Annotated in this window: 106 protein-coding genes, 1 other RNA gene and 4 other annotated features (1 of these 111 cut by a window edge); of the genes, 90 read left to right on the top strand and 17 right to left on the bottom strand. The window is 37.5% G+C overall.

What is annotated here, in order from left to right:
* Window positions 1-646 precede the first annotated feature (646 nt).
* Window positions 647-1,651, bottom strand: a complete 1,005-nt coding sequence (locus tag ACFTQ7_RS05890) for a nucleoid-associated protein (protein WP_386827699.1) — start codon at window positions 1,649-1,651, stop codon at window positions 647-649.
* A 441-nt stretch (window positions 1,652-2,092) separates the two neighbouring features.
* On the opposite strand from ACFTQ7_RS05890, the gene ACFTQ7_RS05885 reads away from it, so the two are divergent.
* From ACFTQ7_RS05885 to ACFTQ7_RS05865, 5 genes are all read left to right on the top strand, one after another.
* A complete protein-coding gene (locus ACFTQ7_RS05885; RefSeq protein ID WP_386827753.1) occupies window positions 2,093-3,652 on the top strand; it encodes a spore germination protein in 1,560 nt (519 codons plus the stop codon).
* Window positions 3,653-3,677: 25 nt separating this feature from the next.
* Window positions 3,678-4,775: a spore germination protein gene (locus tag ACFTQ7_RS05880; protein WP_349662002.1), complete on the top strand. Its 1,098-nt coding sequence runs from the start codon at window positions 3,678-3,680 to the stop codon at window positions 4,773-4,775.
* Entirely contained in the window at window positions 4,772-5,977 is a 1,206-nt protein-coding gene (locus tag ACFTQ7_RS05875; protein ID WP_386827698.1) for a Ger(x)C family spore germination protein, read from the top strand. The genes ACFTQ7_RS05880 and ACFTQ7_RS05875 overlap by 4 nt, the downstream gene beginning before the upstream one ends.
* A 232-nt stretch (window positions 5,978-6,209) precedes the next feature.
* On the top strand, window positions 6,210-6,671 hold the full coding sequence (gene tsaA, locus ACFTQ7_RS05870; RefSeq protein ID WP_386827697.1) for a tRNA (N6-threonylcarbamoyladenosine(37)-N6)-methyltransferase TrmO: 462 nt from the start codon (window positions 6,210-6,212) through the stop codon (window positions 6,669-6,671).
* A gap of 61 nt (window positions 6,672-6,732) precedes the next feature.
* Window positions 6,733-7,296: a GNAT family N-acetyltransferase gene (locus tag ACFTQ7_RS05865; RefSeq protein WP_386827696.1), complete on the top strand. Its 564-nt coding sequence runs from the start codon at window positions 6,733-6,735 to the stop codon at window positions 7,294-7,296.
* 145 nt (window positions 7,297-7,441) lie between these two features.
* Here ACFTQ7_RS05865 and ACFTQ7_RS05860 read toward each other — a convergent pair whose 3' ends face one another.
* The 7 genes from ACFTQ7_RS05860 to ACFTQ7_RS05830 form a co-directional block, all read right to left on the bottom strand.
* Complete coding sequence (locus ACFTQ7_RS05860) at window positions 7,442-8,302, bottom strand: DUF6612 family protein (protein ID WP_386827695.1); 861 nt, start codon at window positions 8,300-8,302, stop codon at window positions 7,442-7,444.
* Window positions 8,303-8,734: 432 nt separating this feature from the next.
* The gene (gene qoxD / locus ACFTQ7_RS05855) at window positions 8,735-9,019 is read right to left on the bottom strand and encodes a cytochrome aa3 quinol oxidase subunit IV (RefSeq protein ID WP_323647659.1); all 285 of its coding nucleotides are present in this window, start codon (window positions 9,017-9,019) and stop codon (window positions 8,735-8,737) included.
* Window positions 9,019-9,618, bottom strand: a complete 600-nt coding sequence (qoxC, locus tag ACFTQ7_RS05850) for a cytochrome aa3 quinol oxidase subunit III (RefSeq protein ID WP_349661998.1) — start codon at window positions 9,616-9,618, stop codon at window positions 9,019-9,021. Before qoxC ends, qoxD begins: the two co-directional genes overlap by 1 nt.
* Before the next feature lies 1 nt (window position 9,619).
* Window positions 9,620-11,563, bottom strand: a complete 1,944-nt coding sequence (qoxB, locus tag ACFTQ7_RS05845) for a cytochrome aa3 quinol oxidase subunit I (protein ID WP_349661997.1) — start codon at window positions 11,561-11,563, stop codon at window positions 9,620-9,622.
* A gap of 64 nt (window positions 11,564-11,627) precedes the next feature.
* Window positions 11,628-12,548: a cytochrome aa3 quinol oxidase subunit II gene (qoxA, locus tag ACFTQ7_RS05840; RefSeq protein WP_386827694.1), complete on the bottom strand. Its 921-nt coding sequence runs from the start codon at window positions 12,546-12,548 to the stop codon at window positions 11,628-11,630.
* Window positions 12,549-13,381: 833 nt separating this feature from the next.
* Window positions 13,382-14,224, bottom strand: coding sequence for a DUF2785 domain-containing protein (locus ACFTQ7_RS05835; protein WP_386827693.1), 843 nt, complete (start codon window positions 14,222-14,224; stop codon window positions 13,382-13,384).
* Window positions 14,225-14,506: 282 nt separating this feature from the next.
* Entirely contained in the window at window positions 14,507-14,974 is a 468-nt protein-coding gene (locus ACFTQ7_RS05830; RefSeq protein WP_349661994.1) for a hypothetical protein, read from the bottom strand.
* Between the two features lie 574 nt (window positions 14,975-15,548).
* On the opposite strand from ACFTQ7_RS05830, the gene ACFTQ7_RS05825 reads away from it, so the two are divergent.
* From ACFTQ7_RS05825 to ACFTQ7_RS05725, 21 genes are all read left to right on the top strand, one after another.
* On the top strand, window positions 15,549-15,890 hold the full coding sequence (locus tag ACFTQ7_RS05825; RefSeq protein WP_386827692.1) for a tetratricopeptide repeat protein: 342 nt from the start codon (window positions 15,549-15,551) through the stop codon (window positions 15,888-15,890).
* A gap of 114 nt (window positions 15,891-16,004) precedes the next feature.
* The gene (locus tag ACFTQ7_RS05820; protein WP_386827691.1) at window positions 16,005-16,538 is read left to right on the top strand and encodes a hypothetical protein; all 534 of its coding nucleotides are present in this window, start codon (window positions 16,005-16,007) and stop codon (window positions 16,536-16,538) included.
* 111 nt (window positions 16,539-16,649) lie between these two features.
* The gene (gene tig, locus ACFTQ7_RS05815) at window positions 16,650-17,939 is read left to right on the top strand and encodes a trigger factor (RefSeq protein ID WP_386827690.1); all 1,290 of its coding nucleotides are present in this window, start codon (window positions 16,650-16,652) and stop codon (window positions 17,937-17,939) included.
* 755 nt (window positions 17,940-18,694) lie between these two features.
* Window positions 18,695-19,966 carry an ATP-dependent protease ATP-binding subunit ClpX gene (gene clpX, locus ACFTQ7_RS05810; RefSeq protein WP_386827689.1) on the top strand — a complete coding sequence of 424 codons (1,272 nt, stop codon included), beginning with the start codon at window positions 18,695-18,697 and terminating at the stop codon, window positions 19,964-19,966.
* Window positions 19,967-20,195: 229 nt separating this feature from the next.
* Complete coding sequence (gene lon, locus ACFTQ7_RS05805; protein ID WP_386827688.1) at window positions 20,196-22,520, top strand: endopeptidase La; 2,325 nt, start codon at window positions 20,196-20,198, stop codon at window positions 22,518-22,520.
* Window positions 22,521-22,524: 4 nt separating this feature from the next.
* Entirely contained in the window at window positions 22,525-23,106 is a 582-nt protein-coding gene (yihA, locus tag ACFTQ7_RS05800; protein ID WP_079563115.1) for a ribosome biogenesis GTP-binding protein YihA/YsxC, read from the top strand.
* A 118-nt stretch (window positions 23,107-23,224) separates the two neighbouring features.
* Window positions 23,225-23,398, top strand: coding sequence for a YjfB family protein (locus tag ACFTQ7_RS05795; protein ID WP_079563116.1), 174 nt, complete (start codon window positions 23,225-23,227; stop codon window positions 23,396-23,398).
* Between the two features lie 315 nt (window positions 23,399-23,713).
* Window positions 23,714-25,375 (top strand): hypothetical protein, encoded by a 1,662-nt coding sequence (locus tag ACFTQ7_RS05790; protein ID WP_386827687.1) that lies wholly within the window; start codon window positions 23,714-23,716, stop codon window positions 25,373-25,375.
* Window positions 25,376-25,774: 399 nt separating this feature from the next.
* Entirely contained in the window at window positions 25,775-27,226 is a 1,452-nt protein-coding gene (locus tag ACFTQ7_RS05785; RefSeq protein WP_386827686.1) for an S-layer homology domain-containing protein, read from the top strand.
* Window positions 27,227-27,245: 19 nt separating this feature from the next.
* On the top strand, window positions 27,246-30,149 hold the full coding sequence (locus tag ACFTQ7_RS05780) for an S-layer homology domain-containing protein (protein WP_386827685.1): 2,904 nt from the start codon (window positions 27,246-27,248) through the stop codon (window positions 30,147-30,149).
* Window positions 30,150-31,048: 899 nt separating this feature from the next.
* Entirely contained in the window at window positions 31,049-32,413 is a 1,365-nt protein-coding gene (gene hemA / locus ACFTQ7_RS05775; RefSeq protein ID WP_386827684.1) for a glutamyl-tRNA reductase, read from the top strand.
* A gap of 485 nt (window positions 32,414-32,898) precedes the next feature.
* The gene (locus tag ACFTQ7_RS05770) at window positions 32,899-33,726 is read left to right on the top strand and encodes a cytochrome C assembly family protein (protein WP_079563123.1); all 828 of its coding nucleotides are present in this window, start codon (window positions 32,899-32,901) and stop codon (window positions 33,724-33,726) included.
* Window positions 33,727-33,744: 18 nt separating this feature from the next.
* Window positions 33,745-34,677: a hydroxymethylbilane synthase gene (hemC, locus tag ACFTQ7_RS05765; RefSeq protein ID WP_349661984.1), complete on the top strand. Its 933-nt coding sequence runs from the start codon at window positions 33,745-33,747 to the stop codon at window positions 34,675-34,677.
* Entirely contained in the window at window positions 34,667-35,431 is a 765-nt protein-coding gene (locus ACFTQ7_RS05760) for a uroporphyrinogen-III synthase (protein WP_386827683.1), read from the top strand. Before hemC ends, ACFTQ7_RS05760 begins: the two co-directional genes overlap by 11 nt.
* Complete coding sequence (hemB, locus tag ACFTQ7_RS05755; RefSeq protein ID WP_386827682.1) at window positions 35,428-36,408, top strand: porphobilinogen synthase; 981 nt, start codon at window positions 35,428-35,430, stop codon at window positions 36,406-36,408. The genes ACFTQ7_RS05760 and hemB overlap by 4 nt, the downstream gene beginning before the upstream one ends.
* On the top strand, window positions 36,409-37,701 hold the full coding sequence (gene hemL, locus ACFTQ7_RS05750; RefSeq protein ID WP_386827681.1) for a glutamate-1-semialdehyde 2,1-aminomutase: 1,293 nt from the start codon (window positions 36,409-36,411) through the stop codon (window positions 37,699-37,701).
* 759 nt (window positions 37,702-38,460) lie between these two features.
* Window positions 38,461-38,907 (top strand): SRPBCC family protein, encoded by a 447-nt coding sequence (locus ACFTQ7_RS05745; RefSeq protein ID WP_349659983.1) that lies wholly within the window; start codon window positions 38,461-38,463, stop codon window positions 38,905-38,907.
* A gap of 275 nt (window positions 38,908-39,182) precedes the next feature.
* Window positions 39,183-39,923, top strand: a complete 741-nt coding sequence (locus tag ACFTQ7_RS05740) for a valyl-tRNA synthetase (protein ID WP_386827680.1) — start codon at window positions 39,183-39,185, stop codon at window positions 39,921-39,923.
* Window positions 39,924-40,198: 275 nt separating this feature from the next.
* Window positions 40,199-40,476 (top strand) — a binding site (T-box leader).
* A gap of 123 nt (window positions 40,477-40,599) precedes the next feature.
* Window positions 40,600-43,245 (top strand): valine--tRNA ligase, encoded by a 2,646-nt coding sequence (locus ACFTQ7_RS05735; protein ID WP_386827679.1) that lies wholly within the window; start codon window positions 40,600-40,602, stop codon window positions 43,243-43,245.
* 135 nt (window positions 43,246-43,380) lie between these two features.
* On the top strand, window positions 43,381-44,673 hold the full coding sequence (locus ACFTQ7_RS05730; protein WP_386827678.1) for a bifunctional folylpolyglutamate synthase/dihydrofolate synthase: 1,293 nt from the start codon (window positions 43,381-43,383) through the stop codon (window positions 44,671-44,673).
* Window positions 44,670-45,923: a bifunctional folylpolyglutamate synthase/dihydrofolate synthase gene (locus ACFTQ7_RS05725; protein WP_386827677.1), complete on the top strand. Its 1,254-nt coding sequence runs from the start codon at window positions 44,670-44,672 to the stop codon at window positions 45,921-45,923. Before ACFTQ7_RS05730 ends, ACFTQ7_RS05725 begins: the two co-directional genes overlap by 4 nt.
* Before the next feature lie 63 nt (window positions 45,924-45,986).
* Here ACFTQ7_RS05725 and ACFTQ7_RS05720 read toward each other — a convergent pair whose 3' ends face one another.
* Window positions 45,987-46,403: an SRPBCC domain-containing protein gene (locus tag ACFTQ7_RS05720; protein ID WP_386827676.1), complete on the bottom strand. Its 417-nt coding sequence runs from the start codon at window positions 46,401-46,403 to the stop codon at window positions 45,987-45,989.
* 328 nt (window positions 46,404-46,731) lie between these two features.
* On the opposite strand from ACFTQ7_RS05720, the gene ACFTQ7_RS05715 reads away from it, so the two are divergent.
* The 19 genes from ACFTQ7_RS05715 to ACFTQ7_RS05625 all read left to right on the top strand — a co-directional run bounded on the left by ACFTQ7_RS05715 (window position 46,732) and on the right by ACFTQ7_RS05625 (window position 60,330).
* Window positions 46,732-47,376, top strand: coding sequence for a hypothetical protein (locus ACFTQ7_RS05715; RefSeq protein ID WP_386827675.1), 645 nt, complete (start codon window positions 46,732-46,734; stop codon window positions 47,374-47,376).
* A gap of 99 nt (window positions 47,377-47,475) precedes the next feature.
* Window positions 47,476-48,069 (top strand): Maf family protein, encoded by a 594-nt coding sequence (locus ACFTQ7_RS05710; protein WP_386827674.1) that lies wholly within the window; start codon window positions 47,476-47,478, stop codon window positions 48,067-48,069.
* Between the two features lie 34 nt (window positions 48,070-48,103).
* Window positions 48,104-48,775, top strand: a complete 672-nt coding sequence (gene radC, locus ACFTQ7_RS05705; protein ID WP_349660147.1) for a RadC family protein — start codon at window positions 48,104-48,106, stop codon at window positions 48,773-48,775.
* A 941-nt stretch (window positions 48,776-49,716) separates the two neighbouring features.
* A complete protein-coding gene (locus tag ACFTQ7_RS05700) occupies window positions 49,717-50,736 on the top strand; it encodes a rod shape-determining protein (RefSeq protein WP_197144832.1) in 1,020 nt (339 codons plus the stop codon).
* Window positions 50,737-50,749: 13 nt separating this feature from the next.
* The gene (gene mreC / locus ACFTQ7_RS05695) at window positions 50,750-51,661 is read left to right on the top strand and encodes a rod shape-determining protein MreC (RefSeq protein WP_386827673.1); all 912 of its coding nucleotides are present in this window, start codon (window positions 50,750-50,752) and stop codon (window positions 51,659-51,661) included.
* Window positions 51,661-52,185: a rod shape-determining protein MreD gene (gene mreD / locus ACFTQ7_RS05690; RefSeq protein ID WP_349659992.1), complete on the top strand. Its 525-nt coding sequence runs from the start codon at window positions 51,661-51,663 to the stop codon at window positions 52,183-52,185. The genes mreC and mreD overlap by 1 nt, the downstream gene beginning before the upstream one ends.
* Before the next feature lie 27 nt (window positions 52,186-52,212).
* A complete protein-coding gene (minC, locus tag ACFTQ7_RS05685) occupies window positions 52,213-52,881 on the top strand; it encodes a septum site-determining protein MinC (protein WP_079563570.1) in 669 nt (222 codons plus the stop codon).
* Between the two features lies 1 nt (window position 52,882).
* Window positions 52,883-53,680, top strand: coding sequence for a septum site-determining protein MinD (minD, locus tag ACFTQ7_RS05680; protein ID WP_079563571.1), 798 nt, complete (start codon window positions 52,883-52,885; stop codon window positions 53,678-53,680).
* A 93-nt stretch (window positions 53,681-53,773) separates the two neighbouring features.
* Window positions 53,774-54,328, top strand: coding sequence for a peptidoglycan DD-metalloendopeptidase family protein (locus tag ACFTQ7_RS05675; RefSeq protein ID WP_349659993.1), 555 nt, complete (start codon window positions 53,774-53,776; stop codon window positions 54,326-54,328).
* On the top strand, window positions 54,318-54,929 hold the full coding sequence (locus tag ACFTQ7_RS05670) for a zinc metalloprotease (protein ID WP_386827672.1): 612 nt from the start codon (window positions 54,318-54,320) through the stop codon (window positions 54,927-54,929). Before ACFTQ7_RS05675 ends, ACFTQ7_RS05670 begins: the two co-directional genes overlap by 11 nt.
* A 45-nt stretch (window positions 54,930-54,974) precedes the next feature.
* Window positions 54,975-55,050 (top strand) — a sequence feature (ribosomal protein L21 leader region).
* A 14-nt stretch (window positions 55,051-55,064) separates the two neighbouring features.
* On the top strand, window positions 55,065-55,373 hold the full coding sequence (gene rplU, locus ACFTQ7_RS05665; RefSeq protein ID WP_036124117.1) for a 50S ribosomal protein L21: 309 nt from the start codon (window positions 55,065-55,067) through the stop codon (window positions 55,371-55,373).
* 16 nt (window positions 55,374-55,389) lie between these two features.
* Window positions 55,390-55,746: a ribosomal-processing cysteine protease Prp gene (locus tag ACFTQ7_RS05660; protein ID WP_079563574.1), complete on the top strand. Its 357-nt coding sequence runs from the start codon at window positions 55,390-55,392 to the stop codon at window positions 55,744-55,746.
* The gene (gene rpmA, locus ACFTQ7_RS05655; RefSeq protein ID WP_079563575.1) at window positions 55,743-56,042 is read left to right on the top strand and encodes a 50S ribosomal protein L27; all 300 of its coding nucleotides are present in this window, start codon (window positions 55,743-55,745) and stop codon (window positions 56,040-56,042) included. Before ACFTQ7_RS05660 ends, rpmA begins: the two co-directional genes overlap by 4 nt.
* Before the next feature lie 137 nt (window positions 56,043-56,179).
* Window positions 56,180-56,707: a Spo0B domain-containing protein gene (locus ACFTQ7_RS05650; RefSeq protein ID WP_386827671.1), complete on the top strand. Its 528-nt coding sequence runs from the start codon at window positions 56,180-56,182 to the stop codon at window positions 56,705-56,707.
* Window positions 56,708-56,712: 5 nt separating this feature from the next.
* Entirely contained in the window at window positions 56,713-58,002 is a 1,290-nt protein-coding gene (gene obgE, locus ACFTQ7_RS05645; RefSeq protein ID WP_349659997.1) for a GTPase ObgE, read from the top strand.
* Between the two features lie 23 nt (window positions 58,003-58,025).
* Window positions 58,026-58,481 (top strand): ACT domain-containing protein, encoded by a 456-nt coding sequence (locus ACFTQ7_RS05640; protein ID WP_079563577.1) that lies wholly within the window; start codon window positions 58,026-58,028, stop codon window positions 58,479-58,481.
* 362 nt (window positions 58,482-58,843) lie between these two features.
* Complete coding sequence (locus ACFTQ7_RS05635; RefSeq protein WP_386827670.1) at window positions 58,844-59,011, top strand: hypothetical protein; 168 nt, start codon at window positions 58,844-58,846, stop codon at window positions 59,009-59,011.
* Between the two features lie 23 nt (window positions 59,012-59,034).
* Window positions 59,035-59,910 (top strand): prephenate dehydratase, encoded by an 876-nt coding sequence (pheA, locus tag ACFTQ7_RS05630; RefSeq protein WP_386827669.1) that lies wholly within the window; start codon window positions 59,035-59,037, stop codon window positions 59,908-59,910.
* A gap of 30 nt (window positions 59,911-59,940) precedes the next feature.
* Window positions 59,941-60,330, top strand: coding sequence for a thiol-disulfide oxidoreductase DCC family protein (locus tag ACFTQ7_RS05625; protein ID WP_386827668.1), 390 nt, complete (start codon window positions 59,941-59,943; stop codon window positions 60,328-60,330).
* Between the two features lie 435 nt (window positions 60,331-60,765).
* Here ACFTQ7_RS05625 and ACFTQ7_RS05620 read toward each other — a convergent pair whose 3' ends face one another.
* Complete coding sequence (locus tag ACFTQ7_RS05620) at window positions 60,766-61,299, bottom strand: transcription repressor NadR (RefSeq protein ID WP_386827667.1); 534 nt, start codon at window positions 61,297-61,299, stop codon at window positions 60,766-60,768.
* 142 nt (window positions 61,300-61,441) lie between these two features.
* Between ACFTQ7_RS05620 and ACFTQ7_RS05615 the strand changes: the two genes are divergently transcribed.
* The 7 genes from ACFTQ7_RS05615 to yajC all read left to right on the top strand — a co-directional run bounded on the left by ACFTQ7_RS05615 (window position 61,442) and on the right by yajC (window position 67,916).
* Entirely contained in the window at window positions 61,442-62,428 is a 987-nt protein-coding gene (locus ACFTQ7_RS05615; RefSeq protein WP_386827666.1) for a LysM peptidoglycan-binding domain-containing protein, read from the top strand.
* 70 nt (window positions 62,429-62,498) lie between these two features.
* On the top strand, window positions 62,499-63,296 hold the full coding sequence (locus ACFTQ7_RS05610; protein WP_386827665.1) for a phosphotransferase: 798 nt from the start codon (window positions 62,499-62,501) through the stop codon (window positions 63,294-63,296).
* 274 nt (window positions 63,297-63,570) lie between these two features.
* A complete protein-coding gene (gene ruvA, locus ACFTQ7_RS05605) occupies window positions 63,571-64,191 on the top strand; it encodes a Holliday junction branch migration protein RuvA (protein ID WP_079563583.1) in 621 nt (206 codons plus the stop codon).
* 18 nt (window positions 64,192-64,209) lie between these two features.
* Entirely contained in the window at window positions 64,210-65,214 is a 1,005-nt protein-coding gene (ruvB, locus tag ACFTQ7_RS05600; RefSeq protein ID WP_197144844.1) for a Holliday junction branch migration DNA helicase RuvB, read from the top strand.
* A 17-nt stretch (window positions 65,215-65,231) separates the two neighbouring features.
* The gene (queA, locus tag ACFTQ7_RS05595) at window positions 65,232-66,275 is read left to right on the top strand and encodes a tRNA preQ1(34) S-adenosylmethionine ribosyltransferase-isomerase QueA (protein WP_349660003.1); all 1,044 of its coding nucleotides are present in this window, start codon (window positions 65,232-65,234) and stop codon (window positions 66,273-66,275) included.
* A 53-nt stretch (window positions 66,276-66,328) separates the two neighbouring features.
* A complete protein-coding gene (gene tgt / locus ACFTQ7_RS05590; protein ID WP_079563586.1) occupies window positions 66,329-67,474 on the top strand; it encodes a tRNA guanosine(34) transglycosylase Tgt in 1,146 nt (381 codons plus the stop codon).
* Between the two features lie 169 nt (window positions 67,475-67,643).
* Window positions 67,644-67,916 (top strand): preprotein translocase subunit YajC, encoded by a 273-nt coding sequence (yajC, locus tag ACFTQ7_RS05585; RefSeq protein WP_349660148.1) that lies wholly within the window; start codon window positions 67,644-67,646, stop codon window positions 67,914-67,916.
* Window positions 67,917-68,132: 216 nt separating this feature from the next.
* On the opposite strand, the gene ACFTQ7_RS05580 is transcribed toward yajC, so the two are convergent.
* Window positions 68,133-68,978, bottom strand: coding sequence for a polysaccharide deacetylase family protein (locus tag ACFTQ7_RS05580; protein ID WP_386827664.1), 846 nt, complete (start codon window positions 68,976-68,978; stop codon window positions 68,133-68,135).
* 450 nt (window positions 68,979-69,428) lie between these two features.
* Between ACFTQ7_RS05580 and ACFTQ7_RS05575 the strand changes: the two genes are divergently transcribed.
* The gene (locus ACFTQ7_RS05575) at window positions 69,429-70,064 is read left to right on the top strand and encodes a DUF421 domain-containing protein (RefSeq protein ID WP_386827663.1); all 636 of its coding nucleotides are present in this window, start codon (window positions 69,429-69,431) and stop codon (window positions 70,062-70,064) included.
* On the opposite strand, the gene ACFTQ7_RS05570 is transcribed toward ACFTQ7_RS05575, so the two are convergent.
* Window positions 70,061-71,578, bottom strand: coding sequence for a putative polysaccharide biosynthesis protein (locus tag ACFTQ7_RS05570; protein WP_349660006.1), 1,518 nt, complete (start codon window positions 71,576-71,578; stop codon window positions 70,061-70,063). The two genes, ACFTQ7_RS05575 and ACFTQ7_RS05570, sit on opposite strands and share 4 nt — an antisense overlap.
* 93 nt (window positions 71,579-71,671) lie before the next feature.
* On the opposite strand from ACFTQ7_RS05570, the gene ACFTQ7_RS05565 reads away from it, so the two are divergent.
* On the top strand, window positions 71,672-71,980 hold the full coding sequence (locus tag ACFTQ7_RS05565) for a post-transcriptional regulator (protein ID WP_349660007.1): 309 nt from the start codon (window positions 71,672-71,674) through the stop codon (window positions 71,978-71,980).
* A gap of 350 nt (window positions 71,981-72,330) precedes the next feature.
* Window positions 72,331-74,598: a protein translocase subunit SecDF gene (gene secDF / locus ACFTQ7_RS05560; protein ID WP_386827662.1), complete on the top strand. Its 2,268-nt coding sequence runs from the start codon at window positions 72,331-72,333 to the stop codon at window positions 74,596-74,598.
* Window positions 74,599-74,858: 260 nt separating this feature from the next.
* On the opposite strand, the gene ACFTQ7_RS05555 is transcribed toward secDF, so the two are convergent.
* Window positions 74,859-74,996: a hypothetical protein gene (locus ACFTQ7_RS05555; RefSeq protein ID WP_386827661.1), complete on the bottom strand. Its 138-nt coding sequence runs from the start codon at window positions 74,994-74,996 to the stop codon at window positions 74,859-74,861.
* Between the two features lie 267 nt (window positions 74,997-75,263).
* Window positions 75,264-75,659, top strand: a binding site (T-box leader).
* Window positions 75,660-76,298: 639 nt separating this feature from the next.
* Between ACFTQ7_RS05555 and ACFTQ7_RS05550 the strand changes: the two genes are divergently transcribed.
* The 10 genes from ACFTQ7_RS05550 to ACFTQ7_RS05505 all read left to right on the top strand — a co-directional run bounded on the left by ACFTQ7_RS05550 (window position 76,299) and on the right by ACFTQ7_RS05505 (window position 86,299).
* Window positions 76,299-77,672, top strand: a complete 1,374-nt coding sequence (locus ACFTQ7_RS05550) for a chorismate-binding protein (protein ID WP_386827660.1) — start codon at window positions 76,299-76,301, stop codon at window positions 77,670-77,672.
* Complete coding sequence (trpD, locus tag ACFTQ7_RS05545; protein WP_386827659.1) at window positions 77,672-78,703, top strand: anthranilate phosphoribosyltransferase; 1,032 nt, start codon at window positions 77,672-77,674, stop codon at window positions 78,701-78,703. The genes ACFTQ7_RS05550 and trpD overlap by 1 nt, the downstream gene beginning before the upstream one ends.
* Window positions 78,700-79,491 carry an indole-3-glycerol phosphate synthase TrpC gene (gene trpC, locus ACFTQ7_RS05540; RefSeq protein WP_386827658.1) on the top strand — a complete coding sequence of 264 codons (792 nt, stop codon included), beginning with the start codon at window positions 78,700-78,702 and terminating at the stop codon, window positions 79,489-79,491. The genes trpD and trpC overlap by 4 nt, the downstream gene beginning before the upstream one ends.
* Window positions 79,488-80,102, top strand: a complete 615-nt coding sequence (locus ACFTQ7_RS05535; protein ID WP_386827657.1) for a phosphoribosylanthranilate isomerase — start codon at window positions 79,488-79,490, stop codon at window positions 80,100-80,102. The genes trpC and ACFTQ7_RS05535 overlap by 4 nt, the downstream gene beginning before the upstream one ends.
* Window positions 80,102-81,313, top strand: a complete 1,212-nt coding sequence (gene trpB, locus ACFTQ7_RS05530; RefSeq protein ID WP_386827656.1) for a tryptophan synthase subunit beta — start codon at window positions 80,102-80,104, stop codon at window positions 81,311-81,313. Before ACFTQ7_RS05535 ends, trpB begins: the two co-directional genes overlap by 1 nt.
* Window positions 81,310-82,101: a tryptophan synthase subunit alpha gene (trpA, locus tag ACFTQ7_RS05525; protein WP_386827655.1), complete on the top strand. Its 792-nt coding sequence runs from the start codon at window positions 81,310-81,312 to the stop codon at window positions 82,099-82,101. Before trpB ends, trpA begins: the two co-directional genes overlap by 4 nt.
* A gap of 149 nt (window positions 82,102-82,250) precedes the next feature.
* Window positions 82,251-84,569, top strand: coding sequence for a single-stranded-DNA-specific exonuclease RecJ (recJ, locus tag ACFTQ7_RS05520; RefSeq protein WP_386827654.1), 2,319 nt, complete (start codon window positions 82,251-82,253; stop codon window positions 84,567-84,569).
* A gap of 33 nt (window positions 84,570-84,602) precedes the next feature.
* Entirely contained in the window at window positions 84,603-85,115 is a 513-nt protein-coding gene (locus ACFTQ7_RS05515; RefSeq protein WP_079563600.1) for an adenine phosphoribosyltransferase, read from the top strand.
* Window positions 85,116-85,372: 257 nt separating this feature from the next.
* Window positions 85,373-85,906 carry a serine hydrolase domain-containing protein gene (locus ACFTQ7_RS05510; protein ID WP_386827653.1) on the top strand — a complete coding sequence of 178 codons (534 nt, stop codon included), beginning with the start codon at window positions 85,373-85,375 and terminating at the stop codon, window positions 85,904-85,906.
* Between the two features lie 48 nt (window positions 85,907-85,954).
* Window positions 85,955-86,299 carry a hypothetical protein gene (locus ACFTQ7_RS05505; protein ID WP_386827652.1) on the top strand — a complete coding sequence of 115 codons (345 nt, stop codon included), beginning with the start codon at window positions 85,955-85,957 and terminating at the stop codon, window positions 86,297-86,299.
* A gap of 162 nt (window positions 86,300-86,461) precedes the next feature.
* Here ACFTQ7_RS05505 and ACFTQ7_RS05500 read toward each other — a convergent pair whose 3' ends face one another.
* Complete coding sequence (locus tag ACFTQ7_RS05500; protein WP_386827651.1) at window positions 86,462-86,908, bottom strand: helix-turn-helix domain-containing protein; 447 nt, start codon at window positions 86,906-86,908, stop codon at window positions 86,462-86,464.
* Window positions 86,909-87,243: 335 nt separating this feature from the next.
* Between ACFTQ7_RS05500 and ACFTQ7_RS05495 the strand changes: the two genes are divergently transcribed.
* Window positions 87,244-87,450 carry a transcription initiation factor TFIIIB gene (locus ACFTQ7_RS05495; RefSeq protein WP_386827650.1) on the top strand — a complete coding sequence of 69 codons (207 nt, stop codon included), beginning with the start codon at window positions 87,244-87,246 and terminating at the stop codon, window positions 87,448-87,450.
* Window positions 87,451-87,595: 145 nt separating this feature from the next.
* Here the strand turns inward: ACFTQ7_RS05495 and ACFTQ7_RS05490 are convergent, their stop codons facing one another.
* Window positions 87,596-88,042 carry a MarR family winged helix-turn-helix transcriptional regulator gene (locus tag ACFTQ7_RS05490; protein ID WP_386827649.1) on the bottom strand — a complete coding sequence of 149 codons (447 nt, stop codon included), beginning with the start codon at window positions 88,040-88,042 and terminating at the stop codon, window positions 87,596-87,598.
* 249 nt (window positions 88,043-88,291) lie between these two features.
* Here ACFTQ7_RS05490 and ACFTQ7_RS05485 point away from each other — a divergent pair, with 249 nt between their 5' ends.
* Window positions 88,292-89,548 (top strand): MFS transporter, encoded by a 1,257-nt coding sequence (locus ACFTQ7_RS05485; protein WP_386827648.1) that lies wholly within the window; start codon window positions 88,292-88,294, stop codon window positions 89,546-89,548.
* Between the two features lie 297 nt (window positions 89,549-89,845).
* Here ACFTQ7_RS05485 and ACFTQ7_RS05480 read toward each other — a convergent pair whose 3' ends face one another.
* Window positions 89,846-90,034 (bottom strand): DUF3885 domain-containing protein, encoded by a 189-nt coding sequence (locus ACFTQ7_RS05480; RefSeq protein WP_386827647.1) that lies wholly within the window; start codon window positions 90,032-90,034, stop codon window positions 89,846-89,848.
* A 246-nt stretch (window positions 90,035-90,280) separates the two neighbouring features.
* On the opposite strand from ACFTQ7_RS05480, the gene ACFTQ7_RS05475 reads away from it, so the two are divergent.
* The 5 genes from ACFTQ7_RS05475 to ACFTQ7_RS05455 all read left to right on the top strand — a co-directional run bounded on the left by ACFTQ7_RS05475 (window position 90,281) and on the right by ACFTQ7_RS05455 (window position 95,528).
* Complete coding sequence (locus tag ACFTQ7_RS05475; protein WP_386827646.1) at window positions 90,281-91,372, top strand: carbohydrate kinase; 1,092 nt, start codon at window positions 90,281-90,283, stop codon at window positions 91,370-91,372.
* A gap of 4 nt (window positions 91,373-91,376) precedes the next feature.
* Window positions 91,377-92,294: a pseudouridine-5'-phosphate glycosidase gene (locus ACFTQ7_RS05470; protein ID WP_079562818.1), complete on the top strand. Its 918-nt coding sequence runs from the start codon at window positions 91,377-91,379 to the stop codon at window positions 92,292-92,294.
* 208 nt (window positions 92,295-92,502) lie between these two features.
* Entirely contained in the window at window positions 92,503-94,698 is a 2,196-nt protein-coding gene (locus ACFTQ7_RS05465) for a RelA/SpoT family protein (RefSeq protein ID WP_349660025.1), read from the top strand.
* Window positions 94,699-94,798: 100 nt separating this feature from the next.
* Complete coding sequence (gene dtd / locus ACFTQ7_RS05460; RefSeq protein WP_386827645.1) at window positions 94,799-95,239, top strand: D-aminoacyl-tRNA deacylase; 441 nt, start codon at window positions 94,799-94,801, stop codon at window positions 95,237-95,239.
* A 70-nt stretch (window positions 95,240-95,309) separates the two neighbouring features.
* Window positions 95,310-95,528 carry a DUF2642 domain-containing protein gene (locus ACFTQ7_RS05455; RefSeq protein ID WP_349660026.1) on the top strand — a complete coding sequence of 73 codons (219 nt, stop codon included), beginning with the start codon at window positions 95,310-95,312 and terminating at the stop codon, window positions 95,526-95,528.
* 316 nt (window positions 95,529-95,844) lie between these two features.
* Here ACFTQ7_RS05455 and ACFTQ7_RS05450 read toward each other — a convergent pair whose 3' ends face one another.
* Window positions 95,845-97,428 (bottom strand): N-acetylmuramoyl-L-alanine amidase family protein, encoded by a 1,584-nt coding sequence (locus ACFTQ7_RS05450; RefSeq protein ID WP_386827644.1) that lies wholly within the window; start codon window positions 97,426-97,428, stop codon window positions 95,845-95,847.
* Between the two features lie 163 nt (window positions 97,429-97,591).
* Window positions 97,592-97,833: a binding site (T-box leader), on the top strand.
* 115 nt (window positions 97,834-97,948) lie between these two features.
* On the opposite strand from ACFTQ7_RS05450, the gene hisS reads away from it, so the two are divergent.
* The 18 genes from hisS to ACFTQ7_RS05360 all read left to right on the top strand — a co-directional run.
* Complete coding sequence (hisS, locus tag ACFTQ7_RS05445; protein ID WP_386827643.1) at window positions 97,949-99,214, top strand: histidine--tRNA ligase; 1,266 nt, start codon at window positions 97,949-97,951, stop codon at window positions 99,212-99,214.
* A 331-nt stretch (window positions 99,215-99,545) separates the two neighbouring features.
* Window positions 99,546-101,315, top strand: a complete 1,770-nt coding sequence (gene aspS / locus ACFTQ7_RS05440; RefSeq protein WP_349660029.1) for an aspartate--tRNA ligase — start codon at window positions 99,546-99,548, stop codon at window positions 101,313-101,315.
* 139 nt (window positions 101,316-101,454) lie between these two features.
* Window positions 101,455-101,654: non-coding RNA, 6S RNA (gene ssrS, locus ACFTQ7_RS05435), on the top strand.
* Window positions 101,655-101,760: 106 nt separating this feature from the next.
* Entirely contained in the window at window positions 101,761-102,300 is a 540-nt protein-coding gene (locus ACFTQ7_RS05430; RefSeq protein ID WP_386827642.1) for a GrpB family protein, read from the top strand.
* A 259-nt stretch (window positions 102,301-102,559) separates the two neighbouring features.
* The gene (gene nagA / locus ACFTQ7_RS05425) at window positions 102,560-103,717 is read left to right on the top strand and encodes an N-acetylglucosamine-6-phosphate deacetylase (RefSeq protein WP_386827641.1); all 1,158 of its coding nucleotides are present in this window, start codon (window positions 102,560-102,562) and stop codon (window positions 103,715-103,717) included.
* A 31-nt stretch (window positions 103,718-103,748) separates the two neighbouring features.
* Complete coding sequence (locus ACFTQ7_RS05420; RefSeq protein ID WP_197145047.1) at window positions 103,749-104,471, top strand: GntR family transcriptional regulator; 723 nt, start codon at window positions 103,749-103,751, stop codon at window positions 104,469-104,471.
* Window positions 104,472-104,475: 4 nt separating this feature from the next.
* Window positions 104,476-105,195 carry a sugar isomerase domain-containing protein gene (locus ACFTQ7_RS05415; RefSeq protein WP_483869432.1) on the top strand — a complete coding sequence of 240 codons (720 nt, stop codon included), beginning with the start codon at window positions 104,476-104,478 and terminating at the stop codon, window positions 105,193-105,195.
* Between the two features lie 17 nt (window positions 105,196-105,212).
* A complete protein-coding gene (locus ACFTQ7_RS05410; RefSeq protein ID WP_386827639.1) occupies window positions 105,213-105,482 on the top strand; it encodes an HPr family phosphocarrier protein in 270 nt (89 codons plus the stop codon).
* Between the two features lie 108 nt (window positions 105,483-105,590).
* Window positions 105,591-106,766, top strand: coding sequence for a GNAT family N-acetyltransferase (locus tag ACFTQ7_RS05405; protein WP_386827638.1), 1,176 nt, complete (start codon window positions 105,591-105,593; stop codon window positions 106,764-106,766).
* Window positions 106,767-107,222: 456 nt separating this feature from the next.
* On the top strand, window positions 107,223-107,531 hold the full coding sequence (locus ACFTQ7_RS05400) for a PTS sugar transporter subunit IIB (RefSeq protein WP_197145023.1): 309 nt from the start codon (window positions 107,223-107,225) through the stop codon (window positions 107,529-107,531).
* A gap of 13 nt (window positions 107,532-107,544) precedes the next feature.
* On the top strand, window positions 107,545-107,865 hold the full coding sequence (locus ACFTQ7_RS05395; RefSeq protein WP_197145022.1) for a PTS lactose/cellobiose transporter subunit IIA: 321 nt from the start codon (window positions 107,545-107,547) through the stop codon (window positions 107,863-107,865).
* Between the two features lie 45 nt (window positions 107,866-107,910).
* The gene (locus ACFTQ7_RS05390; RefSeq protein WP_386827637.1) at window positions 107,911-109,239 is read left to right on the top strand and encodes a PTS sugar transporter subunit IIC; all 1,329 of its coding nucleotides are present in this window, start codon (window positions 107,911-107,913) and stop codon (window positions 109,237-109,239) included.
* 26 nt (window positions 109,240-109,265) lie between these two features.
* A complete protein-coding gene (locus ACFTQ7_RS05385; RefSeq protein WP_386827636.1) occupies window positions 109,266-110,348 on the top strand; it encodes a DUF871 domain-containing protein in 1,083 nt (360 codons plus the stop codon).
* A 394-nt stretch (window positions 110,349-110,742) separates the two neighbouring features.
* A complete protein-coding gene (locus tag ACFTQ7_RS05380) occupies window positions 110,743-111,717 on the top strand; it encodes an N-acetylglucosamine kinase (RefSeq protein ID WP_386827635.1) in 975 nt (324 codons plus the stop codon).
* A 582-nt stretch (window positions 111,718-112,299) separates the two neighbouring features.
* A complete protein-coding gene (locus ACFTQ7_RS05375; RefSeq protein WP_349660038.1) occupies window positions 112,300-113,061 on the top strand; it encodes a tRNA threonylcarbamoyladenosine dehydratase in 762 nt (253 codons plus the stop codon).
* A 340-nt stretch (window positions 113,062-113,401) separates the two neighbouring features.
* Window positions 113,402-113,788 (top strand): hypothetical protein, encoded by a 387-nt coding sequence (locus ACFTQ7_RS05370; RefSeq protein ID WP_349660039.1) that lies wholly within the window; start codon window positions 113,402-113,404, stop codon window positions 113,786-113,788.
* Window positions 113,789-114,002: 214 nt separating this feature from the next.
* Window positions 114,003-114,521 carry a hypothetical protein gene (locus tag ACFTQ7_RS05365; RefSeq protein WP_386827634.1) on the top strand — a complete coding sequence of 173 codons (519 nt, stop codon included), beginning with the start codon at window positions 114,003-114,005 and terminating at the stop codon, window positions 114,519-114,521.
* Window positions 114,522-114,894: 373 nt separating this feature from the next.
* Window positions 114,895-115,343: the 5' portion of a hypothetical protein gene (locus tag ACFTQ7_RS05360; RefSeq protein WP_386827633.1), read on the top strand. Its footprint extends 253 nt past the window's final position; the window shows 449 of its 702 coding nt (coding positions 1-449); it begins with the start codon at window positions 114,895-114,897; the stop codon falls past the right edge of the window.

Genomic DNA, 115,343 nt, shown 5'->3' with positions numbered 1-115,343 from the left:
ACTTAATTGTAACATATTAACAAATTTGATGTATAGGTAATAATAGGGGATATTAGGGTGATGGAAGAGCTATTGAGCTATTTGAAGCCGTGGATTTTAGGTAATACGAAATCATTGGTAATTATTATAATTGCCTTCGAAGCGATTGCTATAATTACGCCAAGGCGAAATTGAGACCAGTTGATTGGAGTGGAGACTGGGCGACTCCTAGGGGATCACAATCGAGGAACGAAGGCTAATAGCATCACATCCTGTGATAACACCTTCGTGACCAACATCCTGCCGCTGTCGCTACGTTAGCACTACGCTTTTGCGCAAAAAACATCTGTTGCCCCAAGCGGCTCATCGGACGCCCCCAGGAAGCTCTGCTCTGTGCGAAAGCGAAGCGACAGCAACAACAAATGTTTTAACTGTGCGAAAGCGTAGCGACAGCAACAACAACAAATGTTTTCTGTAGCGAAAGCAAAGCGGCAGCTACAAATGTTTTAACTGTGCGAAAGCGAAGCGGCAGCTACAAAGCGCCCAGTCGGAACGGAAATCAACCACACGCTATGGTAAGGAGCTTCCTTTGTATACTAGGGAAGTCTCTTAGAATTTAACTTCTTTAAGTCGATTCCGGACGCAATTACGCCAAGGCTTAATTGATTTATAGTTCTTCCTGGAAATAAATTTTGTAGAACTTTCGATTTGTAGATTCATCGTAGCCTACTTCAATTAGTTCATCTACTTTTTCGATATCCTGTACGTTTACCTGGATTTCAATATTGGAGTCGAGTTTAATTTTACGTTTATATTTTTTTTCAGCCTTTTCAAGTGCGCTCTCAGAAATAACAGTTTCATAAGGTTTTACCGAATTGATGATAATGTCTTTTTGTGTTGGCTCCGCATTTTCAAACACCGTTTCAATATAATTATTTACTTGAAATTCATCTTCATTTCTAAAATAATCAAGCGTTTTATTTAAAAGACCTAGCTTTTCAGTATTTGTAAAGCTTTCTTCTTTTAAGATATATTTTTTGCATTCTGTTAAGGCTAAATTCGTTTTATAATAATGTTCATCTGCAGCTTTAATCTTTAAAAAACGTTCTTGCCAATAGATAATATCTTCTTTCCTTTTCGTTTTCATAAAGATAGCAGGTGTCTGTTCCGGCCCCATATCTACGATGATGGCCAAATTGTTGACTTTCTTTACATTGATGCCATCAATACCGTTGATAACCATTTTATTTTGCTCGTTTTTTACATCTAAAAACATTTCTTTTTCATCAATTTTAACGATGGCGATTATTTTTTTAGCTTCTGTAGACAGAAAACAATTGTCAAATAATCCAATAAACAATTCGCCACTTTTAATGTTAGGGTGCTGAGATACACTATGTAAGTGTTTAGCAATGTTTATTGATTGTTCAAGGAAACTATTTTCCTGCTCAAAAATTGCTCTCACATATGTGTAAACCTCATTTAACCCAATATTTGTTTCATGAAAAAATTCAAATTGCTGTTCCAAATCAATTTTGCTAAACGCTAGCTGTGTAAAAGCTGCCTCTAGCATGACCTCTGGTTGTGTTAATGATTCTTCACCTAACACGAGTGCATCGTCAATAAAATGTATAATATATTGTGCTAACTTACTTTCACTTACTTCTAGCATGTTTTCCACCTTCTAAAATAGCATTGTAGATAATATACCATATCATATATAGGACAATATTTTAATGTATTTTATTAGTAGTTAAAAATTAATAGTGATCACCATTAACTGAAATCTTTTGCACAACAATTGCAAAAGATTTTTTTTTACACAAAAAAGATTTTCAACATAATTACAACCTTATTCATATCTTGCGAACAATGTTGAATGAAATAAGTTTAAAATGCTGTTGCTTAGATAATGATGGAACTATATAAATCGTGAAGCTGTAATTCGCTTTATTATCAGCTTAAGAGGGTGATGAATATGTGGGAAAAGATCTTAGCCTACATTCCAGAATGGAAAGTATTTATGCAAGGTTTTATTGTATTTTTCATTCCCTATATTATTTTCAAATTGTTTAATGGGATAGTATCTAAACAAGAGATGAATGACGATGGCATGGTGAAAATAAAAGGTCAGGCGAAACCAAAAGATGAGCTCGAACACCAAACAGTGAAATCTTCCCAAGAGTCATTTGATTATTATACGGGTAATTACAACTTAGATGTTGAACTTGTTAAGAAAGAGATTGGTCATAACTGGGATGTGCATTTTAGGGAGTTTCACATAGGGAACACAGACATACGTGCAACGATTATTTTTCTTGATGGGCTGTCAGATAAAGAACTGATTGATAAACATATTTTGACATCTCTTATGGGGAATTTTTCACAAAAAGATGATCTGGAGTCTTTATATGAAAAAGGAGTCTTTTTACAGACATTTATTAAAAATGAAGTTCTTTCCGTTAGTGACATAACAGAAGAGTATGATGTAAAGCAATCTGTAGGCAAAATATTAGCAGGGACGACCGCCTTGATAATTGATGGAATGCCAAATGTATTAATGCTCGGGACAGTCAAAGGAAAATCGCGCAATATTGAAGAACCGGTATCAGAAGCATTGGTTCGAGGTCCGAGATTAGGCTTTACAGAAACGTTAAGTGATAATACGGCTCTATTGAGACAGCATGGTGAAAATAGTGATTTATCAATTATCAATTTCCAAGTAGGTAAACGTACAAAAAAAGAATTGGTTATCGCCTATGTTAATGAGATTGCAGACCCAAACTTGGTCGAAGAGGTTAAGAAAAGAATTGAAACAATAAATATTGATGATGTTGCGGAATCGGGCTACGTAGAGCAACTAATCGAAGATAATTATCTCAGCCCTTTTACACAAGTTCAGAATACGGAACGCCCAGATCGTGTTTTTGCTGCCTTGATGGAAGGAAGAGTGGCAATTTTATTAGATGGGACACCTTTTGCATTAATCGTGCCAGTGACATTTAGTATGTTATTGCAATCACCAGAAGACTATTATGAACGATGGTTGCCAAGTACGCTCATTCGTCTATTACGTTATTTAGCTGCAGCTATTACGCTTTTTGCACCATCCATCTATATATCGTTTGTCTCGTTTCATCAGGGCTTAATTCCAACTAAGCTAGCATTGTCTATGATGGGAACGAGGGAAGGTGTTCCATTTCCTGCAATAATTGAGGCACTAATTATGGAAGTAGCTATTGAAATTTTACGAGAAGCTGGGCTTCGTTTGCCTAAGCCTATTGGTCCTACAATGGGAATAGTCGGAGGGCTTGTTATTGGGGAAGCTGCTGTACAAGCAGGGATTGTTAGCCCCATTATGGTAATTGTTGTTGCGTTAACAGCTATTTCTTCCTTTGCTATTCCGCAATATAATGCGGGAATTTCATTGCGCATGCTTCGTTTCGTAGCAATGTTTTTTGCTGCTTTATTTGGTTTATATGGGGTTATCCTGTTTTTCTTACTTCTTTGCAGTCATTTGGTGAAGTTGAAGAGTTTTGGCATCCCTTTTGTTAGTCCGACGGTTCCTTATAGAGCAAGCGATTGGAAAGACTTTATGGTTCGTATGCCACTTATGATGATGAAACGTCGTCCGAAGATGTTGCATACAAAAGATTCTAGCCGTCAAGATTAGTCACTAGGAAAGGAAATAAACTGGCATGATGATTAATTCTCAAGACAAAATTACGGCTTCACAAGCAGTTGTTGTCCTCGCTAATTATATTTTGGCTACAGGAATACTTACCTTGCCAAGAACATCTGTTGAAAAGGTCAAATCACCGGATGTATGGATTAGTGTTTTTTTAGGAGGAGTCATTGCGATAATCGCAGCCGTGATTATCGTGAAATTAAGCCAAAAATATCCTGAAAAAACCTTCTATCAATATAGCCAAGATATTGTAGGGAAATGGGTAGGTTGGTTCTTGAGTTTGCTTATAATCGTCTATTTCTTTACAATTTCAGCATTTGAAGTCAGGATAATGGCTGAAGTAACCTCACTCTTTCTGCTCGAAGGTACGCCAACTTGGGCTATCATTTTGCCCTTTATGTGGATAGGGCTCTATTTGATTAGTAGCGGAATCAATTCGATTGCTCGACTATTTGAAATCATCTTTCCTATTACGTTTGTCCTCTTTCTATTGGTAGCTTTTATGAGCTTGGGCATATTTGAAATAGATAATCTACGTCCGGTATTAGGATTGGGAGTCATGCCAGTATTAAAAGGAGTAAAGACAGCAACCCTTGCATTTTTAGGTCCTGAAATTATGCTGTTGCTTGTCGCATTAATGAAGCAGTCGGAGAAAACGAAAGCAGTAAAAGTCGTCCTTGTTGGCTTAACGATTCCCTTATTCTTTTATGTCATAACAGTTGTAATGGTAATAGGTGCTTTATCAATCGATGGAGTTGTCACGAGAACATGGCCTACATTAGAACTTATGCGAAGTTTTGAAATTCCGGGGTTAATCTTTGAACGATTTGAGTCTTTTTTACTCGTGATTTGGATTATGCAAATATTCGCCACCTTTTCTATTACCTATTTTGCCGCTGCTTTAGGATTAGCTCAACTCTTTAAAAAGAACATACAGCCCTTTATATTTGGTTTGTTACCGATTATTTACATTATTTCTATGACGCCTAAAAATATCAATGACCTCTTTAAGTTCGGTGATATGATTGGGAATGCTGCATTATTCTTATTTGGTGTTTTTCCAGTACTCTTACTTTTTATTTCGAGGTTGAAGGGTGGAAAGACATGAAACTAAACAATATGAAGGTACGATTTCGTTTAGGTTTGCTATTATCTCTTATACTTTTAATTCTTACAGGTTGTTGGAGCAGTAAAGAAATTGAAGACTTAGGTCTTGTTGTAGGTACCTCGTTAGATTTAGAAACAGATAGTAGTTCTAGGGAGGCATTGGAGGAACAAGAAGCTAGAAACTCTAATAAAGAGCTGATTACAATTACCAATCAATTCGTTAACTCAGAGACAACTGGTTCCGGTGCGAAAGAAGGTAAAAAACAACAAAAAGCTTACAAAAACGTTTCAGAAACCGGAGATGCTATTCTTCCTACTTTGCGTAATATGATGTTAAAAAACGACAAACGAGCCTTTGCAGAACATTCAAAGGTCATTGTCCTAGGAGAGGATTTTGCAAGTGCATTCAATCTAACACAAACAATGGATTTTTTTCTTAGGGAACTGGAAATGAGACCAAGTGCGCTTCTTCTAATCGCTAAAAATCATGCAAGTAATATTCTTGAATCGAACGAACCAACTAAAATTCCTGCGTTTCAACTTGTTGAGATGATGAAAGGACATAAAAGAACGACAAAGATACTACCCCCGATGACATTTGCAAAGTTACAAGGAAAATTAAATTCTAGAGCAAGTTTTTTGTTGCAAAGTGTAACTTCAGAAAATGGAGAAATTAGATTTGCCGGAGCAGCTGTGATAAAAGGTAGCACAAAAAAACTGCGAGGTTTTCTTACGGGAAAAGAATTAGAGGGGATTACGTGGATAACTGGAAAGGGCAAAGGGGGTTTAGTAACAAGTTTTTATGAAGGCACAGATCAGCCGATTATATACGAGATATTGTCAATGAAAAGTAAAATTACACCCCATGTTGATGGAGACAATATTTCATTTAATGTAAAAATCGAATCTGAAGGGCGAATTGCTGAGCATTGGGTACTTTCTGAGAAAACATTTGATAATAAGTTTTTGAAAAAAGCAGAAAGGGCTACTGAAAAAGAGGTAGAGCGTCTTGTGAAAAATGTTTTAGAGAAGATACAAAAAGAATATCAAACGGACGTATCAGGGTTTGGAACAAGATTGAGAATAGAGTATCCAAAAGTATGGAAAAAGCTAAAAAAAGATTGGGATCAAACATTTAGCGAGATACCGATTCAGTGTGAGGTAAAAATAACGATAAAAGACTATGGGACGTCAGGGGAATAAAATTGATTTCGTTTTATGAAGGATAATAAATGTACATGGTAGTGAAGTTTTTACAATGCTAGGAAATATAAAAGGGATTAAGTTCGGTATACTAACACTTAATCCCCAAAAAACTGTAGATAAAGAATAAAAGCAGGTATTCTCCCAAAATTGACATTGGTAATTGTTGGAGTATACTGGAATTAAACGGAAGATATGCAAGTGGAAACAACGATAGATGAGGTCATTTTGTATGGAATACAGTATTAAACCAATAGCTGTAGTGAGCAATAGTCGAAAAATGATTAAAGATGACAATTGGGGTAACGTCATTTCTACTGTTGAATTGACAAAAGATATACATGCATCGTCTTTAAAAGGGATTGATGATTTTTCTCATTTAGAAATAATTTTTTATTTTGATAAAGTTGTAGATGAGAAAATTCAATATGAAGCGAGACATCCGAGAAATAATAAGGATTATCCGGAAGTCGGTATTTTCGCTCAGAGAGGCAAAAATAGACCTAACAAAATAGGTGTAACGGTTGTAGAATTACTAGAATTAAAAGATAGAACATTAATCGTTAGCGGCCTCGATGCTATTGATGGAACACCAATTATTGATATTAAACCTGTCATGAAAGAGTTTTTACCAAAAGGTGAATTAAAGCAGCCAAGTTGGGCAACTGATTTAATGAAGAATTATTGGGACTAGTATATGTACACAAAAGGAATGAAGATTTTTTAATTTCAATTCAATTGAAGGAGTAAACAATATGTTTTTAAATCTACATATTGAAACCGAGAGGCTGATCATTCGTCCATATGCTTTAACTGATTTGGATGAATTGTATGCAGTAGTTTCTGAGCCTGATTTTTATCGATTTATTCCAGAGGATGTACCTAGTCGAGGTGATGTTCAGCGGATAATAGAGTGGTCCATCCAATGCAACAATAAAAATACGCTTTCCAAAATACATAAATTGAATCTAGCCATAGTAGATAGGGAGAGGCAAACGTTAATTGGCTATTGTGGCCTTGGTCCAGGTGATGTAAAAGAAACTGAGGTCGAAATCTATTATGGTATTTCGAAAGCTTATAGAGGGCAAGGAATTGCGTATGAGGCTGCACAAGCTTTACTGAATTATGCGTTCAATAAGATTGGTTTACTTAAGGTTATTGCAGTCGTTCATCCTGAAAACGTGGCCTCTTTACGAATTGTAGCTAAACTAGGAATGAACTATGAATATACGTATATAAATCTTAATCCGGAACTGAAGGATTTTGAAGGATTACTTCATTATGCTATAGATAATCCTTCCGATGTTGATAAGCTTTAAACGTGGCCAATTGCCTTTAGTGAAGTAATTAGTTTATTGCGGAGAGACTCGTCTGATAAGGTAAATGTGCTGTTCTAATTGAAGCAGTACCTAAAGTAAAAGGAATCTACGTACATTAAAGTATGCAGATTCCTTTTTATGTTTATTATTGAGGGCTAGATTGTGCGTTATCGATAATTTCTTGTGGGATATCGATTGTTTTTAGGTGATTGAACTCAGTGAATGTCACAACTGATTTTGTTTTCGTTTCTAGTTCTTGATTTTCAATCTTCATTTTCAAATCGAAATTCATATCCATTTTAGTTGTATCGAAAGTCTTTTTATCGATTTCTAGAACGTAGTGTATTTTATCAATCGTTAAGTTATCAAGTGGATTTTCTTCAAGACCCATATCTTTCATTGATTTGCTAATTTCAGAATCGATCAGTTCTTTAAATTCATCGCCCTTAGCGTCTAAAGTTAAGATATATGCATTATCTGTTTGTTCGAATTTGAAATCTTTAATATAGTTTTTAAGCTGTTCTAATTGTGCCTTAGCATCCGCAGATGATGCAGTTTGTTCCATAATGTCATCAAATTGCTCGTTTGGTAATTTATACCAACCATTAGTTGCTTCATCCTTCATGAAAAAGCCTTGATCTTTCTTCATGTACATATCAATCGGCATTTCTGTACTTTTTTGATCTGAACTAGCCATATCTGGCATTGTCACTGAACCTGATAAGTGCATAGCAATTGGATCGGTAACTACATCCATATCCATATTTGATTTGATGGAAAACTCCATAGATTGTTCGCCTGCTTCAACTTTGGAATCTTGAGTCAACTCCATTTTTGCAGTTGTACTTTTAATGTCTGATTGGCGCTCTACCGCTTTTTCATACACTTGCTCTAAAGTGAGTTTACTTGTATTAGTTGTGTCTTTCTTAGGGGTAGCGCTACTGTTACAAGCTGCCAGTGTTAGTGCTAGTGCTCCAACACTTAAAACTTTAAAAAATTTGTTCATTACTTTCATCTCCTATTCTTGGTAAAAGATATAGCAATCTCTTTTTATATATGAAATAAAAAGTAGATTTACGCCATATTTATTTATTTAGTTACTAATTTAAAATAGGAATGGTACTAGGGGTCAATAAGCGAACATTAGTGGATTAGTTATTGAATAGAGGTTTCTAATGGTTTTGTGTTATAGCAAGGGACTATTGTAGCTAGTAGTTTCATATAGGTGAGCATGCTGAGCCAGAAAGCTTTTTTGTAAATGGGAGTTCTTCAAAATTTGAGACTGCTATACAAACTTTTAACAGATCAGTGCCAACTATGTTTGTAAATAAGTAAGTGAGGGGCAAGACATAAGAAGGATTGGTATTTTTGAGTTGAGAAATTAGTAAGACAAAAAGAAAGAGCCGAGAAAATGATATCATTTTCTCGGCTCTGTTTATCAATTATAGCCCCAGATCATTGCGAATAATGTACCAATGATTGTGACAACACCTACGAATACTGAATATAAAATCGTTGTATATAACGTTTTCTTGTCTTCAGATTCACCGATGTGCATGAATAATACTAATTGTACAGTTGCTTGTGCAAGAGCAGTTACTAGTAAAACACCAAATGCCATGTTAAGAGACATATCGAATTTAACAACAGCTAAAGCTACAACTGTTAGTAATAGTGAGAAGCCGAAGCCCATCACATGTTGTTTTGGGAATAATTCCTTCATCAGCTAATCAGTCCTTTCAAGTAGACGAAGCTGAAGATGAAAATCCAAACAACGTCTAAGAAGTGCCAGTACAGTGAGAAGATAAACGCTTTGTTAGCCGTTTGTGGGTTTAAACCACGGCTAGCTACTTGCATTAAAATGGCAACGCCCCAGAAGAAACCAAATGTTACGTGGAGACCGTGCGTACCAAGTAAAGTCATTAATGCCGATAAGAATGCACTTGTTCGAATTGTTGCACCTTCATTAACATATGTGACAAATTCATCGATTTCAATGGCTAAGAAGCCAAGACCTAATAGAAGTGTGATGATGAAAAATGCCATCATCGCTTTTTTATTGCCAATGCGCATTGCATGAACACCAAGACCAATTGTGAAACTACTTGTTAATAATAAGAATGTTTCCCATAATACTGGTGTTAGTTCGAAAATCTCAGCGCCATTTGGGCCACTACCTGTACGTGTTTGAAGTGTGAAATACACTGTAAATAGTGTGGCGAATAATACGATTTCGGCACCAAGGAAAATCCAGAAACCGAAAATTTTCAGGCGATTTTCTTCTGTACTATATTCTAATGGAAGTGAAGAATCGATTTTCATATTATTTATCACCTCTCAAGCTTTTTTCAGTTGCCATAACTTCTTCAACTGAAATGTATCGACCATGATCCTTTTCGAATGAACGATGAATCATAAAGCCAAATACACCAATCATACTAATGATTGCTGGAACCCATAGATTGAATACAGCAAAGAATGCTGCAAGGAAGAAGAATCCGCTCATCCAGAATGGAGTGCCAGTGTTGTTAGGCATGTGAATTTTTTCAATTTTACCGGCTGTAATATCGCGACCTTCTTTTTTCGCGAACCAGTATTCATCTAAACGTGTAACCGTTGGAACTACTGCAAAGTTATACTCTGGTACTGGAGAATGAGTAGCCCATTCTAGCGTACGACCATCCCAAACATCTGCTTTTTCATTACGTGGCATATGTTTCCAGCTGTAGTAAATGTTATATACGATTAACGCAAAGCCGACAGCAAGACCAATACCACCGATGAACGATAGCATGTTCAATGGACCGTAGCCAGTTGACTCAGAGTAAGTGTACATACGACGAGCGTAACCATCTAAACCTAAAATGAATAGAGGGAAGAATGTTACGTTAAAGCATACTGCGATAAACCAGAAAGCTGCTTTACCTAGTTTTTCATTTAAACGGAAACCGAACATTTTTGGCCACCAGTAGTGGTAACCTGCAAGTACACCGAATACTGTACCTGGAATTAATACATAGTGGAAGTGGGCAACTAAGAACATCGTATTATGATATTGATAGTCAGCACTTGCCATTGCAAGCATTACCCCTGTAACCCCACCAATTGTGAAGATAGGAATAAAGCCAAGAGCATATAGCATAGGAGTTGTAAATTGAATTTTACCGTGTCTCATTGTGAGCAACCAGTTAAATATTTTAACCCCTGTCGGAACAGCGATTGCCATTGTTGTAATAGAGAATACGCTGTTTACCATTACACCGTGACCCATTGTATAGAAGTGGTGGGCCCATACTAAGAATGATAGTAACGAAATAACGACCATACTCATAACCATTGATTTATAGCCGTATAAGTTTTTACGTGCAAATGTCGCAATGATTTCAGAGAAGATACCGAAAGCAGGTAGGATAACGATATAAACCTCAGGATGTCCCCAAACCCAGAATAGGTTGGCCCAAAGCATATCCATACCACCATTTTGCATGGCAAAGAATTGTGTACCGAATTGACGGTCAAGCATCATTAATGCAAGTGCTACAGTTAATACTGGGAATGCAAATACGATAATAATGTTTGTAATTAAAATTGACCAAGTGAACATTGGCATTTTCATTAATGTCATACCAGGTGCACGCATTTTAATGATTGTTGCGATGAAGTTAACACCAGTCATTAACGTACCAATCCCTGATAATTGTAAAGCTAAAGAATAGTAGTTGTTCCCAACAGTTGGACTGAATTCTGTCCCAGCTAATGGGAAGTATGCTGTCCAACCAGCATCAGGTGAACCACCAATGATAAATGATAGGTTTAATAAACCACAACCAGCTGCAAATAACCAGAAGCTGACTGCATTCAGACGTGGGAAGGCAACGTCACGTGCACCAATTTGCAGTGGGATTACAATGTTCATTAAACCAATTACGAATGGCATAGCCATGAATAAAATCATTAATAAACCGTGTGTTGTGAAAATCTCATTATAGTGTTGTGCATCAAGAAGTCCATTATCTGGAACTGCCGTTTGTGCACGCATTAATAGTGCATCGATACCGCCGCGGAATAGCATCAAAAGTGCTGTAGCGATATACATAATACCGATTTTTTTATGGTCAACAGTTGAAAGCCAGTTTTTGTAGAAATAGCCCCATTTTTTGAAATATGTAAGGCCAGCTACGATAACAACTGCTCCAACTACGATACTAATAGCTGCCGCTAAAATCATCGGTTCTTGCATAGGATGGAATACTTCTTCCATACTCATTGGATGCGCTCCTTTCAGGTGTAAAAATTAATGTGAATGTGTTGCTTCAGAATTTTTTTGTGAATCAGTGATTCCCATGCTCCATTTTAGAGTGATCCATTTCATCTTCGGACATGTCCATATCACTATGATCCATGCCGCCCATTTTCATGTGTTCACTGTGTTCCATTGGAGCAGGTCTAAATTCTAAGTGTGTAGATGAATAGCTTGAACGACCAACGTGTTCTGCTTTTAATAGTTCATCAAATTTTTCTTCTGTTAATGGTTTTTCTTTTGATTTCACATCAGAAACCCATTCGTCGAATTTTTCTTGTGTCATAGCTTCTGCGTCAAATTCCATTTCAGCAAAACCGCGACCGTTAAAGTTAGAGTTACGGCCCATGTATGAACCAGGCACATCTGCAGCAAGGTGAATAGTTGTTAACATGTCACTCATCGCATATTTTTGACCAGCTAATTGTGGAATCCAGAAACTTGTGATTGGTCCGAAAGAGTAAAGTTTAAACTCGATTGGACGGTCAGTTGGAATATTTACATAGTTTACAGTTTCAACACCTTGCTCTGGATAGCTAAAATGCCATTTCCAGTTAGAAGATGATGCGTAAATAACAAGTGGCTCTTTATTGTCATAACCTTCTGGTGTCGTCTCGACTGTACTTGTTGTTCTTACAGTAACAACTGCCAAGAATGCCACTATGATAATAGGGATAACTGTCCATATTATTTCAAGTAGATGACTACCCTCTTCGTGAGGAGGCTCATAATCGGCAGATGATTTTGAAGCACGATATTTAGTTAGCATAAATGCTAAAAGCACATACACGACTAGTAATATAAAGGCCATTGTAATAATGGATAAAATAATTGTGTCTGATAATGTTTTGGCATTTGGCCCTTTAGGATCAAAAATTGTTAGGGGTTCACAGCCAGCAAGAATTGCTAGCGCACTAAATGCAACAAACATTAAGCTTAACTTTTTCTTCATGTTTGACTCCTTTCTATAAAACGGCTATTCATAAATTTCATGTGTTTATATATAGATTCGAAATTATAAATAGTGGGTAATACGGTCACCTCTTTTAATTGTTGTACCAATCAAATAATCAGAAATACTTACAATGGCATGGTTCACTATGAAACATTGAATTTAGTATTTGATTGGTCTATTGCAAGCGTTCGCAAAGTCATTAATCTGTGTAATCGATTTTCAAACAATATGTCATAATCGATCGACACAAATGTCGTCGTTTGCATATAGGATTATACGCCCCGTTTGAAAGAAAAAAAATTATTTTTTTATATTTTTAATAGTAAACTGGGGATAAATATGAACATTTATTGAACAAAAATCGTTATTTCAATATTAGTATTTTTGTGTTTAATATAATAAACACTGTTCAAACGTTGAAAACACTGAGTTTCTTATCCTTAACTATGTAAATAGTTTTTTTTGTGAAAATGTCATTTCACATTTCAGACGTCATTTTGTAATAAAATCGCCGTTAAATTAGGTTGTTGAATGCTTTATTGTTGCGTTTTTAAAAAATGTGAGTAAACAAAAAGCGATATTATGGATATATAAGGATAAACTTTCAATGTAAGGGATGATTGGAAAGGGGTATTTCGGAAACGAATATAAATTATGTTAATATAATTACCAACTTCCATTTATTGTATTCTTGATATTTTACTTGAAAAGTAAAAAAAGCAAACTAAGGGGATTCTTAGTTTGCTAAATTTGGTATGGGAACGAAATTAAATGTTTGAAGCAGAAAGAAAGTGAAATTCGCTTTAGCTCGTCTAATTACGCCAGATATTTTATGCACCTAGTTTTAGCCATTTTGCGACTTGTCCATAAATAGTATTTTGAAGATTTGGGGCTAGGTTTTGCATCTTTAAAGCAAAATACAATGTTTTCATTAAATTTAATGTACATGTTCGTCCGCTGAAAAAGGCTTCGTTATAACCTTGAGTCACTAAATGCATTTCAAATTTGTCAAATGTCTGTTCGGCAAATTCTATTAATGCTTCCTCAGAGTAGTCACGAGCTAGTAACGCTTCAATAATATTAACTAAGCGTTCCTCCTCGTCGTTGACAAAAACAGTATCTTTCCAAGTAACAAGTTTCAAAGCATGCAAGATTAAAGGCGCATGTTGTAAATCAAATTTGGGGTGTTTAATTGTCATAGCCGCTAAATCTGCACCATGTGCAATGCTATGCGCCCAACCTTTATCTTGAACATGTCCTCTCGTATCTTTTTCCAATAATAAATAGCGACCAATCTTTTTAAAGAAAATTTGTAAACGCTCATCCTTTAAAATTAGTAGTTCAGCATCTTTAGCGAGAATACTTGCTACAAGTAAAGCAGAAAACGAACGAGTGAAGACACTATCTGTCATTTCTTCGCCTATGCTTAAAAATAAATAATCGTCGCCTATTACAGTATCAAATAAATATTGTAGCTGTTCATTGCTCAGTAAATTGTCGCTAAGTAGATCAATAAAAGTTCGATAAATTAATTTGTCTCGTAATTCGGCATCTGGTGAACCAATGTGCGTTAACATTTCTTGTAACAACCAATCGCCCTTTTGTAACATGAATTCTTGTCGTTCTGAAGATGTCATGGTTGAGAATGATTGTAATGTATTTTTAATATCCATCTGTAATTCCCCCGAGGTTAAATTAATTCTCTATAAGAGCATTCTTTTCGAAGTGTTAGTAGAACATAGTAAAAATGCTTATATGGAGCTAGGTCTTTTTATTATAACGCTTCAACGATGAATTTGTTGATTTGTAAAGTTTTCTAGTGATATAGAAGTATATTCGCAATGGGAATTCCAGAAACAACAAAAAGTTGATATGATAGACAAGCAACAAAAAGGGAAAGTCTTATTCAAGGAGTACAAAAAAAGACATACCTATTTAAGTATGTCTCATCTTAGTTATGATATAAGGGCTGACTTTATACCGAGCGGCCATTCAGTATAAGTATTTTGATTGGTTTTTAATTCAACGAGAATATTTGCATTTTTAATGGTTTCGATTAGCCATTCGCTATAATGAAGATTCGGTTCGGCGTGCTGTAAGATTCGTTGCATATCTTTTTGGTCGATACTTAGAAGTTTATAGTTGCATTCAATGTGTACACTTTGGGGAATAATAAAAAGTGACTCATGTTGGTGTCCGATTGAAATGGAGCCAGGAATGTAACCTTGGATACTTATAATATGTGTATTAGCTTCTTGCGTGTATAAATCAATCTTTGTTCGTGTGAGTATTTCAAATTCAATCGGGTAATCCTTCTGATAAGGATTGTCCGCTGTAGAAAACGAAACAACTTTAATTGGTAGTGCCTCAAACATAGGAGAGATGCTACTACCAAATTCACTAACTGTATCTATTAATTGCATGTATTCCACTCCTTGTGAAGAACTTTTGCCAGCAATTATGCTACGGCATAATTGCGTCAGGAATCAGCTCTGTGCATTCCTGCAGATGTTTTTTGTGCGAAAGCAAAGCGTCAGCAACAGATGTTTTTTGTGCGAAAGCAAAGCGTCAGCAACAGATGTTTTTGTCTGTAGTTAGCTGAAAGCTGAATGCCTGTAAATAGTAATAAATGAAAGATATTATTAATTATAATACAATTTATTACAAAATATGTAATGCTAAAGCAATGATTTTTTTAAAATAAGTAGGGAGTAAATTAATATCGTCATCGTTGAAAGTTAAAAATGACATATGTAAAACGTATATCATCTAATGAGATTGAATTGGAGTAAATTAGGGGAGCATTACAGATGAGATCACGGTGGGAATCAATAGAGGAACGCACAAAGATCAGTGATAACGCTTTTGTGACTAACCCCCAGTAGCTCATCGCAACTCCTCATTAAGCCCACGGTCAAATTCGTAAATCAACTCCATGATATGGTGATGATTCATATAGAAACTAATAAGTTAAATAGTCGTAAAGAGGTGAGAAAAATGACAAAGCGAAAACGACATGTTATAAAACATGACAATATTGTTGTTTTTCCTGGTGCTGTTCAGACATTAATACGTGAAGGACATATGTATGCGGAAAATTATCAATATGAAGAGGCAGTGGCCAGCTTTGAAAAAGCATTTTTATATGAAGATGGGGATGAAATGGCATTAAGTGCTTACGCGTATGCTTTATATGAATTAAAAGCATACGATAAAGTTAAAAATGTTTGTGAGCAATTGTTTGCTATGGGTACGACTTTATATGTGGAAGTAATGGAGCTGTATGTTACTGTATGTATGCAATTAAAGGAATACCATCAAGTAGAGTCGTTAATTTAGACATTAATAGAAGAAAATGTACTTCCGGAAGATCAGCTTGAGAAATTTGAACGCTTAAGAAGCTTGAATCAAGATGTTGCAAGGAATCTCCAAAAAAAAGAAGATGCAAAACGATTGTTAGAAGAGCAAGAATATGAACTTTCGGTATTTAGTGCCTTAACGGCAAATGAACAATCTATTCGACTGCATCGTTTAATGGAGACGAATGTAAGGCAATTAAAGACAGCATTGAAAGATATTATTGAATGTCCTACAATCCATCCATTTGTTCAGAGTTTAGCGTTAATTCTATTAGTGGAACAAGAAGTGTCAATTGAGATTACGGTTTCAAAATTTAATGGAACAAAGATTATTAACCCTATCAATTTAGTCTTACCAAATCAGTTGCCTCAGTATAGGGAAGTAAAAAAAATAATCGAAAATAAATTAGAGCAAGACCCATCGACGTTGGAAATGGTACAATATTTAATGGCGAAGCATGCCATTGTGACGTATCCGTTTGAATGGCACCAGTATGAAGCTGATGATATTGCCTATAGTTATATTGACTTTGTACAATCTATGCTCGGAAAAGTACAGGAAATGAACTATGAAATCATTGACTTTTTACAAATGTTAGAAAAAATGACGGAACTACATGAAGTATGAAATAAGTTGAAACTATACGCATCTATGTTATACTAAAATGGTTGTCAAAATCGTAGTTACGAATGAATTGTCTAACAATAAACTTGATTATTTATTTGGAGGTATTTATACATGTCAGCAAAATGGGAAAAACAAGAAGGTAATATCGGTACTCTTACAATTGAAGTACCTGCTGCAGAAGTAGACGCAGCAATGGACCAGGCGTTCAAAAAAGTTGTAAAACAAATTAACGTACCAGGTTTCCGTAAAGGGAAAATGCCTCGTAATATGTTTGAACAACGCTTTGGTATTGAATCTTTATACCAAGATGCATTAGAAATCATCGTTCCTGAATCTTATTCAAAAGCTATCGATGAAGCTGGTATTATGCCAGTAGATTACCCGGAAATTTCTGGTACAGAAAACTTCGTACATGGTAAAGATTTTTCATTTACTGCTCAAGTAACAGTGAAACCAGAGCCAAAACTTGGTGAGTATAAAGGTTTAGAAGTTACAAAACTTCCAGTAGAAGTTACTGATGAAGAAGTAGATGCACAAATTCAAGAACAATTAGCTCGTAAAGCAGAGCTAGAAATTAAAGAAGACGAAGCAATCGTAGAAGGCGATACAGCTGTTATCGACTTTGAAGGTTTCGTAGGTGAAGAAGCGTTTGAAGGTGGCAAAGGTGAAGACTACCCACTAGAAATCGGTTCAGGTTCATTCATCCCTGGCTTCGAAGAGCAACTTGTAGGTATTAAAACTGGCGAATCTAAAGACGTAGTTGTTACTTTCCCAGAAGAATACCATGCAGCTGAATTAGCTGGTAAAGAAGCTACTTTCAAAGTAACAGTTAAAGAAGTTAAAACAAAAGTTCTTCCAGAACTAAACGATGAATTCGCTAAAGAATTAGACCCAGAAGTTGAAGGTGTAGAAGCTTTACGCGCTAAAATCAAAGAGCAAACTGCTGAACAAAAACTAGCTGAATCAAATGCAGCACTTCGTGACGAATTAGTTGAAAAAGCAGCTGGAAATGCTGATTTTGAAGTACCTGCTGGTATGATTAACTCTGAAACTGATCGTATGTTACAAGAATTTGGTCAACGTTTACAAATGCAAGGTATGAACTTAGACCTTTACTATCAATTCTCAGGTCAATCAGAAGAAGATTTACGCGGACAAATGAAAGAAGAAGCAGAAAGCCGTGTACGTGTATCTTTAACTCTTGAAGCAATTGCAGAAGCTGAAAAAGTTGAAGCTACTGAAGCTGATATCGAAGCTGAATTAGAAAAAATGACTGCTCAATTTAACATGACAAAAGAGCAAATTACTGGTGCTTTAGGTGGCACAGCAGTTCTTGAAAACGACATTAAAATTCAAAAAACAGTTGAATTTTTAGTAGAAAACGCTAAAATTACTGAATAGGATTTTTTTGTAACTGGATAGAAAAATGAAAACAAGGTACGGCATTAAACCGTGCCTTGTTTTATCACATATTGTGTGTTTAGGTGTAGCTAGATTCCACGTTAGGTTTAGTTTTACGACTACTTTCACTGCAAAAGCATCCTCCAAAAGGAGTGCTTTTTTGAAGAGGGATAGGCAAAGCCTTTACATTTCTCTAATACATAGTGTTGTTTGACTTATCACACGATGCTAAAATTTGACTTTATTCAGCAGAGATAGGGTTTAATTGATTGATGTCTCAATTCTTCCAAATGAGGAACAACGAAATACATCCTCTTCTGAATGAAGTTAAGCCTCTGGCGAATGTAATAGATTTTGAAAAAATTGTAACTTGTACTACCGAGTATAAACGTGAAGTCACGAGTCAATACCAACTGAAGAAGGTCAGGTAGTTTGGCTAAACGTAAGGTCTCTGGTCGCTAGTGCTTTCTGAAGAATCAGTTACTTACACTTATGTGGTAATAAAAGGTATTATTAGTAGAATTTAGACTCGCCCTAAGTAGTGGATAACATTTGTTAAACTACTCGCTATGATGGTGAGCTGGAATTTATTAAGTTAATGAAATGGAAACTTTGTGGCAATATTCATGTTTTTTGTACAATGAGTGTCAGAAATCTTGAACCATAAACGCCGTGGTGTAAATGGATGCAGACAATTTATTTGATAATGATTCAATAATCTTGTAAGATTGTTGCTTGAATAGGGGTGAAACATATTGTTCAAATTTAATGATGAAAAAGGCAATTTAAAATGCTCATTCTGTGGGAAACCACAAGAACAGGTACGTAAACTAGTTGCGGGTCCTGGTGTTTATATTTGTGATGAATGTATCGAACTTTGTTCAGAAATCGTTGTAGAGGAACTGGGCGTTGAAGAAGAAATTGAATTCCAAGATATTCCAAAACCGAAAGAAATCTTAACGATTTTAGATGAGTATGTAATAGGTCAAGAACGTGCTAAAAAAGCTTTAGCAGTTGCGGTTTACAATCACTACAAACGCATTAATACAAATAGTAAAATTGATGATGTAGAATTAGCGAAATCGAACATTGTGTTAATCGGCCCAACTGGTAGCGGTAAAACTTTATTAGCCCAAACATTGGCGCGTATATTAAACGTTCCTTTTGCTATTGCAGACGCTACTTCACTAACTGAAGCCGGCTATGTTGGTGAGGACGTTGAGAATATCTTATTAAAATTAATTCAATCAGCAGATTACGATATTGAGCGTGCTGAAAAAGGGATTATCTATATTGATGAAATCGATAAAGTTGCACGTAAATCTGAAAATCCATCCATTACACGTGATGTATCGGGTGAAGGTGTACAACAAGCACTTCTTAAAATCTTAGAAGGTACAGTTGCGAGTGTCCCACCGCAAGGTGGTCGTAAGCATCCTCATCAGGAGTTCTTACAAATCGATACTACGAACATCTTATTTATTGTGGGTGGAGCGTTTGATGGAATAGAGTCCATTATTAAACGTCGTCAGGGTGAAAAAGTAATTGGCTTCGGTTCAGATCCTAACAAAATTGATATGGAAGAAGGCTCAATTATGGCAAAGCTGATTCCAGAGGATTTATTGAAATTCGGCTTAATTCCAGAGTTCATCGGTCGATTACCGGTACTTGCTAGCCTAGAGCAATTAAACGAGGCTGCGCTTGTACAAATTTTAACAGAGCCTAAAAATGCACTAGCTAAGCAATATCAAAAAATGCTTGAATTAGATGGTGTTGAGCTTGAGTTTGATGAAGGTGCCCTTTCTGAAATTGCAAAAGAAGCAATTGAGCGAAAAACAGGTGCACGCGGTCTTCGTTCAATTATTGAGTCAACAATGCTTGATGTAATGTACGAATTACCTTCACGTGAAGACGTGAAAAAATGTATCATTACGGCAAAAACAATTACGGATAAAGAAAAACCGAAATTGCTTCTTGAAGATGGCACTGAACTCGATGAAGGTAGCGACACAAAAACTTCAGCATAACGAACAGACGTGGCTGTCTATTGTTATGAGATAAAGAGTAATTTAGCTGACTTCGATTGTGCAATATTCGCACATTCGACAGTCAGCTTTTTATTCATTCATACATAAAGCCAACTGTAATTAAATGAAATTTTTGGCTCAATTGATTAACTAGTGTGAATCAGCTTTTTAGACACATACTAGTAGCGTGGGAGTGAATAAGAAAATTTTGACGGAGGTGAATACCCGCATGGTGACAATACAAAAAACAACAAATGTACCATTATTGCCTTTACGTGGACTTTTAGTATACCCGTCGATGGTGTTACATATTGATGTGGGTAGAAATCGTTCTGTAGCGGCGCTAGAACAAGCGATGTTAGAGGACCAACTGATATTATTAGTAACACAAAAAGAAATGCATGATGAACAGCCTGATGAGCAAGATCTCTACTCAGTTGGTACGATGGCATATGTTAAACAGATGCTTAAATTACCAAATGGAACTCTGCGTGTTTTAGTGGAAGGTGTAGCGCGTGCAACATGGTCTAACTATCGGGCGTTAGAAAAATATACGGTTGTTGACATCGATGATAAGGAAGAAACAATCGATAAGGATATTGAAACACAGGCTTTAATGCGGACGCTGTTAACGTATTTTGAAAGATACGCGAAAGCCTCTAATAAGATTACTTCCGAAACCATCAGTACTGTGGCAGACATTGAAGAGCCAGGTCGTTTAGCGGACATCATTGCTTCACACTTGCCATTCAAGATTGCAGATAAACAAGAAGTATTAGAAATGCTCAGTGTAAAAAAGCGTTTAGACCATTTAATTATTCGTTTACATGATGAACAAGAAGTACTTGATCTAGAGAAGAAAATTAATACAAAAGTTAAGCAATCGATGGAGCGTACTCAAAAAGAATATTATTTACGTGAACAAATGAAAGCTATTCAAACTGAGCTAGGGGACCGTGAAGGGAAAACTGGCGAAGTCGCTGAATTACGTAAACGTATTGACGCAACAGGAATGCCTGAATCCACGAAAGAAGTAGTACTTAAAGAGTTGGATCGCTATGAGAAGCTACCGGCAGCTAGTGCAGAGAGTGGCGTAATTCGAAACTATATTGACTGGATTGTAGCACTACCATGGACAAATGCGACACAAGATCGCATGAATATCGCACATGCAGAGAATATTTTAAATCGTGATCATGATGGTTTAGAAAAAGTAAAAGAACGTATATTAGAATATTTAGCTGTTCGTCAATTGAAAGCATCGTTACGTGGACCTATTTTGTGTTTGGCTGGTCCTCCGGGTGTAGGTAAGACGTCATTAGCACGATCAATTGCAGAAAGCCTGGATCGCAAATTCATACGTATTTCATTAGGTGGGGTACGAGATGAATCAGAAATTCGTGGTCATCGTCGTACGTATGTTGGGGCAATGCCAGGGCGTATTATCCAAGGGATGAAAAAGGCAGGGACAATTAATCCTGTGTTCCTTTTAGATGAAATTGATAAAATGTCTAATGACTTCAGGGGAGATCCAGCAGCAGCAATGCTTGAAGTTTTAGATCCGGCTCAAAATAATACATTTAGTGATCATTACATTGAAGAACCTTATGATTTATCAAATGTATTATTTATAGCAACTGCTAATGATTTAAGTACAATTCCTGGACCATTACTAGATCGTATGGAAGTGATTTCAATTGCTGGTTATACAGAAATTGAAAAAGAGCAAATTACGAAAAATCATTTAATACCAAAACAGTTAAAAGAGCATGGCTTGAAAAAAACACAAGTTATTATGAAAGACGAAGCAGTAGTGGATATCATCCGTTATTATACTCGTGAAGCGGGCGTTCGCGGATTAGAGCGTCAAATCGCAACCCTATGTCGTAAAATCGCTAAGATCATTGTTTCTGGTGAGAAAAAACGAGTAACAGTAAGCTCGAAATCGTTAGAGGAATTACTCGGTAAACATCGTTTCCGATATGGACAAGCCGAGGAGGAAAATCAAATCGGTGTAGCTACTGGACTTGCTTATACAACTGTGGGTGGTGATACATTACAAATTGAGGTATCATTAACACCTGGTAAAGGAAAATTGCAGCTAACTGGGAAGCTGGGCGATGTCATGAAGGAATCTGCTCAAACCGCCTTATCGTATGTCCGCTCAAAAATGGATGAGCTAAAAGTGGATGCAGAATATTTTGAAACACATGATATTCATATTCACGTTCCTGAAGGAGCTGTTCCGAAAGATGGACCTTCCGCAGGTATTACAATGGCAACTGCAATTGTATCCGCAATTTTACACCGTCCAATACGCCGTGAGGTCGGCATGACAGGTGAAATTACTTTACGTGGGCGTGTACTCCCAATTGGGGGCTTAAAGGAAAAGACTCTCAGTGCGCATCGAGCAGGCTTAACGACAATTATTTGTCCGAAAGATAATGAGCGCGATATTGAGGATATTCCTGAAAGTGTACGCGAACAACTAACATTTAAACTAGTGTCATCGGCTGATGAAGTATTAGCCATTGCACTGGACGGAGGTATTTAAGAAAATGAAAGTCCATAACGTCGAAATGGTCATAAGTGCTGTAAGACCAGACCAATATCCAGAAGATGGACTGCCAGAATTTGCACTAGCCGGTCGTTCAAATGTGGGGAAATCCTCATTTATTAACCGAATGATCGGTCGTAAAGCTTTAGCACGTATTTCTTCTAAGCCCGGAAAAACACAAACGCTTAATTTTTACAAAATTGAAGAGCAATTGTTTTTCGTAGATGTTCCGGGTTATGGTTATGCAAAGGTTTCAAAGACTGAGCGTGAAGCATGGGGAAAAATGATTGAGCGTTACTTAACGGGGCGTCAGGAATTAAAGGCAGTCGTTCAAATTATTGACTTACGTCATCCACCTACAGCTGATGATCGCATGATGTATGATTTTTTGAAGCATTACAATATTCCTTGTATTGTCATTGCAACAAAAGCAGATAAAATTCCAAAAGGTAAATGGGATAAGCACAAAAAAATCGTGAAAGAAACGCTAGACATGGATAAAAATGATCCTATTATTGTCTTTTCTTCAGAAACAGGACTTGGTTTTGAAGAAGCTTGGCGTACTATTGAAAATAAAATGTAATAAGAAAACATCTATTGCGTCTATTATTTAGGACAGTAGATGTTTTTTTTATTAAAATGGATGGAATTGCTTGATGAATGAAATAACTGACCGATAAATTAAATAGGAGGTGGACTTAATGGATATCGCAGCTTTATCAATGGCAATGAATCAAGCAACATTAATGCAAAATGTATCTCTAGCTGTAACGAAACAGGCTATGGAGATGCAACAGCAAAATTCAGAACAATTAGTTGAAATGTTAGATGCTCCACATCCAACAGCTGGACATACAATTGACGTTCAAGTTTGATGAAGGAAGGTAGCTTGAAATTGGAAGCTACCTCTATCTTTGTGTCTAACGGTAGATTTAACTTCTTTCAGCGGATGGGTGGGCACCTGCTGAAATAGAGGAACTCAGTTTAAGAACGCCACGTCCTGGCAACGACTGAGTGACCAACATCGTGTTGCCTAAAGCCTCCGGCCGATTCCGGACGAAATTATGCCGAGGCATAATTGATAAAGTAAATTAAAAGTACTAAAATGTATCTTTTTAGATAGTAAAAACTACCAATAGTACGATATACTATTTATTAATAATTAATAACATTTTTTTAGGAGGTGGGATTTGTTGAAGAAAATTCCATACATACTAATGATTTTGTTACTAGCGGTTCTCGGGTTTTCATCAAATCAAACAGCACATGCTACCCAAATGGTGACTGGAACTTTTGTGGATGTAACATTTTCAGAATATGAAAATTCAAATGGAGTAATAGAAAAAAAGCTTAGTAAAATTACTTTGCAAAATGATAGCGGTCGTCAAGTTACATACAATATAAATAATAATGCCCGCCTGTATATTAATAAGACAGAGACAACAATCGAAGGCTTTAAGATGGGGATGAAAGTAGAAGCGGACATTTCCCTTCGAAGTGTTGTTGAGCTTCGAGGTACTTCTGATTCTACAAAGGAAACAGAATCTCCAACAGTTGCACACAATACGAAAACACTTGCCGGGGTAGTGACAAGTATCGATCCAAATGGACTATTCATTATGCTGAAGTCGGATTTTGGAAAAGAAACAACCTATTATATAAATAAAGATACAAGCTACCAAAAAAACTCCTCTGCAGCCGATATTAGCGCATTATATGTAGGGGATCGCGTTAAGCTTAGCCTTAAAAATCAAAATGCATCCATTGTCACAAAAATCGAAATTAGTGACACAGGTACATTAGTTGAAAACCTATATAAAGGTGAGATACAAACGGTTAATGCCAATGCAAATAAATTAACTGTAAAAAACCAACATGCTTTTATAAATTGGCAGTTTGGTTCTGATACAACAAAGGCTTTATCAACGATGAATTTTTCATCGAAAGTTCCCGTATATGTTGGAAACACAAAAATTAATAAAGATCAGTTGAAAAATTACATTGGCAGTGAAGCATATTATGCAACAGTTAAACAATTTGGCAAAGAAGTGATTGAAAAGATTGTTGTATTGAAAAACAACGAGCGAACTTACTACGAGCCTATGCTTTCTGTAGATACTAAATATCAATTATTTAAACTTAAATCTGCAGGTACAATATACTTCCACGATGGAACGATTTTAATTCGAAATGGTCGTTTAATCGAACCTACTGGTCTATTAGCTTATGGTACAGCCTTTGTTATTTCGGATGGTGCTGCACGTGATCATTATGCCCAAGTTGTGCAAGTAACAAGTGATAGTTTTATGTCACCAAACTTAGCAGGTCATGAGTTATATTATGGACGTTTATCACAAGCAGATGGCTATTTAATCGAAATTGATGATGCAATGAAGATCGAGTCAAATGTCTTCAAGAAAACAGATCGTACTGTACTATCTGTTAGTAATTCAACAAAAGCAATAGTAGATGATGGGAACAAAACATACAGTGTTGTTCCTGATATTGAACTTCATTTATATGAAGGTCAATATGGATACTTCTATGTGAAGGATGGACATGTACAGGCCCTTCATATTTTGAATAAAGCGAAACCTGTTGCACCATTAATGTTAACAGGTAAACTACAGTCAGTTAAATCGAAATTCCCAGCTGTAATCAATGTGAAGAGCGTTAGTCAATGGCAAAATGGTCGATGGTATGAAGCTGGTGAAATGATTGATATGAATATTGACCAAGCAACGATTATTAAAGCCGGTAAAGTTATTCAAGCATCTGATTTAAAACCTTCTGATCGTTTAGTAGTATTATCAGACCGTTTTATCAAAGCTCATTTAATATTAGTTGATTAACTTATTTCAGCGAGTGTTCAAACACCCGCTGAAATAGAGGAACTCAGGCTAAGAACTTCACATCCTGTGAAAACGCAATTATGCCGAGGCATAATTGATTAAAATCTGTGAGTTTTCTGCAAGTATATTTACCGCGAAGGTATTCAGTCTTAACCTTAAACTTTTTAGGTGTGTTGATTAGGTTCATCACCAAAGCGTCAGTAACAAAGCGCCCAGCCGGAACGGAATTCAACCACACGTTTTGGTGATGATCTGTTGAATGGGGGGAATTAGCATTATTTGTTACGAGTGTTCCTATCATTTTGCTTACATCAACACACCTGATTATTTTGTAATCTTAAATAATTGACAGCTCCAGATGCGGATATGCATGGAATGAAAGAGAGGAACAGAAAAAGAATGCGAAAACATTTATATAAAATAATGTTAGTAGTTCTTGCTGTATTGATTGTTGGGGCTACTATCCCAGAAAATGCATCAGCGTCTTCATTAGAAACAACGGGTGCTGTAAAAAATGAATATACATATGAGGAAGCTGTTTTCATTACAGGAACACCTATTATATTTAAAGGCACTAGTAAAGACATTAAAATTACGCAAAAAGAATCTAAAGGAAAATTAACTGAAACATATAGTTTAAAGCTAACAGCAAGTAACGGTGCTACATTGACACGAAATATTGCCTATGAATCTGATGTTGTAGATTATGCTACGATTGGTCAAAAAACATCGAATGGTGTTGTGAAAAAGTATACAGAGAAAATTGTTGCTGGGAAAATTACCTATACATTAGTTGATTACCAATTTTCACAAGGGACTGTAACGGACAATCGTGTAGCCTCTGATTATTTCTCAGGTAATGTGATTTCGAGAAAAACGTATTCCTATCAAACTGGGACTGGAAAAAATGCAGTCCAAAATACTGTGACAATTGATACTGATAGTCGTCATGCTGGCTATGAAAACTTCTGGGGAGCAACAGAAACACAAATTACCGAAGCTGTCTATAATTATAGCGATGGTAAGACAAGCCATGTGAAAAATCGTTTATCTACAAGTAAATCACGTGTACTAAACTATGAAGAAAACCTAGGGAGCTTAGGAAGCTTTGATGGTGGATATGCGGTAGTAAGTGAAAAGGATGTTATTTCTGAATATACATATGATTTAGCCTCTGGACAAAAAGGTACTCTTGACTTAGATACAGAATACATGCCGACAATTGAACGTTTAATTATTCCTAAGTTCCGTGATTTATCAAATCATTATGCGAAGCAAGCTATTGAAAAATTATACTCTTTAGGTATTTATACTGATGCAAGTAATTTCTTCTCACCGAATACCCCTATGAAGCGTATTGACTTCTCGACTGCGATTGGTAAGGCAGTTGACTTGCGTGTTATGGCAGAATCGAAAACGAAAAAATCGAAAACTACTACAAGTATTTTTAAAGATATTAAACGTACAGTAAAAGATTATGCTTATATTGAGTCTGCGGTTAATAAAGGAATTATTAAAGGTGTATCACCAGAGTATTTCAAGCCTGATCATCCAATTACTCGAGCACAAGCCGCTACGATTTATGTGCGTGCTTTAGGGCTTGAGAATAAGGCGCCAGATCCTGGCTATTTAACAAAGTTTAAGGATGATGCTCAAATTCCAGTTTACGCAAGAGACGGTATTTACATTGTCAATGAGTTAGGCTTAATGACTGGTGACCCTACAGGTCGATTTAATCCGAATCAACCATTAACGCGTGCAGAAGCATCAGTAGTATTAGAACGTTTTTTAAATTATTTGGAAAGTGACTTAAAACAAAACTATCGAGATGACATATTGTTCTTTAATTAAAGAAAGGACTGAGCAATAAATGACGTATGCTAAAAAAGCATTTCTATCCCTGCTATGTATCGTGCTAGTCCTGATGACAGCAACTCCAGCTGTGACTCAGGCAGCTACGACAATTAGGGATGTACCAACTACTAATAGTAAATACAAAGCTATTTCATGGGCAGTCGATAATGATTTATTCAAATTGGATAGCGCTAATAATTTTTCACCTAACGAACAGCTAACTGAGCAAGAGCTTGTTGTCTTGTTTGCAAAGTTAGATCGAAACTATGCATTATCATATAACGACAGTGTAGCTTATAACTTCTATAGTGATTTTTATTTACCGTTTAATGGTACCTATACAACAGCCAATCGTTCAAAAGCTGTTACACGTGGACAATTTGCACGTATATATGCTGCATTTAGAGGTTTAGATTTAGATGAGCCTCAGGCGGTTCAATATTTATACACGAATGATATTTCAACAGGAAATACTGGTAAAAAGACGTTTGCTGATTTCCAACCTTCTACAAAGCTAACTCGAGGAGATAGTGCTGAATTATTATACCGAAGTGTACAAAACGGCAACTTTGCTGTACTAGGATTAAAACGTACGGTTGCAGGACGTGATAACGACAAAATTACATTACCTCCGGGCTTCATGGGCTCTAGCAATACGGAATTTGAAGAGCCAAAGGATAATAATAATGATTTTACTGGACCGGAATATGTTAATAATGCTCTACAAAGTATTGATGTTGAAAAACCAGATTTAATCGCAAATGACCAAGATTCAACGCTCATTACTGTATCTTTAAAAGCTTGTAACGGTGATCCAATACCTGATGATAAATCTTATACATTCCGTGTAACTTCATCATATGGTGCCAAAATCGTTGACACATCAGGTGAAGCTGTTCGAAATGTACAATCAGATGGTTCTACTGTCTCTGCAATTGTAATAGCACCAAAATTAACAAAATCTGTCCGTGATACAATTTCATTTGAGCTTATTAATAACACGGATCCTGGTATGAAATGTCTTGTAGGTGAAAAACTGAATGCACATGTCCGTTACTCACCTCAGCCGGAAATGCGCATTGATTATCAAGTGTATGATCCAGCAAATACGGATGATGAAAATGGAAATGTAACACCTCCATATGTACCGTATGAAAAATTACCAGAGTTCTTTAAAGAAAATATTGTGAACGTTCATTGGATTGATAGAGAAGAAAAGCTATTTAGTATTGGACAACAAACAAATGTAACGAATGCTCTAGGAAATGTTGAAAATATTTATTTACAATATGGTGGCAATGATAAAAAATACCCTGCATTAGGATATGAAAATGCCATTTTACAATTTGAAAACTATAATATTTCCGTTTGGTTATTCGAAGAGATTATTGAAAAACGTATGAAGGATTCAATTAATGATACGATTGAAATTATGTATATGATTTCAGATGATGGGCGTCCAATTTATCGAATTCAAGGAATTGATGATGCGATTGCCTCACAGGTTGAGAATATTAACCCAGTCGGTGCTATTATTCAACTTATGGGCTACATGCCAGATGAAAAAAAACTGACACTCGAGCACTATGATAGTGTCATGAAAATTTATGCTATTTTTACAAGCTTGAGTAACTATGATCGAACAGTATTATTAAAATACCAAGGTGGTAAATTACTAGGTCAAGTAGAAGCCTATAAAAAACGAGTGGAAGCATTAAAGGAAAGCGAAGAAGCGGCATCAAGACCATCTGGTAAAGATCGTTACACGAAAGTAATGGTTACTTTAGTACGACCAGGTGGAGAAATTATTACTGACTATCAAGGAACGGTAAAAATTAAATTTGATGGAGTAGAGAAAACAGCTTCATTTGTTACAAATACTTCGGATTACTTAAATAATACAGGAAGCCCAGGGACAGCCGTTGCGTACTTTGACTCCGTTATTTATGGGAAATCAAAAGCTGAAGCAACATTAGTAAATAAAATAGATCCTCGTTATGCAACAATATTGAAGGATCTAAAGGATAAAACATTTACGAAGGAAATTTTTACAAATCCTTACTTTAGTAAAAATTCTTGTTCTTTAGCAACAGAAGTCGCTTACGTAGTTGATTACTCTGCTTCGATGAAAGCTTCTGATCAAACCAATTACCGTGGAAAGAAAATGATGGAAGTCATCAATCAAATTAAGGCAAAAAATAATATTGTGATTGAAACAAATACAAAAGCTACTGTTCTTGGAGAGGGAACGACAGACAATGTATTGAAAAAAGATCTGTATAAAGCATCGAAAGAGAAAGGTGCCACAGATATTTTTGCAGGTATTGAAATGGCACTGTCTAAATTTTCAAATGACTCAAAAACGTCAAAAGCTATTATTGTCGTGTCAGATGGTAAAACAAGTAAATCTAAGATGACAAAAGTGTTGAATGATGCAAAAAATAAAGGGGTTAAGGTTTACACTGTAAGTATGGGTAAAAAATCACAAGTCAATGATGCAATTTTAACGCAATTGGCTGCTGAAACGGGTGGTATTTACTACCACGCAATCGATAACTTACAATTACATCAAGTTTTCCAAAAAATTATTGATGCAATTTTATGTAAAACTTCGCCTTCAAGTTGCGTGAATCCAGAAGATATATTTGAAGAAGCGACAGTAACTCTACGCAAAGGCAATATTACAATGAATGCAAGAATCGATGGTAATTGCTCAAATGTTGCAAAGGTTAATGTACGATTCCCTTCTTTAAGTGGAGATGCGCAGTTTGAATTGAAAAAGCGTAGTGATAATGTCTACATGCTAACAAAAACAGTGCAAACAATGCAGGACTTCAAAGTTAATAATGAGATTGAATTTATAGCATATGATAAAGACGGTAAAATCATAGCTACAAAAACTACGACAATTACAAATTAAAAAATTAATACTCAAAAAAAGCTGAACTAATAGATACAATTAGTTCAGCTTTTTTGTGAAATATTTATATAGCATTCGCATAACGTGTTGTTGATTTCCGTTCCGGCTGGGCGCTTTGTTGCTGCCGCCTCGCTTTCGCACAGTTAAAACATTTGCCGCTGACGCTTCGCTTTCGCGCAGAGCAGAGCTTCCTGGGGGCGTCCGATGAGCCGCTTTTGGTGCTGCCGCTACGTTACCACTACGCTTTCGCACAGAAAACACCCGCTGCGCTGCAGGGTCTCGGGCCAGCACGATGCTGGTCACGAAGGCGTTATCACAGGACGTGATGGTTTTAGCCTTCGTTCCTCTATCGCTAATCCCCAAGGAGTCGCCCAGCCTCCACTCCAATCAACTTATCTTCATTATATATTTCAAAAAAAAATTTATACTAACCTTCTAAATGAACCGTTTATTTGATAAATGTATTAAATTTGGCAATATTACACCTAAAGATACTTTTGTGGTGAAGACAAATAAACAGAACCGTTTATCTTTTCTTAGTTTCATTTTGGACGATTTACCGATTCAAAGTATGTAGTCAATGACACACTTGAAGTGACCTTTATCAAATAGCTATTTTGCTTATGTTATGCCCATTTTTATGATTGTAGCCTGTAGCGGAAATCATTGTTTCATAGTATATAGTAGTGGATGAAAATGGTCATTCGAATTCTTTTTGAAAACTTCTGGTAAACATTAAATTTGAAACAGGAAGTATAATTTGTTACACTTAGTTTATAATAATTCTAATGTAGATGACGGATTTCAGTTCTTCATGACATGTTCACAAATTATTGATGAACTCTTGTCGAACTGTGCTATAATGAGATTTGTTAATTAGAACGTGAGAGGTGTTATTCATGCATACCATCGTAGTAGGCTTGAATTATAAAACGGCGCCAGTTGAGATTCGTGAAAAGTTATCATTCATAGAGAGTGAACTACCACAGGCAATGGAAGCGCTGCAAAAGGAAAAAAGTATATTAGAAAACGTTATTGTTTCGACATGTAACCGTACAGAAATATATGCAGTAGTTGACCAAGTGCATACTGGACGACATTTTGTTAAACAATTTTTAGCAAATTGGTTCGACCTGCCTGTGGAGACATTTTCTTCGTATTTAACAATTCGTGAAGAAGATGAGGCAATCGAGCATTTATTCAAAGTGACAGCTGGTATTGATTCGATGGTACTTGGCGAGACTCAAATTTTAGGACAAGTTAGAAAAAGCTTCTTAAATGGACAAGAGATTGGAACGACAGGAACGGTATACAATCAGCTATTTAAACAAGCAGTGACATTTGCGAAGCGAGCACATAATGAAACGGCTATCGGTGAGAACGCGGTATCTGTCTCTTATGCAGCAGTTGAATTAGCAAAGAAAATATTCGGATCTTTACAACGTAAGCATGTAGCCATTTTAGGTGCAGGAAAAATGGGGGAACTTGCTATTGAGAATCTTTACGGTAGCGGTGTAGGAAAAGTAACCGTAATTAACCGTACGTTCGAAAAAGCAGAAAGCCTAGCAGCTAAATTTGACGGTGAAGCAAAATCCATGAAGGAACTACAATGTTCGTTATTGGAAGCAGATATTTTAATTACGTCTACGGGTGCAACAGATTATGTGATTGACTATGAATTGATGCAATTTGTTGAACGTTTGCGTAAAGGTAAACCATTATTTATGGTAGATATTGCGGTTCCTCGTGATATTGATCCACGTGTTGGAGATTTACCGAATGTTTTCTTATATGATATAGATGATTTACAAGGCATCGTCGAAGCAAACTTAGCAGAACGTGAACGTGCTGCTGCTGATATTTCTTCGATGATTGGCAAAGAGATTGTGCAATTTAAAGATTGGGTTGCGACTCTTGGCGTTGTCCCTGTCATCTCGGCTTTACGTAAAAAAGCGAATCATATTCAAGAAGAGACAATGATTAGTATCGAGAATAAAATGCCAGATTTAACGGATCGAGAACGTAAAATTTTAAGTAAGCATACAAAGTCTATTATTAATCAATTGTTAAAAGAACCAATTTTACAAGCTAAAGAAATGGCAAATTCACCAAAAGCAAATGAACAGTTACGTTTATTCCAACAAATTTTCGGTATTGAGGATGCTGTGGAAGCTGAAGTTACTGCGATGACAGAACAAGAGCTTGAACGCAAAGAACACTTACAGTCGTCACAATCTTCCACTGAACCAAAGTATTCTTTCTAACTTCTTTCAGCAAATCTCTTTTGTAGCGAAAGCAAAGCGTGAGCTACAGAAGTCTCCTACCTCTATAGGTTGTGAGATGAATGCAAGTTAAAGTTACTTTTCAGCGGGTGTCCAAACATCCGCTAACATAGAGGAACTCAGTCTAAAAACGCCACGTCCTGTGGCAACGACTGAGTGACCAACATCTTGTTGGCCCAAAGCCTCCGGCGGATGTCACAGAATCGGAAAGGAGTTCTTTGTGCTTGCACAAAGCCGATTCCGGACGCAATTATGCCTAGGCATAATTGATAGATGTCTATGTGTTCGCGGTGCAACTTTAGAAAAGTTGTCCTTCGAGCTTTTTCCCGCGAGCGAGATTTTCTACTGATATTAAATGAGGCGTTTTCGTATCTGTATGGTAAACTAAGGATACGAAAACGTTTTTTTTCTAGTTCTAGGCTAAAGTACACTACTTTAGTACTTTCAATATAAAGAAGGGATGTCTATTGGCTGATTTGACGATGACAAGGCTCTATGAAGTAATGATCGTCTTGTATGCGATCAGTCTAGTATTTTACTTTACTGATTACTTTTATAAGCAAATACGAGCAAGGCGAGTTGCTTTTTGGCTTGTTTCATTCGTATGGGTAATTCAAAGTGCCATTATTTTATTAACTTTTGTGGAAACGAAGCGTTTTCCGATTTTATCCTTGTCAGAAGGGATTCTCTTTTATTCCTGGCTGCTCGTGACACTATCTATTATATTGCACTGTATTGCACGAGTTGATTTACCGGTATTTATTATTAATATACTAGGATTTTTATTCGCTAGTATCTTTACTTTTATGCCGAAACGGCCGACAGGAATAGTAAGCGATACTTTAATTTCGGAATTGCTTTTTATTCATATATCATTTGCCATTTTATCGTACGCAGCGTTTTCTTTAACATTTGTTTTTGCGATATTGTACTTAGTATTATATCGTTTGCTGAAAAAGAAAAAATGGTCACATGTCTGGACAAGGTTGCCATCACTACAGCAGACGAGCAACTGGATGAATGTTTCATTTTACATTGGTATTCCAGTGTTGTCTGTAAGTTTAGTTTTAGGGTTTGAATGGGCACTACTAACGCTAGAGAGTCTTTCGATTTTTGATGCGAAGATTATTGGGTCCTTTATTATTTTAATTTTGTATTGCTTTATATTGTATGCGAATCGTAAAAGTAAGCTGACAGGGACAACATATGCGTGGGTACATATATACGCTTATCTATTAGTTGTTGTTAACTTCTTTTTAGGAAGCAGTTTATCACGATTCCATTTATGGTATTAGAAGAGAGGTTGGAGACTGTTGAGAAAAATTATTGTAGGTTCTAGGAGAAGTAAGCTAGCTTTAACACAAACAAATTGGTTTATCAATGAGTTAAAAGCAGCTGGTGTACCATTTGAATTTGAAGTGAAAGAAATTGTCACGAAAGGTGACCAAATTTTAGACGTGCAACTATCTAAAGTAGGTGGTAAAGGGCTTTTTGTAAAAGAAATTGAACAAGCGCTTTACGACAAAGAAATTGACTTTGCTGTCCATTCTATGAAGGATATGCCTGCAGTATTGCCTGAAGGATTAGTAATTGGCTGTATTCCACCACGTGAAGATGCGCGTGATGCTTTTATTTCAAAAGGACATGTGAAATTTGCCGATCTTCCAGCAGGAGCTGTTGTTGGGACAAGTTCTCTTCGTCGCAGTGCTCAACTTTTAACTGTCCGTCCAGATATTGAAATTAAATGGATTCGTGGAAATGTAGATACACGCTTAGCTAAACTTGAAACTGAAGAATACGATGCAATTATTTTAGCAGCAGCTGGCCTAAAACGCCTTGGCTGGAGCGATGATGTAGTTACTGAGTTTTTATCTGTTGAGGATTGTCTACCAGCAGTAGCACAAGGATCTCTGGGTATTGAATGCCGTGGAGATGATACAGAACTATTAACGGAATTAGGCAAGTTAACAGATAGCATTACATGGCAAGAAGCGCATGCAGAACGTGCTTTCCTAGCGGCAATGGATGGCGGCTGTCAAGTGCCTATCGCAGGATATGCAAAGTCTAACGGGGAAAAAATAACATTAACTGGCCTTGTTGCTGCACCAGATGCTTCAGTTGTTTATAAAGAAACAGTTATGGGCTCTGATGCGGAAGCAGTAGGGAAAGAACTTGCTGAGATTTTAACGAAGCAAGGTGCTTTTGAATTAATTCAACGAGTAAAGGCAGAGCAAGATGCAAAATAATTTACCTTTAGAAGGTAAAACTATTATTTTGACAGGTACATCTAAGACGACAACCATAATAGATGACATTAAAGCATTAGGTGGTCAAGCAGTAATTGCCCCATTGATTGAAACTTGCGAGCTGATCGATAAAAACGATGATGTGCAATTAGAGTTTGCACGTCAATTTAAATGGCTCATTTTTACGAGTCAAAATGCTGTAGAAGCTTTTGCCAACAAGATGCAACGCTTTAATGTAAGTGCAGTGTATTTTCAAGGCAAAATTGCTTCTATCGGTACTAAAACTACTACAGCCTTAGAAAAGCTAGGATTCCATGTGAGCTTTATGCCTTCTATATTTAGTGCAGATGTATTTGTTCAAGAATTTCCTGATGTGGTAGCAGGGAGCAATCCTACTTGTCTATTTATTCGTGGAGAAAAAGCGAAAAATACATTAAAGGAAGGTCTGCCCTTTACATTGAAGGAATGGACAGTTTATGAAACGATTGAGCGACATGATCAAAAACAATTAATGATTGAATGTATCCGTACAAATAGCGATGTCACAGTGATTTTTGCTAGTCCTTCTGCTGTTGATGTATACGCAAAGGATATAGCTTCGGTAATTGGTTGGAAGGCAGTACATATAGCAGCAATCGGTCATATTACAGAAGCAGCTATTGTAAATCACGGTGCTATTGTAGATATTATGCCGAGCGTATATACAATGCAAGCAGTCATCGAGGAAATAACGAGAGTAGGAGAAAGAAAATGACAAAATTACAATTTCAAAGACATCGTCGTTTGCGTGCAAATGCTGCTATACGATCAATGGTAAAAGAAACATACTTACACAAAGAGGATTTAATTTATCCGATTTTTGTTATGGAAGGCGAAAATATTAAAAATGAAGTCCCTTCTATGCCAGGAGTTTTTCAATTTTCATTAGATAAACTTGAAGCTGAGATTGATGAAGTTGTTGCTTTAGGTATTCCTGCTGTTATTTTATTTGGCTTACCTGCAGAAAAAGATGCAGTTGGAACTGGTGCTTTCCATGATCATGGTATTGTGCAAGAAGCAACACGACTTATTAAAGCTCGTTACCCAGAACTATTAGTCATAGCGGATACATGCTTATGTGAATTTACAGATCATGGCCATTGTGGCTTAATTGAAGGCGATCAAATTTTAAACGATCCTTCATTAGATGTTTTGGCACGTACAGCAGTATCACAAGCGAAGGCAGGGGCAGATATCATCGCTCCATCTAATATGATGGATGGATTTGTAGCAGCTATTCGTGCGGGTCTAGATGAAGCAGGCTTTGAAAATGTTCCAATCATGTCATATGCCGTAAAATATGCATCTAGCTATTATGGTCCATTCCGAGATGCAGCTGATGGTGCACCCCAATTTGGTGATCGCAAATCATACCAAATGGATCCATCGAATCGTATGGAGGCATTCCGTGAAGCGGAATCAGATATTGAAGAAGGTGCAGATTTCTTAATCGTTAAACCAGCTCTAAGTTATTTAGACATTATTCGTGATGTGAAAAATAATTATACATTACCGATTGTTGCATATAACGTTTCTGGTGAATATGCAATGATTAAAGCTGCGGCTATTAATGGCTGGATTGAAGAGAAAAATGTAGTGCTTGAAACGTTACTTAGCATGAAACGCGCAGGCTCAGATTTAATCATTACGTATCATGCTAAAGATGTTGCACGTTGGTTGGAGGAGAAATAAATGACGCGTTCTTATGAAAAATCAAAACAAGCATATGCTGAAGCAATTAACCTAATGCCAGGGGGTGTTAGTAGCCCAGTACGTGCATTCAAATCCGTAAATATGGATCCAATCTTCATGGAATCTGGTCACGGTGCTATTATTAAAGACATTGATGGCAATGAATATATTGACTATGTATTATCATGGGGACCACTAATTTTAGGTCATACACATCCAGAAGTTGTACAAGCAATTGCAGAAACAGCAGCGAAAGGCTCCTCGTTTGGAGCACCAAGCTACACAGAAAACCAATTAGCCAAATTAGTATTAGATCGACTACCTGGAATGGAAATGATTCGCTTTGTTTCTTCTGGGACAGAGGCTACGATGTCAGCTTTACGAGTAGCTCGTGGTGTTACAGGGCGCGATAAAATTTTAAAATTTGAGGGCTCTTATCATGGTCATGGAGATTCCTTGCTCATTAAGGCTGGCTCTGGGGTAGCTACATTAGGCTTACCTGATAGCCCTGGTGTCCCAGCAGATATTGCACGCAATACTTTAACAGTAGCGTACAATGACTTAGAAGGGGTGAAACTAGTTTTCGAAAAGTTTGGTTCAGAGCTTGCTGCAGTAATTGTTGAGCCAGTCGCAGGGAATATGGGCGTTGTCCCTCCGCAACCAGGCTTCCTACAAGGCTTACGTGAATTAACAAAGGAACATGGAACATTGTTAATTTTTGATGAAGTTATGACAGGCTTCCGTGTTGATTATGGCTGTGCACAAGGTTATTTTGATGTAACACCAGATATGACAACATTAGGTAAAGTTATTGGTGGTGGACTTCCTGTTGGAGCATTTGCAGGGAAAAAAGAAATTATGGAGCAGGTAGCACCGGCTGGTCCAATCTATCAAGCTGGAACATTGTCAGGGAATCCATTAGCGATGACAGCTGGCTATGAAACATTAACTCGCTTAGATCATAGCTCTTATGAATACTTCAAAAAGCTAGGAGATCAATTAGAAGCTGGTTTCCGTGAAGCAGCAACGAAATACAATATTCCGCATACTGTAAATCGTGCTGGTTCAATGATAGGTTTCTTCTTTACGAACGAAGATGTAATTGATTTTGATTCAGCAAAGACATCAGATTTGCAATTGTTTGCTGAATACTTCCGTCTAATGGCAGAAGAAGGTATTTTCCTACCGCCATCTCAATTTGAAGGTTTATTTATTTCTACTGCACATACGGAGGAGCATATTTCAAAAACAGTTGATGCTTTCCATAAAGTATTTGCACAATTAGCAAGATAATAGGCTGTTACAAAATAGCATGCTAGAAGTATTTTCTGGCATGCTATTTTTTTATCGTTAAAGTAATGCATATGTCTTTATCAGGTTCTTCGGCAAAATGAGGGGTTGATTTCCGTTCCGACTGGGCGCTTTGTAGCTGCCGCTTCGCTTTCGCACAGTTAAAACATTTGTAGCTGCCGCTTCGCTTTCGCACAGTTAAAACATTTGTAGCTGCCGCTTCGCTTTCGCACAGTTAAAACAATTGTTGCTGTCGCTACGCTTTCGCACAGAGCAGAGCTTCCTGGGGGCGTCGGGGCAACAGGATGTTGGTCACGAAGGCGTTATCACAGGACGTGATGCTTTTAGCCTTCGTTCCTCTACCCGCTTCACTCGCGATGCTCGCTCCAGGGTCTCGGGCCAACAGATGTCTTTTGCGCGAAAGCGTGAGTGCAACGTAGCGGCAGCAGCACGATGTTGGTCACGAAGGCGTTATCACAGGATGTGATGCTCTTAGTCTTCGTTCCTCTATCGCTAATCCCCAAGGAGTCGCCCAGTCGTAACGAAGATCAACGTATTTACATATTAGATGTTTTAACAAAAGTCACAGCTTTTGGTGATGAACCCTTTATCTGTAAAGGCTTATATTTATGTGCCCGTTAGAATGTATGAATCGTTACCGCTTGAAAAAATTTTTATTAAAATTATAACTTTCAGCATAGCCAAATTGTAGGCGAAATCGTATATAATAGAGCTATTCGTAAAAGAAAGTAGTGAATTGATATGGCAACTGGCACACATATGGTCGAAGTACCTGTAGGAATTGAAAATGTATGGGATTTCGTCAGTGATATGGAAAAATGGGCAAAGCTTGTCCCAGGTTATAATGCACATGAAATGATTGATGAAAAACATTCAACATGGACGTTTAAAGGCAATGTTGGTGTTCTGAAAAAAACAGTACAAGTAGAGATTGCTATTTTAGAATGGACAGCGCCTTCTAAAGTAACATTCGAATTAAAAGGAATTTCTGATAACTTTTCAGGAAACGGTTATTTCCTAGCGGAAAGTATTGATGCAGAAAATACAAAAATGACAGGCTTCTTGGAAGTAACAGCAGGAGGATTAGCTGGTCCTGTTTTAAATCCAATCTTTAAACCAATCGTACCAAAAGCAACACAAATGTTAACAGACCGTGTAGCAAATAAAATTAAATTGGTGAATGTATAATAACGATTGCACACCATTAAAAGGCATGCTAGAGAATTTTTTCTAGCATGCCCTTTTTTCTGTTACGGCAGGCGCTTTCTTAGGGGACGCCCGATGTGCCGCTTCTCTTTGGCACTATACAAAATCCGATTGCATTGTTTATTTGCGCGAGATCAAAGAGACAGCTACATAATATACACCAAGACGAAATTGATTAATCATCCTATAGCATACTATCCTTCGGAGCTTCATATGATGCAAGAGGAGGGATTATTATCGAACACAAAACATGGAATATGAGTGAAACTTTTAGTTTTCCTGGTTATGGCTGCCCAATAGAAATAGCAGCTGTACAAATTAAGCCACGGTGGCAGACAACTCAGTTAGAAGACTCTCTACGATTAATGGGTATTTATCATATCACAGCACATGTTCGCTTTGATTTTCAAGACATGCAAGCTTACATGGATGATGATGAATTAGTACAAATCGATACGCTAGATATTCAAGGAGATACTGGTTATTTTGAGTATGCGGTTCCTTTAAATGTAGATTTACCAAAGGATGCAGCTATTGAAGATTTAATGGTAAAGGATATTCGACCTGTTTTGAGGAATCAGATGTGTCAGCTAGAGTGGACGGTTACAAGTGTTTTTAATGAGCCTGAGCTTGCGCTTGCGCTAGAAAAAGCGCACGTTTTTGAAAAACAGTCTGTCAATGCCTCAGCACAAATTGAGAAGGGGGACCTTACAAAAGAAACGGCACAAGTAAAACAACCTACAACTTCAGTAGCTTCGAATCAAGAAGATAAAACTGTAGCTGTAGCAGCTTCAGCACAAGAGGAAAAGTCTGAAGCAATAGTAGCTTCAGACAAAAAAGAAAAGCCTGCATCAAAAACAATGTTGAGGGAGTCCTCAAGTAATATTGTAGTCCGTGAATCTAGTTCCTGGCATGAAGTGCCATCGATGATCTGGGATTTAACCGAAGACTATACACCGCTAAAGGTTCGTGTTTCAAATGATTTCATTCAAAAGTAAATAGCATATAAGTAAAAGGAGCAATAAGATGATGAAATCCCCAGATGTTGGAATGATGATGACACGTATAAACTGAAAAGCACAAATTGGAACAATTATCGTTTTGCAATAAAAACGAAATTGTCGTAGCCATGGTGGTAAAAGCCAAGGATTATACTTACGTCGTCGCATTTGAATTTTCACTTCCTTTTCTAGTAGTGCTTCCTAAAAAATGACTAAATCACTTGAAAAATTGCACGATTTTGGGGTACAATGTGAAAAAGTTGAATATAAATGCAAATGCTATGACAGGGAAGAGTAAATTATTCGTACATTTTAAGAGAGGAAACGGTAGCTGAAAAGTTTCTATTTGTACCTAGTTGAATGTAGCCCTCGAGCAGCTTTAGTGAACTAACAGTAGTTAAAGCCGGTTAAACACCGTTACTGAATTGAGAGCCAGTAGTAAAGGCTTAAGCAAGTAGTACATTATTTCCTGATGAAACGTATGATAGCTTAACTCGCCTCTGCTGGAATTAAAGGTGGTACCGCGAACTTAAACTCCTTCGTCCTTTTTGACGTTAGGAGTTTTTTTATTTTTATTAATCTTCTTGATAATGTCTTTTTACTAAGACTTAAAAAAGAATGATTGGTACTATCTCACACTAAAAAAATTATTAAGTTAACAGGAGGAGTCAAAATGACAGAAAACATTTCAATGCCAACAAAATATGATCCGCAGTCCATTGAAGCAGGTCGTTATGAATGGTGGTTACAAGGGAAATTTTTTGAGGCGCAGCCTACAAGTGAAAAGGAGCCTTATTCTATCGTTATTCCACCACCGAATGTAACAGGTAGACTACACCTTGGCCATGCTTGGGATACAACATTGCAAGATATTTTAATTCGTATGAAGCGCATGCAAGGTTATGATGCACTTTGGTTACCAGGAATGGACCATGCAGGTATTGCGACACAAGCAAAAGTAGAAGCAAAATTACGAGAAGAAAATATTACACGTTATGATTTAGGTCGTGAAAAATTCCTCGAAAAAACATGGGAATGGAAAGAAGAATATGCTGGGCATATTCGTGATCAATGGGCGAAGCTTGGTCTTGGATTAGATTACTCTCGCGAGCGTTTCACACTTGATGAAGGTCTTTCTGATGCAGTTAAAACTGTTTTCGTTCAATTATATGAAAAAGGCCTAATCTATCGTGGCGAACGTATTATTAACTGGGACCCTGCTGCAAAAACAGCATTATCAGATATTGAAGTTATCTATAAAGATGTTCAAGGTGCATTCTATCATATGAAATACCCATTAGCTGATGGCTCAGGATATGTGGAAGTAGCAACTACACGTCCTGAAACAATGCTAGGTGACTCTGGGGTAGCTGTTCACCCGAATGATGAGCGCTATCAACACTTAATCGGTAAAACAGTTATTTTACCAATCGTAGGTCGTGAAATTCCAATCGTAGCAGATGACTACGTAGATTTGGAATTCGGTACTGGAGTTGTAAAAATGACACCAGCACACGATCCTAATGACTTTGAGGTTGGTAACCGCCACAACCTAGAACGCATTCTTATTATGAATGAAGATGGTACTATGAACGAGCTTGCTGGCAAGTATAACGGTATGGATCGTTTTGAATGTCGTAAGCAAATCGTTGCTGATTTACAAGAAGCTGGCGTGCTTATCCGTATTGAAGAGCATGCACATTCAGTAGGGCACTCTGAGCGTTCTGGTGCTGTTGTAGAGCCATATCTTTCTGCACAATGGTTCGTAAAAATGCAACCACTTGCTGATGCTTCACTTACTCTTCAAAAAGATGAAGAAGGGCAAGTAAACTTCGTACCATCTCGTTTTGAAAACACATATTCTCGCTGGATGGAAAACATTCGTGACTGGTGTATCTCTCGTCAATTATGGTGGGGTCATCAAATTCCTGCTTGGTATCACAATGAAACAGGTGAAGTTTACGTAGGTAAAGAAGCACCAGCAGATGCGGAAAATTGGACGCAAGATGAAGACGTATTAGATACTTGGTTCTCGTCTGCACTATGGCCATTTTCTACAATGGGTTGGCCAGATGAGACTAACGAAGAATATAAACGTTACTATCCAACAAGTACACTTGTAACTGGTTATGATATTATTTTCTTCTGGGTTTCTCGCATGATCTTCCAAGGTCTTGAATTTACAGGTCAGCGTCCATTCAAAGATGTATTAATTCACGGTTTAGTACGTGATGGAGAAGGACGCAAGATGAGTAAATCACTTGGCAATGGTGTAGATCCTATGGACGTTATTGATCAGTATGGTGCTGATTCATTACGTTACTTCTTAGCTACTGGATCTTCTCCTGGTCAAGATTTACGCTATACAACTGAAAAAGTAGAGTCAGTATGGAACTTTGCAAATAAAATTTGGAATGCCTCTCGTTTCGCTTTAATGAATATGGAAGGTATGACATATGATGAAATCGACTTAACTGGTGAAAAATCAGTTGCCGACAAATGGATTCTTACTCGCTTAAATGAAACAATTGAACGTGTAACATCTCTTGCAGAACGTTATGAATTTGGTGAAGTTGGCCGTGAGCTGTATAACTTCATTTGGGATGATTTCTGTTCTTGGTATATTGAAATGGCTAAATTACCGTTATATGGTGATGACGAAGTAGCTAAGAAAACGACTCGTTCTATTTTAGCTTACGTTTTAGACCAAACTATGCGTCTATTACATCCATTCATGCCATTCATTACAGAAGAAATCTGGCAGCACTTACCTCATGAAGGTGAATCAATTACAGTGGCAGCATGGCCAACTGTTCGTGAGGATCTTCATTTTGCAGAGGAAGCAGACAATATGAAGCTCCTAATGGATATTATACGTTCAGTACGTAATATTCGTGCGGAAGTAAATACACCAATGAGCAAAAAAGTGCCACTATATATTTCAGCGAAGGATGCTACAACGGTTACAGTACTAGAGGCAAATAAAGCATATTTAGAAAAATTCTGTAATCCAGAATCACTAACAATTGGAGAAAGCTTAGAAGCACCTGGTCAGTCAATGACAGCAGTAGTAACTGGAGCTGAACTATTCCTACCACTTGTTGGACTTATTAATCTAGAAGAAGAAATGGCTCGTCTTGAAAAAGAATTAGAAAAATGGGCAAAAGAAGTAAAGCTTGTGAATGGTAAGTTATCGAATGAAAAATTCGTTTCTAAAGCGCCGGAAGCATTAGTTAATGCGGAGCGTGAGAAATTAGCCGATTACGAAAGTAAACATGCGGTTGTATTAAAACGTTTAGAAGAACTAAAAAATATGTAAGATTAAGACAGCGGATGGCAATCGTCATCCGCTGTTTTTTTCTTTCATTCAAATGTAAGTTTTTACGAAAAGTATGTGTATTAGGCGCTACTTATACTAAAATAGAGGTAATTGTAGTAAGAGGGAGTGTTTCTTTTGTTTAAAACGATGAAAGAATGTACAGATTTTATTTTTACGTTAAAGGCAGTTGATCATAAACGTGCTCCGCTCGTCTTGATGCGAGAGGTATTAGCTTTTCTTAATAACCCACAGGACAAGCTACGTGTTATCCATTTAGCAGGCTCAAATGGGAAGGGGTCAACAGTGAATGCGCTAAGAGAAATGTTACAACTTACTGGCTACAAAGTAAGCGCCTTTACTTCACCTCATCTAGAGCGGGTTAATGAACGTATGACTATTAATGGTATGCAAATTAATGATGAACAATTTTTACACTATATGAACAAAGTTGCTGAGATTATTGAGACACATTATGAAGGTGAATTTCCGAGCTTTTTTGAAGTGGTAACACTTATTATGTACCAATATTTTGCGGATGAAGAAGTGGATTTTGCGTTGATTGAAACGGGACTTGGTGGACGTTTAGATGCTACGAATGTCGTTACGCCTCTAATTTCAATTATTACAACGATTTCATTAGAACATACTGCGTTTTTAGGAGATACGTTAGCTAAAGTAGCGTTTGAGAAAGCGGGAATTATTAAAGAAAGTGTACCTGTTGTAGTGGGTGTTAAAAGTGAAGAGGCACTTTCTGTTATTCGTGAGGTAGCAAATGAGCGTCATGCCCCATGCTTTGTTTTAGGGGAGGATTTTACGGTTGATAATATTGAACAAGGAACTGATATGCAACATTTTAATTACCGTAAAGCAAATGTGGAGATGGAAGCTATCCCATTAAAAATGGCTGGTCAGCATCAAGTAAATAATGCAAGCGTTGCGATTTCGGCAATTTTAACGTTAAGAGAGAATGGAGCCGTTGATATTTCAGATGCATCAATCCGTCAAGCTTTGGCAAAAGCTCAGTGGGCAGGCCGTTTTGAGCAATTACCTGGCGCTATTATATTAGATGGCGCACATAATTCTGAAGGAACTGCGGCGTTAATTCAAACTCTAAAAACGGTTTATCCGCAACAAAACTATCGATTTATATATGCAGCATTATCAGATAAAGATCATGCGAAAAGTATTGCTTTAATGGATAGTATTGCTACATCAATTGCATTTACACAAATCGAGCTTCCGAATGCTATGCCTGCTGATCAATTAGCTGCATTATCTACAAATACGAATAAAATATATAATGCGAATTGGTGTGAAATGGTTCAAACGATGCTACATCAAAGAAATGATGAGGATGTTATCGTCATTACAGGCTCCTTATATTTTATAGCTGAAGTTCGACAATGGCTACAGGGGGAACAAAGATGATCCCGAAATGGAATAGCTATAAGGAAAAATGGAATGTTCAGAGTGATGATGTTATTAAACCTGGTCTAACTGCGATTGAAGAAGCATTGGCACGAGTAGGTAATCCAGAAAATAAATTGCAAACCGTACATTTAGCAGGGACTAACGGTAAAGGCTCGACACTTACTTTTTTAGAATCAATTGCTAAGGAACATGGCTTACGTGTTGGTAAATTTATGTCTCCTTGTATTTTGGACGTGCATGATCAAATTCAAGTAGAAGGTCAATCTATTTCAGAAGCTGAAATGAACCTTGTATTCCAACAAATGCAGGTAGCCGGACTTAGTGGCAAACTAACAGATTTTGAACTTTTAACAGTTGCAACATTTTTACATTTTGTTACTAGTAATGTAGATATCGCCCTTATTGAAGCTGGTATGGGTGGCTCACTTGATAGTACGAATGTGGTCACACCAATTGCTTCTATCATACCGAGTATCGCATTAGAGCATACGAATTTTTTAGGAGATACGATTGAAAGTATTGCCTATCATAAAGCCGGAATTATTAAGCCGTATCATCCAGTTATTATCGGCGATTTACCGTTAGAAGCGAAAAATATTGTCTACGAGGAAGCCAGTAAAAAACATGCCTCCGTTTTTGAACTAAATCATCAGTTTTATGTGGAACAAGAAAAAGATGGAGAGAGTTATGTGCATAATGACAATGGCCTCCGTATTACAAAGCTTACACGCACTATAAAGGGAGCACATCAGGCGAATAATATGGCACTTGCTATTACAGCTTTTTTCGAAGTAGCAATCTCATTGGAGTTACAAGTTAGTGAAGAAGCTATTCAAAAAGCTGTAAAAAACGCAACCATTTTAGGACGTTTTGAAGAAATTATGCCTTATGTTGTTTTAGACGGTGCGCATAATCCAGCGAGTGCTGAGAAATTAATAGAAACGATTAAGCAGGAGTTCCCAGATGAGCAGATTACTTTTGTAATTGGAATTCTTGCAGATAAGGCTGTAAAAGAGATTTTGCAACTATTTGAGCAAGTAAGTGATTGTTTTTACTTTGTTGATTTTGATAATCCCCGTGCGATGGCTGCTCACAACATGCTTGAGCTGTCCAACGCCTCTTATAAGGCAGTTTTAGAAGATTATGTGCAATTTTTAAAACGACAGTCAGCAAGTAAATCAAGGACGATTGTATCGGGTTCATTGTATTTATTAACGGAAGTGCGTAGTAGATTAAAAAACAATTAACATGAGTTAGTATATTTCCAGTAAAAATCAGGTACTCATAAAAAAAATGAGTACCTGATTTTTTCATTTGGTTATTCTCTCTTTGAGTTCCGTAAGTACTTTTTCCCAATATTTTTTCATTTCTTCTCTTACATTCTGATCAGAAAGTTTTTCTTGATGAAAGCTAATTGTAGTTTTATTACTTGCCCCCGGAATAATACGAACTTGTACGGTTGATGCTTTTTCCCATCCTACCTTTTGCCAAGTTAGGCGAAGTTGTTGTAAAGGTTTGACTACGCGTATTTCTCCTGACCCTATTTTCGTAATATAGTTCTGTCCTGGTTCAAGGATAATGAACATACTCTCTCCTAACCATACGTTTAATCCATCTTGTGAAGTAACTAGGTTCCAAGCTTCCTCTTGGGAAATCGGGAACATCCTTCTAACACCTACTTGATACCCTACTGTCTTTGTTTGTCCAATAATTTTGGAATTTTCCACCTCATTACCTCCATTATTAATATTTGTCTGTAAATAATAGTATTTCTAGTTCTACTTTCTATTTCCTTGCACATCCTCAAATTTTTTTGTTAAACAGTAGAAGGCTCCTTTGATAGCGGTACAAAAGTGTAGAATAAAAAACCCATCTTTTTTTTAAGTAAATCTTTTGTTACAAAAATATTTAATTTTGCAGTAAAACCTCGAAAATAACTAGTAAATCAAAATGTAGTAAATTCGCATTTACACATCCTTTTGTACATATACTTATATATCAAATTGGTCTTTTCTAAATTTACTTTGATACGTTAAAGAAAGAGGTGATAGTCGAATGAAAATTGTCAGTCAAGTGATGAGAAAACAAATATTTCGAGCGATGATTATTGGAGGAGTAGTAGGACTTTTTGGTGTAGGCATTTTTTTAGGTATTCTTCAAGCAAGCAATCAATTTTCTATAAAAAATGATAGTAATGAGGTAGCTAATAAAAGTAATAGTAATACCAAAGGGGAAACCATTACGACAGCAGGAGGAGCAACGAACGGACCCATACTTTTTGCTAGTCAAGCAGGGGTCTATTCAAATTATGAAAGTGCAAGCGCATTTGTATCTGAACACCCTTCATTAAAAGAAAGTGCCATTGTCGAGGTCGATGGAAAATTTCACGTTTGGACAAGTGTGGTAACAGATGAAAGTCAACTTGTTTTCTTAAAAGATCCTGCAACATTTAAAAAAGCATTTACTTTGAGTGGCGACAGTTGTAAGGAGGCAACGCTTGCAGAGCTTCCGTCTGTGCTAACTGACAAAAATGCAACAAAATTAAATTTTAAGGATAATTCCAAAGATTCTACGCTACCTGCTGATTGGCAATCTATTGGAGCAGCAGCCTCGTCTATTTCAAGCGATACCAGCATCATTCGATTACAAGTTTTAGCCCATTACAAATCGAAAAATGCTTGTCTTCAAGTGAAATTTTAAGCATAAAAGACAGTGAAATAAGCATTATCTTGATTTTTAGAAAATTTTCAAATGCCAAATTCTCCGTTATGATAACTAATAAGGAGGAATGGTCAGACAATGTTTAAAACAAATCACAAGATAGTGCTTGCTTCTGCTTCACCACGACGAAAGGAATTATTAACTATGCTATCCCTTCCGTTCGACATAATAACTAGTGAAGTAGAAGAGACAAGCGTTCAGGCAACTACAATGCAAGATTATGTAAAAGGCGTAGCTCTATTAAAAACACGTGATGTAGCAAAAAAAGCTCCAGATGCAACGATTATTGGAGCGGATACGATTGTTGTTTATGATGATGAGCTACTCCATAAACCAAAAAATCGTGAGGAGGCAATTTCTCACTTATTGCGCTTATCAGGTAAGTGTCATGCGGTCATGACAGCTGTTGCCATTATTGAGCCTGACGGTCATGAAACAACATTTTTGGAAGAGACAAATGTTGTCTTTCATCAGTTATCGCAGGATCTCATCGAAGCATACGTAGATTCAGGAGATCCATTTGATAAAGCAGGCGGTTATGGCATTCAAACTGCTGGAACCCTCCTAGTGAAACGAATTGAAGGAGATTATAACAATGTTGTCGGTTTACCACTTGCAGCGTTGTTTACGCAATTGGTAGCACGCAATATTATCCAATTTGCGAAGGAGTGAGGCTTTTTTGACGAATGATGTTTTACAAGGGACGATGATACGAGACGTTCATATAGAAGATCGCCCTCGTGAAAGACTACGTAGACAAGGAGCTATGAGTTTATCGAATCAGGAGCTACTGGCTATTTTACTAAGGACAGGCACTAAAGAAGAGTCTGTCCTAGTACTGGCAAATCGCGTACTTAACGTTTTTGAGCGTTTACATCATTTGAAACATGCAACAATAGAAGAAATGGTTGCTATTAGAGGGATTGGTGAGGTTAAAGCCATTCAGTTATTAGCGGCAATTGAACTCGGTAGACGTCTTGCGCAGAAACATAGCGATGAAAAATATACGATTCGTTCCCCACAAGATGCCGCTACCTATTTAATGCCTGATATGACCTCACTGAATCAGGAGCATTTCGTCGTTCTTTTTTTGAATGTGAAAAATCAAATTATTCATAGAAAGACAATTTTTATAGGCAGTCTAAATGCTTCGATTGTCCATCCACGCGAGATTTTTCGCGAGGCTGTAAAGAGATCTGCGGCTTCTATAATTTGTGCACATAATCATCCTAGTGGCGTACCAACACCTAGTGATGAGGATATTGAAGTGACGAGAAGAATTATAGAGGCTGGTTATATTATTGGCATTGATTTAATCGATCATCTCATCATCGGTGATCATCAGTTTATTAGTTTGAAAGAAAAAGGATATTTTTAATTTCATTCAACGGATGCCAAACATCCGCTGAATGAAAGTAAAGCCTCCGGCGGATGTCACGGAATCGGAAATGAGTTCTTTGTGCGAGCACAAAGCCGATTCCGGACGTAATTATGCCGAGGCATAATGGATCTCTGCAATATATTTTGCAGAGTTTTTTTGTGGAAATTTTTAGAGTTTGTTGAAGTATCAGGTTCATCACCAAAAGTTGTGACTTTTGTTAAAACATCTAATATGTAAATACGTTGATCTTCGTTACGACTGGGCGACTCCTTGGGGATGACAATCGAAGAACGAAGTCTAAATAGCATCACATCCTGTGATAACGCCTTCGTGACCAACATCGTGCTGTGTTGCTGTCGCTACGTTAGCACTACGCTTTCGCGCAAAAAACATCCTGTTGGCCCGAGACCCTGGAGCGAAGCGGATGTTTTCTGCCTCACAGTGTTCCTGTTTCAAAAATTTAGTGAAAATTAAATCGTTTCATTATTTTATAAAAAAAATTTTTGTATTTTTTTGCGAAAAGCTAATAAAGAAAACGAACCTTTTCTTATAGAAAACGTTATTGTATTCGTAGAAATGTCTATAATATTCACAAAAATTGGTAGCCTATTACACGTTGTCTTACAAGAATAAAAATTATATGCTAATCTATACGTACTGTTTTTGTTTGGGAGGGAATTAAAATAGTATCTTTTCAGCGAGATGAGGTATGTGGCACTACAAATTCTTGCGTTTTTCCGTTATAATGAACGGTATGATTTTATTTTTATTCAGAAAAAGACTCTCATTCCAACTGGTGTGAGATAATTGAGTGTGTAGTTTTTTTCAGTAGGTGTCTATCACCGAGTGAATGAAGATAAAACCTCGGGGTGTAAACGCGCCGGGGTGTAAGTTGATGTCAACGAAAGTATGGCTTAAATAGAAAGGGAGTACACAAATTGTTTGGATTAGGAAGTAAAGATGTCGGGATTGACCTTGGCACAGCGAATACATTAGTGTTTATTAAAGGGAAGGGAATCGTTTTACGCGAACCTTCAGTCGTAGCGAAAAATACAAAAACTGGAGATATCGTTGCAGTAGGTAACGATGCAAAAAATATGATTGGTCGTACACCTGGCTCAATCGTAGCAATCCGTCCTATGAAAGATGGCGTTATTGCTGATTTTGATATTACTACAGCAATGATAGAATACTATTTAAAAGAAGCTTGCAAAAATTCTGGTGGTAATTGGAAAAAGCCGAATGTTATGATTTGTGTGCCATACGGTATTACATCGGTTGAACAACGTGCGGTTATTGATGCTGCTCGCCAAGCAGGTGCTAAAGAAGCATTTACAATTGAAGAGCCATTTGCAGCAGCAATCGGTTCAAACTTACCAGTATGGGATCCAACAGGGTCAATGGTCGTTGATATCGGTGGTGGTACAACAGAGGTAGCGGTTATTTCATTAGGTGGTATTGTAACAAGTGAATCCGTGCGTGTCGGCGGGGATGCAATGGACCAATCCATCATTTCGTATATTCGTAAAACATATAACTTAACAATCGGTGAACGTACTGCGGAAGCAGTGAAAATGGAAATTGGTACAGCGTTGGCTGAAGGTCCAGAAGAAAAAATGGAAATTAGAGGACGCGACCTTTTAACAGGTTTACCGAAAACGATTGAAATTTCATCACAGGAAATTTCTGAATCTTTACGTGAAGCGGTAGCATCTATTATTGATGGAGTTCGAAAAACGCTTGAGCAAACACCTCCTGAATTATCTGCAGACGTAATGGAACGCGGAATTGTTCTAACAGGTGGCGGTGCGCTATTAACAAACTTAGACAAAGTTATTAGCCAAGAAACGAATATGCCAGTATTTATCGCAGAAGATCCACTAGACTGTGTTGCTATTGGTACAGGTAAAGCTCTAGAACATATTGACTTAATTCGTCAACAACAAGTTAAAGGGTAAGGAGGTTTAGGCAATGCCACACTTTTTTTTCAATAAGAAATTAATTTTGCTGCTTGTGGGCATGGTTTTTCTTGTGGCATTGATTAGCTTCTCATTACGTGAGCGGACGAATGCAACTTTACCAGAGCAAATTATTAAAGACACTGTCGGCGTCGCACAATCTATTGTTGCGAAGCCGGCGAATTATATTGCGGGTGTTTTTGATAGTATTGATTCCCTCTTAAACACGTACGAAGAAAATAAACGTTTAAAAGCACGCTTAGATGAATTTGTTGCTGTACAAGCTGAGGCATCGGATTTGAAATCTGATATTAAAAAGTTTCAAGAGCTTATGGACAAATCGGAAAGCTTAAAAGCATATGATCCGATTCATGCCACAGTTATTGCTAGAAACCCTGACCAGTGGGAAGAAAAAATTATTTTAGATAAAGGATCTTCACACGGTGTAGAAAAAAATATGGCAGTTATGACAGCGAAAGGTTTAATCGGTAAAGTTACTTTAGTGACGCCTTTTACCTCTGAGGTAGAGCTTTTATATACAAATAATCCAAATTATCGTGTTTCTGCGATGGTTCCAGGAGATAAACAAGCATACGGTTTAATCGAGGGCTATGATAAAGAGCGTAATAAACTCATCATGAAGCGAATCGATTCTAATTTAACAGTTAAAAAAGGTCAACAAGTAGTTTCATCGGGACTTGGCGGTGTTTTCCCAAAAAATGTGCCAATCGGAGAAATAACTGAAGTAAGTACAGATGATTATGGCTTAACGAAAATGGCTTATGTAAAACCATCTGCTGATTTTTCAATTTTAGATTATGTTGTTATTGCTAAACGTTCCTCTACGGTGATAGATGGATCTGATGGTAATTCATCGAACGGAGATTTAACACATCCACAACAGGGTAACGAGGAGGTTGAATAATGATTCGATTTCTCATTCCCTCTGTGGCAGTTTTACTATTTTTACTAGAACCAGAGTTTGCTATGCTTTCACCGATTGAAGTAAAAGGGCATATCTATTATTTGGTCCCTAGATTTTTAATCTTATATCTAATATTTATATCCATCTATTACAGCCGTCAACGAGCGGTAATGTATGGACTTTTTTTTGGTGTCTTGTATGATGTGTTTTACATTGATATTATTGGATTATATTCAGTACTGTTTCCGCTAGTATGTTTTTTAGCAGGGTCAATTGTGAAAGTTATTCATCAGCACTTAGTTGTGACAACGACGATTTCAGTTGTGTTAGTAGCAATTTTAGAATTTATACTTTATCAATTCTTCTATCTTATCGACTTTACAACGATTCCATTTTCGGATTTCTTACGTTCACGACTACTGCCAACGATCATTGCTAATGCACTATTTTTAATGATTCTTGGTTGGGCCTTCAAGTATCTGATTAATGCGCGTGTCTTACAGAGAGCACGTGAAGTTTCTTAATAAAGAGCAACGTGGGGTGAGGCATTCATGAAAAAACAGTTAGTTAATATGAAGGGAACAAAGGATGGATTTGTTCTTCATTTAGACGATCAATGTGCGTATGTCGATTTAGTAGAAGAGCTTAAAAAGAAAGTTTCAGAGAGCGGTATCGATAGTAAAGTAGATGTACAATTATATTTGGGCTATCGATACTGTTCTGATGAACAAATCAAAGAGCTTATTAAAATTGTTCAGGAAACAGAGCAACTAATCGTTTCAAAGGTGCAAAGTGAAGTACTGACTGTCCATGAGAGCAACCAGAAAAGGATTGAAAGTCAACAAGATACATATTTAGGTGTGGTCAGATCGGGTCAAGTTCTACGTTCGCCAGGCGATATAATTATCGTAGGGAATGTCAATCCGAATGGACGTGTAGAAGCAGCTGGCAATGTGTATGTCCTAGGTAAACTTAAAGGAATTGCACATGCTGGTGTTCATGGTAATAAGGAAGCAATCATTGCAGCATCTTGTTTCGAAGCCACACATATCATGATTGCTGATCAGGTTCAGGCAATGTCAGACGAACATGTAAAAACGATTAATCAAGAAGAGATGACTTGTGCATTTATTGGCTATGATGGGCGCATTACGTACGATCAAATTCACGCGTTAAAAAATATTCGACCATTGTTAAATGTGTCTAAAGGAGGAAGCTAGTGTGGGAGAAGCGATCGTCATAACTTCAGGTAAAGGCGGCGTCGGAAAAACGACGACAACGGCTAACCTTGGGACTGCATTGGCTCTACAAGGTAAAAAAGTATGTTTAGTAGATACAGATATTGGCTTACGTAATTTGGACGTGATTTTAGGTCTTGAGAATCGAATTATTTATGACTTAGTAGATGTTGTTGAAGGGCGCTGTAAGATTCATCAAGCGCTAATAAAAGATAAACGTGTAGACGAAAAACTATTTTTATTACCTGCTGCTCAAACGACAGATAAAAATGCTGTTAAGCCTGAGCAAATGAAGAGCTTAGTAGAAGAATTAAAAAGAGATTATGATTATGTTTTAATAGATTGTCCAGCGGGAATTGAACAAGGCTATCGCAATGCGGTTGCTGGTGCTGATCATGCAATTGTAGTAACAACGCCAGAGATTTCTGCTGTGCGTGATGCAGATCGAATTATTGGCTTACTCGAACAGGAAGAAATTACGGCACCTAAACTAATTATTAACCGTATTCGCCAGCATATGATGAAAAGCGGTGATACTTTGGATGTGAATGAAATTACAACACATTTGTCTATAGATTTATTAGGAATCATTGTAGATAATGAAGGGGTTATTTCATCGTCCAATAAAGGTGAACCAGTAGTAATGGACCCTGCAAATAAAGCATCTCTTGGCTACCGTAATATTGCTCGAAGAATACTTGGAGAGTCTGTACCACTTATGGCCATTGAAGATGAACATAAAGGTGTATTTTCAAAACTAAAAGCGTTATTTTCAAAATAATCATCAACCTTTTCGTGCATTTGTACGAGGAGGTTTTTTCTTTGTGCATGAATGGACATGCAAGCTCATATAGTGTGAAAAAAGGATGAGGGCTTGTTTAAAAAATGGAAATGGTTGGTCGCGATATTGCTCGTGGCTGCAACTATGCTAGTCATTCGTTTAGAGGATCAAGGTGTATTAGAAACACCGGTGCGAAAACTTGTTACAACATCAGCTGATTTGACTTATTTAAGCGAGCTCGGACAAAGCTGGCTAAATAAAGATGATGCAACAATTTTAGTATCGAGTGATGTTGGACAAACTGAATTATTAACATTTGCCAATGCGGAAGTTTTTAAGGAAGGCTTTTTATTGCAATATGACATGGGCTTACCGGTTTATGCCGGAAAGAATGGTCTTGTCGTTTTTACCGGTCATACAAAATATACTGGTAAAACAATGACAATCAGCTATGACGATGGTACAACTGTATCCTATGGTATGCTAGATAGTTTAGCACAACTTCCATACACAACAGTGCAGGCAAACGATTTAATCGGCATGAAAGAGACGGGGCAACTCTATATCTCAATTGAGAAAGACAAGGCACAATATAATTTGGAGCAGATTGTACAGTGGCTTGAAACAGCGGAGTCCAATGAAAATTAAACTGCATCTTCTATGTATCCCTCTCGTATTTTTAATGATTTTCACCGGTCAAATTGCTTATTACGCTATTATTTTAACTTCGTTATTATGGCATGAAGCAGGTCATTTGTTAATGGCGATGCTTTGTGGCGTTAGCGTAAAATCATGCGTTATTACACCTTACGGAGGGGAAATAGAATTTGAAAATCCAGCGGCTGTGCCAGCAACGTCACTCCTTTGGATTGCCTTAGGAGGACCAATCGCTACAATATTAGGGATTGGCCTCGCTTTTTTTATGCCAGAGCTGCTTGCGACCAAGCTTATTAATGTGCAACTTGTGCTAGTAGCAATCAATGTTATACCGATTATCCCGTTGGACGGTGGCAGAATATTTTTAGCGTGCTTATATCTATTCAATCCAAGTGTTCGTGCGTTTGAATATTACTACTGGCTTTCTCTTATAATTGCATTTATACTTTTCATGATAACTTTATGTTACCTCCCACAATCTATTTTTATAGCAATTTTATGTTTATTTATATGGCTTCAAGTGTTAAAGGAATGGAATTATCGAAAATATCGTTTAGCATTTGAGAAATATGTAATGAAAAGATTGACATGATAGAAATCACGTGGTAATATTTTAATGTTATTGTTTGTAGCACCTGTGCTACTACAACCGCTCTGGAGAGGTTTAAGTATCGCATGATCACCTTTATAAACAGGCGAGTCTGAGTCTATGAGGAGGTGCAGTAAAATGTACGCAATTATTGAAACTGGTGGTAAACAAATCAAAGTAGAAGCTGGTCAAGAAATCTATGTTGAAAAATTAGGTGTAGAAGCTGACGAGGTTGTAACTTTTGATAAAGTTTTATTCGTAGGTGGCGAAAACGTTAAAGTTGGAGCTCCATTCGTAGAAGGCGCTACTGTAACAGCGAAAGTTGTGAAAGAAGGCCGTGCGAAAAAAATCGTTGTTTTCAAATTGAAAGCTAAAAAGAACTACCGTCGTAAACAAGGTCACCGTCAACCTTACACAAAATTAGTTGTTGAAGCTATCAACGCTTAATTATGAGGTGTAGCGAATGATACAAGTTACGATTCATCACAATGAAAATAGACATGTGTCAGCATTTGAATTTTCAGGACATGCGGAATACGATGAATCTGGTAAGGATTTAGTATGTGCAGGAGCATCTACCATTGCCATAGGTACGGTGAATGCTATTTATGCACTATTACAATTACAGCCAGAAGTCGAACAAGCTGCTGAAGGTGGAGGCTATCTTAAGGTAGACTTACCATCAGATTTAGAGCCTGAGATTGATGCAAAACTACAGTTAATTGTCCAAGTAATGACAGCCCAAGTGTATTCTATGGTGCAAAATTACGGACAATATATCCAAATCAACTACAACCAAGTAGGAGGTGGAACACAATGAAATTATTATTAACTTTAGACTTACAATTTTTCGCATCTAAAAAAGGTGTAGGTTCTACTAAAAACGGACGTGACTCTGAGTCTAAACGACTTGGTGCTAAACGTGCTGATGGCCAATTCGTAACTGGTGGTTCAATTCTTTACCGTCAACGCGGTACAAAAATTTACCCAGGTACAAACGTAGGTCGTGGTGGTGACGATACACTATTTGCTAAAGTTGACGGCGTTGTAAAATTCGAACGTTTAGGTCGCGATCGCAAACAAGTATCTGTATACCCAGCAACACAAGAAGCTTAATCTTTTATAAGATAACATAAAGCGGAGGACTGCATTTATTGCAGTCCTTTTTTTGGCTAAATTTCAATGAAGATTTAAGGGAAAAATACAGCAAAACTTGTTATACTAGTAAGGATAACTTTATTGGAGTGAATGGGATGAACAATCAATCACTAACCATTAGTGAAGTAATACGTTTTGCAAATCATGATTATGTGAATCAGCTTCAGCTTATTCGCATGAATCTAGATTTAGGTAGAATTGATGAATCAAAAAAACTTATTAAAGAGTATTCAGAGCAATTACAAGTATTTTCTATCCTTAATCGTCTACAATTACCCCAAACAATAGAATGGCTGCAAACAGCAGGCTGGCGCTACCCTTCATTACCAATGAAGCTAAGCAATGAGATAAAAAAGCCTGTCACAAATACTATTGATTCGGAAGTTGTAGATTACTTAAACAAAACAGTTATGCATGTTTATGATACATTAGATCCATTTACAGAGCAGAGCTTAGTGCTCGATGTACGTGTTGACGATCATACATTTGCCGTGACATTCACGTTAAATGGGCTATGGAGTGCTGATGCATTCACCGAAAAAGGTTTGAAACAATTAGACATTCAAACAGTGGAAGAGACAAATACGTCTTGGATATATGTATTGAGTGCAAGCAGGGAGTGAATTAAATGTTTGTCGATCACGTCAAGATTTATGTAAAAGGTGGCGATGGTGGGGATGGAATGGTAGCCTTCCGTCGTGAAAAATTTGTACCGAATGGTGGTCCAGCTGGTGGCGATGGTGGTCACGGTGGGAATGTTGTCTTTCAAGTTGAAGAAGGTCTGCGAACGTTAATGGATTTCCGCTACAAACGCCACTTCAAGGCTGACCGTGGTGAACATGGTATGAGTAAAGGGATGCATGGTAGACGTGCAGATGATTTAATCGTTAAAGTACCACCGGGCACAGTTGTAATGAACGAAGAAACAGGCGTTGTTATTGCGGATTTAGTCGAGCATGGTCAACAAGCGATTATCGCAAAAGCTGGTCGCGGTGGCCGCGGGAATTCCCGCTTTGCAACACCAGCCAATCCTGCTCCAGAACTTTCTGAAAAAGGTGAGCCAGGACAAGAATTAAATGTTATATTAGAGTTGAAAGTACTAGCAGATGTAGGATTAGTTGGCTTCCCAAGTGTAGGTAAATCAACATTATTATCTGTTGTTTCTGCGGCAAAGCCAAAAATAGGTGCTTATCATTTCACTACAATCGTACCGAACTTAGGAATGGTTGAAACGGATGATCATCGTAGCTTTGCAATGGCCGATCTACCAGGTTTAATCGAAGGTGCGCACGAAGGTGTTGGTCTAGGTCACCAATTCCTCCGTCATATTGAACGTACACGTGTTATCGTACATGTAATTGATATGTCGGGTATGGAAGGGCGCGATCCTTATGAAGATTACTTAACAATCAATGATGAGCTAAAACAATATAATCTTCGTTTAACAGAACGTCCACAAATTATTGTGGCAAATAAAATGGACATGCCAGATGCAGAGGAAAACTTAGAAATTTTCCGTGAAAAAGTGGGGGAAGATGCGAAAATCTTCCCAGTATCAGCGGTTTCTCGCCAAGGTTTAAAGCCGGTATTATTTGAAATTGCCGACTTACTGGAAGTGACTCCTGAATTCCCATTATTCGACGATCTAGATGAAGAATCAGATGCAACGGTACTTTACAAACACCAATCTGAAGCAGATTCAATCGAAATCTCTCGTGATCCTGATGGTACATTCATTCTTGGTGGATATGCGATTGAGCGTATCTTCAAAATGACAGACTTCAGCCGCGAGGACGGTGTACGTCGTTTTGCACGTCAATTACGTGGTATGGGCGTCGATGAAGCATTACGTGAACGTGGTGCTCAAAATGGAGATATTGTACGCTTATTGGAATTCGAATTTGAATTTGTCGACTAAGAATAGGTTTTAGGGGGAAGCGTATGAAGAATGTTGCGAATCAGCGATATTATTTAGTTCGTGAAGATGTTTTAACGGATGCTATGCAAAAAACTTTGGAGGCGAAACACTTACTTTCAAGTGGTACGGTAACTTCCATTTGGGATGCGGTAAAGCAGGTGGATTTATCGCGTAGTGCGTTTTACAAATATCGTGATGCTGTATTTCCTTTTCACTCAATTGTGCAGGAACGCATTTTAACAGTCTTTGTACAGCTTCAGGACCGTAAAGGAACACTTGCAAAGCTTTTAGAAACAGTGACAATTACGCATTGCAATGTGCTGACTATCCATCAAACGATACCGATTCAAGGACGTGCTAATGTTACGTTGTCGCTAGATGTCACTAGTATGACATGTGAACTTGATGATTTAATACAGCAACTTAAACGTTTAGATTTTGTAGAGTCAGCGGAAGTAATTAGTTCGGGTGCATTGTAATGACTGACAGCATGCTTGAATTTTTGACAAAATGTAAATAAGCTCAAAAGGAGCAGTCCCATGTGATGTAATGATCACGTCATGGGACAGCTCCTTATTCTATATCGATAGAGAAAATTCATAGAGAAGAGTAATGGATAGACCATAGAGGCTCCGGAGCGTTTGGGAAGCTTCATATTATGCCTTACCTAATATTTGATGTAGAATAAAAGGAGTTTTTCGGGAATTAAAAATTCCGAATTTTTACATTAGTGAAATTAAAGAGGCTTGTCGCTAAAAGTTAGGGATGACATTTGTTAAAACGTATGTCATTTATATAAGTTGATCTTCGTTAAGGCAGGACGCCCCCAGGAAGCTCTGCTATGCGCGAAAGCGAAGCGTCAGCGGCAAATGTTTTATCTGTGCGAAAGCGAAGCGACAGCAACAAATGTTTTATCTGTGCGAAAGCGAAGCGACAGCAACAACAACAACAAAGCGCCCAGTCGGAACGGAAATCAACCATACGTTTTGGTGGTGAGCCAATTAAATAAAACCATGAACAGGAGGAAATGTAATGACAGAGCAACAATGGGAAAAACGAATAGGATATTTAGGACCTGAGGCATCATTTACATACTTAGCAACAAAGGCAACTTTTCCGAATGAGTGGCTTGTCCCTTGTTCTACAATTCCAGAATGTATTGAGGCGGTAGCAAAGGGAAAGGTAGATTTAGCAGTTGTACCACTGGAAAATGCTTTAGAAGGATCTGTATCGTTAACGCTTGATTATTTATTTCATGAGGCGACCTTATATGTTACAGGTGAGCTTCAGTTAAAAATACAGCAGCATTTAATGGTCAATAAAGCGCAGAAGGACAATTGGGAATCAATCATAGGAGTTTATTCACATCCACATGCTCTAGCCCAATGTCATAAATATTTATTTTATCGTTTCAGCCATGCTCCGTTACATCAAACGACATCAACGGCAGCAGCGGCAAAATTTGTATCCGAAAATACTAACGAGTGCATTGCCGCAGTAGGAAATGCAGCGGCAGCAGAAAAATATGGCTTAGAAATCGTTCAATCTAATATTCATGATTTCCATTTTAACCATACACGCTTCTTCGTATTATCTAAGCAAAATAAACGATTACCCCAAGAATTATCAGATGGACAGGCAAAGACAACTTTCATGATTACATTACCAATAGATCGTTCAGGGGCGTTACATCAAGTATTATCAGTTTTCGCATGGCGACAACTAAATTTAAGTAAAATCGAATCACGCCCATTAAAAACGGGCTTAGGCGATTATTTCTTTATGATTGATGTTTTAGCAGATGAAAAGGAGCCTATGATGCGTGGGGCTATGGAAGAACTAGCTGCACTTGGTTGCAAAGTGAAGTCACTTGGTACATACTTTACTTATCGAACATCAGACGAGTAATCAATGTCGTCTTCGCTAGGAGGAAATTGTATGGGCGGCATTATTTTATTTGACGGAGTATGCAATTTTTGTGATAGCAGTGTGCAATTTATTATCAAATATGATCATGCAGCATATTTTCAATTTGCATCCATCCAGAGTGATGCAGGGCAGGCGTTACGTGCTCAATACGAAATACCAGAAAATATAGATAGTGTCATATTAATTGAGCATGGGAAGGTCTATTTTGAATCTACTGCAGCACTTAAAATTTGTAGGAGATTAAATAGTTTTTGGCCTGTCTGCTATGTTTTCATTCTTATTCCACCATTTATACGAAATATAATGTACCGACTATTTGCTAAAAATAGATATCGTCTTTTGGGACGAAAAGAAAGTTGTTTATTGCCAACACCTTCACAACGAAAAAGATTTCTTTAACTTTGAAGCTATCCAATTTATGTGGATAGCTCTTTTTTTAGAAATTACAATAATAATTTCCACATATATATTGAACAAATGAAATTTAAATGATTTACTACCAAACGAATTGATTAACCATTTCTATACATTCTAATCAATTCGAAGTGGCTGATTTCCGCTACAGGCTACTCGCTTTGTTGCTGCAGCTTCGCTTTCGCACAGAAAACATCCGCTCCGTGCAGGGTCTCGTCTGTCTCGCTATCCCGCGGGAGTCGAGTAGCCCTACGCTACAATCAGTTAAAATGGGGATATATTAGCAAAATTGCAACCAAAAAACCCTTATATATCGCGCAATAAAATTCATTTAAATAGAAAGCTGCTAGTCTCTGTGAAGGCTAGCAGCTTTGAAACGATTATTTGATTTTATACATTATGGAAGGGAAAATTGTTGACTTATAGATCGACAACTAAATAGCCTTTTTTTTGTAAAGTAAGCTCAATTAAATCTAAAATTTCAACAGAAGGTGCGGAAATAACATGAAGGTGCGTACCATCTGTTAGTTCGGATAAATAACTTGCTTGTGTTTCGTTGACACGTTGAATAAATTTTTTTACCTCATGACGGTTAGAGACCATAATGGATGCAGTAATTTCTCCATAAATAGGATGTTCAACAATAACATTTTTTACTGTACCACCGCAATCAACTATTGTTATTAGTTCATCTTCTGCATTCTCTGCAGTATGGAAGCAAGGAATTGTCCGTTCGACGGTCTGTTGTATTTGTTCCTGATGCATATAAAGATATCCTTGGCTAGTAGCAATAATAGGCTCATTCCTAGCTTTTAATAATGTCATATCATTGACAATGACTTGTCTAGAAACATTAGCGAATTTAGCTAGGTCCGTCCCTGTGATAGGTGCTGTGCTGTTTTTTAGTTGTGCTAGAAGTTGCAGTCGGCGTTCTTCGCCTAACATTTTTTTCATAAGAGATCACCTCTGCTTGTAATAAAGGAAGCAGTTTTCCTTAAAAACTAGTGTACCATGAAGCCTTTCTAACATGGGTGAATTTTTTGTATCCAAATGGAACATTGAACATATGATACGAAGAGAGGAAGGGAGGAAAAAATTGCGTATTCATATTGTCCAAAAGGGAGACACGTTGTGGAAGATTGCGAAAGAGTACGGAGTTTCATTTGAAGATTTGAAGCGGCTTAATGCCCATCTCGCTAACCCAGACTATATTGTACCGGGCATGGAAATTATCCTACCTGAAAAAATAAACAAAGAACCACATAGAGAACATCATCGAGAAACAGATCGTGGAATGCATAGAGATGGACATAGAGAGGGGGGACATAGGGAATCACATAAAGAGGGGCATAAGGAACATATGCATAAGGAGTCACCTACAAAGCACTTTAAAGAAAAAGAAGTACAACGACCAATGCCACCACCAATTATTGCACCACCACCACCAATGCCTGAACCACAGATGATTCCAATTCCTTATCCGATGCCGATGCCGATGCCTCAAGTGCCAGTTGAGCTTAGCTGGAATCAACAAGTTGTCATGCCAAGTGTAGAGCAGACTGTATCACCAATTCAAATTCAACCACCACCACAACCAGTAGCCCAACCGACGCCAGCACCAATGCCAATGCCGCAACCGATTTTTATCATGCCACAAATGCCAGCAGTACCACATTGTGCAAGCTGTCATCAGCCAGTGCATCATCATATGTATTGGCCAATGCCAATGCCGATGCAGATGCCAATGCCAATGGAGCCGTATACAATGCCAGAGCAACCATCATGTGGAATGGGATGCGAAAAAGTTGCTGGGGTAGGGGATTTCTTAGAGTCTAGTACATCTCCATTCTTCCCTATGAAACCAGAATGTGAAGCTATGCCGGAAATGGAACAGCCTTGTGGTTGTCATGCTCAGCCAGCCATGATGCCAAATTGGCATATGGACCCATGTTTCTGTCAACCACCATGTCCGCCACCATGCCCACCGCCATGTCCATCACATTGCCCAATGCCATATTCGTCAGTAGGACCGTGGATGTCACCGCACTTTTTCCCAGGCGGGATGACGCCTTATCGATGGTAAAAAAGCGTATATCATTGAAGAAGTAAAGCCGAATATTTGGAAGTATAAATATCAATCCAATAATTATTTTGTGAAACGGGCAAAGCAGATAGAAATAGCAGAAAAAGTGAGGGCTATTCATCGACAGCTTGGATATCTAGAACCCTCGTTGATTTTGCCTTTAATGAAAAGTGATGACGAGTATTTAATCGTGCAAGATTGGCAAGAGGGAAGTCATGGTGCTAATTTTGCTCGTAAAAAAGATCGGAAAGAATCACTGAAGTTATTAAATATGTTACATGATACACATAAAAAAATTGCTTGGCAACGTGTGCCAGGCTTGCACACCTATTCACAGCTTTTAAAATGGCAAATGCGTTTTATGCGTTTTAAAAGCAGACGGAAAGAGTTTCGGCCATTTTTAACAAAAGAAGAAATCGATCAAATTTTACATTATAGTGAGAAATCATTACAGTTAATCGCGCAGGAAGATGTACCTGAAAAAGAAATAACGCTTTTACATGGAGATGTCGTACATCATAATTTTTTATGGTGCTCAGATGGCGAATTACGTTTAATCGATTTTGATCTGGCACACCTTGGAGAAGCGGATGATGAATATATTTTATGGTTGCATCGTGTACTGCCAGCTGTAAATTATGACCTTGGTAAAATATTTGCAGAGCTACCAGAGATGAAACGATTAGATAAAAAAAAGCTTCATCGTTTAAAATATCCAAATGAGCTATTACGTGAATGGCTTTTTGCAGTAGATTTACCATTAGATCAGCAGCTGGTATTTTTAGATTATTTAGTGCCATTTACAAAACGAGCTCTCACATATTGGCCAAAACTGTGGTACGATATTGATAAAATGATAAAGAAATGACCGTCTTTCGGCGGTCATTTTTGTCTGTGAACGACTACTTGTACTATTTCTTAATGATAAGGAAATTATAGATTTTTAACTGTGTATAACCTAGAGCATAGTTTTCGTCTAGGCTAAAGCGCTACATCCTCGAGGTCGCTTCGATGCCTCGGGCAAAAGTGGTGGATCGTTTACTTTTGCTTCGAGCTCTCCAGCGCTTTAGCACATTTGTTATAGTCGAGCATTCGTTCGCAATATGCTATAATCGAAGACGATGATTGTGAGGGATTATAGAATGTATGATTATTTAAACGGACAAATAAAGCGTATAACTCCTGAGTATATCGTCCTTGAACAACAAGGGATAGGCTGGCAGTTGAATACACCTAATCCATTTGCGTTCAGGACATCAGCACTCGAACAACAAATATATGTACATTTACATGTACGCGAGGACGCACAAGTGTTATATGGCTTTCCAAATTTAGACCAACGAGAGTTGTTTCGTAAACTTATTTTAGTGTCAGGGATTGGACCAAAGGGTGCGCTTGCTATTTTAGCTACTGGGAATCCACAACAGGTTATCAGTGCCATTGAACGAGAGGATGAATCGTTTTTAGTAAAGTTTCCTGGTGTGGGTAAGAAAACGGCACGTCAAATGATTCTAGATTTAAAAGGTAAACTTGGCGGATTGTTAGATACTATTGAACTACCAAGTACAGAAGATGAGCTACCGTTATTTGGTGTGAATCCATATAAACATGAGCTTGAAGAAGCTATTCTTGCCTTAATGGCACTAGGTTATTCTGAAAAAGAACTAGAAAAAATACGTCCACAGCTCGAAGATAACGACAAGCTTGAAACAACAGATGCATTTATGAAACAAGCTTTACAATTGCTATTAAAGTTAAAATAGTGAAAGGGGGGAAAGTACATGTCTGAACGTATGATGGCTAGTGAGGCAGGTAGCTATGATGAACATTTTGAATTATCTTTACGCCCACAAAGATTAGCACAATATATTGGTCAACATAAGGTAAAGGAGAATTTACAAATTTTCATTGAAGCGGCAAAGCTTCGTCAGGAAAGTTTAGATCATGTGCTGTTATATGGACCACCCGGACTTGGGAAAACTACATTAGCTGCTGTCATTGCTAATGAAATGAATGTCAATGTGCGCATGACTAGCGGCCCTGCAATCGAACGTCCTGGCGATTTAGCAGCTATTTTAAGCTCACTGGAGCCAGGGGATGTGCTATTTATTGATGAAATACATCGCCTGCCTCGTGCAATTGAAGAGGTGCTTTATCCTGCCATGGAGGATTTTTGTTTAGATATTGTCGTTGGTAAAGGCCCTGAAGCGCGCTCTGTACGACTTGATTTACCGCCATTTACACTTGTGGGTGCAACAACAAGAGCAGGTGCACTATCAGCACCTTTAAGGGATCGCTTTGGCGTATTATTAAGATTGGAGTATTATGATAATACTTCACTTGCAGAAATTGTTGTACGTAGTGCGCATTTATTTGATGTTGATATTGAACAAATAGCAGCACTTGAAATGGCAACGCGCTCACGTGGTACACCTCGTATTGCTAACCGTCTGCTAAAACGAGTACGAGATTATGCACAGGTGCTTGGAGATGGTATGATAACGGAGGGACTTGCTAAGCAAGCGCTTGAGCTATTACAAGTCGATCCTAGAGGGCTTGACCATATTGACCATAAACTTGTGACCAATATGATTGAGCGCTTCCGAGGTGGCCCAGTAGGCTTGGATACGTTGGCAGCATCTATTGGTGAAGAACGCGTTACGATTGAGGATGTGTACGAGCCATATTTGATGCAAATCGGCTTTATACAACGGACGCCGCGTGGACGTGTGGCAACACATTTAGCCTACGAACATTTTGGATATGAATATCCCCAACAAACCTAGAAGAAGGAAGTATTTTCATGCGTGTAGAAGATTTTGATTTTGAATTGCCAGAAGAGCTTATTGCACAAACCCCACTTTTGGACCGTACAGCTAGTCGATTAATGGTAGTGACGCCAGGCTCAACAAATGTAGAGCACCACCACTTTGCTCATATTTTAGATGAGCTACAAACTGGAGACTGTCTTGTGTTAAATGATACAAGAGTCTTACCAGCACGTTTAATGGGTGTAAAAGAGGAAACAGGTGCTCATATAGAGGTACTGCTGTTAAAGCAAATGGCGGGTACGGATGAATGGGAAACACTTGTTAAACCAGCTAAGCGTGTAAAAGTTGGCACAGTTGTAACATTTGGAGATGGCTTACTGACAGCTACTTGTACAGGAGAGCTTGATCATGGTGGACGTACATTTGAGTTTAAATATAACGGCATTTTTTATGAAATTTTAGAGCAACTTGGTGAGATGCCACTACCTCCATATATTCGCGAAAAGTTAGAGGACAAGGATCGCTACCAAACTGTTTATGCAAAAGAGCGAGGTTCAGCAGCAGCACCAACAGCAGGCCTGCATTTTACAGAAGAATTACTAGAGCAGGTGAAAGCAAAAGGGGTCGAAGTTGTTTTTATCACTTTACATGTGGGACTTGGAACTTTCCGTCCTGTAAGTGTAGAGTCAATTGAAAATCACGAAATGCATTCTGAATTTTATAGTGTAACGGAAGAAACCGCATCTATCATTAACCGAGTTAAGAGTAATGGTGGTAAAGTGATTGCAGTTGGTACAACCTCTACACGTACTTTAGAAACGATCGGCTCTAAATATGGAGGCGAAGTACGGGCAGAACAAGGTTGGACGTCTATTTTCATTTATCCGGGATATGAATTTACTGTTGTGGATGGTTTAATTACAAACTTCCATTTACCAAAGTCTACCCTTGTTATGCTTGTTAGTACGCTTGCAACAAAAGAAACAATTTTAAGTGCATATCAACAAGCTGTAGAAGAAAAATATCGTTTCTTTAGCTTTGGAGATGCTATGTTTATTCGTCCAAAAGGAGAATAAAGAAAAAATCGGAGTACTGTTTTTACTTTAGATAAGAGAGGAATTTTTATAATATGACACAACCAGCAATTCGTTATGAGCTACTTCATACTTGTAAACAAACTGGAGCACGACTTGGTATCGTGCATACACCGCATGGCTCTTTCGAAACGCCAGCATTTATGCCTGTTGGGACACAAGCAACTGTTAAAACAATGTCACCTGAGGAATTAAAGGAAATGAATGCAGGCATTATTCTGTCAAATACGTATCATTTATGGCTACGACCTGGTAATGATATTGTTAAGGAAGCAGGGGGCTTGCATAAATTTATGAACTGGGATCGCCCGATTTTAACAGATTCAGGTGGTTTCCAAGTGTTCTCACTAAGTCAATTCCGTAAAATCGAAGAAGAAGGGGTTCATTTCCGCAATCATTTAAATGGGGACAAATTGTTTTTAAGTCCAGAAAAGGCGATGGAAATTCAAAATGATTTAGGTTCGGATATTATGATGGCTTTTGATGAATGTCCACCTTTCCCTGCGACGTATGACTATATGCTGCAATCAGTAGACCGTACTACACGTTGGGCTAAACGTTGTAAAGAGGCACATAAACGTCCAGAAGATCAAGGTCTATTCGGTATTATTCAAGGGGGAGAATTCGAGGATTTACGTCGTCGTTCTGCAGAAGCATTGGTAGAGCTTGATTTCCCTGGTTATGCAATTGGAGGCTTATCTGTTGGTGAACCTAAGGACATTATGAACCGAGTATTGGAGTTTACAACACCATTAATGCCAGCAAATAAACCACGTTATTTAATGGGTGTTGGTTCACCTGACTCATTAATTGATGGTGCTATTCGAGGTATTGATATGTTTGACTGCGTATTACCAACACGTATTGCCCGTAACGGCACATTAATGACATCTGAAGGCCGTTTAGTTGTTAAAAATGCAAAATATGCACGTGACTTCGGACCAATTGATCCAAACTGCGATTGCTATACATGTAAAAACTATTCACGCGCTTATATTCGTCATCTAATTCGTACGGAAGAAACGTTTGGTATTCGTTTAACAACTTACCATAACTTACACTTCCTATTGAAACTAATGGAACAAGTACGTGAGGCAATCCGAGAAGACCGTCTTGGTGATTTCCGAGAAGAATTTTTCGAGAAATACGGCTTTAATGGGCCAAACGCAAAGAACTTCTAATATTTAGTAAAAAGGGCATGCAAATTTGTGTGAATTAAGAATGTTTTTAGCAAAAAAATGTCTATCGTAGAAAAAATATTAGTAATATAGAAAAAATTTGGGCTTGACCATCGCTTTTTTATGGTGGAATAGTCTATACTAAAGTAGAATTGGAAAGGGGGCAAGAATGATGGAACAATATTCTGGCTTAATCATGATTTTAATCATGTTCGTTGCAATGTGGTTTATTTTAATCCGCCCTGCTAAAAAGAGACAGCAGGAAACACAAAGTATGCAGAGTGGTTTGCAACGTGGAGATAAAGTTATTACAATCGGTGGTTTACATGGCGAGATTGACTCAATTGAGGACACAGCTGTGACATTAAAAATTGCAGACAATGTGCGCGTTAAATTTGACCGTCAAGCAATTGGACGAGTAGTAAATGGCGACCAATTAAAATAATAATGAGAAAAAGACTTACATTAGTTGTAAGTCTTTTTTTAAACTTCTTTCAGTAAACGTTTTTGTAGCGATAGCGAAGCGACAAATACAGAAGCTCCTCCACGTCTTATGGCATTATCCCAAATGACCGACATTGAATCAACCCTCATCCAGACCTAAGTGCAAAGCCGATTCAGGACGTAATAACGTCGGGACATAATCATGATGTTCTTTTTGCTAAGTGCCACCATTTTTTAATTTCTTAATTAATTCTGCTCCAGTGTCATTGCCACTTACCGTTATTCTACTTAAAGCAAATACATTATCGCCAATAGTGACACCTTTATTTTTAATAACAAAAGCCATTTTAAATCCAGCATCTTTCGCCAATTTCATTGCATCTTTAGAATTAGTTCCGTAGGGATAGCTAAGGGCAATTGGTTCATATCCTAACTTTTCTTTAATAATTTTCCTAGAAAAAGTAAAATCTTTTTTAACCCGTTCTTCGTACTCTTCTTGTTTTTCTAGTTTTCCATTAATGTAACTACGACCATATATGGCACCTTTCATTCCGCCACTGAATGACTGTAATTTATAATGTGAATTCCAAGTATGGCTTTGGATGGTTATATAATCCTTCATTTCTTTTAATTGATCCCAATTCATTTTGGAAATTTCGTTTGGATCCACATTCTTTCCGTTTTTTTCAAGAATACGACTGGTGATAACAAAAATTTCTGCATGCATTTTGTATTTTTTCAAAATTGGATAAGCTTTTTCATAGTTACTTAAATAACCATCGTCAAAAGTTATTAACACAGGATTTTTAGGTAATTCTGTTTTACCGTTCAAGTAATCATATAATTCTTGGGCTGTAATCGAGTTGTACCCATTTTCTTTAAGCGTTTTAATTTGTTTATCAAAATTCTCTGGGGAAATGACTGTATTATTATTTATGTGTTTATCTAAATGGTGGTACATTAGAACAGGAATCTGCTTATTTTCATATCCATAAATAGGGAAAGGTTTAATGAGCGATATACTATAAGCAACAATAACTAGAAAAATTATTAACCTTTTCATTTTCTCACCTTGTTTTCATTTGTTAAAACGGATAATGGTGGATCATTTACTAAATACGAAAGTAAAAGAAGGACCTTATAAACAATACCTACATTATTATTGGGTGAGCATTGTGAAACGTCTTGTTAACTGTCCGAGAAAATTTAGTTGTTTCCACTTCAAAAGCAGGAATTATAGCTCCTTTTATTGTACACAAACAACTAAGGTTTATTCTTTTGATTTACGAAAGTTACACGGTGCCATTTCCTAATTAAAGAGTTGTTTTTTAATGTTAATCGTGTGTTTTTTAGGTTTTGTCTTAATTGAAAACACGATTTTCTTATAGGTTAGCATGCAAAAAAAGAAAAATTTTAGGAGATGATAAGTGTTGAAAATCAAAGCTAAGATATAACATCATCCTGTATAAAAAAAGATAAGTAAGGTCACCTTGAATAGTATGGGGGTGACGATATGGAAGAATATTTAACGATTGTTTTTAGAACCTGCTTTTTATATGTGTTTATCCTAATAATTTTTCGTTTAATGGGTAAACGTGAGGTCGGCGAATTATCTGTAATCGATTTAGTTGTATCCATTTTAATGGCTGAGGTGGCTGCGTTTGCACTTGATGATTCCGAAAGTCCTTTATTTAATGTGATTTTACCAATCATCGTGTTGTTTTTCATTCAAATAACAACTGCTTATTTGTCACTCAAAAATAAAAAATTCCGTGATCTAGTTGATGGTGATCCAGTATTACTTATAAAAGACGGTGTCATTTTAGAAAGTGAAATGCGCAAGCAACGCTATAACCTAGATGATTTGTGTCAACAATTACGCGAAAATGGAAATGCTTCCGTGACAGATATTGCATATGCTTATTTAGAGCCATCTGGCAATTTGTCCGTCTACCAAAAAGATGAAAAGGCATTTGTTTACCCATTGATTATCGATGGTGATATTCAGGAGAGGCATTTAAAAGTATTGCATAAAGATGCTGATTGGTTAATGGCAGAGCTTGCTAAAAATAATATTACGGATAGTAACACTGTATTTTTTTGTGTTTGGGAGGAAGATCGGCTGCATATTCAACTGAAAGAATCTTAAACTTTCTTGGCCAATTTACGAATGTAGCGCAAATCAGTTATACGTAATTGATTGGAAACTAGTAAGAATGTAAATAGTAAAAACAAAGTTACACAGCTACTTAAAATAAATGGTAGTGGCATTATTTGCATCAGAAAATACTGGGTAACACAAACAGCAATAAAACAGCCATAAGGAACAACAAACATTCTAAAACCAGCACGTAAATTTTTACGTTGCCTTACTGTTGCAATATGCAAAAACGAAGTTAGTAAAACGCCAAAGCCAATCGCCACAACGGCACCTTTTTCTTGTATACCCGGTTGAGAAGCAAGTACGAACATGACAAATAGCTTACCAAGACCACCATAAATGGAGTTCATCATTGCTGCTCGTGCTTCACCAATTGCTTGTAATATAGAGTGCAATGGACTTTGTATATAATAAAAATAAAAAATAGGAGCTAATATTTTCACATAACCACGATTTTCTTGTAAGTGAAAGAGCTTCACAGCTAATTCGTCTCCATGAACGAAAAAGTACGTAGCGGCAACACAGCCCACTAAGGAAGACAGTCGCAATGAAACAGAGATACGTTCCTGTAGGAGCGGTATATGCTGACGTGCAACCGCGTCACTAACAGCTGGTATAAGAACAATTGAAAGTGCTGCAGACACAAAAGCAGGGAATAATAATAGGGGGACTAGTACACCCGAAATAACCCCATATAAAATCGTTGCAGCGGAGGCTGTTAAACCAGCCATAGTTAACGCTTTTAAAAAAATGATAGGCTCTAAAAACCAAGTAAAAGATCCGAATAGCTTGCTTCCCGCAGAAGGAAGGGCAATTCGTAACATTGGGGAGGCAGGATAACCCTCGATTTTGTTTTTTCGTGTCAATAATTTTTTCTTTGAGACTATATAATGCATCCACAAATACAAGAAAGCAACAACTTCTGCTAGTAGCGTAATACCCATAGCAGCGGCAGCAGTAGCGGCAGCATTATTATAGGCAGCCACATAAGGCAGCGTCAAAGTGATAAAGCTAATACGGATAATTTGTTCAATCATTTGAGCCCAAGCTGTTGGTGTGATTTTCGCAATACCTTGTAAATAAGCGCGTAATAATCCTGAGCCAACTGACACTGGTACAGCAAAGAGTGCAATCCAAAGAGTAAAAGTTGTATGTTCATTATGTAAAAGTGTAGTCGATATATAAGGTATAGTTAGTGCAACGATTGGCATAAAGACGATCATTCCAATAAATGACCAAAAAATAGCCGTACGCATAACACCATAGATGCTTTCGCGTTTGTTTTTTGCTAATAACTCTGCTACAATTTTTGCCACAGCAATAGGTAGTCCAAGTTGAATGAGTGAGATGAAGAAAATGAACGCCGGATAGACGGTCATATAAATGCCGACTGCCTCTTCACCAGCGATCCGCATAAATTGCATTCTATAAAAGAAGCCAAAGAGTTTCGATAAAAAAATCACGAACATTAAAAATAGTGTTCCACGTACAAAAGAACTCATGCCATCCGTCCCTTCTCAAGCCACAAAAATTCATTTACACTATTTGTATGCAAACTTGTCTTACGATACGACTTTGATTGGAGATGATTCAAAATGAGTATGCAGCATGAGCAACTATTTGAAAAAATCCGTCCTGCAATTGATAGTAAGATGGAAGAGTTTAAATATTATCAATACAATGCGATTACAGCAGAAGAACTATGGCGCTATTGTGTAGAGAAAAAATGGCGCAGAAAAAATATTGAACAATTACGCATACATGAAGTTATCGCCACTATTTTTGCAGTATCACCGTCCGATATCGTATCTTTTAATCAAGTAGAATTCTTACAAAGTAATGATTGGTTTACAGAATTGAATACGGAAGAGTTAAAAATGCTGCTTGGCCCGGTTAAAACTTAAGAAGAATGTGTGAAATTTGTCAAATAATAATAGAATACTAAAAGTGTTGAATTGACACCAAGCGCAACGTGTTTCATAATGAGTGTGTTGCGCTTTTTTTTATTTGTATAAGTATTTTTAACAAAACCCTTCCAATAGTTCTTTTCCAAATTTGGAGGCAAAACACCTATTCAAATACAGGGATAAATTTGCGCGTTATGAACGATCGAAATAAGTAGAGCAATCTTTTTTGAAGCACAGGCAACATTATTCTAAAGGAAAAGGAGGAATAAACGCTTCAAAAGGACTTGCTATTATACTTGTTTGTAGTGTAAGGAATTGCCTTACACCAATTCGAGGAGGATTTATAAATGAAACTTAAAAGTCGTATAGTTGCATTCGTACTACTAATGGTTATTTTTGCAGCAACCATCGGTACGACTGTAGGCGGCGTCTTAAAGGACATTAAGCTAGGCCTTGACTTACAAGGCGGGTTTGAGGTTCTTTATGAGGTTAAAGAATTAAAAAAAGGACAGGAAATTACACCGGAAGTTGTATCTGCAACTGCAAAGGCGCTCGATAAACGTATTAATGAAATTGGTGTAAGTGAGCCAAGCATTGAAATTGAAGGTGAAAATCGTATTCGTGTGCAATTAGCAGGTGTTGAAGATCAAGAATCAGCACGTAAATTATTGTCTACGTCTGCAAATTTGACATTCCGTGATGTTGATGACAATTTACTATTAGATGGTGACGACTTAAAGCCAGGTGGTGCTAAAGATTCCTTTGACCAACAGAATCGTCCAATTGTTTCACTAACATTAAAGGATGCGCAAAAATTTGCTGATATCACAAGTAAAATTGCCGCTAAACCAGCAGGTCAAAATTTACTAGTTGTATGGTTAGACTTTGAAGAAGGTGTTGATTCATATAAAGCTGAATCTCAAAAAGCGAAGCCTCGCTATGCATCTGCAGCAACAGTTAACCAAAGATTAGATACAACAGATGTAATGATAAGTGGTAATTTCTCAGTTGAAGAAACGAAAAATTTATCAGGTATTTTAAATGCTGGGGCACTTCCTGTAAAGCTTAATGAAACTTATTCTACTTCAGTAGGTGCACAGTTCGGTGATGATGCATTGAAAAGCACGGTATTCGCAGGCATTGTGGGTGTAGTAATAATTTTCTTATTTATGCTATTCTACTATCGTTTACCTGGTTTCATTTCCATTATTACACTAGCAATTTTTACTTTCCTAGTACTCGTTGTATTTGATTGGATTAATGCGGTGTTAACACTTCCAGGTATCGCAGCTATCGTACTTGGTATAGGGATGGCGGTAGATGCGAATATTCTTGCCGCAGAACGTATTCGTGAAGAATTACGTGTCGGTTATTCGGTTAAACAAGCATTCCAAATTGGCTCTAAGGAGTCTTTATCAGCGATTATCGATGCACAGCTAACTACATTATTAGCAGCTGCTGTATTATTCCAATGGGGTACAAGCTCTGTTAAAGGGTTTGCCACAACATTAATTATTAGTATTTTACTAAGCTTCGTAACAGCTGTTTGGGGCTCTCGTGTATTACAAGGATTACTTGTAAATAGTGGCTATTTCAATAATCCAGCGTGGTTTGGTATTGCAAAATCTAAACAGCATAGCTTAGATGAAAATATCGGAACATTAGATTTGTCAACGAAATTCGATCGTTTTGACTTTGTACACAATCGTAAGAAATTCTATACATTCTCATTAGCTATTTTAGTAGCTGGTTTAGTGGTTCTTGGTATATTCCGACTAAACCTTGGTGTTGATTTCTCAAGTGGTACACGTGTTCAAATTGAAGCAGATCAAACGTTGAATAAAGAAGAAGTATCCAAATATTTAGATAGTATCGACCTCTCATCGGAAGATATCGTTCTTTCTGGGGAGAAAAGTAACAATGCTGTAATTCGCTATAAAAATGATTTATCTCAAGCGGATATTTTAAAGTTACAAAAAGATGCTACTGAAAAGTATGGGCATAAGCCAACAGTAAGTACAGTATCTGACACTGTTGGTAAAGAGCTTGTGAAAAATGCAATCAAAGCTCTATCTTTTGCGGCTATCGGTATCATTATCTATGTAGCGGTTCGTTTCGAATGGCGCATGGGTATTGGGGCAATTGTTTCGTTACTACATGACGTATTCTTAATTGTCGCTGTATTTAGTTTTATGCGCTTAGAAGTTGATATTACGTTCATTGCAGCTGTACTGACAATTGTCGGTTATTCTATTAATGATACGATCGTTACGTTTGACCGTATGCGTGAAAACTTAGATCGATATGATACGATTAAAGACCGTGAAGTGTTAGCGGATATCGTTAACAAATCACTACGTCAAACAATGGGTCGATCTGTTAACACCGTGTTAACGGTTATTATCGTGACAGTGGCACTTCTTATTTTAGGTGCACCATCGATTCAAAACTTCTCAATCGCGTTATTAGTTGGTTTAATCACAGGTATGTATTCTTCAATTTGTATTGCTGCACAAATCTGGTATTCACTTAAAGTTCGTGAAATGAAAAAATCAGATGGTCAAATACACAAAAAAGAGAAAAAACAATGGGGTACTGACGAACCTACTGTTTAACTTCTTTCAGAAGTTAAAGCCTCCGGCGGATGTCACGGAATCGGAAAGGAGTGCTTTGTGCAGCACAAAGCCGATTCCGGACGCAATTATGCCAAGGCATAATTAATCATAAGCATTAAAATGAAGCAGGGAAGGAAATATTTCTTTCCCTGTTTTTGATGAAAAAAGAATCTTCTGGCTTTCATGAGAAAGCTGAAGATTCTTTTTGTTTTTAAGTTTAAATTGCCGTAGTAAGATTGCGGTTGTAGCGCATTGTTGCTTTATTCCACAGCTACCTCATTCACCTGCCGCATTGTTACAGTTTGCTCATCTACTGCCTCAGTAATAATTTGTGAGCTGCTCGCTGAAATACTCGTAACATTTGATATTTCTGTTACATAGGCAGTGACTTCTTTCACACTTGCTGAAATTTGTTCTGAAGTGGCTGAAATATCTTCAATTAGGTTAATGAATACTTGTACAAACTATTTGATAGAATTAATTGCAACACTGTTTACCTTCCTTAAATTTCTTCAACAGTTTTCTTTTTCTCTGAATTGATTGACAATTATCGTAGTTTAGCATAGAATAAGGCTAACTTTTTTGTTCGGTACAAGGTAGTTGGTCTCGGGAGCGAGGCCAGCCTTAGAACAGATGAGCTGAGTTTAGTTTAGCTGAGAATAGCTGAGAAATTGTTGAATAAGAGTAGTAGCATAAGTGTGCAATTTAGAGAGTCAGTGGATGGTGTGAACTGATTTGCAGCTTATGTGAATGGACTTATGAGAGTCGCTAATTATAATAGCGAACGGATTCCCCACGTTAAAGGGGGTGCTTTGACTTAGATAAGACAAATCTTTTTGACATAAATTCAAAAGATTTGTCAATTTAACTTCTTTCAGCAGATGTCCAATCATCCGCTGAAAGGTCACGGAATCGGGAGGGAGTTCTTTGTGCGAACACAAAGCCGATTCCGGACACAATTATGCCGAGGCATAATTGATCTGGCGAACTAAGCTGAGCATTTAAGGGAGAGCAAATATGCTCTAATATGAGGTGGCAACGCGGTCATGATCGTCCTCTGCAATTAGGAAAAATCCTTTTTGCAGAGGACTTTTTTTGTTGTTTTTAATTTGCAGGTGGATGAATGCTTCGCTTTCATGCAAAAAACATCTGCCGCTACGTTGCACTTCGCTTTCGCACAAAAAACATCTGTGGCCCCGATAAGCATCCTGTCGGAATGGAAATTAATTCCAAGTATTGGTAAATTACCATACAAAATGATTTCTAGTGAATTTTTTGTAAAACATTAGGATTTAAGGGTGAAATTTTGTTAAACCATCTGCCCTTCATATAAGTTGATTGGAATGGAGGCTGGGCGACTCCTCGGGGATAAGCGTTAGAGGAACGAAAGCCAAAACCATCACGTCCTGTGATAACGCCTTCGTGACCAGCATCGTGCTGGCCCGAGACCCTGCAGCGTAGCGGGTGTTTTCTGTGCGAAAGCGTAGTGGTAACGTAGCGGCAGCAAATGTTTTAACTGTGCGAAAGCGAAGCGACAGCAACACCAAAAGCGGCTCATTGAACGCCCCCAGGAAAGCGCCCAGCCGGAATGGAAACCAACCCTACGCTATGGTGATCTTTTTTCAACAAGAATTGATTCAGTAACTAAACATTTGTAAGTCTAGAGGTAGTGGATTTTTAAGAAAAGGAGCTTGGTCATTATGCTATCAACGAGTTCAAGAACAAAAATGAAAACTATTAATGCTGATTCATTAACACCTATTTTAATTTTTAGACGACTTCAAGGGAAACATAAATTTTTGCTGGAAAGTTCAGCACAGCATGAAGGAGCGGGACGCTTTTCTTTTATCGGTGCTGATCCAAGAAAAACATATAAAGGATTTGGAGATGAGATTCAGGAATATTCATATAAGACTGGACACACCTATACACATAAGGGCGACATGTTTGTTTTATTGAAAAGATTAATGCCACGTATATCCAATACGACACAATTCCCATTTGCAGGAGGAGCTGTTGGCTATGTTGGCCAAGGTACAACGACAAGATTTTCGACTGCAAAGGGTAAAGCGGAGCTACCAGATGTGCATTTCCATGTGTATGAGACAGTTATTGTGTTTGATCATGTAACAGATGAGGTTACTTTAATTTATACGAATATTGATGCGGAAAAAAAAGAACCAAATTTAGAAGAGTTGGCAGAGCAGCTTTTAAAAGGTAGAGAGAATGAGGATACGGCTTGTAGCTTTGAACCTTTCGAATCGACTAAGAATGAACAGTTTGCAACATCCCTTGCATCAAGCAAAGCTACTTTAGATGAAGATATTACTAGGGTTATGTTATCAAAGTGCATTTTAGCAAATTTACAAGGAGATGCTTTCGCTTTATATCGTCAATTGCGTAAAAAACATCCCGCTCCCTATATGTATTATGTAGAATTTGACGACCATATTGTCTTAGGGACGTCTCCTGAAAGTCTAATTCGAGTAAAAGGTGAGCGTGTGATTGCCACACTAACAGAGGGTGCATTTCCTAGAGGTTCCACAAAAGGTGAAGATTTAGAGCAGGAACGCAAGCTACATGAAAACACAAATATTAGGGAGTCGCATGCTGTACTTGTTTCTGCCGTGCAACAAGAGCTACAGTCTGTGTGCTTCCGAGATTCCATTCAAGTCATTGAGGCGATGAGAATTGAGCGTTCCAAGCGTGCATTACACATGACATCGAGAGTCGAGGGACAAATACTACCAATGCTTCATGCACTTGATGTATTAGCTACGACATTACCATCCTTTGCATCAACAGGTGTTGCAAAGGGTCAGGTAAAGGATTATTTAGATAAATCTAATCAAACTACAGGGATATTTAGAGGTGCTCTTGGATTTCTTGGTTTTAACGGTCATCTTGATTTTGCCTTAACAGGGAAATCTATTGTCATAGAAAATGAAGCGATGCATATGCAATCGACTGTAATGGTGACCAAATATACAAATGTTGAAGAAGTTTTGAATCAAGTAGAAGGGGATGAACAGGAATTTTTACAGCTACTTGAAAAAGAAGGAGGTTCACATTAATGGAAGGTATTCGTGAAAAAGTACAACGCCGAGAGCATTTAATGTATGAGGAAATGCTACAGGCAGCAAAATGGATGTTTCAAGATGACACACCAAAGGATCAAATCGCAAGCTTTTTAACGGCATTATCTGTCAAAGGTGAAACTGCACATGAAGTAGCTGCATTAGCCACAACTATGCGTTCATTTGCATTAGACGTACCAGCAAACGAAGGGGTCTATATGGATAATTGCGGTACTGGTGGCGATGGACTTAATACATTCAATATTAGTACAACTTGCTCCTTTGTACTAGCGGGGGCCGGTGTCAAAATGGCGAAGCACGGCAATCGCAAAATATCTTCGGCATCAGGAAGCTCTGATGTTTTGGAAGCACTCGGTATTCATACGAATATTTCTATTGAACAAACTGTCGATCTGTTAGAGAAAGAAGGAATAGCCTTTTTATATGCTCCAAATGTTCATCCGAAATTAAAGCGAATTGGCGAGGTTCGTCGTGCACTTGGCAAGCCAACAATTTTTAATCTTGTCGGTCCTCTTACAAATCCAGTGCCTTTATCGACGCAATTTACAGGCATTAATCGTCCTAATTTTGTCATGGAATATGCATCCGTATTACAAATGCTCGGGCGAGAACGTGCAATGGTCGTTTCTGGGCCACTAGGTTTAGATGAGGCGTCATTAGCTGGTCAAAATACCTTTGTTTTAATAGATAAGGGAGACTTAATTCCATTTTCGTTAACTGCAGAGGAAGCGGGTCTCAGCTATGCACCAATAGAGGCTATTCGTGGAGGTAATGCAGATGAAAACGCGGCAATTATGCGTACATTATTAGCCGGTGAACAAAGTGCTTATTTTGACACTGTTTTATTGAATGCTGGTATTGGGTTATTCAGCTATGGAATTGCTGAAACCGTTAAAGAAGGTGTAGAAATAGCGAAAGATAGTATTTTTAGCGGGCGTGCCCTTCAAAAATTAGAGGCAGTCGTTACTTATAGTGAGCATATTAAAGGAGTGGAGGTCGAACAATGAATATTTTAAATAAAATTCTCGAACAAAAAAAGATTGAAGTGGGTGCGTTACTTGAACAGCCCGACCCATTAGCGAATTTTTTAGAAAAACCGCGTCCATCGTTGTTTGAGCGATTGCGAAAAGCTGAAACATTACAAGTTATTTCTGAAATGAAGCGTGCTTCCCCCTCAAAAGGGCTAATCGCAGAAGGGACAGATCCAGTGGCACAAGCAAAAATTTATGCAGACGCAGGGGCAGCAGCCATTTCCGTTTTAACAGATAAGCAGTTTTTTAAAGGCTCCTTTGATGATTTAGCTGCAGTTGCAAATGCTGTCCAAACACCACTTCTTTGTAAGGATTTTATGATCGATCGTGTGCAAATTCGATTTGCGAAGGCATCGGGTGCATCAATTATTTTATTAATTGTGGCCGCGTTAACCGATCAAGCATTACGTGATCTGTATAGCTATGCAACAGGTTTAAATTTAGAGGTATTGGTAGAGGTGCATAATCTCGAAGAGCTTGAGCGGGCAATTGCAGTTGGTGCCAAACTAATTGGCGTCAATAACCGAGACTTACGTACGTTTGAAGTGAGCTTAGAGCGAACACGCGAAATTGCTGAAGCTTTTCCGCTTGATGAAGAGAAAGTTTTAATAAGTGAAAGTGGGATATGGACGCAAGAAGACGCTAAAGAGGTGGCGGCTATGGGAGCTAGTGGCGTTCTTGTAGGTGAGTCATTAATGCGCAGTGGTGATGCTGGTTTTGCACTAAAAAGTTTACAGGTCAATAAGGTGGTGGCATCTGTATGACGAGGGTGAAAATTTGTGGACTAAAGGAACAACAGCATGTACGGGCAGCAGTAGAGGCAGGGGCTGACGCTATTGGTTTTGTCTTTGCACCAAGTAAACGACGAGTGACGATTGAACAGGCACAACAATTAGCCAAACATGTGCCAGAGGGCGTTTTAAAAATCGGTGTTTTTGTCAATCCGAGGGCGGAGGAATTACGAACTGTGATGGAAAGTGTACCACTAGATTATGTGCAATACCATGGGGAGGAATCTCCTGATTGTATTCGTCAGCAAGGCTATCCGGCAATTAAAGCTTTGTCCGTCAGAGGTGCTGAAGATGTTCAGGTTGCTGCTAATTATGATGTGGACTATTACCTATTTGATGCGCCAGGAACCGATTTTAAAGGAGGTAGTGGTCATACGTTTGATTGGACCCTCCTAGAGAAAGTAGGAATTCCACGAGAAAAGTTAATGTTAGCAGGTGGTTTGCAAGCTGAAAATATAGGAGAAGCAGTATCACTTGTGTCGCCATTTATGGTAGATGTATCAAGTGGTGTGGAGACAGACGGAGTAAAAGATATAGCTAAAATAACCGCATTTATACAGGCAGTAAAGAAGGGGAGAGCATAATGGCAAACTCAATTGCAAATAGTGTACCGACAAAGGAAGGGCGTTACGGGAAATTTGGTGGACAATTTGTTCCGGAAACATTAATGACATCTTTGTTGGAATTAGAGACGGCCTATGACGAGGCGATGAATGATCAAGCGTTTACTGAGGAATTAGCTTATTATTTACAACAATATGTTGGCCGTGAGACGCCGTTGTATTACGCAGAAAATTTAACAAAAGAGCTAGGGGGTGCGAAGGTTTATTTAAAGCGTGAAGATTTGAATCATACGGGAGCACATAAGATTAATAATGCCATTGGTCAAGCGCTTCTTGCAAAACGAATGGGTAAAAAGAAAATAGTCGCAGAAACAGGTGCAGGGCAGCATGGAGTAGCAACGGCCACAGCATGCGCATTATTGAATCTTGAATGTGTTGTATTTATGGGCGCAGAGGATATCAAACGCCAACAGTTGAATGTGTTTCGCATGGAGTTACTCGGTACAAAAGTGGAATCTGTAGAGACAGGTTCAAAAACATTAAAAGATGCTGTCAATGCAGCACTGCGCTACTGGGTGACAAATGTTGAGGATACTCATTATATTTTAGGCTCGGCTTTAGGGCCACATCCATTCCCGAAAATAGTAAGGGATTTCCAGCGTGTAATTGGTGTTGAAACTAGAGAGCAGATTGTAAATAAGGAAGGACGTTTACCCGATGCAGTCGTCGCTTGTATAGGCGGCGGTAGTAATGCAATTGGTATGTTCCACCCTTTTGTTGACGACGAGACTGTAGCGCTATACGGGGTAGAGGCAGCAGGCAGTGGTATTGAGACAGGTAAGCATGCAGCAGCAATTGCCGGTGGTCAGCTAGGCGTTTTACATGGTGCATACATGTATTTATTACAAGATGAAAATGGCTTTGTGCAGGAAGCTCATTCTATTTCAGCTGGTCTAGATTATCCAGGGAAAGGTCCAGAACATTGTTATTTACATGATATTGGGCGTGTTCAATTTGATTCGATTACAGATAGTGAAGCACTTGAGGGCTTGCAATTACTGAGTAAAACGGAAGGTATACTACCTGCACTAGAAAGCTCCCATGCCATTGCTTATACAGCAAAACTCGCGAAGACAATGTCTACAGATGACATCATTGTTGTGTGCCTATCTGGCCGAGGAGATAAGGATGTCCATACTGTCCGAAAAGCATTAGGAGGAGAAGTGGAATGACAACACTACAGCAGGTAATTGAACAAACGAAAATCGCCGGTAATAAAGCATTTGTACCTTATATTATGGCGGGGGATGGGGGTCTGGAAACTTTGAAGCCAACGATCCTGAAGCTACAGGAAATGGGTGTAACGGCAATTGAAGTTGGTATACCGTTTACGGATCCTGTAGCGGATGGGCCGACGATCGAGCAAGCAGGTGAACGTGCTTTAGCCGAAGGTGTAACATTACGTAAAGTGCTTGCATTATTAGCTTCATTTAGAGGAGAAATTCAAGTTCCGTTAGTTGTCATGACCTATTTTAATCCTGTTTTAGCTTTTGGGTTAGAGGCTTTTGCTAAAGCTTGTGTAGTAGGGGGGATTAAAGGGTTAATCGTTCCTGATGTACCGCTTGAAGAAAGTGCGATCTTACGTGACACATTAAATCCTCATGGTATCGACATCGTTCAGCTTGTATCATTAACAAGTCCTCCTGAGCGAATTGCACGTATCGCGGCTGCTAGTCAAGGGTTTGTCTATGCTGTGACAGTCAATGGAATTACAGGGGCCCGTGCAAGTTTTGCAGATGATTTAAATGATCATTTTGCACGCTTACGTGAAGTAAGCCAAATACCAGTACTAGCCGGCTTTGGAATTTCAACTCCTGAGCAGGTGGTAAGCATGGGGGTACTTAGTGATGGTGTAATCGTTGGTAGTGCGATCGTGACAGCATTGCATGAAGGTAATTTGGAGAAGGTTGAGGCATTAGTATCTGCTTCAAAAGATTTGTTTCAGAAGTCTACTCTTTGAACGGAGTAGGCTTTTTTCTTTTGAGATTGTTAGAGATTAGTAGAAACGACGACGGACTGCCACAACTTTACAGGTAAAACTATCATTCTAGCAGATAGTGCGGATAGTCTAGATTTTCGGTATAATAGCTTTCGTGAGGAAGTGAAAAGATGATTCTATCGAAAAAGAGATGGCAAGTAGAGCGTCCAGACGCGAAGCTTGTCCAAACATTACAAAATGACCTACAACTTTCTGCGATTGCAGCAAAAATTTTAGCAGCACGAGGTTGCGAAACAACTGCTGACGCAGAGAGCTTATTAAATATGACAGAAGCAAATATTCATGATCCGTTTTTAATGCATGGTATGGCAGAAGCTGTAGCGCGTATAGAGCAAGCGCTTGAAAACGGAGAGAAAATCTTAGTATATGGCGATTATGACGCGGATGGTGTCACTAGTACGACAGTCATGCTGAATGTGTTACTTGATCTCGGTGCCGATGTTTCGTTTAAAATACCAAATCGTTTTATTCACGGTTATGGACCGCACGAAGCACTATTTCGTGAAGCACATGAAGAGGGTGTTCAACTAATTATTACAGTTGATAATGGTATTTCAGGGATGGAACCGATTCGTATCGCGAAGGAACTAGGTATGGATGTTATCGTTACAGATCACCATGAACCAGGCGATGAATTGCCACCTGCAGATATTATTTTACATCCTCGTATACCAGAAGGACATTATCCATTTGGTGAGCTAGCAGGTGTGGGTGTAGCGTTTAAGTTAGCTCATGCTCTATATGGGGAACTGCCAACGCATTTATTCGAATATGTAGCTGTTGGAACAGTAGCGGATTTAGTACCATTAGTTGATGAAAACCGCTACCTAGTTAAGCGAGGAATAGAAGAAATGCGTCGTTCACTCAGCCCGTGGGTACAAGCGATGTGTGAAGTTGCAAGTGCAGAGCAAGCTAAAATCAGTGAAGAAACAATCGGCTTTTACTTTGGACCGCGTTTAAATGCAGTTGGTCGACTTGGAGAAGCGGCACCAGGTGTAGAGCTATTAATGGCTGAGGATAATGCTAAAGCAACAGCATTGGCGAAACAGCTTAATACATGTAATAGTGAGCGCAAAGATATTGTAAAGAGTATTACAGATGAGGCCATTGCTCTCATCGAATCAGATAAAAAAATCGGGGATTCACTCGTTTTGGTGATCGCTGGAGAAGGCTGGAATGCTGGGGTAGTAGGGATTGTCGCGTCTCGTCTTGTAGAGCTATATTATCGTCCAACCATTGTATTGTCACTAGACTATGACAAAGGAACAGCTAAAGGTTCAGCTCGTAGTATTGAAGGATTCCATTTATTTAATGAACTAGCGAAAAGTCGAGATATATTACCTCATTTTGGTGGGCATCCTATGGCAGCCGGGATGACGTTACCTATTGAGCATGTTGATGAATTAAGAGCACGCTTAGATACTCAAGCAAGAGCATGTTTATCAGAAGAGCAATTAACACCTGTTCTCAATATTGATATACCATTAAAAATGGATGAAATTTCAGCAGATGCTATTGAAGAAATTTCAACGCTCGGTCCATATGGTACGGATTTTCCGAAGCCTGTTTATGTGCTCGAGGATGTGGAAATATCCTCCATGCGGAAAATTGGAGCAGCAGAAAATCATATAAAAATGGAATTGACGGATGGCTATGAAAAATTGGATAGCGTCGGTTTCAATAAAGGACATTTACACGACGAGTTAACATATGGAATAAAAGTTTCATTTACTGGAGATTTACAAATAAACGAGTGGCAAGGGCGTAAAAAAGCACAATTTATGATAGAGGATGTTCAAACGACTGAATGGCAATTATTTGATATTCGTGGTATTCGACAAACATCACGCTGGTTAAATACGGTCCCAAAAGAGGAGGCTACGTTCATCGCCTTCCGTCCAGAGACGGTGACCTATTACCAGTCGTTAATTGGTGTGCCAATCCTAGCAGTGGATCCTACGCTTTCAAATGTAGAACAAACCAATTATATCGTGCTACTAGATTTGCCGGAAAATGTTCAAATATTAGAAGATGTCTTACGAAAAACAGTACCTTCCCGTATTTATGCACATTTTTACATGCCTGATTCTCAGTATTTCAGTGGATTGCCTACGCGTGAGCAATTCTCCTGGTATTATAAGTTTTTAAAAAATCGACCTGCTTTTCCACTGAATATGCATTTGTCTGAACTAGCGAAGCATACAGGTTGGCCATTAGATGCATTAAAATTTATGACACAGGTGTTTTTTGAGCTTGATTTTGTTAAAATGGAGAGTGGACTGACGACTGTCAACGTGAATGCACCAAAACAGGCACTTACAGAGGCACCGTCTTACAAACAGCGTTCAGAACAGATTGAAATGGAGCAAAAGCTAGTATATGCCCCTTATATAGAATTAAAACAATGGTTTGATGAACGATTACATTAATATGCGAAAAAGTTTCGTAGGAGGAACAATAACATGGATTTAAAGCAATACGTAACAACGGTTGAGAACTGGCCGAAAGAAGGTATCAGCTTCAAAGATATTACGACAATTATGGATAACGGTACTGCATACAAATATGCAACAGATCAAATCGTAAGTTACGCAAAAGAATTAGGTGCTGAAATTGTGGTAGGTCCTGAGGCTCGTGGCTTCATTATCGGATGCCCAGTTGCTTATGCGCTTGAAATTGGATTTGCCCCTGTTCGTAAGCCAGGAAAATTACCACGTGAAGTGATCAGTGCTGACTACGGTCTTGAGTACGGTAAAGATACGTTAACGATGCACAATGATGCGATTAAACCAGGTCAAAAAGTATTAATCTGTGATGACTTACTTGCGACTGGTGGTACTGTTGAAGCAACAGTGCGTTTAGTAGAACAATTAGGTGGTCAAGTTGTTGGTTGTGCATTCCTTATCGAGTTAACAGAGCTAAACGGTCGTGCAAAACTTGGTGACCTAGACATTAAAACACTTATTCAATATTAATAAATAATTGGATACTAGCTAAATGAATTGGTTGTAATGGAGATACTGGATGCCCAGGAAATCTCTTGTCCAGAACAGAAATCAACAACTCATTTTGCAAAAAAAGCGATGAAAAGCGTCACATTTTTGTGGCGTTTTTTTATTTATAAGGCTGTTTTCGAAAAGGTTGTTGCTATTCTACTAATTAGCGTAATAAAGAAGGAAATAAGTTATAAAAGGAGAATATTTAGTGTAGTTTTGGGAAGGGGGGGAGAGATATGAGTGAAATATCTGTTTTTGCGTTAGAAAAGAAACTTAAAAGTATTAGAATTGAAGCATTTGTCATTTATAAAGGGAATACACGGATATTCGAATACTTGAAGAATAAAAAGGTTATAGAAAAGCCGTCAAAGGTTTATTCCATTACCAAAAGCATTGTTTCTATATTAATTGGAATTATGGTAGATAAAGGTTTAATAAAAAATATTCACGAACCTATACAAAACTATTTTCCAGAAATATTAGAGTCTAATGATCCGCAAAAGAAAGAAATTACAATATTTCATTTACTGACCATGACTTCGGGTTTAAAAGTAGGGAATTTCCAAGGATCGAAAAATTGGGTTAAATTCATACTAGGACAACCAATTATACATAAACCAGGTTCAACTTTTCAGTATAATTCAGGAGACTCTCATTTACTAAGTGCGATAATACAAAAAATTTCTGGAATTCCTACCGCTTCATTTGCTGAAAAATATCTATTCCGTCCATTAGGGATAAATAAACACACTTGGCAAAAGGACCCATAAGGAATTCACGGGGGTGGTTTCAGCATTTCGTTAAATCTAGAGGATATGGTGAAGATTGGATTATTATTTTTAAACGAAGGGCGATTTAATTCAAATCAGGTGATTTCATCCAACTGGCTCCTTCAGGTAAAAAGACCATATAAAAAAGTTGATACTACAAAAGACGGAACATATGGATATGGTTATCAGCTATGGACTTATGAAGATACTAATACTAACACCCCGATTGATTATTACTATGCTAACGGCTTATTTGGACAATATATATTTATTGTTCCTGCGTTAAATATTATGGCTGTGGCAAAAAGCCATATACAAAATGAAAAGCAATTTGCACCGAGATTTTTTTTCGAAGAGCTATTAGGTAGTTGGCAGGATGAGGGAGACATATGAGCAAGCTAAACTTTGGTTCCTCTTCTTCTGATATCATACTAATTTCTTCTTTAACTGACGGTGGAGATTAGTTGAAGAAGATATATACTGAAAAAAGTCCCTTCAGATAAGTTTGAAGGGACTTTCCTATATAATTAGTGTATAACTCTAAATCCAAAATGATTATTTGTATTTTTTGGCTAGAGATTCGCTGCCAATTGCTCCAATGATAGTCATAAAAAACGGTCCAATTTGAAATAACAGAGAATCCTGTAAGAACACAATGTTTAAATCAAATATCTTATTACCTATTATAATGAATATCTTAGCCAGTATGATTAAAAATCCAATTATTAGAAGAATATCAAAAAACAATTTCCAACGTGGATAGACTAATTTTTGGCTATCTTTTATGAGTTTCTCTTTCAAAGAATTATCCTCCTTTACTAATTCATCAAGAGTAATATCAAATATGTCACTTAACTTAATTAACAATTCAATACTAGGGTAACTTTCTCCACGTTCCCATTTGGAAATAGATTGTCTACTAATATTAAGTTTTTCTCCAAGCTGTTGTTGTGACATATTTTGCTTTAGACGTTCTTCTTTTATTTTTGAAGAAAAATACATATGATCAACTCCTATTCACAGTATATTTATTTGAACTAAAAAACTAAAGAACCGCATCGTTGCAAGGGTGTAAACTATTAGTTTCCCCTTGGAAATAGCGTTTATTATTGTTTAGAGTCCTTCATTTACCTATTAATTATTAAAAAATTAGGGATTTAATGGGCTTTCCTTAAACTGCTAAAGTGGCAGTTTAGTCAGTGTATTTTATGGGGTTTTATTAATTATAAAAGTTCTTTTGTTATTTCGCTCAAGATGAAAGCAAATTATTGTTCATTCATAATTACATAAGAAACATCGTAATAATATTTATATAAAACCAAAGTGGAGGTTTACAAATGAAACATACTACGAAAGTAACAGAATGCCCTAAATGTGGTGGAAAAGAATTGGGGAAAGGTCATCAACATAGTAGTTATTCAGTTATGTATCCATCTAGTAAGTTAAGCTTTGGGTATGATGTTGAATATATTATTTGTACTGAATGTGGGCTAATAATTGAAAGTTATGTAGAAAAACCAGAGAAATTTAAGGGGACACTTTAGATGTTCTTCAAGTAACGGGTGCTTCGTTGAATAATATAGGGGGAATTACGCTAGGGGTGAATTCTTACCATATAAGAGCCTAGCCGGAACGGAAATCACCCCCTCGTTATGCTGAAGGTAATTAAAAAAACATTTATGTCTTCTTTTATTCTTCATCATAAGATTGAATTATTTTTTGGATAGATTTCAATGTTTCGTAAAAATCCTCGTACTTCTCTAAGCCAATATCATTAATAATTTTTTCTTGGATTTCTTCCCAGATGGGAGCTGCCTCGGTTAATTTTTCACCCCCTTTTTCAGTTAGTGTAATGACCTTCGTTCGAGCATCTTGCGGATCTTTCGTTAAATCTACATAGCCATTTTGCTTTAACAAGTTAATATTGCGTGTAATAGTTGTTTGATCGAGCAGCAAAATTTCGCTAAGTCGACTAATGGAGACTGATTGTTGATGATCGATATTTGCTAGCATTGAATATTGTGTAATTTTTAAGCCAGTGGGCTGTAATAATTTATCATACAATTGTGTCACGACTCTTGTTTTTTTACGAAGGTTTGCACATACACATATTTGTGTGTAATCTATATTCTTCATTGCTCCGTACTCCTTTTTGATTGAGTTCAATATTATAGTAGTCTTATTGATATATTTTGTTAAGCTAGAAAATATTTCTTGACGGTAATTAAAGCCGAACCTAAAATTAAATATATGTATATACATGCATTTTGAAAAGGTATTCTCGCAAGAAATATATGCATATACATACATAATGGCCGTAAATATAATTATATCTTTCTCATTAAAAAGCACATCTAAAATTTTTCAAGAAATGAAGGTGTTAAGATGAAGCGTATTCATTATAGCTGGTTTATTTTAATTATAACCTTTTTCTCAATTATTGTTGCAGGAATTACTATGTCATCATCAGGGGTGTTCATAGACTCCTTTGAAAAAGAATTTAATTGGGATCGATCTTTAATTGCTTTAGCATTTGCAGTGAGTCTATTTTTATATGGATTTTCAGGCCCGTTTATGGCGGCATTACTAGAAATAACCGTTTTAAAGAAAATGATGCTAGGTGCGATGGCTACATTATTCATAGGCATGTTGCTTACACTTTTCATGACACAATCATGGCAGTTAATCATTATATGGGGCGGTATTATTGGCTTAGGAGCAAGTCTTTTTTTAACTGTGTTAAGTCCTTATGTAGCTAATAATTGGTTTGTGAAAAGTAGAGGGTTGGCAGTAGGAATTTTAACGGCGAGTACTGCAACAGGGCAGTTAATTCTTCTCCCTATATTGGCGATGATTATTGAACATTATTCTTGGCGATGGGCGATTGGACTAATTCTCATCCTAAGTTTTGTTATGTTCATCACTATTTCTATATTTATTAAAAATACACCACAGGATATTGGAATTCTTCCTTATGGAATGGAAGAAAATCTTGAAATCCAACAAGAGAATCATAAGAAAAATCCGATTAGTATTGCTTTTAATGGTTTATTTGAGGCTATAAAGAGGAAAGAATTTTGGTTATTAGCGGGAAGTTTTTTTATTTGTGGACTTTCAACTAGTGGGTTAGTTGGTACTCATTTCGTTTCTTATTGTATTAGTTTTGGTGTTCCTTTAGTAACCGCTGCAACTTTTCTTTCTTTTATGGGAGTGTTCAATCTTGTAGGTACTACTTTATCAGGGTGGTTGTCTGACCGTTTTGATAATCGATGGTTATTGTTTTGGTATTACCTTTTAAGAGGAGTGTCTCTGCTATTACTCCCATATGCATTAATGAAAGGGTCGTTCACTTTACTGACAATCTTTACAATATTTTATGGATTAGATTGGATTGCCACAGTACCTCCAACGATCAGTATTTCTAGACAAATTTTTGGTACAAATAAAAGTGGCATTATTTATGGGTGGATTTTCGCTTCACATCAAGCGGGAGCTGCAGTTGCCGCTTTTGGTGGAGGCCTAATCTATAAGTTTTTCAATTCATATACTTGGGCCTTTTTCCTTGCTGGGATGTTCTGTGCATTGGCAAGTTTATTTGTTATCATCGTGAAAAAACAAACACCTCATCAAGCACATACTTGATAATCAATAATCAATTCAAAAAGTTGAATCCAATTGAATCCAATTACTTAGTAGACAAGTAAATGTATTATAAAACAGTAATATAATCGACAGGGGAGGGATATGAATAAAGTGAAACTGCATAAAGGGGTACCATCAGGAAAATGGGCATAGCGTTGTAAAACAATTAAACGGTACCCTCCTCATCATAATCCTCATCTATATCGAATAAAGTTTCCTCTTCTATATTTTGGTTACATACTAGATCATACAGATATTCAGAATTAGTGTTTTCAAACATAAGTCATCAGTAATTTCCTAATCTATATAAATAGAATCACCGGGCTTGAACACTTCTTCAAATAATGTAGTAACTCTTGTAACAACTTGATTTAATCTATCTTCAGTTCCATTTTTATATGGCTCACCTAGTTCAAACCTTAGACGTAATCCACTAGTTGGGTTAGGGGAATTGCTATCTATATACTTCAATATTTTTTTCTTCATCGTAGTTACTCCATTATGGAAATTCTGAAAAACCCCATCATTAACGCTCCTTATATTTAAGCTTTCAAACTTTTCTATTGCAACCTAATCCAATAATGTTACAAACCTCATATTCAACTAAACTTCACCATTAGTTGAAATTTAATAGGCTTTAACTTTTTTGTATAAATCTAAAATGGAAAAATTTTTTTGACAACATTCAAACAAAAGTTTATAATGTAAACAAATATAATAAAAGGTGATGCTATGAATGAAAGAGAACAGGCGGTCCTTGCTTTAATTCGCCAGAATCCGTTTATGGCTCAGCAAGAGATGGCAGATAAGATGAAACTATCTCGACCAGTCCTTGCTAATTTAGTGTCGAGCTTAACGAAGCAGGGGAAAATTGTAGGTCGTGCATATATTTTGCCTGAGGAAAATGAAGTTATTTGTATCGGTGGAGCCAATCTCGACCGAAAGTTTCATGTCAAAGGGAATGTCCAATTCGGTACGTCCAATCCTGCTAGCTCTTCATTTAGTGTAGGTGGTGTTGGACGAAACATTGCTGAAAACTTAGGCAGATTAAATCATCAGGTAACATTGCTAACTACCGCAGGCAAAGATGCTGATTGGCAAGTAATCCAAGAAGCGTCAGAGCCATTTATGAATTTACGTTATGTAGAGCAGTTACCTGACGCTTCGACGGGTTCCTATACTGCGGTTATGGATGAGCAGGGCGAGCTAGCATTAGCGGTAGCAAACATGGAAGTATATGATCTTTTATTGCCAAGTTTGCTAAAAAAACATGAAGCAATGCTAATGAATGCGGGTTGCTTTATTATGGACTTAAACTGTCCAAAGGAAACAGTGGCTTATATACAGCAGGTTGCGATTGCTCGTGACATTCCATTTGTCATCGTACCTGTATCTTCTCCAAAAATGAATCGATTACCGGATACGTTGCAAGGTGTAACCTGGTTTATTTGCAACACAGATGAAGCAGAGACGATTGTAGGTCATAAAATCGAAAACTCTGCACACTACGAAAAGGCTTTACAGCAACTTCTTACATTAGGTGCTGAGCATGTCATTATTACAGCTGGTAGTAAGGGTGTGTATGCAGCTGCCACTACAACGAAGCCAAGTCATTTTGCAGCTAAAGCTATAGAAAAAATTGAAGATGTGACAGGTGCAGGAGATGCCTTTGTCAGTGCGGTAATCCATAGCTGGCTTACTGGCAAATTCTTTGCAACATGTATTGATGCAGGCTTAACAAATGCCAAAAATACACTTGCATCGCCATATACCGTAAGACCTGAGCTATCAGTTGATTTGTTAAACAGTGAAATGGAGGAATAACAACATGAAAGAATTCATCGTATTATCAGAAGAAGTAAAAGCAGGACAAGCGAAAGGTTTACCAATCGTAGCATTAGAATCAACAATTATTTCTCACGGAATGCCATATCCACAAAATGTAAAAACTGCACGAGAAGTAGAACAAATTATTCGTGATAATGGTGCAGTACCTGCAACTATTGCATTAATTGATGGGAAAATCAAAATCGGTTTATCAGATGAAGAACTTGAAATGTTCGGTAATTCACAAGGTGTAGCAAAAGCATCTCGTCGTGACTTAGGCTATCTTTTAGCAACAAAAAAATTAGGAGCGACAACTGTAGCTGCAACAATGATTTGTGCGGAGCTAGCTGATATCGAAATTTTTGTAACTGGCGGTATCGGTGGCGTACACCGTGGTGCTGAAACAACAATGGATATTTCAGCCGACTTAGAAGAGTTAGCACAAACAAATGTAGCTGTAATTTGTGCGGGTGCTAAGTCTATTTTAGATATTGGTTTAACTTTAGAATACCTTGAAACAAAAGGTGTGCCAGTCGTTGGATACGGTACTGATGAACTGCCAGCATTCTATACACGTCAAAGCGGTTTTGATGTTAACTTCAAGATTGATACGCCAGAGGAAGTGGCAGAAATGCTACGTGCAAAATGGCAATTAGGCTTAAAAGGTGGAGCTGTTATTGCTAATCCAATTCCAGAGTCTGAAGCACTTGAACATTCATTCATTACAGAAATCATTGAAAAAGCTCTAGTAGAAGCAGAAGAAAACGGAATTCAAGGTAAAAACGTGACACCATTCTTACTTGGAAAAGTTAAAGAATTAACAGAAGGTAAAAGCCTTGATGCCAATATTGCATTAGTAAAAAATAATGCAGTAGTTGGATCAAAAATTGCTGTAGCGTATAATAAATTAAACTCATAAACTTTTGTACAGAAAAAAAGACCCTTTGCGAAATATAAAATACGCAAAGGGTCTTTTTATTCATTTCAGGGTATATTTTTCCAATTTTCACATTGTTCACGAGAATAACTAAACAAAATGACACAGTTACTTTACAATAGCCCATTAAATTTTATACAATTAAGTTTATATCTAATCTGAAAAATTTGACGAGCAAGGTGGACATGTTATGGCGAAAGAGCAAATTTTGACTCCCGAGGACGTTTTTGAGTTAGTCAAATCCTACATGAATGTAGAAAATGTCGCATTCGTGAAAAAAGCATATGAATTAGCAAGGGATGCCCATATTGAGCAATTCCGAAGCTCAGGTGAACCGTATATTATTCACCCCGTGCAAGTAGCTGGTATTTTAGCTGAATTACAAATGGATCCAGAAACAGTTGCGGCTGGTTTTTTACATGATGTTGTCGAGGATACGGATTTTACGCGAGACGACTTAGTTCGCGAATTCGGCGAAGAGGTTGCAATACTTGTAGACGGTGTAACAAAGCTTGGGAAAATTAAATATTTATCTAAAGAAGCGCAACAAGCAGAAAATCATCGAAAAATGTTTGTAGCGATGGCGCAGGATATTCGTGTCATTTTAATTAAACTGGCAGACCGTCTACATAATATGCGCACATTAAAGCATTTACCTGCAGAAAAACAACGCCGTATTTCTAAAGAAACACTTGAAATTTTTGCACCACTTGCGCATCGTCTTGGGATTTCGACTGTTAAATGGGAGCTTGAGGATACAGCACTTCGTTATTTAAACCCCCAACAATATTATCGCATTGTCAGTCTTATGAAGAAAAAACGTGATGAGCGTGAAGCATATTTAGACAATGTCATGACTGAAATGAAGTCACAGCTTACAGAGGTTGAAATTGAAGCGGATATTTATGGTCGCCCAAAACATATTTACAGTATTTATCGTAAAATGGTGTTACAAAAGAAACAATTCAACGAGATTTATGATTTATTAGCCATTCGTGTACTTGTCGATAGTATTAAAGATTGCTATGCCGTACTTGGGATTGTGCATACATTATGGAAGCCGATGCCTGGCCGTTTTAAAGATTATATTGCGATGCCAAAACAAAACCTATACCAATCACTGCATACGACAGTAATTGGACCTTATGGTGATCCATTAGAAGTACAAATTCGTACGAAGGAAATGCATAAAATTGCAGAGTACGGGATTGCGGCGCATTGGGCATATAAAGAAGGTAAAAAAGTTGATAATGAAAAACAAAATGTCGACCAAAAATTAACATGGTTCCGAGAAATTTTAGAATTCCAAAATGAATCATCGAATGCTGAAGAATTTATGGAATCTTTAAAATTTGATTTATTCTCTGATATGGTCTATGTCTTCACACCTGAAGGAGATGTCATTGAATTACCGGCAGGCTCTGTACCTATCGACTTCGCATATCGTGTGCATTCAGAAGTCGGAAATCGTACAATTGGCGCGAAAATTAATGGTAAAATGGTGCCGCTTGACACACCGTTAAAAACGGGAGATATTATTGAAATTTTAACTTCAAAGCAATCATTTGGTCCGAGCCGTGATTGGCTGAAAATAGCCCAATCCTCACAGGCCAAAAATAAAATAAAGCAGTTTTTCAAACGTCATCTTCGTGAAGAAAATATCATCAAGGGCAAAGAGATGATAGAAAAGGAAATCCGTGCACAAGATTTTGACGTGAAAGAAACAATGTCGGCGGAAAATTTGAAGCGTGTATGCGAAAAATTTAACTATACAAATGAAGAAGATTTATATGCTGCTGTTGGCATGAATGGAATTACAGCTCAGCAAGTTGCTAATCGTCTAGCGGAAAAGCGCCGCAAAGAGCGTGAACAAGAAGAAGCTCTTGAGAAAATTGAACAAAAAATGAAAAACCCTATCCCTCAAAAACGGACGGAATCGGGCGTTATCGTAAAAGATATTGACAATATGCTTATTCGACTTTCTCGTTGTTGTACGCCAGTTCCTGGAGATGAAATTGTAGGCTTCATTACAAAAGGAAGAGGTGTTTCAGTACACCGTGCAGACTGTCCAAATATCCAAGTAGAAGATGAGCAGGAGCGTTTAATAGAAGTAGAGTGGGAACACGGACTTACTCCAGAGAGAAAAGAATACCCTGTCGATATTGAAGTTTCAGCTTTCGATCGACCAGGCATTTTAAATGAAATCATGCAAATTGTTAGCGAAACGAAAACGAATATTTTAGCAGTAAGTGGTCGTGCAGATCGCGATAAAATGGCAACGATTCATTTAACGATTTCGATTTCAAATATTTCGCATTTGCATAAAGTAGTGGAACGTATTAAGCAAACACCTGATATATATTCAGTACAACGGGTTATTAACTAATTGATTTCTTTATTAAATGAATAGTTGGGCAGTAGCAACTTTGTTATGTACCGAAAATGATACTTCTGGTGCATATAATGAGGAATTGAGGTTTTAAAAAATGAAAGTAGTTTTACAACGTAGTAAAGCAGCCTCTGTTACGGTTGACGGAAAAGTAACGGGAGCTATTGATAGCGGCTATGTTCTTCTAGTGGGCATTACACACGGGGACACACAAGAAAATGTTGAATATTTAGCAAAAAAAGTAGCTAATCTCCGCCTATGGGAAGATATTGATGGAAAAATGAATCATTCTATTTTAGAGCATGGAGGGGCTATTTTATCCGTCTCGCAATTTACATTGTATGGGGATGCAAAAAAGGGGAATCGTCCAAGTTTTACAAATGCAGCAAGACCAGAAGTTGCGGAACCGTTATGGGAGGCTTTTAATAATGCCTTACGCGAACACGGTTTACATGTGGAAACGGGAATATTTGGTGCAATGATGGACGTTGCACTTACAAATGATGGCCCAATTACGATACTTCTTGAGTCTAAATAAATGGTACATTTCCTATAATTCCTTCATACATTTAATAGTATGGTTAGTTTTGTAGGAGGGAAGTGTGTTAATGGTGACTCAGGGAGAACGCATATCAAATCCATATTTATACGAAACGCTAAATATGATGATTGGTCAGGCAATAGTAGTGCAAACAGAGAAAAATATCCATCAAGGAAAATTAATCTCTGTATTGCCTGACAATATCGTTGTAGAGATTAGTCGTACTCCGTTGTTCATTCGTATGAAGGAAATTGTGTGGGTTACGTTGGCAAAGAGGAAAAAATAAGCGCAGTAAGGTCTCTATACTCAGAAAATATGAGTTGGAGTCCCTTTTTGTTTTAGTGTGTAACTAATAGCTAATGAATGTCGGTATTCATTTACAATACAGTGCCCAAAACACCGTATTTTTAGTCGATTTCAGTTCCATCAGCGTATTTACATTTCTAAAAAGAAAACGTCATATTTGTTTGATAATCAAAAATAAGCTGCAAAGGAATGATAACTCTAGGTTCCTTAGCAGCTTATTTATATTGCCAAACGGACAGTAATTTAGTCGTACCGAAAGCGATACGTTATGCGGTCCCAATAATTCAAGTTTCACTTTATTGATTTTCGTTAAAGTAATCTAAAACACCTTGGTAGATGCCGAGAGTAGCTTGTTCCCGGTATTTAGCGGTTGTAATAACACGTTCCTCACTACCATTACTTAAGTAGCCCAGCTCAATAAGGACAGCTTTTTGACGATTTTCTCGTAGAACTAAATAATTTCCTTGTTGGGTACCACGATTTTTTAAATCGATTTTATTTGAGAGTCCATTATTTATTGCCTCTGCAAGACCTTGTTGATTACTATTCATATAATATGAGGTGAAACCATTAATGGAACTATCGTCAGTTGCATCATAATGTATACTGATAAAAGCATCTGCCTCATATTGGTGTGCAATTGATACGCGTTTGCGGAGGTCAACATATTCATCTGATTCTCTTGTCATGACAACATTTGCTCCAGCAGCACTCAACTTTGAAGCAAGAAGAGATGCAGTTTTCAACGTAATTTCTTTTTCGTCGGTTCCACGTTGTCCAGTAGTACCGTGATCATTCCCACCATGTCCAGCATCTACAATAATCGTTAACCCATTTAAAGTACCTTTCTTGCGTGGTTTCGATTTTTCCTTTTTTGTAGAAGTAGCAGCTTTGCTCGACGAAGAAGTCGTAACGACCCAATTCGCTACAAAAGCAGTTTTGTCATCTATTTGTATTTCATAAAAATCATTTTTAGCGCCTACAATAGGGTAGGTTTCACCAGCGTCTACGCGTTCAACAACATCAGCAACTGTTGATGCATCTGTCCGTAAGTTTGTCCCATTATAAATGATTGTGACAGATTCAAGCTCTGAGGAAGTAGACGAAGATTTTGATGCCTTACTTTTTATATTTGAAAAAGTACCATAAAAGCTATAAACCCAACCTGTTTTTTTATTGTTATATTGAATTTGTACCCAGTTATGTTCTTGAGCTAGCACCTTAAAGGCTTGTCCATTGGAAACAGTTCCTATTTTGCTAGCATTTAAGTCGGGCTTTTGGCGCACATTAAGAGCATCCACTAAAACTGTAAATGTTGTATCTTTGTTGACCTTTTTTGTGGATACTTCAACTTTAGGTTCGTCAGCTTCAGCTTTTACCTTTTTTTCAGGTAGATCATTGATTGTCACATAGTCAGTGGATACCCAACCAACTAGCCCATTCCAATCTATTTTCGCCCATTCGCCATCTTTTTCAATAAGGTTAGCTTGGTCCCCTGTTGATAATTGTCCAAGAACTGCTGAAGATATGTCAGGCTCAGTACGGATATTTAGACGATCGACTTGTGAAATCAACGTTTGATTAGCCACTTGCTTATCGTCTATCGAAGCGGTTAGCCAGGATGCTACCCAACCTTCGTACTTGCCTGCTTTTACTTGTATCCAATCGCCCTCACGACTAATAGAGGTTAATGGGTCACCCTCATCTAATGTCGTAATAATTGGATAAGACAGTCCAGGTCCCTCACGTAAATGAAGAATCATTCCAGTTACTTTTAAATCGCTGGAGTCGGCTAGTGCTCTTTGAACAGAGTGACTTGGAAATGCAAACGTTAGCACTAGTACGAAGATGATTAGAATATGTAAAAGTTTTGTCCTCATCAGATTCCTCCTATTCTTGTTCTATTTTACCATGCTTTTGTAATAGAATTCGTGGGAAAAAGGTAACGGAATTTGTTATTTTAACGAATGTAATGTAAAAAAAACAAAAACAGTTGACATTGCCTTTTGTAGTGACTAACATAAAGGGTAATCAAAAAATGATTAATCGCTTATGACCAAGCAAGTAGCGCATACCTCTATTGGAGAAGAGAGGGAAAGACCTAGGCTGAAATCTTTCCTACAAAAACGTATAACGTGAATAACACTTGAGAGGCTTTTTTCTGAAAAGTAGTGCTTAGTAGGAAAAAACGGAATCGGCCGTTATCCGATCAGGAGGAGGACGCATGTATTTGATGCGTCAACTAGGGTGGAACCGCGGAAGCTTGTACAGCTCTCGTCCCTTGCATTACGCAAGGAGGCGAGGGCTTTTTTATTGGACAATTTTAAGGATTTCATACTTAAAATGTTAAAAGTCCAGAAGACAGCTTGCTCATAAGCAATTTACAAAGGAGGTATTTCTATGAGTTTTAAAGTGCCACGAGGGACGCAAGATATTTTGCCTGGTCAATCTGAAAAATGGCAGAAGGTAGAAGCGGTTATCCGTGATATTTGCCGTGTCTATCGTTATAACGAAATTCGCACACCAATTTTTGAACAAACAGATTTATTTGCACGTGGTGTCGGTGAAACAACAGATGTTGTTCAAAAGGAAATGTATACATTTGAAGATCGCGGTGGTCGTTCGTTAACATTACGTCCGGAAAATACAGCTGGAGTTGTTCGTTCTTATGTTGAGCATAAAATGTTTGGTGCACCTGATCAACCAGTAAAGCTTTCATATTTAGGACCTATGTTCCGCTATGAACGTCAACAAGCAGGGCGCTACCGTCAATTTGTTCAATTTGGAGTAGAAGCCATTGGCTCAGCGGATCCAGCTATCGATGCGGAAGTAATCGCGCTAGCAATGGATGTCTATGGTTCAGCTGGTTTAAAAGATTTAAAATTAGTCATTAATTCACTTGGCGACAAAGAAACACGTGATTCACACCGTACAGCACTGCTACAACACTTCGAACCACATATTCAAGAGTTTTGTTCGGATTGCCAAAATCGTTTGCAAAAAAATCCACTACGAATTTTGGACTGTAAGGTAGACCGTGAGCACCCATTAATGAAATCTGCACCAGCATTAACTGATTTCCTAACAGAAGAATCAGCAGCATATTTCGCACAAGTTAAAACGTATTTAGATACGTTGGGAATTTCATATGAGGTTGATCCAAACCTTGTAAGAGGTCTTGATTATTACAATCATACGACTTTTGAAATTATGTCAACGGCTTCTGGCTTTGGAGCGATTACTACACTTTGTGGTGGTGGGCGCTACAATGGCCTTGTACAAGAAATTGGTGGACCAGATGTACCAGGTATCGGGTTCGCATTAAGTATTGAACGCTTGTTGCTAGCACTTGAAGCTGAAGGTGTTGAATTAGACACAGCATCAGGACTTGATGTCTATATGATCGCTATGGGCGAAGATGCGAAGCTAAAAACAGTAGAATTAACAAGTACCTTCCGTGCAAAGGGCATTTCTGCTGAGATGGATTATTTAGATCGTAAAATGAAAGCTCAAATGAAATCTGCAGACCGTTTAGGTGCAAAATATACGATTGTTTTAGGTGAAACAGAGCTTGAAGAGCAAGTAGCTACTGTTAAGCATATGGAATCAGGAGAACAACAAAAAGTAGCGTTCTCAGAATTAGTGAATTACCTTTTAAAACAATAAACGAACACAAACTGTTAAAACATAAATCGCTTTTATCATTACAGGATTAACTGTCCAAATGATTCAAATATCTACGTCGTTTTGGACAGTTAATTCATTTAACAATGAACGGATAGCTAATTTTCCATGGCATTAATTCTCTACTTAGTAGGAAGTGTATGCTACATATTTAAAATAAACGGTCCATCATCAAAAGTTAGGGATGACATATTGTAAAAACATATGTCAAGTGGGTAAGTTGAAACTGGACGCCCCAGTAAAGCGCCAGTCTGAACGGAAATCAACTTTAAGTTATGGTGATGAGCAAATAAATTTTGGAGGAATTAAATAAATGGCAACAAGAACGCATGCTAGTAACGAGCTTTCAGAAGTATTACAAGGTGAAAAAGTCGTATTAAAAGGTTGGGTACAACGTCGTCGTGACCTAGGTGGTTTAATTTTCATTGATTTACGTGACCGTACTGGAATCACACAGGTAGTGTTTAGCCCTGATGTAGCAGAAGCACATGCTTTAGCTGATAAAGTACGTAGTGAATATGTAATTGAAGTAGAAGGAACAGTGATCCTTCGTTCAGAAGACCAAATCAACCCAAATGTACCGAACGGTAAGATTGAAGTTGAAGCAACAAAATTAATCGTCATTAATACAGCAAAAACAACACCATTCCAAATTGAAGATCGCACAGACGTATCCGAAGATTTACGTTTAAAATATCGTTATCTTGACCTACGTCGTCCGGTTATGTTTGATACATTCAAAATGCGTTCTGACGTTACGCGTACAATTCGAAACTTCTTACAAAACGAAGGCTTCTTAGAAGTAGAAACACCAATTTTAACAAAATCATCTCCAGAGGGGGCTCGTGACTATTTAGTACCCTCACGTGTTCATGAAGGTGAATTTTATGCATTACCACAATCACCACAGCTATTTAAGCAATTATTAATGGTATCAGGTTTTGAAAAATACTTCCAAATCGCACGTTGCTTCCGTGATGAAGACTTACGTGCTGACCGTCAACCAGAGTTTACACAAGTTGACATTGAAACAAGCTTTTTAACGCAAGAAGAAATTATTGAAATGAACGAACGCTTAATCCAAGCAGTTATGAAAGAAGTAAAAGGAATTGATATCCCTGCTCCATTCCAACGAATGAAATATCAAGAAGCAATGGATCGTTACGGTTCTGATAAACCAGACGTACGTTTTGGTTTAGAGCTTGTTGATTTAAATGACATTTTTGATGGCTGTGATTTCAAAGTATTTGCTGATACAGTGGCACAAGGCAAACAAGTAAAGAGTATTAACATTAAAGGTGCAGCAGATAAATATTCTCGTAAAGACATGGACGAGCTAACAAAATTTGTTGGTATTTACGGAGCAAAAGGTCTTGCTTGGTTAAAAGTAACTGAAGAAGGCTTAAACGGACCGATTGCAAAATTCTTTGACGATGCATTAGCAGCTGCTTTAATCGAACGTATGAAAGCGGAAGTGGGCGATATTTTAGTATTTGTAGCTGATCAAGCGTCTGTTGTAGCAGCTTCATTAGGTGCCCTTCGTACGAAATTAGGTCAAGAATTAGACTTAATAGATGAATCACAATTTGCGTTCCTATGGATTACAGATTGGCCATTATTAGAGTACTCTGAAGAAGATGGTCGCTATAAAGCAGCACACCATCCATTCACACGTCCATTTGACGAAGATATTCAATTAATGGAAACAGATCCTTCTGCAGTCCGCGCACAAGCATACGATATCGTATTAAACGGTTATGAGCTTGGTGGAGGTTCATTACGTATTTATGAGCGTGAATTACAAGAAAAAATGTTTAATTTACTTGGTTTTACAGAAGAAGAAGCAAGAGCTCAATTTGGCTACTTATTAGAAGCATTTGAATATGGTGTACCACCACATGGAGGTCTTGCATTTGGTCTTGACCGCTTCGTAATGCTACTTGCTGGCCGCACTAACTTACGTGACACAATTGCATTCCCGAAAACAGCAAGTGCTAGCTGCTTAATGACAAACGCACCTAGTGAAGTGTCTCCTGATCAATTGAGCGAGTTAAGCTTAGCCATCAAACCATTCAGAAAATAATTTGTACTTCTAAATACCTGGATTCCCTAGCGAAATTTGTTGGGAATCTAGGTATTTTTTGCGTTTTCGCAAGAATACAGATTTTTTTAAAGAAAATAGTTTGAATTATCAGAAATATAGTGTTATTATAACTGTAATACGAATCCTGATGTGTTTGTCTAATTGCTAGCTCTACTTAACAGTTTTGACCGAACACTATAGAATCGGGAGCCTTCATTTTGTAGTCGCAAACAAGCCCCATGCGGAGCGGGACGTTTAAAGCTGCAAAGCGGGCACCCCCCTGCGAAATGCGGGTTCAAAACGAATGTTTCTTGGCATAACGGCACAATCGGGATTCGTCATACATAGTTATTAAGCAAAAAAGGAGCATTTAAATAGCTCCTTTTTTAGTGTTATTCAAAAAACAACTAGAAGCAGAACAAAAAAATTTAGAGGAGTACTGGCGATGATCCTTGGCTTAAAAAAGAATGAAGTGAAAATCGTACCATATGATAGTGAATGGAAAAATGAATTTATGCGAGCTCGTTCCGAGATTATCAAACATACAAATATCCATTTTGATCGTATTCAACATATTGGTAGTACATCGATTGAGGGAATTCAGGCAAAGCCAATCATTGATATTGTAATGGGCGTTGATGATATTGATAATATTTCAGATTCATTTTTAAAAGCAATGAAAAAAGCTGGTTTTTATAGACTGCGTGTAGAAAGACCGGCAGAAATTGTATTTGCAAAATTTACAGACGATACATTCGAAATCAAAACACATTTTGTACACTTAGTAAATTATGAAGGAGAAAAATGGTGTGATTTATTGTTTTTTAGAGATTATTTAAATGAAAATGAATCAATTAAAAGACAGTATGAAAAGTTAAAATTAAATTTCCTTAACAGCAATTTACAAGGAATAGATGAATATACATCGTATAAAGAGCAGTTTGTACAATCGATTTGTTCAATTAATGAAAGAAAAATTGAATGATACTTATAAAAACATATGCTTTGTGTATAAGTTGATCTTCGTTGCGGCTGGGCGACTCCTCGGGGCACATCGGACGCCCTCAGCTGGAACGGAAATCAACCCCACGCTATAATGATTTAGATTAAAAATTTAGAAAATATTAAAAAATCACTTTTTATTTTTGGGAAAGCATCATATAATTGGTATAGACAACTATACCGAATAAAGAAGTTGCCTGTAGCTTCAGTCAAGCTCCTCAAAAACGCTAGGGGGTGATCTATTGAAGAATACACTTTTAATTTCAAATGTTACGATCGTCAATCATGATGAAGCGCCGTTTAAAGGAGACATTTACGTTGATGATGGTAAGATTATTAAAATAAATCATAATTTGTCTGATAAGGCTGAGCGGTATATAGATGGCAAAGATAATAATTGGTTCCTGTTACCCGGCTATATTGATATGCACATACATGGCTCTGCAGGGCATGACGTGATGGATGCTACGCAATTTGCACTGCATCAAATGGCACGCTCTTTAGTTCAGGAAGGCGTGACAGGCTTCCTTGCTACTACAATGACGCAATCTAAAGAAGCAATTGAAAGCGCTTTAGCGAATGTTGGTCAATTTGAAAATAATGAGGATGGGGCAAGCTTATTAGGTATACATGTAGAGGGACCGTATATATCAAAAAAACGGGCAGGCGCACAACCAATAGAATACATTATTTTACCGTCTACGAAGCAATTTGCATACTGGCATAAAGTAAGTAAGCAACGTATTAAACAAGTTACCTTTGCCCCTGAGGTAGAAGGAGGCTTTCCGTTTATTGAATCGTTAAAGGATTTAAATGTTATCGCTTCGATTGGCCATTCTGATGCTACCATGGAAGAGGTGGATCGGGCAGTAGTATTGGGAGTAAGGCAAGCTACACATTTATATAACCAAATGCGCCCTTTCCATCATCGCAATCCAGGTGTCGTTGGTGCAGTGCTTTTAGATGATCTAGTAAAGACTGAAATTATTGCAGATTTCGTGCATAGTCATCCTCAAGCTATTAAGCTAGCGTATCGTATAAAAGGCGCGAAGGGTATTATCTTAATTACCGATGCGATACGGGCAAAAGGTTTACATCATGGTGATTATGATTTAGGTGGTCAAACCGTTCATGTTTCTAAGGATGGCGCCCATCTATCTAATGGGGCTTTAGCTGGTAGTGTACTAACGATGGAACAAGCGGTAAAAAATATGAAAGCAATCACCAATTGCTCATTGCAGGAAATTGTCGCAATGTCCTCTACGAATGCCGCTAAGCAATTACAACTTGCAACGAAAGGTCGTATTGCAGAAGGCTATGATGCAGATTTTGTATTACTAGATGAAAATTTAAATGTACAAAAAACTATTTGTCGGGGTAAAGTTGTATTTGAGAAATGAAAGTAAAGAGGCGATAAGGATGGTACAAGGTTTGTTAGATAAAAATTCTCATATACCTATTTATATACAAATAGAAGAGATCATTAAACAACGTATTTATTTAGAAGAATACAAAATCGGTGAAAATATACCTTCTGAGCGAGAGCTTTCTACGCAGTTTGATGTTAGTAGAATGACTGTTCGTCAATCTATCACAAATTTAGTCAATAGCGGATTGCTGTATCGTGAAAAAGGCAGAGGTACGTATGTCGCTAATCCAAAATTAGAACAACCGTTAAAAGGATTAACAAGTTTCACAGAGGATATGCGAGCTAGAGGGATGGAACCAAGCAGTAAAGTTTTACGCTTTGAGAAAATCGTACCACCAGTTGATATTGCTAGAGATCTCATGTTAGAGGCTGGTGAAGAGGTATTCTTCGTTGTACGAATTCGTAGTGCTGATTCCAAGCCAATGGCCATCGAAAGAACATATATTCCAGTAAAAATATATCCTGAATTAGATGAAAAGAAAATAATGGGGTCATTATACGCGTTAATTGAGGCAAAGTTCCATCAAAAAATTGGAAACGCTATTCAGCAAATGGAGGCGGCTATTGTTCTAAAAGAAGATAGTAAATTTTTGCAAATTAATCATACTGCACCGGTGTTAATTATTAAACGTACAAGTTATTTATCTGATGGAGTTCCGTTTGAGCTTGTGCGAAGTACTTACCGAGCTGATCGATACAAATTCATTAGTGAAATTAAAAGGTGATCTTATGGATGCATATTTTCTAGAAATTCAAAAGATAATGCAGATCGTTAAAGAGCAAGAATATGCCCAAATAAAAGAAGCCGCACAATTAATTGTACAAAGGCTTCAACGCGGAGGAATCGTCCAATTATTTGGTTGTGGTCATTCGCATCTATTAGCGCAGGATGCATTTTATCGCGCGGGAGGGCTTGTACCTGTACGTCCTATAATTATTGAACCTCTAACATTACATGCAGGAGCAATGACATCATCAAAAAATGAAAAGGACCCGACGATCATTGAACAGTATAAAGATCATTTTGATTTTCATGAAAATGATGTTTGCATTGTTATTTCAACATCTGGGAGAAATCAAGCACCTATAGATGTAGCATTTTTAGCGAAAGAAGCGGGAGTACTTGTCATGTCTCTGCAATCGCTTACTTATTGTGAGCAAAAGACACGTCATCAAAGTGGGAAGCGCTTAGAGGAAGTTGTAGATAAAGTGATCAATACGCATATACCAATAGGAGATGGTTTACTGCATCACAATGATATACAGTATGCCCCATCCTCTACAGTTATTGGTTCAATTATATTAAATATAGTATTTAGTGAAGTCATTGAGATCATAGCTATATCAGGCGAAGTATTACCCGTTTTTAAAAGCAATAATGTTGACTCGGATTCGTCTCATAATGAGGCTATGATTGCCTATTATCAACATCGAATTAAATTTAAATGACAAGCGGAGGGATATCTATGAAGAAAACATATAAAATAACAGCGCCGGAGGGACTACATGCTAGACCCGCAGCTTTACTTGTAACAGCAGTCACACCATTTGAGTGTGATGTTCAGTTAACTTATAAAGAGAAATCAGTCAATTTAAAATCAATTATGGGTGTTATGGCACAAGGAGTAGCACCCGGAAGCATTGTAGAAATTGCAGCAGATGGGCCTGATGCTGAGAAACTTTTTCAAACAGTAACAGAATTAATTATTTCTAAAGGAATTGGAGAAGAATACTAAACATTAAAGGCATTGTTGTCTCTTGGGTCAAACTATAAAGATTCACGGTAGTTTGTAAGTGTAACTTTAATTGCGAGATATTCAATGTGGAAAGGGGGTCTTTTTTCTATGGAAATAAAAATAATCCCACCAAAAGATTTTTTACAGGTACATCAATTAAGAGATTATTGTTTTCCTAATAAGTATACTGATGCGCGTCGAGATGATTTTCATTATTGGGTTGAGCATAGCACAACATTAGGGGCTTACGATGAACATAAAGTCGTTGGGCAGCTCCTAATATTGCCACTCAATATGACAATTAATGGTAAAAATTATGATATGGGCGGAATTGGCTTTGTTGCAACCTATCCTGAGTATCGGCAACAGGGGATTATCAAAAAGCTTATGACAGAGGCACTGAAGAAAATGCGAGAGAATGGGCAAAGCATTTCTGTGTTAGCGCCATTTTCTGTATCCTTTTATCGTTATTTTGGATGGGAATTATTTTTTGAGAAGCTACATTACACGATTCCACAATCGATGTTTCCTGCTTTCGGAAAGCAATTGGACGTTGTAAAACGTATGAGCTTTGAATGGCCAGAGCGTGATCTTTTTCAGGTGATTAAGGATTTTCATAATGCACAAGCACTTTTCAATAATGGAAGTATGCTTCGAGATGATGCGTGGTGGAAAAGAATAGAGAGAAGGATGCCTGATAGCCATTTTGCGGCATATTTTAACGATGATAAAATTGCAGGTTATATTCGTTATAAAATTAAGGATGAGACGTTTGAGATTCATGATTTTATTGCTGAGGATTTACTTGCAGAACAAGCGATATGGCGTTTTATAACGTCGCATGCGGCGAGTGTAAGCAACATTAAAGGAGTTACCTCTAACAACCACCAATTTGGCTTCTATTTTAAAGAGCCACAGTTTAAAAAGGAAGTCGTTCAAGATGTGATGGTTAGGATCGTTGACGCTTTGAGGTTTATGCAACATTATCCGTGGGGTGATATTCAGGAGCCGCTATATATTCAAATTGAAGACGCGTTTTGTAGTTGGAATGAACACGTATTTCAAATAAATAAAAGTGGAGATGTCTCGATAATTGAGACTAATTCTATCCCAGAAATGCATATGTTAACATTAACAATTAATCTTTTTTCAGCAATGATGGTTGGCTATTTAACTGTAAAGGATGTGGTTATGTATACAAATAAACATTTGACTGAAGACATAATTGGTCGATGGCAGCTTGCATTACCCTCTAATAAACCAGCATTTTATGAGTACTTTTAAGAAAAGCGTTCATGAATGAATAACTATCGGATAATTAGTTCTGAAAATTCGAATTTTTTTAAACTTTTTTCTGGACTATACCACTTAAATGAATCCTTTAAGTAGTCTGGAACAACGGTATAGCCCAGTTTTCAAAACCATTTCTTAAGGAAAAAAATAGTGTAAAAAGGATATTGTGGTATATACCAATAGGTGCTATTCTCAACTTAAGAAAGCGATTTCATACATCTTTCAGCAAATCCAAACATTCGCTGAAGTAGAGGAACTTAGTCTAAGAACGCCACGTCCTGTGGCAATTTATCTGTGCGAAAGCGAAGCGGCAGCAACACACGACTGAGTGACCAACGTCGTGTTGGCCCAAGCCTCCGGCCGATTCCGAACGCAATTATGCCAAGGCATAATTGATAAATATTATCGCTAGAAAGACGAACTTAAATCACGAAGAGGAGTGTTTAGATGAAAAACATTATGCTAGTGTGTGTAGCGGGAATGAGTACTAGTTTGCTAGTGTCGAAAATGCAGAAAGCAGCGCAAGAACAAAATATTGAGGCAGATATTTATGCAATTGCTGAAAGTGAGGTCGACAAAGTATTAGCTACTAAAATGGCGGACGTGCTGCTACTAGGTCCGCAAGTCCGTTACTTAAAAGGAACATTTGAAACAAAATACAAGGAAAATTTTCCGATTGATGTTATTAACATGATGGATTACGGCATGATGAATGGCGAAAATGTTTTAAATCAGGCGTTAAAGTTGATTGGTTAAGGGGGCTATGGCAATGGAAGAAACAGTTTTGATGGAATCTATTATGGGACTGATTGTGCACAGTGGTAATACGAAAAGTGAATGTATGGAGGCGATCCAGCTAGCAAAAAAAGGACAGATTCAGGAAGCAAAGGAAAAAATACAGCTAGCTAATGATTCATTGATTGAAGCGCATCATTCTCAGACGGCTTTACTGTCACAAGAGGCAAGGGGAGAAAAAGTAGAAGTGTCAATGCTGTTAATTCATGCGCAAGATCATTTAATGAATGCCATTACGTTTCGTGATCTAGCATCAGAAATGATTGAGTTGTATGAAAGAATCAAAGGGGAGTAGCATCAAGCCTTGATGTCACAATAAAAAGTAAAGGGAGTGTGTGAAATGTTCCGTTTTTTAGAAGAAAAATTTGTGCCAGTTGCAGCTAGGGTAGGAAATCAGCGTCATTTAGTTGCCATTCGAGATGGTTTTATTACAATCATGCCATTGACAATTGTTGGATCACTTGCGGTACTAGTTAATAATTTGCCTATCAAATTTTATCAAAATGCACTTGATGCTATTTGGAAGCATGAAACTTGGACACAATGGGGCGGCAATATTTGGGGAGCGACATTTGGAATTCTTTCGCTATTATTAGCCTTTACAATTGCTTACAATCTTGCAAAAAGCTACGACAAGGATGGACTATCAGCCGGTGTCATCAGTCTTTCCAGTTATATGACATTTGGAACTTTTGCTGAAGGTGGATTAACAGGGTTAACAACAGGTACAGGCGGTTTGTTTATAGCCATTATTGTTGCTTTGCTGTCAACGGAAGTATTTTGTAGATTGTCTGGCAACCCTAAGCTATTAATTAAAATGCCGAATGGTGTACCGCCAGCTGTTTCAAAATCATTCGCTGCATTATTACCTGCAATTATTACAATTGGTTTATTTGCTCTAGTTCGTACAATTATTTCGGCAGGCTTTGATATTCCTGATATTGTAGGTTCATTCTACACAGCAATTCAAGAGCCGTTTATGGGCTTAACGAATACATGGGTTGCGGCTTTAGTTTTAGCATTCATTCCTACGTTTTTATGGACATTAGGTGTTCACGGTGCTAACATAATCGAACCATTTATGCAAACAATCAATTTACCAGCTATTGAAGCGAATGTAAAAGCCATTTCATCTGGAGAAGTAGCGCCATACATCGTAAATAAACCATTCTTTGATGCCTTCATCAATATGGGTGGTTCGGGTACGACAATAGCACTTATAATTGCTATTTTCATTATCGCTAGAAAGAATAAACAATATAATACCGTCGGAAAATTGTCGGCAGCACCAGGCCTATTCAATATTAATGAACCATTACTTTTCGGTCTTCCAATCGTGTTAAACCCAGTGTTATTTGTACCGTTTATTTTGACACCGATGATTAACGTAACAATTGCTTTCTTTGCAACGAAGTGGGGCTTTGTGCCGGCAGCTACGGTTTCGCCTCCGTGGACAACGCCACCGATTATTAATGGATTCTTAGCGACTCAATCTTGGCAAGGAGCTGTTCTTAGTATTGTTTTACTGATTGTCGCAGTGTGTATTTATTTACCGTTTATTTCGATGGCAAACCGTATCGCAAAGCAGAATGAACAGCGAGTCGCAGTATCAGAGTCTCAAAACGAACAGCAAGTTACAAAATTAGAAAATCAAAAAGTAGAAGTGTAATTGTGAACTAATGGAGGTATTTGCAATTGAGAAGATTAGGGGTTTCACTATATCCTCAGCATAGTACACTAGAAGATATGAAGCGGTATGTTCAGCTCGCTCATGATAATGGTTTTGATCGAATATTTACATGTCTTATGTCGTTAAATAACGATCAGGAGCGACAAAAATTACAACAGATAAACAAATTTGCGCAGCAGCTTGGCTTTGAAATTTCAGCTGATATTGCACCAGCTGTTATTGAAGATTTAGGCTTAACGTATAAAGATATTGGGTACTTTAAAGAGCATTATCATTTAGCGGCATTGCGCTTAGATATGGGTTTTTCGGGCCAGGAAGAAGCGTTTATGTCCCTCGATGCAAGCAATTTGAAAATAGAGTTAAATATTAGTAACGGTACTAAATATGTAGAAAATATATTATCCTATCAACCGAATAAAGATAATATTATTGGCTGCCATAATTTTTATCCTAGACGTTTTACAGGTCTATCACGCCAACATTTTTTACAAACGTCTCAACAATTTAAAGGCAATCATATTCGAACAGCAGCAATGATCTCATCTCAGCATGCTATGTTTGGACCTTGGGAAGAAACCGAGCATGGCTTACCAACATTAGAAGAACATCGCTATTTGCCAATTACTGTGCAAGCGAAGGATTTATGGCACACTGGCTTAATAGATGATTGTATTATTGGCAATATGTATGCTTCTGAGGAAGAATTACGTGCATTAGGCCAAATAAATCGTCATAAGCTAGAGCTAAAGGTTGAACAGTCTGTTGAAACGTCAATTTTAGAAGAAGCAATACTTTTTAAGGAGCCGCATTTTAATCGTGGTGATGTTTCGGAGTACGTAATCCGTAGTACGCAATCTCGTGTTAAGTATAAAAATGGTGACTTCCCTGTACACGATAGTCGCCCATTAACATTGGGGGACGTGACAATCGATAATAATTTAGATGTTCGTTATAAGGGCGAGCTCCAAATTGTTTTAAAGGAAATACCGAATGCCGGGTCAACAAATGTTGTGGCAAGAGTTGTAGAAGAAGAACAATTTTTATTAGCACATATTCAGCCATGGGCATCATTTGGCTTTACGAAATGATTACAGGAGAAGGGATTAAGCCATTCGTTAATAGTGCTTAATCCCTTTTTTTATGGTTCATCACCTAAAGTCGTGGATGACATTTGTTATAACATATACTATGCAAATAAGTTGATTGGAGTGGAGAATGGGCAACTCCTAGGGGATGAGTGATAGGGGAACGAAGGCTAAGAGCATCATATCCTGTGATAACGCCTTCGTGACCAACATCGTGTTGGCCCGACGCCCCAGCTCTGTGCGAAAGCGAAGCGGCAACTACAAAGCGCCCAGTCGGAACGGAAATCAACCACACGTTTTGGTGTGATCCTTTTTTATTTTGATTAACAATGTTTTCGATAGTGACAACTAACAATTAAGCCAGGGCGAAATTGATGGAGAAGAAAGGAGTAAAAAAATGTATGTATTAGCGATTGACGGTGGAGGAACGAAAACGTCAGCAGTGATTTGTGATGAACTCGGCAATATTTATGCAAAAGTAGTAACGACTCGAAGTAACCCTACAGCAATGGATGTTCAATATTTTCAGTCAACGATTCATAATATACTGCAAAATTTACAACAACAAAATTCGCAAGTTTTTGCAGCTATCGATAGTTGTTTTGCTGGCATGGCTGGGGTCAAGGAGCTACAGGCAGAAAAAGTTGTAGAAACGATAGTACGCCAATACGTTCCTAAAACAACAAATGTTTTTGTTGATAATGATGCTCTAATTGCACTTTATGCAGGCACACTTGGACATGCAGGCATTGTGCAAATTGCTGGGACAGGCGCTATCACAATGGGCTACGATCATGAGCATCATTTTCATAGAGTAGGGGGCTGGGGTTATCTTTTTGATGATGAGGGCAGTGGCTATGATTTAGGTATTCAAGTGCTGAAGGCTATTTTTCAAAGCTATGATGGCCGAGGAGACTCAACAGCATTGACAGATGTTGTACTACGATATTTTTCTGTGGAAAATGTACCACAATTAATAGAGTGTATATACGGAGAAGAACATCCTCGGACAGTGATTGCACCGTTAAGTAAATATGTTTTTGAAGTGGCAGAAAAAGGAGATCGTGTCGCTACTAAAATCATGGAGGATGCTTGTAAGAACTATTATGTGGCGATAAAAGCATGTTACTCCCATATGGCTTGGAAGGAAGGCGAGGTACCTGTCATATTAGTGGGAGGCGTTTTTAAGAATGAAGCGTATTTTTTACAAGGATTACAGCAATTTGCACAAGCAGACGGGATACCATTGCAATTTATGGTGCCAGTCTTACAACCAATTGGTGGGGCAGTAATTGCGGCTTTCAAGCAAATAAACGTTCAGCTTGGCGCAGATTTTGTGGAATCTTTCTCTAAAAATTATGAACAAGAATGAAAGCGAGAAGATGAAAGGCAATTGAATGACGTTTTGTTCAATTGCCTTAAAATTTAGGCCTCTAGCTTTAAATAGTGTCCTACATATAGATTTTGGTTGACTTAATTCAAACTTTACATACTTAATAAGTATTCTAACTTCCTTCAGCGGATGTCACGGAATCGGAAAGGAGTTCAATATAGGATGTTAGCCTAAAATCATCGCATCCATGCGATAACGGCTAACTGACCTGCAAAGGTAAAAGCGCCACGTCCTGTGGCATTACCGAAATGACCAACATCGTGTCGGCCCTCACGCAGGCCTAAACACAAAGCCGATTCCGGACGCCATTATGCCGAGGCATAATTGATTTAGTAGAAATACTTAATTTTTTTTATTATAATTTTTACTTGATGAATATCGTGATAAAATGTAAGATAAGTTTGATTTTATCTTAGTATATAACTAGGTTTACTAATGAAGTAATCAGTGGAAGGTCTTTATCTACCGCTGATTATTCATTTTCACTAATAGTGCTTTTATGGGCAGTTATATAGTGCTCATTAAAGCGGAATCAAAATTCAACAGACGGAGAGTGTAAGGATGTTACATCAATTTTCACGTAATGAGCTCGCTATAGGAACAGAGGGACTCGAAAAATTAAAAAATACAACAGTAGCCATTCTTGGTGTAGGCGGTGTAGGTTCATTTGCTGCTGAGGCATGTGCACGAAGTGGTATTGGTCGCATTATTTTGGTAGATAAGGATAATGTAGATATTACAAATGTTAATCGTCAATTAGTTGCCTACCTTTCAACGGTCGGAAAATCTAAGTCAGGTGTCATGAAAGAGCGTATTGCTGATATTAATCCAGAATGTGAAGTAATTGATATGCACATGTTTTACACAGAGGAAACATATGAGCAATTTTTCGCACAAGGCATAGATTATGTCATTGATGCAAGTGACACAGTGATGTATAAAATTCATCTTATGAAGGAATGTTTAAAACGAAATATACCGATTATTTCTAGTATGGGTGCGGCCAATAAAATGGATCCTACTCGTTTCCAAATTGCGGATATTTCAAAAACGCATACGGACCCATTGGCTAAAATAATCCGTACGAAATTACGGAAGGACGGTATTCATAAAGGAGTAACGGTTGTTTTCTCGGATGAGAGTCCGATTGTAGTTCGTCCAGATGTAGTGGAGCATGTGGGAAAACCGGATGCAGCTATCCGTAAAGCAAAAATGCCGCCATCTTCCAATGCCTTCGTTCCTTCAGTGGCAGGTTTAATTGCAGCGAGCTGGGTAGTGAATGCAATCGTAAAGGATGTAAAAATTACACGTGTACAAGGCTAATGCACTTTTGATAGTTGGTTGATAAATTTAAAATGATCATCGGTAAAAATAACAATATCTATCGATAAACTTAAATAATTTCTCGATAAAAATAAAAATGGTATCTCCTTAAGCATCGGTGGAAGAACGAAATTCACTATAAGTTATGTTGATGAACCATTTTATGGAAGTAGCTGTCTTGTTGAAGACAGCTACTTTTTATATGTTACAATAGGAACGTTGTAAAAAAAGAGGTCTAAGATATTTGTTAGGTAGTTAATGAGGGAGAGACGGTAGGGCAGCTTCACATTACGACTCCTCCAATATTTGCTGTAGAACCTATAAAAGGAGGCATTTTAAGATGGAGCAAATCTATCAAATGGAATATAGAGGCTTAAATCTATTCGATGAAATTAGCACAGTAGAATTAGCTATTGATGAAGAAGGGCAAACAATACACATTTTTGATGCTGGACAGGTTGTTAGCCCTATTTTTAATTTTGATGTTTCGGCTTACGAGCTATCAGATGGTTTTTACAAAATGGCGGATATACTCCGACATAAACGTATATTGACTAATCAGCAACCGGGTAATGAACTAACACTTAGTGAGTGGTTAATTACAAACACTGCCTATTTTTATATACCACAAAAAAGAATAAAAAAATATGCGCAAGGAAGTATAAAAGAAATAATTGATCGAACGGAAGAGCAATCTTTATTTGATGATTATGTTCAAAGAACATAATTTTACCAGAATAGTTCGCCTAACGTGCTCAAAATGCTATTAATTCACGAAATTGTCTTATTTTTTTCATGTGACCACTTCTCTATTTGGTTTATTGCTATAATTTGAATAAATTCCAATAGATAATAGATCAATTTGTTTGGAATGTACACGACTGCTTAGGAAAGTAGAAATGGCGTTTAGAAAACAAATGAGAACATCGGAGAGTGGTAAAATGGAGATTCAAGTAATTCGTGATCATTTAGATATTGTAAAACTTCAGCAGAAAATGAATGATATTGTATTTGACTATTTGGATACATCTAATAATTATCCAAAGGCTATGAGAGGACTAAATCCTTTATATACACAAGTTACAACATATTATAAAGAGTATTTAGACATTAGGGCAGGAGAATTACCAAGTGCCAATACATATTGGCATTTGTTTATAGATTGTTGTGCAAAGCTTTGCTACTTTTTAGCGGTATCAACTTATTATTCATCTAATGAGTTACAAAAAACACCTGAAAAAGTTGAGCAATTATTAACAATTGCAGCCTATTCTTTACCTAGTATTGACCAGGAAGAGAATGAACAATTATTATCTGCGATTTTCGCACTTTATAGCGAAGTCGTAAAAGATGAAGAGAAAACTGTATCACTGCGAAATGCAGTACTTGAACAAAAAGGTGCAGTCAAACAATGTATGCAACAATTTAAACTATTTGTTGAGCATGAATTTACAGAATAATATAGGAGTGATTTATCATCACTTTTAGATAATAGAATAACAGTTTAGAATCTGCTTACTTTTTGCGGTTAATCCATTAATCCTTATAGCACGCTACTTTGCGAGGGATGATTGGGTTTTCTGATTGTTAAAGTTTTGCAGATTTTTTTGTTGCTGTTAATAGATTATTGAGAGAAGAATGATATACAAGTGTTAAAATTTTGTTGTACGAAAATAAAAAAAGGACTTTTTTCTTAAAAGGTATTTATAAATTTTTGTCGAAATATAGTTAAAAAATTGAAAATCTATGTGTAAGATTTTTCATCATTGTTTTGTTAAAAGAAGTGGCAGCACAATTATGTCGAGGCATAATTGATTGGAAGGGGGCTGTTCAATGTTAATAAACGATATCGATATCGATGTAGCGAAATTAGAAAATCCACTCTTATTAGTAAGTGAGGATGAGGAATTATTATTTCTACGGCTTATACAACAAACACTCGAACATGAGCTTATTCAATGCGAATTAGCTCTCGCGACAAGAAAATCCATCTCATTAGTTAGAGATTTTTGGTTGGCATTGTATAAAGGTGGAGAAAAATTATATATCAACAGTGAACATGCTCTCCTATATCCAATTCGTTTAATCATATTCGAACTTGTGACACAAGCTGAGTACTTTAAACATTTGTCGAAAAAATCTATTGGCGATGAAAGTTTGTCACTTATTTATGCCATTATCCTAGTACAATTTGTCTTACGGTGGATAAAGGAACGGTTTAGTGATAACAAGGAAGTAAATGAGGCATTAAAATTATTATATAGAACTACAGATGAAAATGC

The sequence above is a fragment of the Lysinibacillus sp. NPDC056959 genome, from assembly GCF_042674095.1.
Lineage (GTDB): Bacteria > Bacillota > Bacilli > Bacillales_A > Planococcaceae > Lysinibacillus > Lysinibacillus zambalensis.
The sequence above is the reverse complement of the archived record's forward strand: the minus strand, read 5'-3'. Positions and strand labels throughout refer to the sequence as shown.

Bases quoted from the DNA above. Each gene is read 5' to 3' on its own strand.
- ACFTQ7_RS05890 (WP_386827699.1), bottom strand. From the start codon at position 1,651: ATGCTAGAAGTAAGTGAAAGTAAGTTAGCACAATATATTATACATTTT.
- ACFTQ7_RS05885 (WP_386827753.1), top strand. From the start codon at position 2,093: ATGGTGAAAATAAAAGGTCAGGCGAAACCAAAAGATGAGCTCGAACAC.
- ACFTQ7_RS05880 (WP_349662002.1), top strand. From the start codon at position 3,678: ATGATGATTAATTCTCAAGACAAAATTACGGCTTCACAAGCAGTTGTT.
- ACFTQ7_RS05875 (WP_386827698.1), top strand. From the start codon at position 4,772: ATGAAACTAAACAATATGAAGGTACGATTTCGTTTAGGTTTGCTATTA.
- tsaA (WP_386827697.1), top strand. From the start codon at position 6,210: ATGGAATACAGTATTAAACCAATAGCTGTAGTGAGCAATAGTCGAAAA.
- ACFTQ7_RS05865 (WP_386827696.1), top strand. From the start codon at position 6,733: ATGTTTTTAAATCTACATATTGAAACCGAGAGGCTGATCATTCGTCCA.
- ACFTQ7_RS05860 (WP_386827695.1), bottom strand. From the start codon at position 8,302: ATGAACAAATTTTTTAAAGTTTTAAGTGTTGGAGCACTAGCACTAACA.
- qoxD (WP_323647659.1), bottom strand. From the start codon at position 9,019: ATGAAGGAATTATTCCCAAAACAACATGTGATGGGCTTCGGCTTCTCA.
- qoxC (WP_349661998.1), bottom strand. From the start codon at position 9,618: ATGAAAATCGATTCTTCACTTCCATTAGAATATAGTACAGAAGAAAAT.
- qoxB (WP_349661997.1), bottom strand. From the start codon at position 11,563: ATGAGTATGGAAGAAGTATTCCATCCTATGCAAGAACCGATGATTTTA.
- qoxA (WP_386827694.1), bottom strand. From the start codon at position 12,548: ATGAAGAAAAAGTTAAGCTTAATGTTTGTTGCATTTAGTGCGCTAGCA.
- ACFTQ7_RS05835 (WP_386827693.1), bottom strand. From the start codon at position 14,224: ATGGATATTAAAAATACATTACAATCATTCTCAACCATGACATCTTCA.
- ACFTQ7_RS05830 (WP_349661994.1), bottom strand. From the start codon at position 14,974: ATGCAATTAATAGATACAGTTAGTGAATTTGGTAGTAGCATCTCTCCT.
- ACFTQ7_RS05825 (WP_386827692.1), top strand. From the start codon at position 15,549: ATGACAAAGCGAAAACGACATGTTATAAAACATGACAATATTGTTGTT.
- tig (WP_386827690.1), top strand. From the start codon at position 16,650: ATGTCAGCAAAATGGGAAAAACAAGAAGGTAATATCGGTACTCTTACA.
- lon (WP_386827688.1), top strand. From the start codon at position 20,196: ATGGTGACAATACAAAAAACAACAAATGTACCATTATTGCCTTTACGT.
- yihA (WP_079563115.1), top strand. From the start codon at position 22,525: ATGAAAGTCCATAACGTCGAAATGGTCATAAGTGCTGTAAGACCAGAC.
- ACFTQ7_RS05795 (WP_079563116.1), top strand. From the start codon at position 23,225: ATGGATATCGCAGCTTTATCAATGGCAATGAATCAAGCAACATTAATG.
- ACFTQ7_RS05785 (WP_386827686.1), top strand. From the start codon at position 25,775: ATGCGAAAACATTTATATAAAATAATGTTAGTAGTTCTTGCTGTATTG.
- ACFTQ7_RS05780 (WP_386827685.1), top strand. From the start codon at position 27,246: ATGACGTATGCTAAAAAAGCATTTCTATCCCTGCTATGTATCGTGCTA.
- hemA (WP_386827684.1), top strand. From the start codon at position 31,049: ATGCATACCATCGTAGTAGGCTTGAATTATAAAACGGCGCCAGTTGAG.
- ACFTQ7_RS05760 (WP_386827683.1), top strand. From the start codon at position 34,667: ATGCAAAATAATTTACCTTTAGAAGGTAAAACTATTATTTTGACAGGT.
- hemB (WP_386827682.1), top strand. From the start codon at position 35,428: ATGACAAAATTACAATTTCAAAGACATCGTCGTTTGCGTGCAAATGCT.
- hemL (WP_386827681.1), top strand. From the start codon at position 36,409: ATGACGCGTTCTTATGAAAAATCAAAACAAGCATATGCTGAAGCAATT.
- ACFTQ7_RS05745 (WP_349659983.1), top strand. From the start codon at position 38,461: ATGGCAACTGGCACACATATGGTCGAAGTACCTGTAGGAATTGAAAAT.
- ACFTQ7_RS05740 (WP_386827680.1), top strand. From the start codon at position 39,183: ATGAGTGAAACTTTTAGTTTTCCTGGTTATGGCTGCCCAATAGAAATA.
- ACFTQ7_RS05735 (WP_386827679.1), top strand. From the start codon at position 40,600: ATGACAGAAAACATTTCAATGCCAACAAAATATGATCCGCAGTCCATT.
- ACFTQ7_RS05725 (WP_386827677.1), top strand. From the start codon at position 44,670: ATGATCCCGAAATGGAATAGCTATAAGGAAAAATGGAATGTTCAGAGT.
- ACFTQ7_RS05715 (WP_386827675.1), top strand. From the start codon at position 46,732: ATGAAAATTGTCAGTCAAGTGATGAGAAAACAAATATTTCGAGCGATG.
- ACFTQ7_RS05710 (WP_386827674.1), top strand. From the start codon at position 47,476: ATGTTTAAAACAAATCACAAGATAGTGCTTGCTTCTGCTTCACCACGA.
- radC (WP_349660147.1), top strand. From the start codon at position 48,104: ATGATACGAGACGTTCATATAGAAGATCGCCCTCGTGAAAGACTACGT.
- mreC (WP_386827673.1), top strand. From the start codon at position 50,750: ATGCCACACTTTTTTTTCAATAAGAAATTAATTTTGCTGCTTGTGGGC.
- mreD (WP_349659992.1), top strand. From the start codon at position 51,661: ATGATTCGATTTCTCATTCCCTCTGTGGCAGTTTTACTATTTTTACTA.
- minC (WP_079563570.1), top strand. From the start codon at position 52,213: ATGAAAAAACAGTTAGTTAATATGAAGGGAACAAAGGATGGATTTGTT.
- ACFTQ7_RS05670 (WP_386827672.1), top strand. From the start codon at position 54,318: ATGAAAATTAAACTGCATCTTCTATGTATCCCTCTCGTATTTTTAATG.
- rplU (WP_036124117.1), top strand. From the start codon at position 55,065: ATGTACGCAATTATTGAAACTGGTGGTAAACAAATCAAAGTAGAAGCT.
- ACFTQ7_RS05660 (WP_079563574.1), top strand. From the start codon at position 55,390: ATGATACAAGTTACGATTCATCACAATGAAAATAGACATGTGTCAGCA.
- rpmA (WP_079563575.1), top strand. From the start codon at position 55,743: ATGAAATTATTATTAACTTTAGACTTACAATTTTTCGCATCTAAAAAA.
- ACFTQ7_RS05650 (WP_386827671.1), top strand. From the start codon at position 56,180: ATGAACAATCAATCACTAACCATTAGTGAAGTAATACGTTTTGCAAAT.
- obgE (WP_349659997.1), top strand. From the start codon at position 56,713: ATGTTTGTCGATCACGTCAAGATTTATGTAAAAGGTGGCGATGGTGGG.
- ACFTQ7_RS05640 (WP_079563577.1), top strand. From the start codon at position 58,026: ATGAAGAATGTTGCGAATCAGCGATATTATTTAGTTCGTGAAGATGTT.
- ACFTQ7_RS05635 (WP_386827670.1), top strand. From the start codon at position 58,844: ATGCGCGAAAGCGAAGCGTCAGCGGCAAATGTTTTATCTGTGCGAAAG.
- pheA (WP_386827669.1), top strand. From the start codon at position 59,035: ATGACAGAGCAACAATGGGAAAAACGAATAGGATATTTAGGACCTGAG.
- ACFTQ7_RS05625 (WP_386827668.1), top strand. From the start codon at position 59,941: ATGGGCGGCATTATTTTATTTGACGGAGTATGCAATTTTTGTGATAGC.
- ACFTQ7_RS05620 (WP_386827667.1), bottom strand. From the start codon at position 61,299: ATGAAAAAAATGTTAGGCGAAGAACGCCGACTGCAACTTCTAGCACAA.
- ruvA (WP_079563583.1), top strand. From the start codon at position 63,571: ATGTATGATTATTTAAACGGACAAATAAAGCGTATAACTCCTGAGTAT.
- ruvB (WP_197144844.1), top strand. From the start codon at position 64,210: ATGTCTGAACGTATGATGGCTAGTGAGGCAGGTAGCTATGATGAACAT.
- queA (WP_349660003.1), top strand. From the start codon at position 65,232: ATGCGTGTAGAAGATTTTGATTTTGAATTGCCAGAAGAGCTTATTGCA.
- tgt (WP_079563586.1), top strand. From the start codon at position 66,329: ATGACACAACCAGCAATTCGTTATGAGCTACTTCATACTTGTAAACAA.
- yajC (WP_349660148.1), top strand. From the start codon at position 67,644: ATGGAACAATATTCTGGCTTAATCATGATTTTAATCATGTTCGTTGCA.
- ACFTQ7_RS05580 (WP_386827664.1), bottom strand. From the start codon at position 68,978: ATGAAAAGGTTAATAATTTTTCTAGTTATTGTTGCTTATAGTATATCG.
- ACFTQ7_RS05575 (WP_386827663.1), top strand. From the start codon at position 69,429: ATGGAAGAATATTTAACGATTGTTTTTAGAACCTGCTTTTTATATGTG.
- ACFTQ7_RS05570 (WP_349660006.1), bottom strand. From the start codon at position 71,578: ATGAGTTCTTTTGTACGTGGAACACTATTTTTAATGTTCGTGATTTTT.
- ACFTQ7_RS05565 (WP_349660007.1), top strand. From the start codon at position 71,672: ATGAGTATGCAGCATGAGCAACTATTTGAAAAAATCCGTCCTGCAATT.
- secDF (WP_386827662.1), top strand. From the start codon at position 72,331: ATGAAACTTAAAAGTCGTATAGTTGCATTCGTACTACTAATGGTTATT.
- ACFTQ7_RS05550 (WP_386827660.1), top strand. From the start codon at position 76,299: ATGCTATCAACGAGTTCAAGAACAAAAATGAAAACTATTAATGCTGAT.
- trpD (WP_386827659.1), top strand. From the start codon at position 77,672: ATGGAAGGTATTCGTGAAAAAGTACAACGCCGAGAGCATTTAATGTAT.
- trpC (WP_386827658.1), top strand. From the start codon at position 78,700: ATGAATATTTTAAATAAAATTCTCGAACAAAAAAAGATTGAAGTGGGT.
- ACFTQ7_RS05535 (WP_386827657.1), top strand. From the start codon at position 79,488: ATGACGAGGGTGAAAATTTGTGGACTAAAGGAACAACAGCATGTACGG.
- trpB (WP_386827656.1), top strand. From the start codon at position 80,102: ATGGCAAACTCAATTGCAAATAGTGTACCGACAAAGGAAGGGCGTTAC.
- trpA (WP_386827655.1), top strand. From the start codon at position 81,310: ATGACAACACTACAGCAGGTAATTGAACAAACGAAAATCGCCGGTAAT.
- recJ (WP_386827654.1), top strand. From the start codon at position 82,251: ATGATTCTATCGAAAAAGAGATGGCAAGTAGAGCGTCCAGACGCGAAG.
- ACFTQ7_RS05515 (WP_079563600.1), top strand. From the start codon at position 84,603: ATGGATTTAAAGCAATACGTAACAACGGTTGAGAACTGGCCGAAAGAA.
- ACFTQ7_RS05510 (WP_386827653.1), top strand. From the start codon at position 85,373: ATGAGTGAAATATCTGTTTTTGCGTTAGAAAAGAAACTTAAAAGTATT.
- ACFTQ7_RS05500 (WP_386827651.1), bottom strand. From the start codon at position 86,908: ATGTATTTTTCTTCAAAAATAAAAGAAGAACGTCTAAAGCAAAATATG.
- ACFTQ7_RS05495 (WP_386827650.1), top strand. From the start codon at position 87,244: ATGAAACATACTACGAAAGTAACAGAATGCCCTAAATGTGGTGGAAAA.
- ACFTQ7_RS05490 (WP_386827649.1), bottom strand. From the start codon at position 88,042: ATGAAGAATATAGATTACACACAAATATGTGTATGTGCAAACCTTCGT.
- ACFTQ7_RS05485 (WP_386827648.1), top strand. From the start codon at position 88,292: ATGAAGCGTATTCATTATAGCTGGTTTATTTTAATTATAACCTTTTTC.
- ACFTQ7_RS05480 (WP_386827647.1), bottom strand. From the start codon at position 90,034: ATGAAGAAAAAAATATTGAAGTATATAGATAGCAATTCCCCTAACCCA.
- ACFTQ7_RS05475 (WP_386827646.1), top strand. From the start codon at position 90,281: ATGAATGAAAGAGAACAGGCGGTCCTTGCTTTAATTCGCCAGAATCCG.
- ACFTQ7_RS05470 (WP_079562818.1), top strand. From the start codon at position 91,377: ATGAAAGAATTCATCGTATTATCAGAAGAAGTAAAAGCAGGACAAGCG.
- ACFTQ7_RS05465 (WP_349660025.1), top strand. From the start codon at position 92,503: ATGGCGAAAGAGCAAATTTTGACTCCCGAGGACGTTTTTGAGTTAGTC.
- dtd (WP_386827645.1), top strand. From the start codon at position 94,799: ATGAAAGTAGTTTTACAACGTAGTAAAGCAGCCTCTGTTACGGTTGAC.
- ACFTQ7_RS05455 (WP_349660026.1), top strand. From the start codon at position 95,310: ATGGTGACTCAGGGAGAACGCATATCAAATCCATATTTATACGAAACG.
- ACFTQ7_RS05450 (WP_386827644.1), bottom strand. From the start codon at position 97,428: ATGAGGACAAAACTTTTACATATTCTAATCATCTTCGTACTAGTGCTA.
- hisS (WP_386827643.1), top strand. From the start codon at position 97,949: ATGAGTTTTAAAGTGCCACGAGGGACGCAAGATATTTTGCCTGGTCAA.
- aspS (WP_349660029.1), top strand. From the start codon at position 99,546: ATGGCAACAAGAACGCATGCTAGTAACGAGCTTTCAGAAGTATTACAA.
- ACFTQ7_RS05430 (WP_386827642.1), top strand. From the start codon at position 101,761: ATGATCCTTGGCTTAAAAAAGAATGAAGTGAAAATCGTACCATATGAT.
- ACFTQ7_RS05415 (WP_483869432.1), top strand. From the start codon at position 104,476: ATGGATGCATATTTTCTAGAAATTCAAAAGATAATGCAGATCGTTAAA.
- ACFTQ7_RS05410 (WP_386827639.1), top strand. From the start codon at position 105,213: ATGAAGAAAACATATAAAATAACAGCGCCGGAGGGACTACATGCTAGA.
- ACFTQ7_RS05405 (WP_386827638.1), top strand. From the start codon at position 105,591: ATGGAAATAAAAATAATCCCACCAAAAGATTTTTTACAGGTACATCAA.
- ACFTQ7_RS05400 (WP_197145023.1), top strand. From the start codon at position 107,223: ATGAAAAACATTATGCTAGTGTGTGTAGCGGGAATGAGTACTAGTTTG.
- ACFTQ7_RS05395 (WP_197145022.1), top strand. From the start codon at position 107,545: ATGGAAGAAACAGTTTTGATGGAATCTATTATGGGACTGATTGTGCAC.
- ACFTQ7_RS05390 (WP_386827637.1), top strand. From the start codon at position 107,911: ATGTTCCGTTTTTTAGAAGAAAAATTTGTGCCAGTTGCAGCTAGGGTA.
- ACFTQ7_RS05380 (WP_386827635.1), top strand. From the start codon at position 110,743: ATGTATGTATTAGCGATTGACGGTGGAGGAACGAAAACGTCAGCAGTG.
- ACFTQ7_RS05375 (WP_349660038.1), top strand. From the start codon at position 112,300: ATGTTACATCAATTTTCACGTAATGAGCTCGCTATAGGAACAGAGGGA.
- ACFTQ7_RS05370 (WP_349660039.1), top strand. From the start codon at position 113,402: ATGGAGCAAATCTATCAAATGGAATATAGAGGCTTAAATCTATTCGAT.
- ACFTQ7_RS05365 (WP_386827634.1), top strand. From the start codon at position 114,003: ATGGAGATTCAAGTAATTCGTGATCATTTAGATATTGTAAAACTTCAG.